General features: G+C 41.8%; 105 protein-coding genes, 2 pseudogenes, 1 riboswitch and 2 other annotated features (2 of these 110 only partly in view). Of the genes and pseudogenes, 36 read left to right on the top strand and 71 right to left on the bottom strand.

Annotated features, from left to right (window positions below):
- The 4 genes from mbcS to ACXAD1_RS19680 form a co-directional block, all read right to left on the bottom strand.
- Nucleotides 1-472, bottom strand: the beginning of a protein-coding gene (gene mbcS, locus ACXAD1_RS19665; RefSeq protein ID WP_206839127.1) for an acyl-CoA synthetase MbcS. The gene continues 1,118 nt to the left of window position 1, outside the view; 472 of the gene's 1,590 nt are visible here — the first part of the coding sequence; its start codon is at nt 470-472; its stop codon lies beyond the left edge, outside the window.
- A 174-nt stretch (nt 473-646) separates the two neighbouring features.
- Complete coding sequence (locus ACXAD1_RS19670; RefSeq protein ID WP_035330326.1) at nt 647-850, bottom strand: alpha/beta-type small acid-soluble spore protein; 204 nt, start codon at nt 848-850, stop codon at nt 647-649.
- Nucleotides 851-970: 120 nt separating this feature from the next.
- Nucleotides 971-2,179 (bottom strand): tRNA uracil 4-sulfurtransferase ThiI, encoded by a 1,209-nt coding sequence (thiI, locus tag ACXAD1_RS19675; protein WP_211202485.1) that lies wholly within the window; start codon nt 2,177-2,179, stop codon nt 971-973.
- Nucleotides 2,176-3,321 carry a cysteine desulfurase family protein gene (locus ACXAD1_RS19680; protein ID WP_206839129.1) on the bottom strand — a complete coding sequence of 382 codons (1,146 nt, stop codon included), beginning with the start codon at nt 3,319-3,321 and terminating at the stop codon, nt 2,176-2,178. Before ACXAD1_RS19680 ends, thiI begins: the two co-directional genes overlap by 4 nt.
- 333 nt (nt 3,322-3,654) lie before the next feature.
- On the opposite strand from ACXAD1_RS19680, the gene brnQ reads away from it, so the two are divergent.
- Nucleotides 3,655-4,998, top strand: a complete 1,344-nt coding sequence (brnQ, locus tag ACXAD1_RS19685; protein ID WP_474910809.1) for a branched-chain amino acid transport system II carrier protein — start codon at nt 3,655-3,657, stop codon at nt 4,996-4,998.
- Nucleotides 4,999-5,142: 144 nt separating this feature from the next.
- On the opposite strand, the gene ezrA is transcribed toward brnQ, so the two are convergent.
- Complete coding sequence (gene ezrA / locus ACXAD1_RS19690) at nt 5,143-6,831, bottom strand: septation ring formation regulator EzrA (protein ID WP_474910810.1); 1,689 nt, start codon at nt 6,829-6,831, stop codon at nt 5,143-5,145.
- A 365-nt stretch (nt 6,832-7,196) separates the two neighbouring features.
- On the opposite strand from ezrA, the gene hisJ reads away from it, so the two are divergent.
- Nucleotides 7,197-7,991 (top strand): histidinol-phosphatase HisJ, encoded by a 795-nt coding sequence (gene hisJ, locus ACXAD1_RS19695; protein ID WP_474910811.1) that lies wholly within the window; start codon nt 7,197-7,199, stop codon nt 7,989-7,991.
- 6 nt (nt 7,992-7,997) lie between these two features.
- Here the strand turns inward: hisJ and refZ are convergent, their stop codons facing one another.
- Nucleotides 7,998-8,627: a forespore capture DNA-binding protein RefZ gene (gene refZ / locus ACXAD1_RS19700; RefSeq protein ID WP_206839137.1), complete on the bottom strand. Its 630-nt coding sequence runs from the start codon at nt 8,625-8,627 to the stop codon at nt 7,998-8,000.
- Nucleotides 8,628-8,841: 214 nt separating this feature from the next.
- On the opposite strand from refZ, the gene ACXAD1_RS19705 reads away from it, so the two are divergent.
- The gene (locus ACXAD1_RS19705) at nt 8,842-9,321 is read left to right on the top strand and encodes a GAF domain-containing protein (RefSeq protein WP_206839138.1); all 480 of its coding nucleotides are present in this window, start codon (nt 8,842-8,844) and stop codon (nt 9,319-9,321) included.
- A gap of 50 nt (nt 9,322-9,371) precedes the next feature.
- Here ACXAD1_RS19705 and megL read toward each other — a convergent pair whose 3' ends face one another.
- Nucleotides 9,372-10,559, bottom strand: coding sequence for a methionine gamma-lyase (gene megL, locus ACXAD1_RS19710; RefSeq protein ID WP_474910812.1), 1,188 nt, complete (start codon nt 10,557-10,559; stop codon nt 9,372-9,374).
- 141 nt (nt 10,560-10,700) lie between these two features.
- The gene (locus tag ACXAD1_RS19715; protein ID WP_474910813.1) at nt 10,701-12,569 is read right to left on the bottom strand and encodes a sensor domain-containing diguanylate cyclase; all 1,869 of its coding nucleotides are present in this window, start codon (nt 12,567-12,569) and stop codon (nt 10,701-10,703) included.
- Between the two features lie 590 nt (nt 12,570-13,159).
- On the opposite strand from ACXAD1_RS19715, the gene rpsD reads away from it, so the two are divergent.
- Entirely contained in the window at nt 13,160-13,762 is a 603-nt protein-coding gene (gene rpsD / locus ACXAD1_RS19720) for a 30S ribosomal protein S4 (protein WP_206839147.1), read from the top strand.
- A gap of 94 nt (nt 13,763-13,856) precedes the next feature.
- On the opposite strand, the gene tyrS is transcribed toward rpsD, so the two are convergent.
- Nucleotides 13,857-15,116: a tyrosine--tRNA ligase gene (gene tyrS, locus ACXAD1_RS19725; RefSeq protein WP_206839149.1), complete on the bottom strand. Its 1,260-nt coding sequence runs from the start codon at nt 15,114-15,116 to the stop codon at nt 13,857-13,859.
- Between the two features lie 77 nt (nt 15,117-15,193).
- Nucleotides 15,194-15,419, bottom strand: a binding site (T-box leader).
- Between the two features lie 156 nt (nt 15,420-15,575).
- Here tyrS and ACXAD1_RS19730 point away from each other — a divergent pair.
- A complete protein-coding gene (locus ACXAD1_RS19730; RefSeq protein WP_474910814.1) occupies nt 15,576-18,452 on the top strand; it encodes a transglycosylase domain-containing protein in 2,877 nt (958 codons plus the stop codon).
- Nucleotides 18,453-18,631: 179 nt separating this feature from the next.
- Here the strand turns inward: ACXAD1_RS19730 and acsA are convergent, their stop codons facing one another.
- Complete coding sequence (gene acsA / locus ACXAD1_RS19735) at nt 18,632-20,350, bottom strand: acetate--CoA ligase (protein WP_474910815.1); 1,719 nt, start codon at nt 20,348-20,350, stop codon at nt 18,632-18,634.
- Nucleotides 20,351-20,574: 224 nt separating this feature from the next.
- On the opposite strand from acsA, the gene ACXAD1_RS19740 reads away from it, so the two are divergent.
- From ACXAD1_RS19740 to ACXAD1_RS19750, 3 genes are all read left to right on the top strand, one after another.
- On the top strand, nt 20,575-21,207 hold the full coding sequence (locus ACXAD1_RS19740) for a GNAT family N-acetyltransferase (RefSeq protein ID WP_206839154.1): 633 nt from the start codon (nt 20,575-20,577) through the stop codon (nt 21,205-21,207).
- Nucleotides 21,208-21,303: 96 nt separating this feature from the next.
- Complete coding sequence (locus ACXAD1_RS19745) at nt 21,304-21,951, top strand: acetoin utilization AcuB family protein (protein ID WP_474910816.1); 648 nt, start codon at nt 21,304-21,306, stop codon at nt 21,949-21,951.
- A complete protein-coding gene (locus ACXAD1_RS19750) occupies nt 21,948-23,120 on the top strand; it encodes an acetoin utilization protein AcuC (protein WP_206839158.1) in 1,173 nt (390 codons plus the stop codon). The genes ACXAD1_RS19745 and ACXAD1_RS19750 overlap by 4 nt, the downstream gene beginning before the upstream one ends.
- A gap of 81 nt (nt 23,121-23,201) precedes the next feature.
- On the opposite strand, the gene motS is transcribed toward ACXAD1_RS19750, so the two are convergent.
- From motS to ACXAD1_RS19770, 4 genes are all read right to left on the bottom strand, one after another.
- Nucleotides 23,202-23,942, bottom strand: a complete 741-nt coding sequence (gene motS, locus ACXAD1_RS19755; RefSeq protein ID WP_370225338.1) for a flagellar motor protein MotS — start codon at nt 23,940-23,942, stop codon at nt 23,202-23,204.
- A complete protein-coding gene (gene motP / locus ACXAD1_RS19760; RefSeq protein WP_474910817.1) occupies nt 23,932-24,750 on the bottom strand; it encodes a flagellar motor protein MotP in 819 nt (272 codons plus the stop codon). The genes motS and motP overlap by 11 nt, the downstream gene beginning before the upstream one ends.
- A gap of 271 nt (nt 24,751-25,021) precedes the next feature.
- Nucleotides 25,022-26,020, bottom strand: coding sequence for a catabolite control protein A (ccpA, locus tag ACXAD1_RS19765; RefSeq protein ID WP_264738783.1), 999 nt, complete (start codon nt 26,018-26,020; stop codon nt 25,022-25,024).
- Between the two features lie 252 nt (nt 26,021-26,272).
- Nucleotides 26,273-27,349 (bottom strand): bifunctional 3-deoxy-7-phosphoheptulonate synthase/chorismate mutase, encoded by a 1,077-nt coding sequence (locus ACXAD1_RS19770; RefSeq protein WP_009333327.1) that lies wholly within the window; start codon nt 27,347-27,349, stop codon nt 26,273-26,275.
- 279 nt (nt 27,350-27,628) lie between these two features.
- On the opposite strand from ACXAD1_RS19770, the gene pilM reads away from it, so the two are divergent.
- Nucleotides 27,629-29,803 (top strand): pilus assembly protein PilM, encoded by a 2,175-nt coding sequence (pilM, locus tag ACXAD1_RS19775; RefSeq protein ID WP_474910818.1) that lies wholly within the window; start codon nt 27,629-27,631, stop codon nt 29,801-29,803.
- Nucleotides 29,804-29,829: 26 nt separating this feature from the next.
- On the opposite strand, the gene ytxJ is transcribed toward pilM, so the two are convergent.
- The 3 genes from ytxJ to ACXAD1_RS19790 form a co-directional block, all read right to left on the bottom strand.
- Nucleotides 29,830-30,159, bottom strand: coding sequence for a bacillithiol system redox-active protein YtxJ (gene ytxJ, locus ACXAD1_RS19780; RefSeq protein WP_206839163.1), 330 nt, complete (start codon nt 30,157-30,159; stop codon nt 29,830-29,832).
- A 98-nt stretch (nt 30,160-30,257) separates the two neighbouring features.
- Nucleotides 30,258-30,761: a YtxH domain-containing protein gene (locus ACXAD1_RS19785; RefSeq protein ID WP_206839164.1), complete on the bottom strand. Its 504-nt coding sequence runs from the start codon at nt 30,759-30,761 to the stop codon at nt 30,258-30,260.
- Between the two features lie 22 nt (nt 30,762-30,783).
- The gene (locus tag ACXAD1_RS19790; RefSeq protein WP_206839165.1) at nt 30,784-31,269 is read right to left on the bottom strand and encodes a DUF948 domain-containing protein; all 486 of its coding nucleotides are present in this window, start codon (nt 31,267-31,269) and stop codon (nt 30,784-30,786) included.
- Between the two features lie 227 nt (nt 31,270-31,496).
- Between ACXAD1_RS19790 and ACXAD1_RS19795 the strand changes: the two genes are divergently transcribed.
- Nucleotides 31,497-32,612, top strand: coding sequence for an aminopeptidase (locus tag ACXAD1_RS19795; protein ID WP_474910819.1), 1,116 nt, complete (start codon nt 31,497-31,499; stop codon nt 32,610-32,612).
- A gap of 127 nt (nt 32,613-32,739) precedes the next feature.
- On the opposite strand, the gene murC is transcribed toward ACXAD1_RS19795, so the two are convergent.
- The 8 genes from murC to ACXAD1_RS19835 form a co-directional block, all read right to left on the bottom strand.
- A complete protein-coding gene (gene murC, locus ACXAD1_RS19800) occupies nt 32,740-34,035 on the bottom strand; it encodes a UDP-N-acetylmuramate--L-alanine ligase (protein WP_206839168.1) in 1,296 nt (431 codons plus the stop codon).
- A 201-nt stretch (nt 34,036-34,236) separates the two neighbouring features.
- Nucleotides 34,237-34,890, bottom strand: a complete 654-nt coding sequence (locus ACXAD1_RS19805) for a hypothetical protein (RefSeq protein ID WP_474910820.1) — start codon at nt 34,888-34,890, stop codon at nt 34,237-34,239.
- A 37-nt stretch (nt 34,891-34,927) separates the two neighbouring features.
- The gene (locus tag ACXAD1_RS19810; protein ID WP_206839170.1) at nt 34,928-36,025 is read right to left on the bottom strand and encodes a nicotinate phosphoribosyltransferase; all 1,098 of its coding nucleotides are present in this window, start codon (nt 36,023-36,025) and stop codon (nt 34,928-34,930) included.
- Between the two features lie 408 nt (nt 36,026-36,433).
- Nucleotides 36,434-39,532, bottom strand: a complete 3,099-nt coding sequence (locus ACXAD1_RS19815) for a DNA translocase FtsK (protein ID WP_474910821.1) — start codon at nt 39,530-39,532, stop codon at nt 36,434-36,436.
- A gap of 348 nt (nt 39,533-39,880) precedes the next feature.
- Nucleotides 39,881-40,681, bottom strand: a complete 801-nt coding sequence (locus ACXAD1_RS19820; protein WP_206839172.1) for a DUF1444 domain-containing protein — start codon at nt 40,679-40,681, stop codon at nt 39,881-39,883.
- 188 nt (nt 40,682-40,869) lie between these two features.
- Complete coding sequence (locus ACXAD1_RS19825; RefSeq protein ID WP_206839173.1) at nt 40,870-41,187, bottom strand: thioredoxin family protein; 318 nt, start codon at nt 41,185-41,187, stop codon at nt 40,870-40,872.
- Entirely contained in the window at nt 41,184-42,206 is a 1,023-nt protein-coding gene (locus tag ACXAD1_RS19830) for a PTS sugar transporter subunit IIC (protein WP_474910822.1), read from the bottom strand. Before ACXAD1_RS19830 ends, ACXAD1_RS19825 begins: the two co-directional genes overlap by 4 nt.
- A gap of 172 nt (nt 42,207-42,378) precedes the next feature.
- On the bottom strand, nt 42,379-42,891 hold the full coding sequence (locus tag ACXAD1_RS19835) for a hypothetical protein (RefSeq protein ID WP_206839175.1): 513 nt from the start codon (nt 42,889-42,891) through the stop codon (nt 42,379-42,381).
- Between the two features lie 162 nt (nt 42,892-43,053).
- Between ACXAD1_RS19835 and ACXAD1_RS19840 the strand changes: the two genes are divergently transcribed.
- On the top strand, nt 43,054-43,500 hold the full coding sequence (locus tag ACXAD1_RS19840; RefSeq protein WP_206839177.1) for a YtoQ family protein: 447 nt from the start codon (nt 43,054-43,056) through the stop codon (nt 43,498-43,500).
- 21 nt (nt 43,501-43,521) lie between these two features.
- Here ACXAD1_RS19840 and ACXAD1_RS19845 read toward each other — a convergent pair whose 3' ends face one another.
- Together ACXAD1_RS19845 and ACXAD1_RS19850 are read right to left on the bottom strand one after the other, a co-directional pair.
- Complete coding sequence (locus tag ACXAD1_RS19845) at nt 43,522-44,034, bottom strand: DUF84 family protein (RefSeq protein ID WP_206839179.1); 513 nt, start codon at nt 44,032-44,034, stop codon at nt 43,522-43,524.
- 54 nt (nt 44,035-44,088) lie between these two features.
- Nucleotides 44,089-45,163: pseudogene (locus tag ACXAD1_RS19850) on the bottom strand (M42 family metallopeptidase).
- Between the two features lie 233 nt (nt 45,164-45,396).
- On the opposite strand from ACXAD1_RS19850, the gene ACXAD1_RS19855 reads away from it, so the two are divergent.
- Nucleotides 45,397-45,711, top strand: coding sequence for a PepSY domain-containing protein (locus tag ACXAD1_RS19855; protein ID WP_206839183.1), 315 nt, complete (start codon nt 45,397-45,399; stop codon nt 45,709-45,711).
- Between the two features lie 47 nt (nt 45,712-45,758).
- Here ACXAD1_RS19855 and ACXAD1_RS19860 read toward each other — a convergent pair whose 3' ends face one another.
- Both ACXAD1_RS19860 and trmB read right to left on the bottom strand, forming a co-directional pair.
- Nucleotides 45,759-46,601 carry a YtnP family quorum-quenching lactonase gene (locus ACXAD1_RS19860; RefSeq protein WP_474911334.1) on the bottom strand — a complete coding sequence of 281 codons (843 nt, stop codon included), beginning with the start codon at nt 46,599-46,601 and terminating at the stop codon, nt 45,759-45,761.
- 165 nt (nt 46,602-46,766) lie between these two features.
- The gene (gene trmB, locus ACXAD1_RS19865) at nt 46,767-47,405 is read right to left on the bottom strand and encodes a tRNA (guanosine(46)-N7)-methyltransferase TrmB (protein WP_370225324.1); all 639 of its coding nucleotides are present in this window, start codon (nt 47,403-47,405) and stop codon (nt 46,767-46,769) included.
- 232 nt (nt 47,406-47,637) lie between these two features.
- Between trmB and ACXAD1_RS19870 the strand changes: the two genes are divergently transcribed.
- Nucleotides 47,638-47,916: a YtzH-like family protein gene (locus ACXAD1_RS19870; RefSeq protein WP_370225322.1), complete on the top strand. Its 279-nt coding sequence runs from the start codon at nt 47,638-47,640 to the stop codon at nt 47,914-47,916.
- A 3-nt stretch (nt 47,917-47,919) separates the two neighbouring features.
- On the opposite strand, the gene ACXAD1_RS19875 is transcribed toward ACXAD1_RS19870, so the two are convergent.
- From ACXAD1_RS19875 to thpR, 5 genes are all read right to left on the bottom strand, one after another.
- Nucleotides 47,920-48,693 carry a phosphotransferase gene (locus tag ACXAD1_RS19875; RefSeq protein ID WP_370225321.1) on the bottom strand — a complete coding sequence of 258 codons (774 nt, stop codon included), beginning with the start codon at nt 48,691-48,693 and terminating at the stop codon, nt 47,920-47,922.
- 467 nt (nt 48,694-49,160) lie between these two features.
- Nucleotides 49,161-51,311 (bottom strand): type I pullulanase, encoded by a 2,151-nt coding sequence (pulA, locus tag ACXAD1_RS19880; protein WP_370225320.1) that lies wholly within the window; start codon nt 51,309-51,311, stop codon nt 49,161-49,163.
- A gap of 62 nt (nt 51,312-51,373) precedes the next feature.
- Nucleotides 51,374-52,363: a diacylglycerol/lipid kinase family protein gene (locus tag ACXAD1_RS19885; protein WP_370221369.1), complete on the bottom strand. Its 990-nt coding sequence runs from the start codon at nt 52,361-52,363 to the stop codon at nt 51,374-51,376.
- Complete coding sequence (locus tag ACXAD1_RS19890) at nt 52,353-53,330, bottom strand: nuclease-related domain-containing protein (protein ID WP_474910823.1); 978 nt, start codon at nt 53,328-53,330, stop codon at nt 52,353-52,355. Before ACXAD1_RS19890 ends, ACXAD1_RS19885 begins: the two co-directional genes overlap by 11 nt.
- Before the next feature lie 243 nt (nt 53,331-53,573).
- Complete coding sequence (gene thpR / locus ACXAD1_RS19895; RefSeq protein ID WP_474910824.1) at nt 53,574-54,152, bottom strand: RNA 2',3'-cyclic phosphodiesterase; 579 nt, start codon at nt 54,150-54,152, stop codon at nt 53,574-53,576.
- 255 nt (nt 54,153-54,407) lie between these two features.
- On the opposite strand from thpR, the gene cysK reads away from it, so the two are divergent.
- Entirely contained in the window at nt 54,408-55,340 is a 933-nt protein-coding gene (gene cysK, locus ACXAD1_RS19900) for a cysteine synthase A (protein WP_206839192.1), read from the top strand.
- Nucleotides 55,341-55,396: 56 nt separating this feature from the next.
- On the opposite strand, the gene dat is transcribed toward cysK, so the two are convergent.
- The 5 genes from dat to ACXAD1_RS19925 all read right to left on the bottom strand — a co-directional run bounded on the left by dat (nt 55,397) and on the right by ACXAD1_RS19925 (nt 61,140).
- On the bottom strand, nt 55,397-56,266 hold the full coding sequence (gene dat, locus ACXAD1_RS19905; RefSeq protein ID WP_206839193.1) for a D-amino-acid transaminase: 870 nt from the start codon (nt 56,264-56,266) through the stop codon (nt 55,397-55,399).
- A 126-nt stretch (nt 56,267-56,392) separates the two neighbouring features.
- Nucleotides 56,393-57,772 (bottom strand): dipeptidase PepV, encoded by a 1,380-nt coding sequence (gene pepV / locus ACXAD1_RS19910; protein ID WP_474910825.1) that lies wholly within the window; start codon nt 57,770-57,772, stop codon nt 56,393-56,395.
- Between the two features lie 101 nt (nt 57,773-57,873).
- Complete coding sequence (locus ACXAD1_RS19915; protein WP_206839196.1) at nt 57,874-59,052, bottom strand: ABC transporter permease; 1,179 nt, start codon at nt 59,050-59,052, stop codon at nt 57,874-57,876.
- On the bottom strand, nt 59,042-59,758 hold the full coding sequence (locus tag ACXAD1_RS19920) for an ABC transporter ATP-binding protein (protein ID WP_474910826.1): 717 nt from the start codon (nt 59,756-59,758) through the stop codon (nt 59,042-59,044). Before ACXAD1_RS19920 ends, ACXAD1_RS19915 begins: the two co-directional genes overlap by 11 nt.
- A gap of 107 nt (nt 59,759-59,865) precedes the next feature.
- Entirely contained in the window at nt 59,866-61,140 is a 1,275-nt protein-coding gene (locus ACXAD1_RS19925; RefSeq protein ID WP_474910827.1) for a M48 family metallopeptidase, read from the bottom strand.
- 458 nt (nt 61,141-61,598) lie between these two features.
- On the opposite strand from ACXAD1_RS19925, the gene ACXAD1_RS19930 reads away from it, so the two are divergent.
- On the top strand, nt 61,599-61,820 hold the full coding sequence (locus ACXAD1_RS19930; protein ID WP_026041817.1) for a DeoR family transcriptional regulator: 222 nt from the start codon (nt 61,599-61,601) through the stop codon (nt 61,818-61,820).
- Nucleotides 61,821-61,886: 66 nt separating this feature from the next.
- On the opposite strand, the gene ACXAD1_RS19935 is transcribed toward ACXAD1_RS19930, so the two are convergent.
- Both ACXAD1_RS19935 and ACXAD1_RS19940 read right to left on the bottom strand, forming a co-directional pair.
- The gene (locus ACXAD1_RS19935) at nt 61,887-62,606 is read right to left on the bottom strand and encodes a pseudouridine synthase (RefSeq protein WP_206839199.1); all 720 of its coding nucleotides are present in this window, start codon (nt 62,604-62,606) and stop codon (nt 61,887-61,889) included.
- Nucleotides 62,607-62,698: 92 nt separating this feature from the next.
- Nucleotides 62,699-64,315 carry a putative polysaccharide biosynthesis protein gene (locus ACXAD1_RS19940; RefSeq protein ID WP_474910828.1) on the bottom strand — a complete coding sequence of 539 codons (1,617 nt, stop codon included), beginning with the start codon at nt 64,313-64,315 and terminating at the stop codon, nt 62,699-62,701.
- A gap of 385 nt (nt 64,316-64,700) precedes the next feature.
- On the opposite strand from ACXAD1_RS19940, the gene ACXAD1_RS19945 reads away from it, so the two are divergent.
- Nucleotides 64,701-65,969: a BaiN/RdsA family NAD(P)/FAD-dependent oxidoreductase gene (locus ACXAD1_RS19945; RefSeq protein WP_474910829.1), complete on the top strand. Its 1,269-nt coding sequence runs from the start codon at nt 64,701-64,703 to the stop codon at nt 65,967-65,969.
- Between the two features lie 29 nt (nt 65,970-65,998).
- On the opposite strand, the gene ACXAD1_RS19950 is transcribed toward ACXAD1_RS19945, so the two are convergent.
- The 6 genes from ACXAD1_RS19950 to ACXAD1_RS19975 all read right to left on the bottom strand — a co-directional run bounded on the left by ACXAD1_RS19950 (nt 65,999) and on the right by ACXAD1_RS19975 (nt 73,529).
- Entirely contained in the window at nt 65,999-66,181 is a 183-nt protein-coding gene (locus ACXAD1_RS19950; protein ID WP_009333366.1) for a sporulation protein Cse60, read from the bottom strand.
- Between the two features lie 102 nt (nt 66,182-66,283).
- A complete protein-coding gene (locus ACXAD1_RS19955) occupies nt 66,284-66,589 on the bottom strand; it encodes a rhodanese-like domain-containing protein (protein ID WP_370221377.1) in 306 nt (101 codons plus the stop codon).
- A 165-nt stretch (nt 66,590-66,754) separates the two neighbouring features.
- On the bottom strand, nt 66,755-69,172 hold the full coding sequence (gene leuS / locus ACXAD1_RS19960; protein WP_474910830.1) for a leucine--tRNA ligase: 2,418 nt from the start codon (nt 69,170-69,172) through the stop codon (nt 66,755-66,757).
- A gap of 175 nt (nt 69,173-69,347) precedes the next feature.
- Nucleotides 69,348-69,571, bottom strand: a binding site (T-box leader).
- Between the two features lie 111 nt (nt 69,572-69,682).
- Nucleotides 69,683-70,459 (bottom strand): 3-hydroxybutyrate dehydrogenase, encoded by a 777-nt coding sequence (locus tag ACXAD1_RS19965; RefSeq protein WP_474910831.1) that lies wholly within the window; start codon nt 70,457-70,459, stop codon nt 69,683-69,685.
- A 58-nt stretch (nt 70,460-70,517) separates the two neighbouring features.
- Complete coding sequence (locus ACXAD1_RS19970; RefSeq protein WP_009333370.1) at nt 70,518-71,837, bottom strand: GntP family permease; 1,320 nt, start codon at nt 71,835-71,837, stop codon at nt 70,518-70,520.
- Between the two features lie 330 nt (nt 71,838-72,167).
- Nucleotides 72,168-73,529, bottom strand: coding sequence for a sigma-54 interaction domain-containing protein (locus ACXAD1_RS19975; protein ID WP_474910832.1), 1,362 nt, complete (start codon nt 73,527-73,529; stop codon nt 72,168-72,170).
- 32 nt (nt 73,530-73,561) lie between these two features.
- Here ACXAD1_RS19975 and ACXAD1_RS19980 point away from each other — a divergent pair, with 32 nt between their 5' ends.
- Nucleotides 73,562-74,023: a hypothetical protein gene (locus tag ACXAD1_RS19980; RefSeq protein WP_474910833.1), complete on the top strand. Its 462-nt coding sequence runs from the start codon at nt 73,562-73,564 to the stop codon at nt 74,021-74,023.
- Between the two features lie 46 nt (nt 74,024-74,069).
- Here the strand turns inward: ACXAD1_RS19980 and ACXAD1_RS19985 are convergent, their stop codons facing one another.
- From ACXAD1_RS19985 to ACXAD1_RS19995, 3 genes are all read right to left on the bottom strand, one after another.
- Nucleotides 74,070-75,251, bottom strand: coding sequence for an MDR family MFS transporter (locus ACXAD1_RS19985; RefSeq protein WP_474910834.1), 1,182 nt, complete (start codon nt 75,249-75,251; stop codon nt 74,070-74,072).
- Nucleotides 75,252-75,601: 350 nt separating this feature from the next.
- The gene (locus tag ACXAD1_RS19990; protein ID WP_206839210.1) at nt 75,602-75,784 is read right to left on the bottom strand and encodes a glycogen biosynthesis protein GlgD; all 183 of its coding nucleotides are present in this window, start codon (nt 75,782-75,784) and stop codon (nt 75,602-75,604) included.
- Nucleotides 75,785-75,798: 14 nt separating this feature from the next.
- Nucleotides 75,799-76,062 carry a YtzC family protein gene (locus ACXAD1_RS19995; RefSeq protein WP_474910835.1) on the bottom strand — a complete coding sequence of 88 codons (264 nt, stop codon included), beginning with the start codon at nt 76,060-76,062 and terminating at the stop codon, nt 75,799-75,801.
- Between the two features lie 203 nt (nt 76,063-76,265).
- Here ACXAD1_RS19995 and mnmL point away from each other — a divergent pair, with 203 nt between their 5' ends.
- Nucleotides 76,266-77,234 carry a tRNA modification radical SAM protein MnmL/YtqA gene (mnmL, locus tag ACXAD1_RS20000; RefSeq protein WP_474910836.1) on the top strand — a complete coding sequence of 323 codons (969 nt, stop codon included), beginning with the start codon at nt 76,266-76,268 and terminating at the stop codon, nt 77,232-77,234.
- Nucleotides 77,231-77,803: a tRNA 5-(aminomethyl)-2-thiouridylate-methyltransferase MnmM gene (gene mnmM / locus ACXAD1_RS20005; RefSeq protein ID WP_019383011.1), complete on the top strand. Its 573-nt coding sequence runs from the start codon at nt 77,231-77,233 to the stop codon at nt 77,801-77,803. Before mnmL ends, mnmM begins: the two co-directional genes overlap by 4 nt.
- Before the next feature lie 27 nt (nt 77,804-77,830).
- On the opposite strand, the gene ACXAD1_RS20010 is transcribed toward mnmM, so the two are convergent.
- Together ACXAD1_RS20010 and ACXAD1_RS20015 are read right to left on the bottom strand one after the other, a co-directional pair.
- The gene (locus ACXAD1_RS20010; RefSeq protein WP_474910837.1) at nt 77,831-78,925 is read right to left on the bottom strand and encodes a tetraprenyl-beta-curcumene synthase family protein; all 1,095 of its coding nucleotides are present in this window, start codon (nt 78,923-78,925) and stop codon (nt 77,831-77,833) included.
- An 85-nt stretch (nt 78,926-79,010) separates the two neighbouring features.
- Nucleotides 79,011-79,814, bottom strand: a complete 804-nt coding sequence (locus ACXAD1_RS20015) for an alpha/beta hydrolase (RefSeq protein ID WP_370221389.1) — start codon at nt 79,812-79,814, stop codon at nt 79,011-79,013.
- Between the two features lie 176 nt (nt 79,815-79,990).
- On the opposite strand from ACXAD1_RS20015, the gene ACXAD1_RS20020 reads away from it, so the two are divergent.
- The gene (locus ACXAD1_RS20020) at nt 79,991-80,512 is read left to right on the top strand and encodes a gamma carbonic anhydrase (protein ID WP_206839218.1); all 522 of its coding nucleotides are present in this window, start codon (nt 79,991-79,993) and stop codon (nt 80,510-80,512) included.
- A gap of 81 nt (nt 80,513-80,593) precedes the next feature.
- The gene (locus tag ACXAD1_RS20025; RefSeq protein WP_206839219.1) at nt 80,594-81,445 is read left to right on the top strand and encodes a C39 family peptidase; all 852 of its coding nucleotides are present in this window, start codon (nt 80,594-80,596) and stop codon (nt 81,443-81,445) included.
- A gap of 39 nt (nt 81,446-81,484) precedes the next feature.
- On the opposite strand, the gene asnB is transcribed toward ACXAD1_RS20025, so the two are convergent.
- The 3 genes from asnB to ACXAD1_RS20040 form a co-directional block, all read right to left on the bottom strand.
- Nucleotides 81,485-83,389 carry an asparagine synthase (glutamine-hydrolyzing) gene (asnB, locus tag ACXAD1_RS20030; protein ID WP_474910838.1) on the bottom strand — a complete coding sequence of 635 codons (1,905 nt, stop codon included), beginning with the start codon at nt 83,387-83,389 and terminating at the stop codon, nt 81,485-81,487.
- 509 nt (nt 83,390-83,898) lie between these two features.
- A complete protein-coding gene (gene metK / locus ACXAD1_RS20035; RefSeq protein WP_206839221.1) occupies nt 83,899-85,095 on the bottom strand; it encodes a methionine adenosyltransferase in 1,197 nt (398 codons plus the stop codon).
- A gap of 440 nt (nt 85,096-85,535) precedes the next feature.
- Nucleotides 85,536-85,651: riboswitch (SAM riboswitch) on the bottom strand.
- Between the two features lie 105 nt (nt 85,652-85,756).
- The gene (locus ACXAD1_RS20040) at nt 85,757-86,131 is read right to left on the bottom strand and encodes a thiol-disulfide oxidoreductase DCC family protein (RefSeq protein WP_206839222.1); all 375 of its coding nucleotides are present in this window, start codon (nt 86,129-86,131) and stop codon (nt 85,757-85,759) included.
- A gap of 218 nt (nt 86,132-86,349) precedes the next feature.
- Between ACXAD1_RS20040 and pckA the strand changes: the two genes are divergently transcribed.
- Nucleotides 86,350-87,936 (top strand): phosphoenolpyruvate carboxykinase (ATP), encoded by a 1,587-nt coding sequence (gene pckA, locus ACXAD1_RS20045; protein WP_206839224.1) that lies wholly within the window; start codon nt 86,350-86,352, stop codon nt 87,934-87,936.
- A 353-nt stretch (nt 87,937-88,289) separates the two neighbouring features.
- Nucleotides 88,290-89,459: an IS256 family transposase gene (locus ACXAD1_RS20050; protein ID WP_474909389.1), complete on the top strand. Its 1,170-nt coding sequence runs from the start codon at nt 88,290-88,292 to the stop codon at nt 89,457-89,459.
- A gap of 323 nt (nt 89,460-89,782) precedes the next feature.
- On the opposite strand, the gene ACXAD1_RS20055 is transcribed toward ACXAD1_RS20050, so the two are convergent.
- Nucleotides 89,783-90,025 (bottom strand): DUF2584 domain-containing protein, encoded by a 243-nt coding sequence (locus ACXAD1_RS20055; protein WP_206839226.1) that lies wholly within the window; start codon nt 90,023-90,025, stop codon nt 89,783-89,785.
- 49 nt (nt 90,026-90,074) lie between these two features.
- Nucleotides 90,075-90,890, bottom strand: a complete 816-nt coding sequence (locus ACXAD1_RS20060; protein WP_474910839.1) for an alpha/beta hydrolase family protein — start codon at nt 90,888-90,890, stop codon at nt 90,075-90,077.
- Between the two features lie 165 nt (nt 90,891-91,055).
- On the opposite strand from ACXAD1_RS20060, the gene ACXAD1_RS20065 reads away from it, so the two are divergent.
- The 3 genes from ACXAD1_RS20065 to ACXAD1_RS20075 are packed head-to-tail and all read left to right on the top strand — an operon-like array spanning nt 91,056 to nt 93,640.
- Entirely contained in the window at nt 91,056-92,051 is a 996-nt protein-coding gene (locus tag ACXAD1_RS20065; RefSeq protein WP_206839229.1) for an ABC transporter substrate-binding protein, read from the top strand.
- A gap of 22 nt (nt 92,052-92,073) precedes the next feature.
- Entirely contained in the window at nt 92,074-92,853 is a 780-nt protein-coding gene (locus ACXAD1_RS20070; RefSeq protein WP_206839231.1) for an ABC transporter ATP-binding protein, read from the top strand.
- On the top strand, nt 92,831-93,640 hold the full coding sequence (locus tag ACXAD1_RS20075) for an ABC transporter permease (protein WP_206839232.1): 810 nt from the start codon (nt 92,831-92,833) through the stop codon (nt 93,638-93,640). Before ACXAD1_RS20070 ends, ACXAD1_RS20075 begins: the two co-directional genes overlap by 23 nt.
- Nucleotides 93,641-93,668: 28 nt before the next feature.
- Here ACXAD1_RS20075 and ytkD read toward each other — a convergent pair whose 3' ends face one another.
- Nucleotides 93,669-94,136 carry an RNA deprotection pyrophosphohydrolase gene (gene ytkD / locus ACXAD1_RS20080; RefSeq protein ID WP_474910840.1) on the bottom strand — a complete coding sequence of 156 codons (468 nt, stop codon included), beginning with the start codon at nt 94,134-94,136 and terminating at the stop codon, nt 93,669-93,671.
- A gap of 155 nt (nt 94,137-94,291) precedes the next feature.
- On the opposite strand from ytkD, the gene ACXAD1_RS20085 reads away from it, so the two are divergent.
- Nucleotides 94,292-95,170 carry a DUF6612 family protein gene (locus ACXAD1_RS20085; protein WP_206839234.1) on the top strand — a complete coding sequence of 293 codons (879 nt, stop codon included), beginning with the start codon at nt 94,292-94,294 and terminating at the stop codon, nt 95,168-95,170.
- 28 nt (nt 95,171-95,198) lie between these two features.
- On the opposite strand, the gene ACXAD1_RS20090 is transcribed toward ACXAD1_RS20085, so the two are convergent.
- Complete coding sequence (locus ACXAD1_RS20090; RefSeq protein ID WP_243505549.1) at nt 95,199-95,528, bottom strand: hydrolase; 330 nt, start codon at nt 95,526-95,528, stop codon at nt 95,199-95,201.
- A gap of 277 nt (nt 95,529-95,805) precedes the next feature.
- On the opposite strand from ACXAD1_RS20090, the gene ACXAD1_RS20095 reads away from it, so the two are divergent.
- Nucleotides 95,806-96,063 (top strand): DUF6154 family protein, encoded by a 258-nt coding sequence (locus ACXAD1_RS20095; RefSeq protein WP_053434021.1) that lies wholly within the window; start codon nt 95,806-95,808, stop codon nt 96,061-96,063.
- A gap of 149 nt (nt 96,064-96,212) precedes the next feature.
- Here the strand turns inward: ACXAD1_RS20095 and ACXAD1_RS20100 are convergent, their stop codons facing one another.
- Entirely contained in the window at nt 96,213-96,650 is a 438-nt protein-coding gene (locus ACXAD1_RS20100) for a Dps family protein (RefSeq protein WP_206839236.1), read from the bottom strand.
- Between the two features lie 130 nt (nt 96,651-96,780).
- On the opposite strand from ACXAD1_RS20100, the gene ytzI reads away from it, so the two are divergent.
- Entirely contained in the window at nt 96,781-96,963 is a 183-nt protein-coding gene (ytzI, locus tag ACXAD1_RS20105; protein ID WP_206839237.1) for a YtzI protein, read from the top strand.
- A 90-nt stretch (nt 96,964-97,053) separates the two neighbouring features.
- Entirely contained in the window at nt 97,054-98,502 is a 1,449-nt protein-coding gene (gene cls / locus ACXAD1_RS20110; protein WP_206839238.1) for a cardiolipin synthase, read from the top strand.
- 73 nt (nt 98,503-98,575) lie between these two features.
- Here cls and ACXAD1_RS20115 read toward each other — a convergent pair whose 3' ends face one another.
- Nucleotides 98,576-99,049 (bottom strand): S-ribosylhomocysteine lyase, encoded by a 474-nt coding sequence (locus tag ACXAD1_RS20115; protein ID WP_206839240.1) that lies wholly within the window; start codon nt 99,047-99,049, stop codon nt 98,576-98,578.
- Between the two features lie 141 nt (nt 99,050-99,190).
- On the opposite strand from ACXAD1_RS20115, the gene yidD reads away from it, so the two are divergent.
- Entirely contained in the window at nt 99,191-99,430 is a 240-nt protein-coding gene (gene yidD / locus ACXAD1_RS20120; RefSeq protein ID WP_206839241.1) for a membrane protein insertion efficiency factor YidD, read from the top strand.
- On the opposite strand, the gene ACXAD1_RS20125 is transcribed toward yidD, so the two are convergent.
- The gene (locus ACXAD1_RS20125) at nt 99,427-99,990 is read right to left on the bottom strand and encodes a beta-class carbonic anhydrase (RefSeq protein WP_370221394.1); all 564 of its coding nucleotides are present in this window, start codon (nt 99,988-99,990) and stop codon (nt 99,427-99,429) included. The two genes, yidD and ACXAD1_RS20125, sit on opposite strands and share 4 nt — an antisense overlap.
- Before the next feature lie 333 nt (nt 99,991-100,323).
- Between ACXAD1_RS20125 and ACXAD1_RS20130 the strand changes: the two genes are divergently transcribed.
- Nucleotides 100,324-101,361: a metal ABC transporter substrate-binding protein gene (locus ACXAD1_RS20130; protein WP_474910841.1), complete on the top strand. Its 1,038-nt coding sequence runs from the start codon at nt 100,324-100,326 to the stop codon at nt 101,359-101,361.
- A 185-nt stretch (nt 101,362-101,546) separates the two neighbouring features.
- A complete protein-coding gene (locus ACXAD1_RS20135) occupies nt 101,547-101,705 on the top strand; it encodes a DUF1540 domain-containing protein (RefSeq protein ID WP_113885567.1) in 159 nt (52 codons plus the stop codon).
- 371 nt (nt 101,706-102,076) lie between these two features.
- Here the strand turns inward: ACXAD1_RS20135 and menC are convergent, their stop codons facing one another.
- The 7 genes and pseudogenes from menC to ACXAD1_RS20170 all read right to left on the bottom strand — a co-directional run bounded on the left by menC (nt 102,077) and on the right by ACXAD1_RS20170 (nt 109,646).
- The gene (gene menC / locus ACXAD1_RS20140) at nt 102,077-103,183 is read right to left on the bottom strand and encodes an o-succinylbenzoate synthase (protein WP_474910842.1); all 1,107 of its coding nucleotides are present in this window, start codon (nt 103,181-103,183) and stop codon (nt 102,077-102,079) included.
- 1 nt (nt 103,184) lies between these two features.
- On the bottom strand, nt 103,185-104,672 hold the full coding sequence (locus tag ACXAD1_RS20145; RefSeq protein ID WP_474911335.1) for an o-succinylbenzoate--CoA ligase: 1,488 nt from the start codon (nt 104,670-104,672) through the stop codon (nt 103,185-103,187).
- 81 nt (nt 104,673-104,753) lie between these two features.
- Nucleotides 104,754-105,575, bottom strand: coding sequence for a 1,4-dihydroxy-2-naphthoyl-CoA synthase (menB, locus tag ACXAD1_RS20150; protein WP_206839248.1), 822 nt, complete (start codon nt 105,573-105,575; stop codon nt 104,754-104,756).
- Between the two features lie 77 nt (nt 105,576-105,652).
- Nucleotides 105,653-106,492: a 2-succinyl-6-hydroxy-2,4-cyclohexadiene-1-carboxylate synthase gene (menH, locus tag ACXAD1_RS20155; RefSeq protein WP_474910843.1), complete on the bottom strand. Its 840-nt coding sequence runs from the start codon at nt 106,490-106,492 to the stop codon at nt 105,653-105,655.
- Nucleotides 106,493-106,498: 6 nt separating this feature from the next.
- On the bottom strand, nt 106,499-106,966 hold the full coding sequence (locus tag ACXAD1_RS20160; RefSeq protein ID WP_474911336.1) for a thiamine pyrophosphate-dependent enzyme: 468 nt from the start codon (nt 106,964-106,966) through the stop codon (nt 106,499-106,501).
- Nucleotides 106,964-108,243 (bottom strand): annotated as a pseudogene (gene menD, locus ACXAD1_RS20165) (2-succinyl-5-enolpyruvyl-6-hydroxy-3-cyclohexene-1-carboxylic-acid synthase); the annotation flags it as partial. The pseudogene menD and the gene ACXAD1_RS20160, both read right to left, overlap by 3 nt.
- Nucleotides 108,240-109,646 (bottom strand): isochorismate synthase, encoded by a 1,407-nt coding sequence (locus tag ACXAD1_RS20170; RefSeq protein ID WP_474910844.1) that lies wholly within the window; start codon nt 109,644-109,646, stop codon nt 108,240-108,242. The pseudogene menD and the gene ACXAD1_RS20170, both read right to left, overlap by 4 nt.
- 417 nt (nt 109,647-110,063) lie before the next feature.
- On the opposite strand from ACXAD1_RS20170, the gene ACXAD1_RS20175 reads away from it, so the two are divergent.
- Nucleotides 110,064-110,996 carry a 1,4-dihydroxy-2-naphthoate polyprenyltransferase gene (locus ACXAD1_RS20175; protein ID WP_474910845.1) on the top strand — a complete coding sequence of 311 codons (933 nt, stop codon included), beginning with the start codon at nt 110,064-110,066 and terminating at the stop codon, nt 110,994-110,996.
- Between the two features lie 292 nt (nt 110,997-111,288).
- Nucleotides 111,289-112,044 carry a TraR/DksA C4-type zinc finger protein gene (locus ACXAD1_RS20180; protein ID WP_206839253.1) on the top strand — a complete coding sequence of 252 codons (756 nt, stop codon included), beginning with the start codon at nt 111,289-111,291 and terminating at the stop codon, nt 112,042-112,044.
- 67 nt (nt 112,045-112,111) lie between these two features.
- Here the strand turns inward: ACXAD1_RS20180 and ACXAD1_RS20185 are convergent, their stop codons facing one another.
- A complete protein-coding gene (locus ACXAD1_RS20185; protein WP_035330432.1) occupies nt 112,112-112,324 on the bottom strand; it encodes a hypothetical protein in 213 nt (70 codons plus the stop codon).
- Between the two features lie 154 nt (nt 112,325-112,478).
- Here ACXAD1_RS20185 and ACXAD1_RS20190 point away from each other — a divergent pair, with 154 nt between their 5' ends.
- Nucleotides 112,479-113,327 (top strand): dimethylarginine dimethylaminohydrolase family protein, encoded by an 849-nt coding sequence (locus ACXAD1_RS20190; RefSeq protein WP_206839254.1) that lies wholly within the window; start codon nt 112,479-112,481, stop codon nt 113,325-113,327.
- A 572-nt stretch (nt 113,328-113,899) separates the two neighbouring features.
- Here ACXAD1_RS20190 and ACXAD1_RS20195 read toward each other — a convergent pair.
- Nucleotides 113,900-115,343, bottom strand: the 3' portion of a protein-coding gene (locus ACXAD1_RS20195; protein ID WP_370221399.1) for a glycogen/starch/alpha-glucan phosphorylase. It continues 971 nt past the right edge of the window; only the last 1,444 of its 2,415 coding nucleotides appear in the window; its start codon lies beyond the right edge, outside the window; its stop codon occupies nt 113,900-113,902.

The following is a 115,343-nucleotide window of genomic DNA, read 5'->3' on the forward strand; positions in this document are numbered from 1 at the left end:
CCTTTTTCATTTCTTCATCCAGCCCGATCCAGCCTTCTGCGTTTCCGCCTATCACGAACTTCGGCAGGGCTGCCGCTTCCTTAATATCTTTAAATTGATCAACATATGGATAATAACTCACAATACCTTTTACATCCCCATGATTAATCCGATATTGCAAATCTTTCGATCGAAGCATTTCTGAACTTGGTATGACGACAATTCCTGCTTTCAATGATGCAATGTAAACCTGATATGCTTCAATCAGTCTTGGAACAATGATCAGAATAACATCTCCTTTATTAAGACCATTTTCAAAGAAAACGTTTCCAATTCTATTTGCATTAAGGATCAGTTCACTGTATGTAATCTCTTTCTTTTCTCCCTGCTCATTTTCCCACTTTATTGCAAGTTTGTCCTTATCTCCGGCAAACCGCTCCATTTCTGATACGAGATTGTATTTCTCCGGTGCAATTAAGTCTTCCCGTTTCATCAAATCTCCCCCTGACAATTTCATTTGCTGGTGTCTGATCCTGGATGAGTAATCTATAGAAATTATTATACTAAATTATTATAAAATTTAAAATTATTTATTTTTTGAAAAATAATTTTTGCGCAAAAATAAGGAGCAGGAAAGATTCCTGCTCCTTGTAGCCATATTATTTAATTATCTTTGGAAACCGCCTAATTGCTGTTCAGCCATTTGAACTAAACGCTTAGTGATTTCTCCACCTACAGAACCGTTAGCGCGAGAAGTAGTTTCAGCACCAAGGTTTACACCGAATTCAGTAGCGATTTCGTACTTCATTTGGTCAAGAGCTTGTTGTACTCCAGGAACTAGAAGTTGGTTTGAGCTGTTGTTGTTTGCCATGTGATTTTCACCTCCTTGTGAGTATAGAATGTGTAGAATCACATGGCCATATACACTAATTAATTGGTAATTGTTGTATTATTTTTCGAAGTGAAATTTAACAATTAACCTGCATTTAAATTAAAATAACTCCCCAAAAGACTCTTCATTGCTCGATTGAGGTTTAATAACCATCTTTTCGGTATCCTCAACTGCTTTTGCGATGAGTGGTTCGAAGTCAACAAAGCTTTCAAAGCGGCGGACTTTGTCGCGCTTTGGTTTTGTTTTTGGGGATGATGGAACAAAAACGGTACAGCAATCTTCGAATGGCCTGATGGATATATCGTGGGTATCGATGCTTTGGGCAATCTCGATGATTTCAGATTTATCCATTGTGATAAGCGGCCGCAGAATAGGTGTGGTTGTAACATCATTAATGGCAAACATGCTCTCGAGTGTCTGGCTGGCTACCTGTCCAAGGCTTTCCCCAGTGATGATGGCAAGACCATCATTTTTATTGCGTATTTCATCAGTGATCCGGAGCATTAATCGTCTTGTAGCCGTCATCGTATAATTCGACGGTACCTGCTGATGGATCAGCTGCTGAATCTCTGTAAACGGGACAATATGGAGTACGACGGTTCCAGCAATATTAGAAAGTTTTTCAGTTAAATCAATTACTTTTTGCTTTGCGCGCTCACTTGTGAAAGGCGGGCTGTGAAAATGGACAGCTTCAATTTCTAATCCCCTCTTCATGGACAAATAACCTGCTACCGGGCTGTCAATTCCCCCAGAGAGCATAAGCATGGCTTTTCCGCTCGAACCTGCAGGAAGCCCGCCAGCACCCTGAATGGTTTCGCATGATAAGTAAGCCGCCTCTTCGCGAACTTCAATTTGCAGATTTATATCCGGTTTTTTTACGTTCACTTTTAGACCCGGCACATTCTTCAGCAAGTGTCCGCCAAATTCATGATTGAGTTCGTCAGTATTTAAAGGAAAGCTTTTATCCGCTCTCTTAGCTGTAATTTTGAAAGTCTTTCCTTCTTCAAAATGTTTTAAGAATAATGCCAATGCGGCTGTCTTCATTTCTTCCATATCTTTAGTGGTTTTAACAGCAGGGCTGAAAGACTGAATGCCAAAGATTCCCTTGAGGCGATCAGAAACCTCTCTGCCATCTGCACCATTCAGGACAACATACATTCGGTCTCTTGTAGATTCAATCTTTATCTTGGGAAATTCATTAAGCACATCTAATATGCTTTTTCTTAATTTATCCACAAACTTATTGCGGTTTCTTCCTTTTGTAGAGATTTCTCCATATCTTATAAGTATACGATCATAATTTATCATGATTTCATAACCTCTCTTAGCCTTATAACGGTCTCTTTTACTGCTTCAGCAAAAATCTCTGCCTCTTCCATTGTATTATCATATGATAAGCTGATCCGAACTGCACTTTTCGCGGCTTTTTCAGGGATTCCCATAGCCATCAGGGTGCTGCTGGCAGCAGCTTTCTTTGAAGAGCAGGCACTTGTAGTTGATATATAAATCCCGTGCTCTTCTAAAGCGTGGACAAATACCTCTGCTTTGAATCCTTCTATGGAAAAATTCACAATATGAGGGGCAGAGTTTCTTTCCGGGGTATGGACTGTAATATCCTCGATTTTATTCATTTCCTCAATAATATAGCTTTTAATAGATATAAGGGGGCTTAAATGCCTTTCCATATTATTTAGTGTAAGCCTTAGCGCCTTTGCCATTGCTACAATGCCAGCTACATTTTCTGTGCCGCTTCTCATTTTCCATTCCTGATTGCCACCGGATAATAACGGTGAAAGACGTAGACCATCACGAATGAACAAAACCCCATTTCCTTTTAAACCGTGGAATTTATGAGCTGAAATCGTACACAGATCTACGCTGGCTTGATAAAGATCAAGAGGAACCTTTCCGATTCCCTGAACGTTATCTACATGGAATATCACTCGCGAATGCTTCTTCAGCATCTCTCCAATTTCTTTTATTGGCTGAATGGAACCAATTTCATTATTTACATGCATGACAGAGACTAAAATAGTTTCCTGTGTAATTTCCTTTTCAATGTCTTCAGCATGGATAATACCGTTTTTATCCGGTGAAATGATGGAAATTCGGTAGCCCAATTCCTTCAGCTGCTGTATCGCTTCTTTCACTGAAGCATGTTCCAATCCAGTTGTGATAATATGGCGGCCTCTTTTCCTATGCATTAAAGCCGTTCCTTTTATTGCAAGATTATTGCTCTCTGTCCCTCCTGATGTAAAATACACCTCATTATGTTTTACATTCAGCAGTTGTGCAATTTGCTCACGTGCCTGTATTAGCAGCCTCTCTGCCTTTCCTCCGAATTCGTGCAGGGAAGACGGATTCCCAAAGTATTCAGAAGAAACCTTTATAAAAGATTCAAGCACCTCTTTATATGGTTTTGTCGTTGCACTGTTATCTAAATAAATCACGGACTTCTCCTTTCCGTTCCGAAAATCCTTTAGCCAACTTTAAATCATATCATAACCACGTAAAATTGGAAATGTAATTGAAGCTTTTGCAGCAGCTATACATCTCTTTACTATTAAAATATTCAAGTTAGTACAGTTTAACCAAATGAATGATTTGCAGCCCCCGTGGAAAGCTGATAATATTGCTCTTTGAATAAAGGACAGATCTGGTTTGTTATTATAAAATACTAAATATTAAGACTTCGTATTTTTTCGACATTTTTTTTAGCACCTGTGCTAATATGAAAAATGTTCTAAACATTAAGATATGGAACCATTTTCAGGAGGATATATATGGAGAATAAAACATTATCATCAAAACAAATTCTCGCCGTCGGACTCATGTTATTTGCTCTATTCTTTGGGGCAGGCAATATGATTTTCCCTCCATTCCTGGGACAATCAGCCGGCACGAATGTATGGACTGCTATTATCGGATTTTTAATTACAGGGGTTGGATTGCCGCTATTAGGCATTATTGCCATTGCCAAAAATGGCGATTTACAGACGATTGCAAGCCGTGTACACCCTTTATATGGAATTATATTTACGATTATTATGTACTTAGCCATCGGACCATTTTTCGGAATCCCGCGTACCGGAACCGTTGCTTTTGAAATAGGGATTACTCCGTTCTTGTCTGAAACCGCTTCCAATAGCGCTTATACTTTATTTGCTTATACCATTGTCTTTTTTTGCATTACAGCATGGCTTTCTTTGAATCCATCGAAGTTAGTGGATAGGATCGGCAATATTTTCACGCCTGCACTCCTCATAATCCTTGCTGTTCTGGTAATTAAAAGCATCATTACTCCAATGGGCGAATTAAAAGCACCGATGGGGGCATATGCAGAGGGGCCATTCTTTAAAGGCTTCATTGAAGGCTACCTGACTATGGATACAATTGCAGCATTAGTATTCGGTATTATTGTTATTGGTTCAATACAGGGCATGGGTGTGACAAATAAACATTCACTTATGAAAATATGCATTACTGCCGGACTTATCGCAGCTGCTGGCCTTGCGGCAGTATACTTGTCCCTTGCATATATTGGGGCATCAAGTATGGAAGCTATAGGTCAACTTGATAATGGCGGTGCTGTCCTATCCGCTGCTTCTCAATATCTATTTGGAGATGCGGGAGCATTGATCCTTGGGCTGGCCATTACGGTAGCATGCCTTACAACGTCTGTCGGACTCGTTTCGGCTTGTGCGCAGTACTTTCATAAACTGCTCCCAAAAGTACCTTATAAAACCATTGTCATCATTCTTTCGCTGTTCAGCATGGTGGTTGCAAATATTGGTTTAACTCAGTTGATTCAACTTTCATTGCCAATCTTAATCATTATTTATCCTCTGGCCATCGTGCTGATTCTGCTTTCCTTTATGCACAATGCCTTTAATGGATACTCTGCGGTATATATAGGGGCTTTAATTCCCACAGGTTTAATCAGTTTTGTGGATGGGTTAAAAACTGCTGGAATGGATGTGTCCGCCATCACAGACTCACTGCAATTCCTGCCATTCTTTGCTGAAGGAATCGGCTGGATTGTGCCTGCCATTGCAGGAGCTGTAATAGGTTACTTCCTGGCAATGGCTTTCGGTGAAGCTAAAAAGCCAATTGCTGTAAATGACTAAAGAACAAAGGCGGAAGCGCCTTGATCAGCCCTTAGGGGCTAGGCGCTGGAGCTGGATGAAGATAATTTTACATCAGAGTTATTCACATCGTTATATTTTATTAATTAGACAGCAAAAAAACCAGATCCAATCGGATCTGGTTTTTTAATGCTCAGTTATCATTTCTTCTATTCTCTTGATCGCACCCGGCTCGACCTCTTCGATTGAAGCTGCAGCCTGCTCCAGTGCTGTTTTATATTCATAGCTTCTGAATGAAGCTTCTGCTTCCATTAACCCTTTATCAATAGATGGATATCTGCTTCTGTATCGATTTCCATACTGAATGACCTTCTCAGCTAAAAGGATCGTCTCAATCATATCACTCACTGAATCAGCAGCCTTATCAACAGTAAGCACTGCAACTTCAAGATATTGCTGGACCGCAGGAATATTCAATGGTTTCTCATCGAGTTTAGCCAGCACATTATCTATGCTTTCTTTCGCATCCTGGATCAAATATTTATATTCCTGGGAAACTCCAGGCACATTGTTTTTAGAGATAAGCCTTATCGTTTCTGCCACTTTTTTGCTTAACTCTTTTACTTTTTCCCTTGCAGACATTTCATCTTTTCTTAAAGCCTGAAGCATTTCCGCAAAGGCTGTCTGCTCATCTGAAATTTCCTCAATGTGTTCCTTGATTTCAGCAAGCTCTTCTCTCAAGACAGTATGGGGAGTACTCCCGCTATTAATTTTATGCTCCAGCATTTCGAATTTTTTGAAGAGCTGGGTTATTTTTTTCTCCAGGTGGATTTGAATTTCCAGATCCTTGTCTGGAACATGATAGCTGTGCCGGATAGCAGTTATCTCTGTCTTAAGCTGATTATTCATATCTTTATTATTATAAAGCATGTTTCTAGTTGCATCATCCTGCTGGCTTAAGTAATGTCTGGCATGTACTTCCTTTTCGAGCAGATCATACAGAAGTTCAATATTATCTTTAATCTCTTCGACTCCTTTTTGAACTTCCTCGATTTGCGCTTTATCAATAGAGCCGGCATATCCAGTTACTTGTTCTTCAAGTCTCTCAATTTCTTTGTCTATTTGCAGGTGATCAAGCAGATAGCCCTGATCCAGCATTTCCTTGTACCCGTCCCTTAACTCTTCCAGCTGGGAAGGGATCTTGGATTGACACTCAACCATAAGGTTTGGAATAGCTTCCATTTTAGCCTGAGAATCCTCAAGAAGCGCTTTAATCACAAGAAGGATTTCACGAGCTTCAAGGTAATTGCCTTTCTCCGTTTTCTCATCAAATTCTTCAAATTTGGACAATGCTTCATCCAGCTGTTCTTCAAGAATCATTTCTGATTTACCGAATGTATGGCGATGTGCAAGCAGAGACTTTTTGCATTGGCGATACATCTCTTTCAATTCTTCAATTTCCGCTCTATTTTTCTCTTCACTGCCTACCAGCTCATTCAATTCACTCAGCAGATTTTTTATGCTTTCTTCAATCTCTGTTAATCTCTTCTCTATTCTCTGCTGGATTTCCTGGGAATTCTTAAAGCGGTATTTATCGATGCTCTCTTCTGCATCAAATAACAATTCCTCCACATCCGGAAGCTGTGATGTTACGATCTCATCCCACTCATTTCTCCAGCGTTCGAACAATTCTTCTGTCTGCCCTGTCATATTAAGCTTTTTAACTCTTGACATCTCATCTAGAACAGGGCGGTCCGTTATGTCCATCTTCCATGTTTCCAGCCTGTCAATTTCCTTATAATGTTTTTTCTTTAAAAAATACCCCGTGAGATATAGGCATAAAAGAATGACTATAACTCCAATTATGTATTCCATTTTAAAGCCCCCTGTTCTGTTCCCGAGCCAATATGTATATGTAAAGTTTTTATTTAAGAAATAACAAATGCCCGCAGGCGTTTGTTCATTTTCACATGTTATTTTCAATGCTTTTATGATACCATGTAAACGACATTTTTTGACTATTTATTTCATATTTTTATGAATTTCTTCTTTTATATCTTTTCTAAATTGCTATTTTCGGAAAATAACTGGAACATCCGTATTTTTTATTGAACTATATGAGCTGTTCAAATACAAACAATTCGCTTTTTATAAAAGATTTCCTTCTTTATTTAAGAGATATGTTAAAAAGAGACTTGAGTACTGTATTTATAAAAAACTGCAGAAAGGAAGCTCTCCATATGCTAAAAGACGGACACATCCACACCCCCTATTGTCCGCACGGGACAAAGGACGCATTAGAAGATTATATTGAAAAAGCAATAAATCTGGGTTTTAAGGAAATTTCATTTACTGAACATGCTCCACTCCCTGAGGGCTTTGAGGATCCCGCACCTGCTCGTGACAGTGCGATGCGCAAGGAACATCTTGAAAAGTATTTTACTGATATATCAAGAGTGAAAGCTGCTTATGAAGGAAAAATCAGGATTAATGCCGGGCTTGAAGTGGATTACATTGAAGGCTTTGAACAGGACATCTGCAAATTTCTAGATTTAAACGGGAAGTATATGGATGACTCTATTTTATCTGTACACTTTCTAAAGCAGGGGAGCCGCTACGAATGCCTGGACTACAGTCCGGATGTTTTTGCAAAGATGATTGAAGAATACGGTTCAATTGAAGCAGTTTATATGAATTATTTCCGCACCCTGCTTTTATCTATAAAAGCAGATTTGGGGCAATTCAAACCAAGAAGGATTGGGCATATCACCCTGGTTAAAAAGTTCCAAAAAAAATATCCCGCTGGTCGGGAATTTAGAGAAGAAATAAACCAAATACTTGATGAGGTAAAAAAACAAGGCTATGAACTCGACTATAACGGAGCCGGTTTTTCCAAGCCGTTATGCAAAGAGTCCTATCCTCCCGATTGGGCAGCAGAAGCAGCGGCCCAAAAAGGCATTTCACTGATTTATGGGTCCGATTCTCATCAGGCAAAGGAAATGGGGCAGGGCCTTGATAGAATGAAGCACCTTTAAATGCTTTTAGAGTACAGCAGCATAAGGTTTTCCGGCATGATTGCAGAGGACTCCATCAACCCAATTGAAGATCTCCTTCGTGTATTTGTCTGCGAAATATTTTTCATGAGGAAATACATGCAGAACTTCAGCCATATAATGTGTGTTCAAAAATGGCATGGATAGGAGTCCTTTCAGCTGGACAATCATATAATTGGCTGAATGGATACGAAATTCTTTTGTTTTCATGCCCCTTTCCAGCACCCTGCCAAAATAAAACTTTTCTTTTGCTAAATAAGTGGACATGATTTCCCTTACTACTTGGGAATCTATAGAAATTTCCCGGAGAATCAATCTTGTTAAGTGGCTGTGTTCAAATTGATAAGACATAATGTTTTGAGCAATTTTTTTCAGGCTCAGAGCAGCCCCCTGCTCAAGAAACGAAAAACCCCTCTCGATCTCCTGAATATATCCTTCAAAAAATGCAGTAAAGCAATATTCAAGCAGCCCGTGTTTGTTATCGAAATAGTATGCAATATTCGCCGGGTTCGTCTGCGCTTTGCCTGCAATATCACGGATGGAAGTCCCGGAGAAACCTTTCGTATTAAATAAGGAGATAGCAGCCGACACAATTGCCTCTTTTGAATTTTTTTTCATCTTTCCCGCCTCACTTTCTTTTGTAAAATCTCTGCTCATGCACATATGAGCGAATAATAAATTATGGCTTTATTTAAAAACGGATTTGTTGTGATAATTAAACATTCTTGCTAAAATCATCTTATCCTTTTTAAAGTTCTCGACAATGTCTATCTAATTTCCTGTTCTTCTGCCAGGAAATTCATATATCTTTGAGGAAGTAAGGTGAATTGTGATGTTTAGTGTCGAATCATACAAGGGAACCCGTGAAGAAAATTATCAATTATTGATTAAACAGCTCTCTGCTCTTCTTGAAGGAGAAACAAACAGCATAGCCAATCTAAGCAATGCATCAGCACTTCTTAATCAATTTCTGGAACGTACAAACTGGGTAGGATTTTATTTGATGGAAGAAGGCGAGCTGGTTCTTGGCCCATTTCAGGGTCTGCCGGCATGTGTAAGAATCCCCCTTGGGAAAGGCGTTTGCGGGACAGCTGCCAAGCAAATGGAAACAGTACGTGTTGAAGATGTCCATCAATTCCCTGGCCATATCGCCTGTGACGCAGCTTCGCAGTCTGAAATCGTCATTCCGCTTGTCAAAGAGGGCAATCTTCTTGGTGTGCTGGATATTGATTCTCCAGAAAAAAACCGGTTTGATGAACTTGACCAAAAATACCTTGAAGACTTCTCGGAAGTCCTTGTATCATTCCTTTAACGGAATGGCCAAAAGGAGATGACCGTATTTGAGGCCATCTCCTTTTGGTATTAGACTCCTTCGAGTGCCTGGGAAAGATCATCTCTGATATCTTCCCACGATTCAAGCCCAACTGAAAGTCTCAGCAGCGTATCTTCAATGCCCATCTTTTCACGTGACTCCTTTGGAACCACTGCATGAGTCATCGTAGCAGGGTGCTGAATCAATGTTTCTGCATCTCCAAGGCTCACAGCAATTTTAATTAGATTCAGCCGGTTCATAAATTCCTGAGCAGTCTCTTTATCCCCCTTTAGAGTAAAAGAAATCATCCCGCCAGGTCTCCTCATCTGTTTTTGGGCAATTTCAAAATCTGCATTTTTGCTGTCTCCTGGAAAAAAAACTTTTTCTACCTTTGGGTGCTCCAATAAGCAGGATGCAAGCTGTTCCGCATTGTCACAATGTCTGTCAAGTCTGACTGCAAGTGTTTTCAATCCTCGAAGAAGCAGCCAGGCGTCAAAAGGTGAAATAATGCCTCCAATATCTTTTTGAGTCGTCATGGAGACTTTATCCAAAAATTCTTTAGACCCTATTACGATCCCTGCAACTACGTCACCATGACCCCCGATGTATTTTGTTGCACTATGAATGACAATATCACAGCCCAGCTCGATAGGATTCTGCAAGTATGGCGAACAGAAAGTATTGTCAACTACAACTGGAATTCCCTTCTCTCTCGCTGCTTCTGCAACGATCTTCAAATCCACCAACTTCATTGTTGGATTTATTGGAGTTTCAACATATATACAGGCCGTTTCCGGTTTAATTTCATCAAGCAGCTGCTGCTTTGATTCCATAGCTGAAAAATCATGGCTGATTTTATACTTTTCATCCATCATCTCAAGGAGTCCGAATGTACAGCCATAAACTCCCTGAGAACATAAAATATGATCTCCTGTTTTGGTTAAAGCAAACAGGACAGCTGAAACTGCAGCCATACCAGACCCAAAAGCAAGGGCTGCTTCTCCTTTTTCCAGAGCGGCCATTCTTTCTTCAAGCATCTTAACTGTTGGATTTCCAAGACGGGAATAGATATAGCCTTCTTCCTCACCGGCAAAACGCTTTTCTCCCTGCTGTGCTGTTTCAAATGTAAAAGTTGACGTCTGGAATATTGGCGGTGCGAGGCTCCCCTTGAACCTTTCAGCATCGTATCCTTCATGGATGACCTGCGTCTCGAAGTTAAACCGATGTTTCCTATCCATTCTACCTCTCCCTTTCGCTGCAAGCGCTTACATTATTATCTATAATAAACTTCTCTTTCAGCATATGATAATAGTATATTTTTTGAAAGTATTTTGTTACGGAAAAATATCAATAGAGACTGCCTTTCCATAAGGCAGTCCCTAGATAAATGAATCTGCAGCCGACTCAATGATCACTTTATTTTTCCCTGTATTCTTAGCGGTATATAATGCCCTGTCAGCACGTTTAAACAGCGCAGCATATGAATCTTTTTTCCCCCTGCTCCAATACGAAACACCGCATGAAATGGTTACTTGGGGATCTGTGATTTGACATACCTTTCTGACAAGCCGTTCAGCAATAAGTGATCCCGCCGGCAATGAAACACCGGGCAGGTAAAGTGCCAGCTCCTCTCCTCCCCATCTCGCACCTATATCAGTGCTGCGGATATTGCTGTTTATTAAATTAGCAACTTGAATAATGATTTCATCGCCAACCTGATGTCCGTATGTATCATTTACCAATTTAAAATCATCTATATCAACAAGCATAAATGTTCCTTCATGATCTTCATTCATGGATTGATGAATCCGATCATCCAGATAACTTCGGGAATATAGCTTTGTTAAGTGATCCGTTACAACCATCTTCTCAAGCTCTTCTCTCAGCATTGAATTGGTAAAGGCAAGTGTGGAATGATGAATCAAAGACTGGAGCAGCTTGAATGTTTCAAATGAAAAATGATAAGGAGAACTATGCATGACAAGGGCAAATCCCTTTAATATTCCAGATTGGGTCATTGGAACAGCCATGATGGATTTGTAAAAGCTGGCCATTCCCTCGAACTGTAAAGAAAAATCCCCAATAAAAAGAGACTCTTTCTCCTTGATGATCTTTGTCTTTATATACTGAATATAGATTTCTGCCTCTTTGGTTTGAAAAAATTCAGTGCTGCCCTGGATTATCTTCACATCGGCACTATCAGAAGATATCAAAATGAAACCGGCTTCTTCAGCATCAAAGGAATGCATAATCTGATCTGCCATGAAGTTCATGGTTTCTGTCAGGCGCAAATTCGAATTCAGGCGGTGGGATGTTTCGTTAATTAATTGAAGGTCAGCTATCAATCGCTTGGATTGCTGATAAAGCTGCGCATTTTCCAGTGCACTCCCTGCAGTATTGGCCAGAAGCGTGATAAATTCAATTTCATTTTTAGGGAATATGATAGTATTAGGAGCTATGACCTGTAGCACTCCATAAACCCCCTGTTTTCCTTTTAATGGAGCATATAAGACAGAGCGCATTTCCTGCAGGGAATCTTCAAATTGAACAGCCCCTGTGACATATGCCTGCATAGCCGCGATGTTTTCGCTGTCATATTCAAGGTCTCTAATGGGCAAATCCCCATGTTTATTGTTATCCTGGGACAGCAGAAGATAATAGGTAAAAGTGGGGTACATTTCCTGCAAAGTATAAATAATTTCCCCCAGCACCATATCCATATCCATTGAGGAATGGAATTTTTCTGTAACTCGGTAAAGCTGTTTATAGCGTTTTTCTTCAGATGCAATTTTGGCCAGACCGTGAGCTTTATCAAGAAATTGCCCGCATTCTTCGCTAAGCTCCTGATATACTTTTTCTGGATAGGAATGAAAACAGCCTGATTCACCTGTTAAAATCATGCAACCCAGCAGCTGGCCTCTCTTTACAAGAGGAAACATGATTTGTTCTTCCTTAATCTCAGTGCCTAAACTCTGCAACTCTCTTTTTTTGTTAGCCCATCTTTTTAAATCACCTGAAAAAGCAGGTGAAAGCAAAGCATCCGGGTTCGTGGCAGCTTCTGCAAAAAACTCCTGCTTCCATTCATTAAAGACATACAGAGTTATTTCATCAGCTCCGGTAAGGGCTTTAATGGCAGAAAGCATTTCATTCAGTAATTTTTCATAGTGAAAGAAACCGTTCTCCGTATCAATAATGTCAAAAAACCGACTTTTTAAATTCAGTATGATTTGGCGTTCAAGTGTATCCATCTTTATTATCACCCATCAAATGTCTCAGATCATGAATCTTTAAACCAATAAGGTATATTATAACGGACCAGAATTTATTTTTTCAGCATACATGTGGCTATTTCGTTTCAATTTTTTCCTATATTCATATCTTTTAAAGGTTAGAATCGGAGCAAGAAAATACACAATAAAATAAAAAAAGCGAAGCCGCCTTCCTTTTAATTAAACAATTCCAATTTTTTCTTTATTATAACATATCTTGCAAATGGACTCTTTATAAGTTTTCTAATTTCATGTGAAATATGACAAAGGACAAAAAATTCACTTAGTATTTAAACAACCATATAAATATGCAAGAGTAAAAAATAAAATCATCTTGACTTTTATCCTTAAAAAATTATATAATACTCCTTGTGTAAAATATTGCAGCCTATGTGAGCACCTTGATGCTCTCATTTTGTTCCTCAACCAGAGTTTTCTGGGGATGGGGTACTGTGTAACCCTCTGCTGCTAGGGCGAAGGTACATGAAAACAAAATGGACATGATTGTTGTGCGCATCTGTTTCTGTTTTTATTTTACCCAAATAAAAACACAAAAGGAGGAGTCTTAAATGGCTCGTTATACTGGTCCAAGCTGGAAATTATCCCGTCGTCTTGGAATCTCTCTAAGCGGAACTGGTAAAGAATTAGAAAAGCGTCCTTACGCTCCTGGACAACATGGTCCAAACCAGCGCAAAAAATTATCTGAATACGGATTACAATTGCAGGAGAAGCAAAAGCTTCGTCATATGTACGGAGTAAATGAGCGTCAATTCCGCAATTTATTTGATAAAGCTGGCAAAATGCCTGGTAAGCATGGTGAAAACTTCATGATTCTTCTTGAATCACGCCTTGATAACGTGGTTTACCGTTTAGGTCTTGCACGCACTCGCCGTCAAGCTCGTCAGCTAGTTAACCATGGTCATATCATGGTTGATGGATCTCGCGTTGATATTCCATCATACCGCGTAGCACCTGGTCAAACAATTACACTTCGCGAAAAATCTCGCAGCCTTGACATCGTTAAAGAAGCAATCGAAGTTAACAACTACGTACCTGACTTCGTATCTTTCGATGCAGACAAGCTAGAAGGAACTTTCACTCGCATGCCTGAGCGTTCTGAACTTCCAGCTGAAATCAACGAATCTCTAATCGTTGAATTCTACTCTCGTTAATAATTTTAAACTGCCGATGCATTTCGGCAGTTTTTTTATTATCCGGAAATTACTGATATACCCAAAAGCCCTCCTTCACAGGAGGGCTTTTAAGTTAGTATTTAATTAAGAAATATTTCTTCTTTCCGCGGCGAATGACAGTAAACTGGCCTTCAATCTTGTCCTTATCAGAAAGAGTGTAGTCAAGCTCCGTTATTCGTTCGCCATTTACAGAAACAGCGCCATTCGTCACATCTTCACGTGCCTGGCGTTTGGATGGGGAGATTTTGGCAGCAACAAGCAAATCAACGATCCCCAATTCTCCGCCTTCTGAATGCTCATAGGATGGAACATCCTTAAAGCCTTGTTTGATCTCCGTAGCCGAAAGGTTTTTAATTTCTCCGCTGAATAACGCTGCTGTAATCTTAATAGCCTGCTCCAATGCTTCATTCCCATGGATCAGGCGTGTCATTTCTTCAGCAAGTGCTTTTTGGGCTTTGCGGAGATGCGGTTCTTCCTGAACAGAATTTTCAAGACCTTCAATTTCTTCACGGGATAAGAATGTAAAGAACTTAAGGTATTTGATTACATCCGCATCTGCTGTGTTAATCCAGAACTGGTAAAATTCATATGGAGATGTTTTCTCTGGATCAAGCCAGATTGCTCCGCTTTCCGTTTTGCCGAATTTAGTTCCATCCGCTTTCGTAACCAGAGGGATGGTCAGACCATATGCCTTGGACCCTTCAGGCGCCATTTTGCGGATGAGCTCAAGGCCGGTTGTGATATTCCCCCATTGGTCGCTGCCGCCAATCTGCATTTTGCAGTTATGATTCTCATATAAATGAAGGAAATCCATTGCCTGCAGGATGGTGTAAGTGAATTCAGTAAAGGATATTCCCGTTTCCAGTCTGGAAGAAATGGTGTCTTTAGCGAGCATGTAATTGACTCCGACATGTTTCCCGTAATCACGCAGGAAAGTAACGATATCCATGGAGCCTGCCCAATCATAGTTGTTAACCATGATTGCACCATTTTCACTATCAAAATCAAAAATCCTTTTAAGCTGGTTCTTAATACAATCCACATTATGCTGTACAGTTTCCAGCGTCTGCAGCTTCCGCTCTTCGCTTTTACCGCTTGGATCTCCAATGAGGCCAGTGGCTCCCCCAACAAGAACGATTGGACGATGGCCTTCTTTTTGAAAGCGCCTTAAAGTCAAAAACGGCAGCAGATGCCCGATATGCATGCTGTCAGCTGTTGGGTCTACACCGCAGTATAAAGAGATTGCTTCTTTTCCAAGAGTGTTCTCAATGCCCTCTTCATCTGTCTGTTGGTAAACAATTCCTCTCCATTGCAAATCTTCAAGTAAACTCATCTTAACTCCTCCTAATTAACGGCTATTTTCAAGGCATCAACAGGTTATCACCCAAACAAAAAACGCCCCTGCAAATATGCAGGGACGCATGATCATTTTTGCGCGGTACCACCCAAATTGAGGACAGCTGTCCTCCACTCTTTCAGAATAACGGATAATCCGTCCACTGCTATAACTGCTGTGCAGGTTGACAGTGAAAGCTCAGGGGAGTATTTCATCCTTCTATTTGTACCGGCTCGCAGCGAACGCCGGCTTTCTGAAACAGGGATAGAAGCATTACTGGGTTCCCATCAATGCCTGTAAAAATATTTAAACGTCTTAGATAAAACATTTTTATCATAAATATCAGCCAAATGTCAAATGCCTGTGCAAAAAAAGGAAATTTCAGATAAATGACGAACCTTGTCATATTACTATGTCGCAATATGCTATAATAGATGTGATTTTAGGGGGATTGATATGATGAAAGAAAAGTTTCAGATATTATTTGATAAATTGAGGCAAACTCCGGGCCTTTTCGGAAATAAGAAAGCAGCTAAAGGAGCGAGTATAACGTACCAGGTTATCTGGAATCTTACTTTGCTTTTTATCATATTGGCTGTCATTGGCGGTGCATTCGCTGGAGGACTTGGAGCTGGTTATTTCGCGTCGCTGGTAAAGGATGAACCCATCCGATCCTATGCCAGCATGAAAAAAGATATTTACGACTATGAAGAGACATCACAAATATACTTTGCAAATAACGTATACTTAGGAAAGCTGAGAACAGACCTTGAACGTGAGGAAGTTAAGCTTGATGATGTTTCCGAGCACTTAATTAACGCAGTTGTGGCTACTGAAGATGAATATTTTTACGAACATGACGGAGTGGTGCCAAAAGCGATTATGCGCGCACTGTTCCAGGAAGTAACCAATTCATCTGTTCAATCCGGCGGAAGTACACTTACACAGCAGCTGATAAAGAACCAAATCTTAACGAATGAGGTTTCTTTCGAGCGGAAAGCAAAAGAAATCCTGCTTGCTTTGCGACTGGAGAAATTCTTTGATAAGAAAGAGATACTGGAAGCCTACCTGAATGTATCCACCTTTGGAAGAAATGCATCCGGACGTAATATCGCCGGAGTTGAAGCAGCTGCCAAAGGCATTTTTGGGGTGAGTGCAAAAGAATTAACTTTGCCTCAGTCCGCATTTATAGCAGGGCTGCCGCAGAGTCCATTCGGCTACACTCCTTTTACAAGGGAGGGAACGGTCAAAGAGAATCTGGAACCAGGTTTCTCCAGGATGAAAACCGTTCTTAAAAGAATGTATGACGACGGAAAAATTGACCAGAAGCAATACGAGGAAGCCTTGGCTTACGACCTGACTAAGGATTTCACTACGCCTTCAGAAAGCCCTTTGGAAAAATATCCATATTTAACGTATGAAATTGAAGAACGTGCAGTAAACATCATGACTAAGATTCTCGCAAAAAATGATGGATACGAAGAGCAGGACTTAAAAGAGGATGACGAGCTCCGAGAGGAATACAGGTCCCTTGCAGACCGGACGATCCGCCAGAATGGCTTCCAGATCCATACGACGATCAACAAAGATATTTATGATAAAATGCAGCAGGTTAAGAATAACTATCCTTATTATGGGCCAGACAAACCTGAGACGGTTAAGGACCCAGAAACCGGTGAAAATAAGCAAATCATGGAGCCCGTAGAGGTTGGAGCCATTTTGATTGAAAATAAAACCGGTAAAATCATCAGCTTTGTCGGCGGACGCGATCACAAACGTGAACAGCTGAATCATGCTACAAGCGCTCTAAGGCAAAATGGTTCAACCATGAAGCCGCTCTTAGTCTATGCTCCTGCAATGGAACTTGGAAAAGCAGCGCCCGGCACCATTCTGCCTGATGTGCCGCTATACCTAAGTCCAGGACTAAATAGACCTTGGCCAAAGAACTATACGAATACCTATAGCGGGCTGGTTTCAGCAAGACATGCTCTCAAGCATTCATACAATGTCCCGGCTGTAAAGCTCTATAAGGATATAGTCGGACAGCGGCCTGCCTCTTATCTGGAAAAAATGGGCTTTACCTCATTGATCGGCCCTGACTATACAAACTTATCTACATCCATTGGTTCTTTGGAATATGGGGTAACGGTTGAAGAAAATACGAACGCCTTTACTACATTTGCCAACGGCGGGAAGTTTATTGACGCCTATATGATCGAAAAAATCACAGATAAAGACGGGAACACTATATTCCAGAATAAATCCGAGCCAGTTGATGTATTTAGTCCGCAGACAGCGTACCTTACAATCGATATGATGAGAGACGTTATTAACAGCGGAACTGCTACATCGATTAAGAGCAGATTGAAGTTCAGTTCCGACTGGGCAGGGAAAACCGGTACTGGTACTGAATTCATAGATGCATGGTTCGTGGCATCCAACCCGAATGTCACTTTCGGCATCTGGTCAGGATATGATACGCCTAAATCATTGAAAGCCCCTGGTCCGCTAAGCTATAGTTTGCGCAATAACTATCTCTGGGCGGATTTGATGAATGCAGCCTATGACGTCGCACCTGATCTTGTTGACCCGAGTGAAAGCTTTAAAATGCCGGGCGGAATCGTAAGGCGTTCATTCTGTGCCATTTCAGGCCTGCTTCCTTCTGAAGCCTGCTCAAGAGCCGGCCTTGTTGAAACAGACTTATTTAATGCAAAGTTTGTTCCTACAAAGGCGGATGATAGCCTGGGCAATGGAAAACTTGTCAGGATCGGCAACAAGAAATATATGGCACTTGATTCAACTCCTGAAGAATTTACAGAACCGGGATTGGTTGTGAATCCGGATTATATCGAAAAGCTCTTCGGAATTAAGGCGAATCCAAGCGACCTTATTCCGAATAAAGAACGCTGGAAGAGCATACTGACCAGTGCTGACCAGCTCAAAGATAACGGTAAAGCACCTGCATCCCCAGGCATAAAAGCTTCAGGCGAAACTATTACCTGGGGTGCACATCCTGAAAATGATGTAATTGGATACCGCGTCTATAACGGCGGCAAAAAAGTTGGGACAATAAAAGCAGGTTCCTCCCTTAGCTTTAAGGCTGGAAGCGGCTCGATCCATGTAACAGCTGTTGACATTGCCGGCAGAGAGTCGGCTCCTTCCAATGTAGTGGAAATCGGCAAAAAAACGGAAGAAGAAAAACCGAAGGAAGAGAAGCCAAAAGTGGAAAAGCCGAAGCCGAAAGAAGAGAAACCAAAAGATCCACCTCCAGCCGAGGAAAAGCCTGATGCTGAAAAGCCATCAGAACCTGGTGATGGTGAAGAAACTAATTAAAAAAAGCAGAATTCCAGTCGCCCAAACAGGGGCTGGAATTCTGCTTTTCCTTTATAGAAATAACAATGCCAAGAATATATTCTGGATAATTTGTTAAACATTTTTATCAAAAGGTTTATAACAAACAACCTTGAAACAATAACAAAGACCGCTGCTCATTAATGCAGCGGTCTCCTCTATTAATCTTCCATTGTAGACAAATCGCCAGTTGGCAGGTCCAGTTCCCATGCTTTAAGCACCCGGCGCATAATTTTGCCGCTTCTGGTTTTTGGAAGTTTGTCGCGGAATTCAATTTCACGCGGGGCAGCGTGGGCAGCAAGGCCTTTCTTTACGAATTGGCGGATTTCTTCCACAAGTTCTTCAGAAGGTTCATGTCCATCTCGTAAAGCAACAAATGCCTTTATTATTTCACCGCGGACAGGATCCGGCTTGCCAATAACTCCAGCTTCTGCAACAGCTGGATGTTCGATCAGCTTGCTCTCTACTTCAAACGGACCTACACGTTCGCCAGATGTCATGATCACATCATCTACACGACCCTGGAACCAGAAATATCCATCTTCATCCATATATGCCGAATCTCCCGAAACATACCAGTCACCTGGCATAAAATAAGATTCATATTTTTGCTCGTTATTCCAGATGGCATTCATCATGGAAGGCCAGCCTTTTTTAATCGCAAGGTTACCCATGCGGTTTGGCGGCAGCTCATTTCCCTGATCATCGACAATGGCTGCTTTAACACCCGGAATCGGCTTACCCATGGATCCCGGCTTAATTTCCAGGCAAGGATAGTTGCAGATGAGCTGTGCACCTGTTTCTGTCATCCACCATGTATCATGGATGCGCATATTGAATACTTTCATGCCCCATCTGACTACTTCAGGATTTAGCGGTTCCCCGACACTGAGGACATGCCGAAGGGAGCTTAAATCAAACTTTTTCACAACTTCATCGCCCGCGCCCATCAGCATGCGGAAAGCGGTCGGAGCACTATACCAAACCGAAACGCCATACTCCTCAATCATTTTATACCAAGTCTCCGGATTGAATCTGCCCCCGACAATGAGGTTCGAAGTACCTGTCAGCCACGGGCCGAAAATACCATATGAAGTACCGGTTACCCAGCCCGGATCAGCAGTGCACCAATAAACATCTTCTTCTTTTAAGTCCAGCACCCATTTGGCTGTCTGATAATGCTGAACCATTGCATTATGTACATGCAGAACTCCCTTTGGCTTGCCTGTAGAACCGGAAGTATAATGCAAAATAAGGCCATCTTTTCCGTCAACCCATTCAATTTGAAGCTTTCTGCTCGATTCAGCCATTCTTTTATTAAAGTCCACATAGGGGCCTGTTTCCTCAATATTTTCCCCAACAAGGAAAACATGCTTTAAGGCTGGCAGCTGGTCAACAGGCACACGTTCCAAAAGCTCAGGTGTTGTAATCAGAACTTTAGCTTCACTGTCATCAAGCCTGTCACGGACTGCTCCTTCCATAAAGGCTTCAAACAGGGGACCCACAATGGCTCCGAGCTTAATAGCTCCCAATACGGCAAAATAGAGTTCAGGAGAGCGAGGCATAAAGATGAAAACTCGGTCTCCTTTCTCTACATCCCCATATGCTTTTAATGCATTTCCCGCTTTATTGGATAGTTCCTTCATTTCTTTGAATGTATATTTCTCATTTCTCTGTCCATCACGATAATAAAGGGCAACCTTATTTTTTCTGAAGGATTCCGCATGACGGTCAATAGCCTCATAAGCCATATTCATGCGGCCGGTTTCTTTCCAGGAAAATTCTTTTTCCGCATCAGCCCAGTTAAAATCTTCATAAAGCTCGTCATAGCTTTTTAAATTGAAGTCCCCTTGTGTTACTGGCAGCGCTTCCACTTTCATATATTGTTATCCCCCTTATTTAAGATTTGATATTATTATAGTATAAACATTATATTTTCTCAATTTTTAAAATTTTAGAGTTAAAAAAAATTACTTATGAACCAAATAATAAATTGTCACAAACTTTTTTAAATTACACAGAAAATTATGTGAAAGCGCTTTATCATCTGTGTTTTTATGTATAATAGAAATTACATTGATCATGTCTATTGGGCGGTGAATAAATGGAACATAAAAAAACGTATAATGCAAAAGAATTAAAAACAGCCAATGGAAAATTAATCATTGAGGGGCCAATTTCACCTGAAAAGTTGGCAGATTATGAGTTTCATAAAGATCTTGTTGCTTTCAGGCCTCCGGCTCAGCAGCATAAAGCCCTCGTTGAAATTGCGGGGTTGCCGGAGGGAAGGATTATAGTGGCCCGTGACAGGCATACCATTGTCGGCTATGTTACTTACTTGTATCCAGACCCTCTTGAGCGCTGGTCTGAAGGGAAAATGGATAATTTAATAGAATTGGGTGCAATAGAAGTGATCCCTGCTTTCCGAGGTTCAGGGACAGGCAAGAACCTGCTGAAAGTATCCATGATGGATGACGCAATGGAAGACTATATTATTATAACAACTGAATATTATTGGCATTGGGATTTAAAAGGAACTGGCCTGAATGTATGGGAATATCGGAAAGTCATGGAAAAGATGATGAATGCAGGCGGTCTTGAATGGTATGCCACAGATGACCCTGAAATCAGTTCTCATCCTGCAAATTGCCTGATGGCCCGCATCGGAAAAAGAGTGGAGCAGGACTCAGTACAGCAATTTGACCGCTTGCGCTTTATGAATCGCTTTATGTATTAAATCTTATTAATAGCGTCAATACATAATTCATGCCTGTATTCAGACTATTTTTCCGGCATGAATGATCTCCATATATTTCATAAGGAGGCAATTAAAGTGATTGTTGAAGAAATTATGAAAACGGATGTCACGGCCTTGTCAAAGGAAGACACCATTGCCGACGCCATAAGAATTATGAATGAAAAAAGAATACGGCATTTGCCGATAACAGATGAAGCGGGCAGATTGCAGGGACTTGTAACAGATAGGGACATTCGTGATGCCACACCTTCTATTTTTCATACAGAACTATTTAAGGAAGATCTGCAGAGACCATTAAAAATGATTATGAAAACAAATATCATCACCGGACATCCTCTTGATTTTGCCGAAGAAATTGCTGCGGTTTTTTATGAACAGCGGATTGGCTGCCTGCCAATATTAAACGATAATAAGCTGGTTGGAATGGTCACAGAGACCGATTTGCTTCATACGTTAGTTCAATTGACGGGAGCTCATCAGCCAGGATCCCAGATTGAAGTAAAGGTGCCAAACAGGGCGGGCATGCTGTTTGAAATCGCTGAAATCATCTGCAATAGAAAAGCAAATATTCAGAGTGTCCTTGTTTACCCTGACAAAACGGATGATAAATACAAAATACTGGTGATAAGGGTACAGATAATGAACCCTGCGCTTGTAGTTGAAGATTTGAAAAAAGCAGGCCACCATGTGTTATGGCCCAGCCTGCCGGGGATTTCACTATGACACATGATTCAGTATTTGTTTATTCGGAAGACCTGCTGAACTACAAATTCAGCAAAAATCATCCTTTTAATCAGATAAGGCTGAAACTGACACTCGATTTGCTCAAAAATATAAATGCCATCCAGGAATGTCATATTATTCCCCCGCGCCAGGCTTCCGATGAAGAGCTTCACTTGATACATGATCCTAATTATGTGAATGCTGTTAAGCTTGCCGGCCGGGGACACCTTCCTGAGGATATCGGCGAAAACTATGGTCTTGGAACAGAAGACACACCTATTTTTCCAAATATGCACGAAGCGAGCTCTCTTTTAGTAGGAGGCACCCTGGCAGCCGTTGATGCAGTCATGAGCGGACGTGCTAAGCACGCACTTCACCTTGGCGGCGGCCTTCACCACGGTTTTCGTGGAAAAGCATCTGGTTTTTGCATCTACAACGATAGCTCCGTCGCCATAAAGTATATACAGGAAAAGTATAAAGCTCGTATTCTGTATGTGGATACAGATGCCCATCATGGTGATGGCGTTCAATGGTCATTTTATGATGACCCGGATGTATGCACTTTATCGATTCATGAAACAGGCAGATATCTTTTCCCCGGAACCGGAAATGTAAATGAACGAGGACAAGGAAAAGGATATGGATTCTCTTTCAATATTCCCGTGGATGCATTTACTGAAGACGATTCTTGGCTTCACGCATACCGTACAGCTTTTCGGGAGGTTGCGGAATTTTTCAAGCCGGATGTGATTCTGACGCAAAATGGGGCTGATGCACATTATCTTGATCCTCTTACCCATTTGTCATCTACTATAAAGATTTATAGGGAAATTCCAAAACTGGCCCATGAAATTGCCCATGAATATTGTGATGGGAAGTGGATTGCCGTCGGAGGCGGAGGTTATGATATTTGGAGGGTTGTTCCCCGGGCATGGGCCATGATATGGCTTGAAATGACTGAAAACTCTAATTGTTACGGCAATATACCGGAGGAATGGATAAATAAGTGGAAAGAACACGCACTTGTCCCTCTTCCCCTGGAATGGGATGATCCAGCTGATTTATATAAGCCTATCCCCCGCAAGAGCGAAATAACTGAAAAAAATGCCCGGACAGTGGACAAAGTCCTTTATCCGATCCGGAACACATCAATGACAGAATCATTATAAAAAAAGCGGCCGCGGACATTTTACCGGCCGTTTTTCATTTCTGCACATTGAAATAAACAGGTCTGGCTATTGCCAGACCTGTTACCCATTAGGAATATTTTTATCTTCATTAAATTTCGGATCAGAAATAATGATTTCAACGCGCCTGTTTTTCTCCCAATTCTCCGGTCCGGAATTAGGGACGATAGGCCGCGTTTCCCCGTATCCGACAGCCATAAACCTATGGCTGTCAAGATTATGCTTTTCTGTTAGATATCTGATTACAGTACTTGCCCGGGCAGCAGATAACTCCCAATTGGATGGATATCTGTAAGTAGTTATGGGCCGGTCATCAGTATGTCCTTCCACCTTCACAAGGTTGGGCATGTTTGCTAAAAGGGTTCCTACTTTATCCAGGAAGGAGTATGAGCTGTCTATCAGACTCGCATCCCCTGATTCGAATAAAACCTGTTCCTGCAGGACCAGAACGACACCCCGTTCCGTTCTGTTTGCCACAATAACTTTTTCTAAGCCATTCTTATCCAGAAACGACTGAATTTCCATCAGAAGCTCATCAAGTGAATCTGATTGCCCGCTTCCATCTTTTTCGGTAATTTCTTCCCTTTTCTCCTGGTTATCCGCTGGAATGATGGACGGCTGGAAATCAAGCACCTGCCTGTCCCGAAAAGAGTCGGATATCGCCTGAAATTTCATTAAATCGATCTGTGACATTGAAAACAGCAGGATAAAAAAGACCAATATTAGTGTGACGAGATCTGAAAAAGTTACCATCCATCTTGGGGCACCTTTAGGAGGCTCAGGAGACCTTCGCCTATGCCTCATAATCCAGCGCCTCCCCCGCGTTTACTTCTCTCTCAAGCTCTCTCCGTTCCTCCGAGGACAAAAAGGCGCTTAGCTTCTGCTCTAAAATTTTGGGATTTTGCCCGGATTGGATACCGATGACCCCTTCAATAATAATCTCCTTCAAAAATACTTCCTTCTCTGTCTTTAATGCCAGCTTAGATGCCATCGGCAGAAAAATTAGATTTGCCAGCAGAGAGCCATATAAGGTAGTTAATAAGGCAATGGCCATATTAGGTCCAAGAGTGGAGGGGTCATTTAAATTTTTCAGCATCAGTACCAGCCCAATCAGGGTTCCTATCATTCCCCATGCCGGAGCATACTCACCGGCTCTTTCGAGGATGCTCCTCCCTTTTCTGTGCCTCTCTTCCATCGCCATAATTTCGGCATTCAGAATGTCAGTAATGACATCTGGCTCTATACCATCCACAGCCAGATACATGCCTTTCCGAATAAAAGGATCTTCCACCTTCTCGATTTCAGCCTCAAGCGATAACAGCCCTTCACGCCGGGCACGCTCAGAGAGTTTGACAAAAATTCCAATCAGCTCGCCAACGCTTTGTTCTTCACTGGAAAAAGCCTGCTTAAAAACGGTAGCCATATGCCTGATATCTTTTAAAGGAAAACTTACAAGCAGCCCGGCTATTAAACCGCCTAAAACAATAAGAATTGAAGAAGGGTCAACAAAGGATAAAAACCCATCTGCTCCTCCATTCCACATGATGCCAAAAATCAGCATAGCCAGGCCCACCATTAACCCTGCCGGTGTTAAAATATCGAACTTTCTCATACTCTCTCTCCCTGATCCATTGCGAATTCCCTTTGTCTAATGGTTTATTTATGTCCTCGAAAACAGGTACGATAGTTAAAATTGACAGAAAGAAACGCCTTTCATATTAAGGCGCTTCTCTTTCTTCCCTTTTTCCAGCTGCGAGCGCCTAGCCCCTCGAGTCACTTCGGTCCAGAGGCTGAAGTCAAAGAACGGCTTCAACTTCTGGCCCTCCAGCGCTTGTCGGGGCTGGTCGAGGCGCTTACGCTTTTCTTTTATATCGGCAAGTCCATTATTTTGTTGAGCTTCGTTCTTCAATTCGGTGAGGGAGGACAACAATTTGCTCATCGACTGATTCTTTATTCATAAGTTTCGTAAGCAATCTCATGGCAACTGCACCAATATCATACAATGGCTGTACGACTGATGTCAGCTGAGGACGGACCATTAATGCCAATCTGGTATTGTCAGAGCTGATGACCTCAAAGTCTTTCGGGATATTAAAGCCTTTATCCTCCGCCCCGTGGACAATTCCCAATGCCATTTCATCAGATCCTGCAAAAATAGCGGTTGGACGCGGATCTGCCTCAAGCAGCTTTTCAAAGGCTTCTATACCTGAATCGTACGTATAATCTCCTTCAACTACCAATTCATCCCGGAAGGACACCTCAGCTTCTTCCAATGCCCGCTTATAGCCCGCAAGCTTTTTTTCCTGATTAATCGGCTCTCGGAGAGGTCCCACCACGATAGCAGCATCTTTATGGCCTTTTTCAATAAATGACTTGGTCACATCAAATGCGGCCTGTTCATAATTAATATTTACAGATGGGATTTTGCCTGTTTCCTCAATAGAGCCAGCCAGTACGATCGGAACCGGTGACTTTTCAAACTCTTCAACATGCTCGGACGTAATATTGCCGCCCATGAAGACTATTCCATCTACCTGTTTCCCGAGCATTGTATTGAGCAAGTGCAGCTCTTTTTCAATATTTTGGTCGGAGTTGCTGAGAATGATATTGTATTTATACATTGTCGCAATATCCTCTATGCCCCTTGCCAGTTCTGCAAAAAAGGTGCTGGAGATATCGGGAATGATTACACCGACTGTCGTCGTTTTTTTGCTTGCCAATCCTCTTGCAACCGCGTTGGGGCGGTACCCAAGCCGGTCAATTACTTCCATTACTTTTTTTCTTGTTGCAGGCTTAACATTCGGGTTGCCATTTACAACACGAGAAACCGTTGCCATTGATACATTCGCTTCTCTTGCTACATCGTATATTGTTACATTCATTACTTACACTCCTTCTTTAAATAGCGGTCGCTTCAATTACTTTATATTTTACAGCAACACGACGTAACCTACTCATTTTTTATCCTAATTTGTGAGTGGTTACACATGTACAATTATGTATTTAATCATACGACAGTCCAGGAATTGCCGCAATGTCAAGGCTTGTATTTTTGAAAAAAACTTAAATTTCCACTTTTAATGCAAAGTAAAGAGCCTCCTGCTACCAGCAGAAGGCTCTCCATATTTAGATGGCTACACTTTCAGCAATGCTGAAGATTGAAGTTCAGCCATAAATTGATCAAATTGATTCAAGTCCATTTGCTGCGCTGAATCTGATAGGGCAACGGCCGGGTCTGGATGAACTTCTGCCATTACACCATCTGCGCCGATTGCCAGCGCAGCTTTTGCTGCTGGAAGAAGCAAATCTCTGCGGCCTGTTGAATGCGTAACGTCAACCAGTACTGGCAAATGTGTTTCCTGCTTAAGAATAGGCACAGCCGAAATGTCCAATGTATTGCGTGTAGCACGTTCGTATGTGCGGATTCCGCGCTCACATAGAATAATCTGTCCATTCCCCTGGGACATGATATATTCCGCTGCATTGATGAATTCTTCAATTGTAGCTGCAATCCCGCGCTTTAAAAGAACTGGTTTGTTTACAGCCCCCGCTGCTTTTAATAGCTCGAAGTTTTGCATGTTTCTTGCCCCGATTTGAATGACATCAATATAATTTACAGCCGTTTCAATATCATTAGGGCTTACGATTTCAGAAATAACTGCCAGATCGTATTCATCTGCCACTCTTTTTAAGATTTTTAAACCTTCAAGGCCAAGACCCTGGAAATCATACGGTGATGTTCTTGGTTTATATGCGCCTCCGCGAAGGAGCTTAAGTCCTTTTGCTTTTACAGCTTCAGCAACAGTTGCCACCTGCTCATAAGATTCAACTGCGCAAGGGCCAAAAACAAGATGAGGATTGCCATCCCCTACTTTTTCACCCTTTAAGTCTACAATCGTATTTTCAGGCTTCTTTTTACGTGAAACAAGAAGGGCCTTTCTATGATCATCTTTTTGAAGTTCAAGACCTGCTTTAAAAATTTCCTTGAACATATGCTCAATTGTAGAATTTTCAAAAGGACCGTCATTATGCTCTTTTATCAAGTCCAGCATCTTGCGTTCCCGGACAGGATCATAACGATAAACCCCTTGTGTTTCCTTTACTCTTCCGATTTCCTGAACAAGTTCTGCTCTTTCATTGATCAAAGATAAAAGCTGGAGATTCAGCTCATCCACTCGATCACGAAGTTTATCTAGCTCTTTATTGCTCATTTCCTGTCCCTTCCTTTCGAATCTGAATTTAAGCCGTGTTGGTTTCAGGATGTATGCACATAGCACGCATCAAAATGCGAACAGCATTAAACATTTCCATCTTTCTCTTTTACGGCCTCTGGATATGTGATACATTTTTTATAATTAGGGTTATTATATATGAATTATTCAGACATGTCACGAAAAATTTCTTTATTAATTAAACGCTTTTAAGTGATAAAGCGATTTCAAGGCATTATTTAAACATTCTATGACATATTACAAAGAAGGTGTATTGCTTTGGACGAACAAAAAAAGCTTTTTGCACTGGATATCGGAACCCGTACGGTGGTCGGAATTATTCTCGAAGAGAATGGCGGCCAATATCATGTGAAAGATATCGTGATTAAGGAGCATGCAGAAAGGGCCATGCTCGACGGACAGATCCATGATATTCTGGCTGTTTCAAAAATCATATCAGAAATCAGAAATGAACTGGAAGCAAAACACGGCCCATTAATAAAGGTGTGTGTTGCAGCGGCAGGCAGGGCTTTAAAAACAGAAAGATCCGAAACAGCGATCAGCATTAAAGGAAAACCGATGATGCAAAAGCAGGATATACTTCACCTGGAATTAAGTGCGGTTCAGCAGGCACAGGCAATGTCTGCAGAAAAGCATGAGACTGAAAAAAGCTATTATTACTATTGTGTTGGATATTCCGTTTTATACTATCGTCTTGATGGAGAAGAAATCGGCAGTCTGATTGATCAGCAGGGTGATGAAGCATCCGTTGAAATCATTGCTACTTTCCTGCCCAAGATTGTAGTGGAGTCACTAATCTCAGCTCTTCAAAGGGCAGGCCTGGAAATGGAGGCTTTGACACTTGAGCCAATCGCAGCTATTAATGTGCTGATTCCTCCTTCAATGAGAAGGCTGAATGTTGCTCTTGTTGATATCGGTGCCGGAACATCCGATATTGCCATTACAGATATGGGCACTGTTACAGCTTATGGAATGGTGCCTGTAGCAGGCGATGAGATTACTGAAGCAATCAGTGACCAGTTCCTGCTGGACTTCCCTTTAGCCGAAAAGGCAAAGAGAGATTTGCATTTATCGGATACAATCTCTGTCACGGATATTCTCGGCTTCCAGACAGAAGTCAGCAGGGAAGAGACAATTGAAAAAATTTCTCCTGCACTCGAACGTTTGACAAATTCCATTTGCAATGAAATCCTGCAGCTGAATAATAGACCACCAAAAGCCGTCATGCTGGTAGGCGGCGGGAGCTTAACACCTGGGCTTGCTGAAAGGATTGCGCAAAGATTGGGCCTTCCGGCGAACAGAGTCGCAATTAGGGGAATTGATGCCATAAGCGGGCTGAATTTACCGGAATCCACAGACGGCGGCCCCGAACTTGTCACCCCAGTAGGAATAGCAATCGCAGCTAAAAGGGCTCCGGTCCAATATTGCACAGTTTACGTTAACGATCAGCCTGTCAGGCTATTCGAGGTCAAAAATCTGACAGTTGGGGATTGTCTCCTGGCAGCTGGCATTAAAATGAATAAGCTTTACGGGAAGCCCGGGCTCGCCATGATTGTCAATCTAAATGGGCAAAACATTACGATTCCGGGAAGCCATGGAGAAGCTCCAGTCATCAAACGCAACAGCATTACAAGTGCTTTAGATGAAGAAATCAAATCAGGCGATAACATTACTGTTTCAAAAGGACGTGACGGATTGCCTGCTGAGGTACGCATAAAGGATTTGATTGATGAAGTTCCGGAAAAGTCCATTACTATTAACGGAAAGCGGTACACAATCCAGCCTGCTATTACCTGTAATGAAAAAGCTGCCTCGCTTGAGCAGATCATTGCGGATCGGGATAAAGTGGAGTGCAGGGTTCCGGAAACATCTGAAGAAATATTAAGAATTTTAAACCTAAAAGATTTATTAAACGAGCTTACGCCTTTCCGAATAAGCATTAATGAAAAAGAGACATTTCTTCCACGCCATACCGGAAGCCTTTTTAAAAACGGCCTTGAGGCGAATTGTCTCAGCATAGTAGACGATGGTGACAATCTGCAAATTGAAAAAAGAAGCACACTAACAGTAAAGGAATTAGCAGATATTAAGCAGCTGGCACTTCAGCAGAGGATCCCGGTTATGTTTAACGGAAAAAAATTAGAGCTGTCCAGGGCAATACTTGAATTTAAGAGAGAAGGTGCTGTCCTCACCGAAGATGATCCCATTCATGCTGGAGATGCAATTGCACTCGTGAAAAAACCAATGTCTCCATTTATTTTTCAGGATGTATTTAGCCATGTTAGTGTAGATATGCCTGCAACATCTTCCGGAAACTTCATTCTCTTAAAAAATGGGGAAAAGACATCTTTTCATGAACCTGTAGAGCCTGGTGATCACCTCAAAATCCTGTGGCCTGCCATAAATAAAAATTCAAATGTAAATTATATATAGCAAAAACCCATCCGATTGGATGGGTTTTATCTGTTTTCCTTCACAGCATTCACCAGGGAATCATATGTAATCTTCCAATGTGATGCATGCCAGGCAACATCTCCATTATTAAACAGAATGGCCTGAGGAGACTCATGTTTGATATGAAAAGCTTCTGCAATATGATTAGACAAAGGACGATCATCCTGAACAACTAAGTAATAAGCATTTACATCCTGATGCTCTTTCACAAAGCTGTCATATTCTTCATAGGCTGCTCCGCTCACCGGGCAAGTGGAACTGTGTTTTAAAACCAGCAGCTGTTCTCCTGATTCTACTGCTTGATCAAATGCTTCATGGCTATCAAATTTTTTCATTTTCTTGCCTCCCCAACTAAGCCAGGCAAAGCCTCGCTCATTAAATTAAATAACGGTGAAGTAATCGTACCACTTCACCGTTGTTTAAACAAATAAAATTAATTATACTTTTGCTCGGTTTCGTCAAAAGCTTTTTTCGTCTCTTCCAGCTTCATTTGGATTTCCGCATCATTTACTGGTGCGTTCCCTTCTGCCTGGAATGTCTCGTCATTGATGGCCTCTCCATTTTCTTCAGCTGCACCACTTGCAGCAGCTTGTCCATTTTGAGCGTCTTTCAAGCTTTTTACTTTATTAACAAGTTCATTGGATTGCTTTGTTACCGTTTGAGTCAGCACATTTGTTTTTTCTTTGGCAGCATTAGCCAGTTCGGTACCTTTTGTCATAGCTGTTTCACGGTACTGTCCTGACTTTTCTTTTAATAAAGCAGCCTTTTCGCTTAAATCGCTCTGAAGCTCCTTGCCTGATTTAGGAGCCAGAAACAGAGCGGCAGCTGCGCCAACCATGCCTCCGATTAAGGCACCGATCATAAAATCTTTCGTATTAATATTTTCATCGGTTTTGGGCTGATTTGAATCAAATTGAGTACGGTCTTGGCTATTCATTCTCTTTTTTCCTCCTTTTAATCTAGTATCTTGCTCTTTCTCTCTGGCGTTCGGGCGGGAGCATTTGTTTCTCGCTGACATTGTACTGATAAGGGTCTTCTTTTCTCATTTTCCACTTATCTTTGATTTCAAGGAGAACATTGCTCCACTGTACCACCTGTGAGATTTTATCTTTATTCTGTTCAAGCTGTGTGTTTACAGAAGATGTGATTTTCTGAATGGATCCATTAAATTTGCGGACAGAGTCACCAACTTCTTTTACCGCAGTTACGACACTGTTCAGGTTCTCTGATTTCTGCTGAATGTCTGTAGCCAGTGTATTGGTTTTATGCAGCAGGACAGTTGTTTCCTTTGTGACGCCGTCTAATTGCCTTTCTAGGCCTGCCAATGTGTGTGATACGTTATCTAATGTCCCTTGTAAGGATTTTAACGTTTTCGCCAGATAAATGACCAAAACAAGAAATGCTATAGCAATGACTGCTACACTTAAGTATAAAATAATTTCCAATTCCTACACCTCCGGTTGTCTGTATACTAACTTTTTACCCAGATGCACTTCCTCTAAACCAGGAGTACATTAATAGATTCCACTTGTGAAGTCCAAATTCCTTCTCTAACAGGTATTTTCATCAGTTAAAGTAAATTTTAGCACAATTGGAAAAGGTTAAACAAAACCTCTCATTTCGGGTACAATAATAGTTGTCGGAAAAATAAATTTACTGGAGGTATTTATCCATGAAAGATCCCCGTATTGCAAAACTGGCAAAAAATTTGATTAACTATTCAATCCGTCTTCAGAAGGGCGAGAAGATCCTTATTGAAAACTTCGGACTGCAAAAGGAATTAGTGACCGCGCTGGTTAAGGAAGCATATGCAGCTGGAGGATACCCGTTTGTTTCTTTAAAAGATCATCAGGTTGATCGTTCCCTGCTTTTAGGGGCACAAGAAGAGCAATTCAATATAATGGCTGAGTTTGAAGCAAATGTTATGAGCAAAATGGATGCATACATAGGACTGCGCTCCGGAGACAACATCAACGAGCAGGCTGATGTGCCGGATGATAAAATGAAAATTCATGGATCAACCATCGGACAAAAAGTACATAGAGAAATCCGCGTGCCAAAAACGAAATGGGTGGTTTTGCGTTATCCAAATGCTTCCATGGCCCAGCTGGCTAAAATGAGCACAGAGGCATTTGAAGATTTCTATTTTGATGTCTGCAATTTGGATTACGGCAAAATGGACAAAGCAATGGACAGCCTTGTGGAATTAATGAACGCAACCGATAAAGTCAGAATAACCGGCCCCGGTACAGATTTGTCCTTCTCGATTAAGGATATTCCGGCAATCAAATGCTCCGGTCAAATGAATATCCCTGATGGAGAGGTCTATACGGCTCCTGTACGGGAGTCTGTCAACGGCGTCATCACCTATAACACTCCTTCTCCATACCATGGTTTTACATTTGAAAATGTAAAACTGACATTCAAAGACGGGAAAATTGTTGAAGCGGAAGCCAATGACAGCGAACGCATCAATAAAATCTTTGATACAGATGAGGGTGCGCGCTATATAGGTGAATTCGCTATCGGAGTTAACCCTTACATTCTTCATCCGATGCAGGATATTCTGTTCGATGAAAAAATTGACGGAAGCTTCCACTTCACACCTGGACAATGCTATGACGAAGCCTATAATGGCAATAAATCCAATATTCATTGGGATATGGTCAACATCCAGCGCCCTGACTATGGAGGCGGTGAAATCTACTTTGATGAGGTATTAATCCGTAAAGACGGGCGATTTGTCATTAGTGAACTTGAAGCATTAAATCCTGAGAATTTAAAGTAATAAGAAAAACGGAAGGGCGCCATCGGCTAGACCAGAGAGCCAATGGCGCCTGGAGCTAGACAGTTATCAACGTTCAAAAATTATATATAAAAAGGATGCTTCCTTAGCGGGGCATCCTTTTTTTGAATTATATTTGGTTTTCGTAAGCCTGCTGGAATTTTTGGATATCCCCGGCTCCCATAAACATAATTACGCTATCTTCATGATTCCTTAGTACAGCCGTTTCTTCTTCATTTAGAATTTGTGCATTGGGAATTTTGGCCTTTAAGTCATCAATCGTGAGTTTTCCATGATTTTCACGGGCAGAGCCAAAGATTTCGCATAGATACACTTTGTCAGCCAAATTGAGACTTGATGCAAAATCATCAAGAAAGGCCTGAGTCCTTGTAAATGTATGCGGCTGGAAAACTGCGACCACATCCTTTTCAGGATACTTTTGTCTGGCAGCTTCTACAGTCGCCTTAATTTCTGTCGGATGGTGGGCATAATCATCAATAATTACCTGAGATCCCACTTTCTTCTCTGAAAATCTTCTTTTCACCCCTTCAAAGGAAAGAAGCTGTTCCTGGACAATCTTCGCATCGATCTCTTCATAATGACATAGAGCGATAACAGCTAAAGAGTTCAAAACATTATGATCTCCATACGCTGGAATAGAGAAAGTCTCATAGAAGGTGTTGCGGACAAACACATCAAATGTTGTTCCTTCTGTTGTTTTAACTACATTGCGTGCCTGAAAATCATTATCTTCTCCAAAACCATAGAATACCACGGGCACTTTAGCCTGGATTTTTTGCAGCTGCTCGTCATCGCCGCATGCGAAAATCCCCTTATTCACTTGCCATGACATTTCCTGAAAAGCAGAAAAAACATCGTCAACGTTGGCAAAGTAATCAGGGTGGTCAAAATCAATATTTGTCATTATTGCATAATCAGGGTAGTAAGAAAGGAAATGCCTTCTGTATTCACAAGCTTCAAAAACAAAATATTCCGCTTCCTTGTCCCCTTTGCCCGTACCGTCTCCAATAAGGAATGAAGTTGGTTTTGCGCCTCTCATTACGTGCGCAAGCAAGCCTGTAGTGGATGTTTTCCCATGAGCTCCCGTCACTGCAATGCTCGTGAAATTCTTCATGAAATCACCTAAAAAGCGATGATAACGCACAACAGGCAAGCCAAGCTTCATTGCTTCCTCAATCTCTTCATGAGTGTCCGGATATGCATTCCCGGCTATTACCGTCATGCCCGGCTGTATGTTTTCCTTTTGAAAGGGAAGGATCTTTATTCCGGATTTTTCAAGTGCCACCTGAGTAAAAAAGTGTTTCTCAAAATCGGAGCCTTGAACCTGATAATTCATATCATGCAGAACTTGTGCCAATGCACTCATTCCAGACCCCTTAATACCTACGAAATGGTAAATAGTCATATAAAGAACCTCCAACCATCGTATATCTGTAAAACAGTATATGACATATATCTAGTTTTGCGCATATCTCCTTAGAAGACATGCTCCCATGACTGTGCTGTTAAGCTTTTCCGCTGTCACTTTTATTTACTTACACGTTAATGTATTGAATCATTATATCATTAATCGAATCTAAAAACTATGTAACGTATTGCCAGCTATTTATTCCCCAGAAATAAAAAATAAAACATTAGATTTCAGGAAGGCTCTCCACGTAAGGTCAGGAACTTCTAATTTTGACTTCGAAAAGGCCTCCGTTAAACGGTTAACTGCTTCATAACTTTGAATAGAGATAAATGGTCCAATAGGAAGATCATACATCTGGATTGGTATTCTTCTGATCAAATACCACCCTTTTGACAGTTCCGGCCGGAACACCCCGTTCTGACTTAAAAGAAAAGGAGTGTTATCTTCTGCACGGGAGGCGGAAATTACCTTTTGACATACTTCTATAATCCTGATGGGTTCCATGACTGATGTCAAAAAGAGAGCCCCCTGAATGAGATCTGATTCTGAAAGCTCCCGGGAATTGTTTTTTAAGAACTGACTAAACATAGTTGAGCCTTGAATGGTTTTATAATCAAAGAGAAACCAATCCTGGAAAACCGCCTGCTGAATAGGCAAAAAAGCCGCTTCAGGAGCAAGACCGAGCGTTTTCCGAAATAAATGCTTTGCGCGGACTTTCTCTCTGATATTAGCCGTCCGTTCCGTATAATCCCTGCTTAATGTGTATAAACGCAGAGCATTTTTCTCTCCCTGGAGCTGTTTAGCTTTACGAAAAGAATGTAAATCCATAATTGAGCCGTCCATATCCATTTTGGATGCTCCTTACTTTCTTGTAAATAGCGTTCTGTTATTCCACCTTTTCAAGGCGGGGGTTGGGACGATAACGGCGTCCTGCCTTAGCTGCATGCTTGCCGTCAATCATTACATTATCTCCAGTGAACCCTGTGGTGATCTTCAGCAGACTGCTTCCAATTCCATAGGTATCAACCGGAACACCCTGTTCTTCAAATTCGCGGATTCGGGATTCAGTAAAACCGCCGCTCACCACAATCTTCACATGTCCGAACCCTTCATCATCCAGCGCTTTCCTCAGTGCAAAAATCAGTTCTGCATTGACCCCGCGCGGGTCAAACGTTCCCAGCAAATGCTGATTTCTTAAGAAATATTGATCAATCATTGTTCTTGATGTGTCAACCCGAACACCTTTAAGCTCTTCGCCAAAGGTTCTTGCCACTTTCAGTGAATCGGTGATGGCATCATTATTGTAGTCTACCAGAGCAACTAATTCATCTTCAGGAAACGTCTCCTGATAAGCCTTCGTAGCCGCAACAATATCTCCCTCGAACATTTGGATCAATGCATGCGGCATTGTTCCCATGCCCTTTTTACCCCACCATTCATTCATGGCATGCGTTGCCTGGGCTGTTGCACCCCCAATAAAGGCTGCATAGCCATCTCCTGCCTGGGTGATATAATGATCATCCCGGTCCCCCATAAAGATGACCTGCTTTTGAACACCAGAAACACCTGCTGCTTTTACCACATTATATACATTCGTGGCAACTGAAGTTCTTCTGGCCAAAATGCCGTCAATTATTCCTTCGAGATATCCGAAATCCTGATATCTTCCTCTAATGGTCAAAACTGTTTCAAAGGGTGAAATCTTATCACCGTCTTTTAATGAATGGATTTCCAGATCATCCGGGCGGTCCGCAAATGTTTTTAATAGTGCAATGACCTCATCCGTACCGCATAGAACGGCATGATTCTTTTGGAAAAACTGCATGGTTACGATTTTATCTTCATGATATTTCTTAACAATCTCTCTTGTCTTAAGGAAGTATACCGCTGAAAACCAGCCATCTCTTACACGTTCATCGAATTTAAAAGTCTGGTTTGTCAGACGTTTAATTTCTCCTTTTACCTTCATTTCAATTTCCTTCATCCCTAAAGCTCCTTAGAAACACGAAAAGTGCAAGCGCCTTGCCCACCCCCGACCCTCGAGGGGGTAGGCGCTGGAGCTAGACAATTCTCGAAGTTCAAAAATATAGATACATTTATCCACAAAGAAAGCAGGTGTGCCTGCTGACTTGAGTTTGCAAGGAGCAGGCATCTATGCCGGCAGCCTGCCAGCTTAAGAATGCTTTCTTCGTTTATCGCAGTCTAACGGGCAGTAAGCCCCCATTTCAAGACTCAGAGGAATCAATGGAGGATGAGGGGGCAAACTGCCCGTAAAGGCCCGATTGGTTCAACTAACAATCAGTGGGGATAAAGCCCCCCACTGATTGAAGTTTCACTTTATCGTAGTTGTTATTCATATTATTTTAAACATGCAAGTAAAGAATACCATGTATTAATTTAATGTACTAGTCTCATGTATGGATTCAAGATCAGCTTCTGTAATAAGGACATCCCTTGGTTTGCTGCCTCTATTTTCAGAAATAAACCCTTGTTTTTCCATCATATCAATCAGCCTGGCTGCCCTATTATAGCCTATTTTGAACCTTCTTTGCAGACTTGAAGTGGAAGCCGCTCCCTGATCAACAACAAATTCGCATGCTTCAAAAAACAGTTCATCCTCTTCTTCTATGGCATGGGCTTTTTTCAGAAGTTCTTCCTGTTCAAATAAGTAATCGGGATCGCGTTCCCTGCGTACATGGGCTACCACATCATCAATTTCTTTATCTGATACAAATGTCCCCTGCAGCCTCACTGGCTTGGAGGATCCATTTTCAAGGAAAAGCATATCCCCCCGGCCAAGCAGTTTTTCGGCGCCGCTTATATCAATGATTGTTCTTGAATCGATTTGAGATGATACGGAGAATGCAATTCTTGTAGGCACATTCGCCTTAATTAAGCCCGTAATAACATCCACGGAAGGACGCTGGGTTGCAATAATCAGATGAATGCCGCACGCACGGGCTTTTTGTGCAATCCGGCAAATGGCTTCTTCCACATCGGCCGGCGACATCATCATTAAGTCTGCCAGCTCATCAATTACAATGACCATAAATGGCAGCTTCTCTGAATATTGCTGTTGCTCTTCTGCCAGCTCATTAAAACGGTTTATATCCCTCACACCGGCATGGGCAAACAATTCATATCTGCGTTCCATCTCCTCGACAGCCCACTTCAAGGCAGCAGTTGCTGCTTTTACATCGGTAATAACCGGACTGACCAAATGCGGAATTCGATTATATGGGGCAAGTTCGACCATTTTTGGATCGATCAGAAGAAGCTTCAATTCATCGGGACTAGCCTTATACAGCAAGCTTACCAGGATCGTGTTAATACAAACACTCTTCCCTGATCCCGTTGCACCGGCAATCAAACCATGCGGCATTTTCCGTAAATCCGTCACAATCGGCTTCCCTGATATATCAAGCCCCAGCACTGCCGTTAATGGGGATTGGCCAGTCCGGAACTCCGGGGTGCTGATAATTTCACTAATAAATACCGGTCGGCTGCTCTGGTTCGGAACCTCAATGCCTATTGTATGCTTTCCTGGTATTGGCGCTTCAATCCGAATATCCCTTGCTGCCAGACTCAGCTTTATATCATCTGAGAGGTTCGTAATTTTATTCACCTTAACGCCTGGTTCAGGCTGTACTTCAAACCTTGTTACAGAAGGTCCTTGCGTAACATTAACCACCCTCGCCCTGACATTGAAATTTTGCAGTGTGGAGTTTAACATCTGTTCCTGTTCGTAAAGCCAATCGGAAGCTTCCTCCATGATTACTGGCGGTGTCAGCAATGTCTGGGAAGGAAATTGGTAATAAAAAATTTCTTCATCCGCCAGATAATTCTGTTTATCCTCAGTTCGTACCGATTCCAGGGCAGGCGGTGACTGTTCTTCGATAGGCGAATGGTTCTCCGCTGGATGATCCTCGATCTTTTCTGCTGCAGCAGCAGACTGCTGGATATTTTCTGACGGAAACATAGCGATATTATTTTTTTTTTCATCAGACGGTCTTGCCATCTTATCCTGCTGATTCAGTTTTTTTCTGTCATTGTTCAGCATGATGACATTAAATGGAATTGACCCTCTTGATGAAGGCTCCTTCACTTCCTGAACATCTTCTTCCTGCTGCGGGTTTGACGCAGCATGCTTTGCTTTTGTTTCTAAGTATTCATTTGCATCTGCAGTCTGATTTCGCTCAGCATCCTCAGCCCTGTTTCTTTCAGAAATCAGTTCAGCCTGAGAAGAGAACGAGCCTGTTAATTTACCGCTATCTTCAGGATCGGAATTTAATTCAGCTTTATCAATCGTCTCCGGTCCTTCTGCATGTGAGTTTTCCTCTTCTAAGTTTATATGAATAAACTCTTCCGGATCACTTTTAGCATCAATCCCTAAATCATGAAGGAATTCATTTTTCTCTGCACCCTCTTCAGCTTCCGGCTCAAGAACGGCATGAGTGCTCAATTCGCTCTGTACTGAAAGTTCACCTGTGTATTCTCCTTTTTCTTCTTCATGCAGAGCCTCTTCAATCAAGTTTGCGAGTGATCTGCTGATTTCAGATTCTTTTTTATGACCGATGCGATCCTCACTATTTAGAAATTCATCGTCGGGCTTGGAAGATCCAGTCTGCCTGGCAGTTTCCTTATGATCTTGCCACGCAGGATGTGCTTCTTCTTCATGCACCTCTGTTTCTTGGTTATCTTCCGGAACTTCAAACATTAATTCAGACGCTTCACCTATTTTGTATTTTTTTGCTGCAGGCTCCTCTGTTTCCAATGCAGAAGCCTGTGCCTGGAAAGCTTCCAATTTATCGGAAATAACAGCTTTTCTCTCTTTATCTGAAACAGCTTCGGTTACTTTCTGCCGATTAGGAGGAACCTGCTGAATTTTGCGCATAACCTCATCGTATGTAAGTTCCCTGTGGTTATATTCCTGTTCCCCGTTATCAGATTTACCTTTCTGATCATTTGGCCGCGGTCTCTTAAATCCATATATCGGCGATGGAATTTCTGTTGGCTGGAAAGGCCTTTTCTTGTTGGCAGCCTCTCTTTCGTTACGGGTCAGAATTTTTTCTTCAGTGACAGGTGATGGCGCAGACTTTCTTTGCCGCTCCCTATCTGCGGAACGAGGCACCCTTTTTTCATGGATTGGAGTTTCAGCCTGCTTTCTCTGCCATTCCGTTTCTCCTGTCCTTGTATGTCTTTTTTCAGTTTTATTAACAGTCTTCCCACGATTATGATTCTGTCTATTATGATCCTGTCTATGCTGTCCCTTATTCTCCCGTTCTGCTTCATGGTCAGGTATGACCGGAAAACGGAATTGGCCTTTGGGATATTGATAGACTACTTTAGCATCTATGTCTCTTGAGCTTTCTTTCGTATTTTTAGAAGTCGGCTGTTTCTCATAGTTAGGCTCATCTGCATGTTCTTCAAATTCCTCATAATCTTCTTCATCATTTTTAAACATATGAAATAGCTTTTTAATCCAGCTCATTTATATCAACTCTTTCTATTAAAAACTTTGTTAGACTATCTATTTATTTTAGCAGTTATTCACAGATTTTGAATAAGAAATCCGAGAATGAGTCCTTATAAAGGCAGAATGGGTAATTTTACAAACAAACTAAAGGCTGCAGACATACTTTTGACTCAGGCGGGTGATTAAAGATTCATATCTGGAAGTACCTGTCTTTTTACCCGATACTGCATGACTTTCACTTAAATTTACTGCTTTATATACCATTCGGCAATGATTCATCTCTCCTGGGGGTTTATTGTCTTGTTTTCAAAAGGTATCAGCTCGTTAAACAAAAAAGGACCACATTGCTGTGACCCTAAAAAACTACTTCTTCTTATTCTTACCCAAAATAAATATTGGTTCAAACTCTCCATTCTCATATAGAAATGAAAGGGACGTAATGGGAACTCTGCCGCTCGCAAAGAAACTCATAGTCATCTGGGCAAGAACGTCATAGCCTGTTTCATTTCTTATATCAGCAATGATCAATACGTCCTGATGCGGTACGGCAACAGCCATGGATCCTTCTACTTTCCTGCCCATTTCTTTAATAAAGGAATCATTCAGGATTCTGCTGGCATCATACCCATCATTTTTGTTTAAGAAATAGAAATTATTTCCTGCAACAGTATCCGACTTCATATCTGTTGACAGGGATCTTACATTGAAAAGAGCCGTTTCTCTAATCCTTTCCGGATCCCATCCCTCTTTTTCCATTAGCTTTGCATCAATGAGGCGATACGTATTTCCGAGATCGAGCGCATAGTAAATTCGTGTTTCAGCAGTATGTTCATCTGTCAAAAAAGGAATTCCTTCCTGCGACTCACCTGGAAAAGAAGTTGATCGGATGACTGGAAAAATATTTTTTTCATGGCCCGACAAATGGGCATCTTCCACCATTGCTTCCAGGCCTTCCTCTACATAATAAACGACTTCGCCAATCGCTTTTTCCTTTTGCTCCTGCCATTTAGCAATAATACCTGGAAGAGAGATGGTAATTCCTTTTCCAGTGTCCTTATTTTCAATCCTGAGCTGATCTTTTTCCCTGTCAAAAGAAAAAGTCCGGTTCTCTTTTGCTAAGCGCTGCTCCAATTCATTTTTCATCTTTTTGCTATCCATTTTCATATATAAGCCCCTCCTTATGGGGATTGATTTCCGACTATCATTTTACACTAATAAACCCTCCTGCTCAAAAGAGATGCAGGAGGGTCTAAAAGCGGAAGCGCCTTGCCCACCCCCGACACCTCGAGGGGGCAGGCTGCTTGCGCTAGACAGTTATCAAAGTAAAAAATTGAACACTACATGTAATAGGATTAGTTTTCCAGAGTTTGAATAAAATTCTCAATTTCTTCCTGGGTTTTACGGTCTTTGCTGACAAAGCGGCCGAGTTCCTGGCCATCCCTGTATCCAATGAAGCTTGGGATCCCAAAGACATCAAGCTCAATGCAAAGATCAATGAATTGATCGCGATCTACATAAATAAAAGTGTACTCATTATATTTTGCTTCAATTTCAGGCAATATCGGTTCAATAACCCGGCAATCTGGACACCAGTCAGCTGAAAACATGAAAATATGTTTCCCATTGCTGCGCATCTCCTTAAATTGTTCTTCTGATTCCAGTTTTTTCATTTTCTTTCGCCCCCTGTGCTGATATGCATGTCTCCATGTTGGATCAAGCCCTTTCTCCTCATATATTCAGATAATATCAGGCTGATAACTGCCGGTCCAATAAAATGCAATATAATGACCTTCATCCAAACATCTGAACCAAAGCCCATCGTTGTAAAAGTCATTATCTGGCCAACCAGCCCGCTTGTACCCATTCCCGCTCCAGCAGCATTGTTTTCCATTAGCCAGATAGTTGTTCCAAAGGGTGCGAGAACAGCACCGGCAACAGTTGGAGGAATGAGTATGCGCGGATTTTTAATAATGTTGGCTACCTGCAGCATGGATGTCCCAATTCCAATCGCTACTAATCCGCCCATCTTGTTTTCCCTGAAGCTGCTCACTGCGAAGCCGACCATTTGCGCTGCACAGCCAATCGTAGCAGCTCCTGCTGCAACACCGTGCAGATCAAGCATAAGCGCAATAGCGGCTGAAGAAATGGGAGCCGTTAAGGCAAGGCCCATTAATACCGCCACAATGATGCCCATGATGATTGGCCTTTGCTCTGTCCCCCACATGATCAAGCTGCCAAAGCTCTTCATTCCATAATCGATCCCTGGGCCAATTAATGTTGAAACGATATAACCAGCCACAATTGTAACAAGCGGTGTTACAATGATATCAACCTTTGTTTCCTTACTGACCAGTTTTCCAAGTTCTGTGGAAATAAGAGCTGCAGCGAAACTCCCTGCCGGACCACCAAGAGCCGCACCGGCAGCACCGCTGGCAATGGCGGAAAAGATAACAAGCGGCGGCGCATTAAGTCCGTATGCAACTGCAACGCCAATTGCAGGGCCCATCAGCCCCATAGCCAGAGTGCCCATATCCTGCAGGTATTTGATTTCAGTTTGTTCGCCGATTGTCTTAATAATCAGCCCAATGATCAGCGAAGCGAATAATCCAAGCGCCATACTGCTCAGGGCATCTATAAAATAGACTTTAGGTGAAAGGGTTACCCCTTTTCTATTCAGAAAGGCTCTCATTATTTTCCCCCTATGTAAAAGTTCTGCAACTATAAGATAACACATGTAAAGACACTTGTAATATAAAATCTTTTGTATTCTTATTGTTCTTTTAATAGAGGTTTTCTATCATATTTATTAAAAATTAATTCCTTAAAAAACAAAACAAAAACGAAGGACATCACCCTTCGCTTTAGTTCTTCACCTGGACAGAATTAGCTATCTCCATCATCGCAGCAGCCTCAGAGGATAAATTTCCGGTTGCAGCCTGCGTAGATAATTTTACACCGCCAATCCCGACGACTAATTCATGTTCGTCTTTTTTTCCGCTGTCGATTAACAGGAAGCCATGATGTCCATCTTTTGCAAACGTCTCTTTAACTTCAAATTCATCTTTCTGCTTTAGGGTAGCATCATAAACAATCTTGCTGTCCGGACCTTCATGCTGGTTGTAAAACAGGATATACCGTTTGGAGCCATTTTTTAAAATGATGTTATTTGGACTTTCCTTTTCTACTTCGTAGCCAAAAGGCAAATAATATTCTATATCTTCAAACTCATGGTTTGTCTTTTCAGGTGATTGGTTAAATGTTTCCTCTGCAGCATTCTTTGCGGCGGTTTGCTCTTCTTCCAACGATGCTGAACAGGCACTGAGCAGTATTAATGAAATAAATAAGAGCAAGGCTGCGGTAAATCTTTTATGCACTTTAAAGTCCCCTCCTTGCATGGAATCTCATATCCTTCCCTATCATACATTTCTTCTTAATAGTCTGACAACCCTTCAGGTCAGGATTGAGAGCCTTTTCACTGCGTTACTTCTTAGAAGAAATGTTAAAATATAAGAATATTGCATAAAGGAGGAAAAAGAATGGAAATAACCGTCTACTTAGCAGGTGAGATACATTCCAATTGGCGCAATGAATTAAAGGAGAAAGCTAAATCACTTCAGCTTCCTGTTCATTTTACAGGGCCAATGGAAAACCATGACCGTTCTGATATGATCGGAGAGGAAATTCTCGGGAAGCAGCCGGATGCAATCTTCCGTGATGAAGCCGCTTCAAGCATCAATAACTTAAGAACCCAGCTTCTTATGCAAAAAGCAGATCTGGTGATTGCTTTGTTTGGTGAAAAGTATAAGCAATGGAATACTGCCATGGACGCAAGTGCAGCTGCTGCACTTGGAAAACCGCTGATCCTCATCCGCCCTAATGAGCTGCATCACCCTTTAAAGGAGCTTTCAAGTAAAGCAAATGTGACAGTTGAAACGGTCAACCAGGCCTTGAAAGTTTTGTCATACATCTTCGAAACCGAATAGAAAAAGGGGGCTAGCACCAAGCTAGCCCCTTTTTCTATTTTCATATTGCCCTACAAGAAGCTTCATGACATGTGAGAACATGTCAGCACGATTAATCTGCCCATTTGTAAAAATACCAACAGCTCCTTCATGTTTTCGGACATTTTCTTTTTTGGCGTAATCATCCATTACAGGCCCAAGTTCTTCGCCAGCCAAAAGCCGGGCTGCAACCCCATCTGGAAGAGGAATCCTGGCTCCGCCAGCAATAATAGGAGGATGCCCTTTTTCCGCCAGAGCCCCCCAATTACAGAGAAATAGCCCGTAATCTGTTTTCTGCACACCGCCCTCGAGGCCAATGCCAATTTGTCCGCCGGATGCTTGGAGTGCTCCATATGCTCTGTTAATGGCCCCTTTTATGGTTTCGTCGTCCGAGAATGGCTGGTCGTTCACTCCTGAGGGCACATCTTCAGAAATAATTGCAGCTTCATAATGGCTAAAAGCAGTTTGTACTGCCAAAATCTTTGCGGGATTTTTTGAACCAATGATGACTTTCATGAGAACTCCTTTCATATTACAGGAAAAAGAGACAGCATCTGCTGTCTCATCTGCTTAACTGTTTTGACGGATGGTATCTACTGTTGAACGGTCACAAGCCTTTACTAGTTTTACAAGCAATTCTTTTGCCGCTGCATAATCATCGACATGCACAATAGATGCATGTGTGTGGATATAGCGGGAGCAAATGCCGATTACGGCACTTGGAACACCTTCGTTGGATACATGAACTTTTCCGGCGTCTGTTCCGCCCTGTGAGATGAAATACTGATATGGGATGTTGTTCGTTTCGGCTGTATCCAGTACAAATTCCCTCATGCCCCGGTGCGTTACCATTGAACGGTCAAGTATCCGCAGCAGAGCTCCTTTGCCTAAGTGTCCGAACTCGTTTTTATCCCCGGTCATATCGTTGGCAGGGCTTGCATCCAATGCAAAGAAAATATCAGGATTGATCATATTCGCAGCTGTCTGTGCACCTCTTAAGCCAACCTCTTCCTGAACAGTTGCTCCGGAATAAAGAATATTGGGAAGTGCTTCATTCTGGACTTCCTCTAAAAGTTCCACCGCCAAACCACAGCCATAACGGTTATCCCATGCTTTCGCCAGGATTTTCTTTTCATTTGCCATTGGTGTGAATGGACAAATCGGCAGAATTTGCTGTCCTGGCTTAATGCCTATTCTTTTTGCATCTTCGCGGTCATCTGCACCAATATCAATCAGCATATTCTTCATTTCCATCGGCTTGCTGCGCTTTGCTTCGTCTAAAAGATGCGGAGGAATTGAACCGATAACTCCTGTTACAGATCCATTATCCGTAATAATTTGGACTCTTTGTGCCAGCAGAACCTGGCTCCACCAGCCTCCCAGTGTCTGAAAACGGATCATGCCATTATCAGTTATAGAAGTGACCATGAATCCAACTTCATCCATATGGCCTGCCACCATTACAGTCGGGCCGCTCTGATCGCCTCTTTTTACGCCGAAGATGCCTCCAAGCTTATCCTGAACGACTTCTTCTGTATACAGGCCGATTTGTTCACGCATGAATTTTCGTACTAAATGCTCGTTGCCAGGTGCCCCTGGCAACTCTGTCAATGTTTTAAAAAGCTTGCAATGTTTTTTCGTTCATTATTCTTCTCCTTTATCACTTTCCAATTTGGCTATGCAGATATGTATAATTTCATTTTACAGAACTTTCATACGTCTTTCCACCATTTCAGGCGTGAAACTTCGATTGCCGAAATTTAGGCTGTGCATTATTTATTTTAGTTTAAGCCTATTTTTGATAAGATAGAATTGGAAAACAGAAAAAAATGTAAAAATGAACAGCCTTTTTTATCATCAGCCTGGGGAGGTGCAATTATGAATTGGAAGTCATTTATGTTAGGTGTTGGGGTTGGTTTGGCAAGCGGATACGCAGCAAGGGAATTGCTCTCGCAAAAAACTGCTGTTTCCCCGGAGAAAGCTTTGGCGAATGCAAAGGATGCATTTAAACAGGAAGGACCGATAAGCGGATCATGGATTCATATGAAAGCTGAACCTTATGAAAAAGGACATTTAAAATATCAAGTTTATAAGGGCGGCATATCGAGGTTTTCAGGTGAAGAAGCCGAGCAATATGAATTCATTGCCGACGCAGAAACTGGAACCATTTTGGACGTTTTTCCACTTTATTAATCATCAGCAGCCGAGTCTGTATTAAAAAATCCCCGGACGGGGATTTTTTAACTTTGTTTCTTTTCCACCTTCTCAAGCATGTTTCCTGATTCATCCCACTTGACTGCCCGGTAAAAAGCATCATGGTAAAAAGTGAACCATGCATTTTTTTTCAGCCCGTATCCAATCCATTTTTCCTTGGCGCTTATGGAATCCATCGGGTAGTCATCGTAAGCGAGAACCCATAGTACATTTGCATGGGCATGAGTCGGCATGATATCAGCCATATGAATGACGGTCTCATCCTCATCTTCTATAACAAGTATTGAATGTCCATCACTATGGCCGCCTGTATGCACCAATTTAATAGGTCCGAGCGTCCACTCTCCTTCAAAGACTTCCACTTGATCCTGAATAGACTCCCAGTTTTCTTTCCAATATGTATTCCTTGAGCGGATATTAGGATTTTTCATTTCTTCCCATTCCACTTGTGATGCAACGATTCTGGCATTTGGAAATACAGAAGAAAATTTTCCTTCTTCCGGTTTGGTCAGTCCGCAGGCATGATCGAAATGAAGATGCGTCATAAGGATATAATCAATGTCCTCGGATGACAAACCGTGCTTGGCTAAATCCTGTTCTACAAAAGACTCTTCAAGCGCTCCGAAATTCCTCTTCTGTTTATCATTCAGCTTCCCGTTTCCAAGACCCGATTCGACTAGAATATTTTTACCGTCAAATTGAATAAGGATGGGATCTGTTCTAAGTTCGATCTGATTATTTTCATTGCAGGGATATCTTTTAGACCACAAAGGCTTAGGGACTACTCCAAACATGGCCCCTCCATCAAGGTGTGTGACACCTCCGCGAAGCCAGTACAGATTTACGTTCTTTAACTCCAATGCTTCCATCATTATCTCCTCCATTTAAGTTTTCTGAGCAAGCGCTCGCTTTCCCAATATCTCATATTAACATTTAAGCGCTTACTTATAGAAATATTTAGATTATTTAACACACATGCTAACAGCCAATATTGCAATATCAATAAAAAAGCCTATCCATCTGGATAGACTTGCTTATCTGTATTGGGCTTCACATCTGAATATACGGCTCCCCCTTGAAGAAAACTTCTCTTCATATTCGGTCATTATGTTTCCTTCATAATCGCTATTGTGAAGGTCCAGGCTGACAAATGTCAGAAGCATGCCGTACTCGGAGAAACTCATAAGAGATGATTCAAACAATCCCTGGTTATCAGTCTTAAAGTGAATTTCTCCCTTATCTCCAAGGATATCTTCATAAATCTCCAGGAAGCTTCGATAAGTCAGCCTGCGTTTTGCATGGCGTTTCTTTGGCCATGGATCTGAGAAATTGAGGTAGACACGATTGACTTCGTCTTTTTCAAAGTAATCCCGAAGATCATTGGCATTCACATTCAGAAGCTTTACATTTGGAAGTTCATCCTCGATGATACGATCGAGAGCAGTGACAATGACGCTTTCAGCCAGTTCAATCCCAATATAGTTGATATTCGGGTTTGCTGTTGCCATACCAGTTATGAAGCGGCCTTTTCCTGTCCCAATTTCTATATGAAGGGGCTGATTTTTATCGAATGCTTCATTCCACTTTCCTTTATATTTTTCAGGTTCTGAAATTACATATTGCGGATATTCGGCTAATTTATCTTTCGCCCAAGGTTTATTTCGCTGTCGCATTATGACACTCCTAAAAATTAATATCGTTCAAACAATATCATGCCTATCAAAGTGATGCAACTTTAATTTAAGGGGAATTACTGAATTGGTTCATCCCTTGTTTGTAGTTTAACCCAATGGCATCCAAACACCTAAATTACAATCGCCAATGAATAAATAAAAAAGGAATCCACAACCTAAAAGTGAATTCCTTTTGTTTTTATTTTCAGGTTCAATAGAAAGGATGTTATTCATGCCGCTTGGATACCAGGATCAATTAAATTTATTAAAAGATATTTTAAGCAATCATCAGACAGATTGCTGTGGCTCTGTTTCAGAATGTGAACAATTGGAACGATTGGTTAAATCATTAATGATCAACGGAAACATTAATCAAAACGTTAAAACAGTATTAGAAGAAATTTATGAATACAGTCAGCACGGGATCAATTCTTCCCAATTGGATACTCACATTGAATCGCATCAGAATGAATTATCACAATGGGTACAGGATATTGATCAATTTTCGTAAATCCTAAAGCAGTTCATCCAGGTAGGAAAGCCACTTGTTCATTTCCTGGTATCTAAATTTATTTTTATGCCATTGAATAGATGTCAAAGTCTGTGCAATCACATACCATTTCATGCGGAGCAGCAAATCATCTGACAATTGAATGCCATATCGCTCAAGCCAATTTGGCCATTCTTCTTTAGGAATATACCAATACAATAGCATACCCAGATCAATGGCCGGATCTGCTATCATGGCTCCATCCCAATCAATCAAGTACAGCTGGTTGTTTTCCGAAAGCAGCCAGTTGTTATGATTCACATCGCAATGGCACACCGTATTTTCCTCACAGCGGATATGTGAAACCTCTTTTTTCAGGAAATCGACAGACTGAATAACGGCAGCCTGCTCCTTCAGGTCACAATCCAGTTCTTCCCCAATCAAACGCAAAAGGGTTTCGGGCTGCAGCGGAGACTTTCCCATTCTTGTCAGCATACCAAGCAGCGGCTTTGAAGAATGAATTTTCCTCAAAAGCTTTGCTACGCTTTCCTGGTTCATGTCAGAAGCTTTGAGCTCTCTTCCATTAAGCCATTGCTGGGCAGTTATTACGTCCCCATTTTCCATTCTTTTTGTCCAGATAAGTTTCGGGACGATTCCTTCCGCAGACAGAACCGCCAGGAAAGGTGAAGAGTTTCTTTTAAGAAAAAGCCTCTGCTCTTCGTGCTTTGCGTAGAAGGCTTCCCCTGTCGCCCCTCCGGCGGGAACAATCTCCCAGTCATGTCCAAATAAATGTTCCAAAATTGTTCACCTGCAATTTAGTAAGCCATTGGTTGTAAAATAGCTTGAGTTGAAAAATAAGCCCTGTTTTTTGCAGCAAGACTTATTTTGCCATGGCCGATAAAAAGGCCTTTGCTTAGTATTGATGAGTTCTATTTGAATATAAGGCATTTTCGTAAATATAAGCTGTTTATCAGGTTAATCAAGTAAAGCACCTATAAAGCACAAAGTAACCGGGCAAATGCCTAATCAGCAATGTATTGGGAGCTTAAAATAAAAAAAAGAGCTATTGATGTAAGTTTCTCACAATAGCCATCTTTATAAATTTTATTCTTACTGGCTTTTTTCGTCAAGTGCATCTATTTAGGTTTACGGAATATCATCAGAAAAATTGAAGATTTTTCTGGTCGATTCATCAGTATTTTCAATTTAAGGATAATGTTTGCAGAAAATAATGCTAAACAGCCCGATTGCATCTCAGTTTTCTTCTATTTTCTGCAAACCAATACATATGAACACAATGGCGGCATTTCAAATCTGGTGTTAATCTTGCGAATAGTGGATATACCGGCTTCACGTTCATCCGCAATAAGGTCCCAAGCCCCTTCGGGGAGAAAAATTTCTTCTTTCGTCATTAGAGGATTGATAAAAACGGCGGCATCGCTGCACTCGGCATTTTGTTCACTGCTTGTTAACACATAACCTATTAGCGGTTTTTTTATATCCAGAAACCTCATGGAATTCCGTATCATTTCTGCATTGGCAAGCCTGAAAAGAGGAATTGACCTTCTAATGCTGATCATCCCTTTAATATACTTAACATTATTTAAGTAAATGGATTTCCTCTCCCAATCCAGATTATTGATGGAGTCTGGGGCACGGTAGCTGTTTCCATTTCCTGCTTTGGTCCGAAAGAATTCCTGTCCGCTATGCAGAAATGGAATTCCCTGTGAAAGAAGTACGATTGCAGTTGCCAAGCGGTGCTTTTGCTGCTTCACATGATGATCCGCATTTTCAGAACAAACTTGTATTTTATCCCACAGAGTATGATTATCATGGGATTCTACATAATTTACAGATTGAGATGGGGAAAGGAAAATGCCTTTTTCCTTTTTTTCAAGGCCTATACTTCCACCCAATACCTGCTTTGCCGCATCATAGTAATGGTCATTCCCCAATGCATATCCTTTATCATATAAATTAAACGTACTGCCTTTGATGGAATCTCTGAACCAGTCATTGAATTGGCCAATTCCCGGCATCTTTTCCTGATTGCGGATGCTTGCTTTTTGGTCATCCGGTATGGGGGTATTCAAATCCCATCCCTCGCCAATAATAATGACGGATGGGTCAATCGACTCCGCATTCTGGCGAACATCATTCATCGTTTCAATATCGAGGATACCCATCAAATCAAACCTGAGCCCATCAATTTGATATTCCTTCATCCAGTATGTTACAGAATCAACAATAAATTTCCGTGCCATCATGCGTTCAGAGGCAAAGTCATTTCCAACCCCGGTACCATTTGACGGCATTCCATATTCATCATGCCGGAAGAAATAACCCGGTACGATTTTTTCAAAAGAAGAATGCTCGCGAATATAAACATGATTATAGACTACGTCCATAATGACTCTAAGTCCCTGAGAATGAACTGCATGAATTAAGGCTTTCAATTCTCTGATCCGCGAATATGGATCTAGAGGATCAGTAGAATAACTTCCTTCCGGAACATTAAAATGGAGCGGATTATAACCCCAGTTGTATTCTTCTTTTGGACTTTTTTCATTCACACCTTCAAAGTCATGGACAGGCAGAAACTCAATGTGAGTAATACCGAGCTCCTTGACATATGACAGGCATGTCAGCTCCCCATCTCTGCCAACTGTGTTTGTCTCTCCCGCTCCTAAATAGAGGCCTTTATTTGCTGCCCCGCTCTCGGGATGAATGGTAAAATCCCTAATATGTGTTTCATATATGATGGCATCTGTCGGCTGCAGAAGCGGCGGAAGCTCCGGCTTCTTTATTTTAGTATTTTCCAGATTGACTACCGCACCATATTCCCCATTTATAGCTGAAGATACTGCGTATGGATCAACAGCTTCTTTCCACTCCAGATTAATGCATACAAGAAAAGAATAAAGAAAACGATCCAGGTCTCCTTTTACTTCACAGCTCCAGACTCCTCTTTCTTCTCTCGCCATCTGAATAAGCTCAGCTTCCTCCTCCAATGCTCCTTTAAGCTTAAGTTTTACCTTTGCAGCTGTCGGAGCCCAGAGCCTGAAATGCGTCTTTTCTTTGCTGTACGAGAACCCCAGTGGACCATCATAATAGAATTTCTCATCAAAATCACTTGTTCGAATAACGGCACCAATTTGCAGATCTGTTTTTCCCCCATATTCATCCACTACCCAATATTGTTTCCCGAATTCCACTTCATGATCTATTCTGCATGTATATTTAATGGCATCCTCAATCGGCATGCTTTTCAATATTTCAACAGGAAGCTCTTCTTCCCAGTCAGTAAGGAGAGAGAACCCGGAAGAACGTCCCTGATGATAACTGAAAGGAAGAATGATCGTAATGAGGTGCATTTCGTCTAAGTATGCATTAAAAGTCCGTTCAATCGTTATCATTCCGAACTCATCTCCTTTACTTGGTCGGACGGTAATTTAAGAGCAGCTCTCTCCTAAAATCATCACCCATCTTTTACAGTTCCTATAATTACAGGAAGGGCTTCGGGACAAACAGATGCTGAAATTGGGGTGCTTCCTAAGGCCTCGCCATCTGCGTGAAAAGGAATTGGGTGTGAAGATCTAATGCTGACATTTTGTCCCTGAAGAAATGTGACTTCTTTAAATCCTATGTGACGCCCCTTGAAGACAGAGGCAAATACAAACAAAAGTTTTAATCTTGATATATTGTGGACGACCGTAACATTTAGGATTCCATCAAAAGGATTTGCATCCGGAGAAATCTTCATACCGCCTCCATAGAATGGCTGATTGGAAATAGTAATAAACCAGGCAGAATTAAATTGGAGTTTTTTTTCACCAATAGCGATTTCAAGATCAGAGCATTTATAGGTAAACAGCTCTTTTACAAGAAAGATAGCGTATACAAATTTGCCCAGAGATAACTGATTCAAGATACCTTTTATCTTTGAACTGTTAACTTTCCGGGAAATCAGCGCATCAAATCCTGCACCCATATTATTAATAAAATATGTTTTTTTCCCATCTATGTGCCTAATCATCCCGATATCAGCTTTCACAGATGAATGACTACTGATCCCCTTAAGGATTGCTTTTAAAGATTCTGCAGGGGCTTTAGGGACTCCAAAGCCCCGCGAGAAATCATTCCCAGATCCTCCAGGAATAAATCCAACAGTCACATTCTGATGCCCCGCAGCGCCATTCATAACCTCATGAACCGTCCCGTCTCCGCCCACAGCAACAAGATATAATCTTTGCCCGCCTGCCTGTTCTGCATAAATCTTCGCCAATTCCCTGGCATGGCTTTGATATTCTGTCCTAACAGCAGAGTAAGAGATATTTTCCTCTTTCAGGATCAGCTCAACTTTTTTCCAGACTTTCAGACAATAGCCATTTTTCGCCTGCGGGTTAATAATGAACTTAAGCTCTTCCCTGCTATGAGCTTTATCCTCGGGTAAATTTTCATGATTCATCCCGATTCTCCCACTCCAGCCTTTTGACTGATGCAGTCTTGCAATATTGAAGCAGTGCCTGTGCCCCTTTTAATTGAACATGCTTAAGAGGCGAACGCTGGCTTCTCATTGTATGAAACCATTGATCATAGGTCCTTTTCTCGATTAGCTGAACATCAATTGGAGCTGCAGGATAATCAATATAGCCATTTCGGGTAAGTACAGCTTTTTTAATCGGCAATTCGATAGAATGAATTTCAAATATTTTTCGGACAATCTTTTCAGTTCTATTTAGTGCAAGAAGCGGATTCAGGACCTTTCTTTCTTCCCCTCTTCCCTTTTTTGTCCAGAATCTATCCTTCGAACCTGAGAATACCGCTGAATCTTCTTCCTCCAAAAAGCTGATGCACCATACCTCAGTCGGACTTATAACAATGTTTTCTGTTTCCACCGGAGCCTTTTTCAGTAAAAAGATCGGATTATACATGACAAGATACGTATCCGGATATCGTTGCAAAAAATACTTTAGCTTCTCTTCATAATAGTAATGCTTATCTGGAAATGATTTTTCCGTTATTGTGGAGGTTGCCCATTTCATCTGGAATCTATAAAGCTGATCCAGAAACTGGTGTTTTAAATTCTCAATTGTTTCTGGACGCACAGCAAAGGAGGCTTCAAATTCAAGCTCATCTCCCTCTTTTTTCAACTCATTCCCGGCAGCCTCGTTTCCCTCTAATTCTTCATTTCTCCCCCGCTTTAATAACCCCTTTAGCTTTACCATCAGCGGCTCTTTTTCTTCCTCAGGCCAGTCTGCCGTGCCGGCAGTATAATGCTGCCCGGAGTGGGGGTTGAAGGATTCATTTGTTTCCCATGCATTATGCCATTTATCCCACTGCTGTTTTTTTAGCCTGACAAAACGGGAAGGATATACAAAAATGTCTTGTTGGTAACGTGAAACATAATCCTGCAATTTAATTAACTGTCCCATTCTCCTAGCCCTGCTTTCGTATATAACTTTCTATCTCTAATTATTCATTTGTTCTTTTTATTTTGCCCGCTGATTTCCGCTACAGGTGCTCGCTTTCCACGGGCTGCGGGGTCTCCCCTGGTGCGCTACTCCCGTTGGAGTCTCGCACCTTCCGCTCCAATCAACTCAGTGATAACTATTTTATATTCTTTCAAAAGCAGCAATGTCACCTAAGCTGTTATTCATTAATAGTATGTATTTATTTTATTCCTCCAAAAGCGGAAAGATGGCAATGCTTTCATATTTCGGAGTTTTGTCCAGGCGGGTTTGGTATAGGACGACTTCTGAAGCCTTAAATTCAAGGGGCCCGTCTTTAAATGGACTGTTAACGTCCAGCATGCTTTCCTGAAATGGATGAATACCAGCCCATTTTCTTGCCATAGTGATATGAGGTTTAAATGGTCTTGTCTCCAATTCAAAACCCGCTTCCTGGCATGCTGAATATACTTTTGATCTTAATTCTTGAAGATGCTTGTCTACCTGTGTTCCACACCAGAAAATTCTTGGAGCCTCTTGTTTTCCAAATACGCCAAGTTTGCAGATATTAAGTGGAAATCTTTCTTCGTTTCTGATTGAGTCAGTGACAAGCTTGGCTGCTTTCTGCAGTTTTTCTTCGGGTGCAGACCCAAGAAATGCTAGTGTAATATGATAATCCTCATGATGGACCCAGCGGCTAAAAGTCAATTTTGGTCTTAAATCCCCCATGTATTCTTTCAGTTTTTTCTTTGTTTCCTCCGGTATTTTCATCGCAAAGAAAAAATGAGCATTCATTTGATTAGACACTTGAAATTCCTCCATATTTTCACTTATTTTAACAAACATCAGTTAAGATTGGCAGATACTTTCTGTTTTGTCCTTTTATTTTTGTATTCTTTCCAATTCCTTTTGATTTGATTGGAATAGTCTGGTTTAGTATGATGGATATAATATGAATAGTTATAGATTTCCTTTGTTAGGATGAAATTAAACAGATGGACATAAAATAACAAAGTATTAAACTTCCTTGTTATTACAGTCTTATTCGAAAGGGAGAGTCAGATGAAAGTTGTCAACAATCTCGCGGACCTGATTGGAGATACTCCACTTGTTAAATTAAATAAGCTTGCACCCGAAAATGGCGCAAGCATTTATGCAAAGCTTGAATTCTACAATCCAAGCCGCAGTGTAAAAGACCGCGCGGCATATAATATGATTGTCGAAGCTGAGAAAGCAGGCAAATTAAAACCCGGGGCAACCATTATTGAACCAACCAGCGGAAATACCGGTATCGGGCTTGCAATGAATGCAGCAGCACGCGGCTATAAGGCTATTCTGGTTATGCCTGATACCATGACGGCAGAGAGGATCAACCTTTTGAAAGCATATGGAGCAGAAGTTGTCCTGACTCCTGGAGATGACAAAATGCCCGGGGCTATTAATAAAGCAAATGAACTGGCTGAGGAGATTCCAAACAGCTTTGTGCCGATGCAATTTGAAAATAACGCTAACCCGGATGCACATCGCCATTCAACAGCAGTCGAAATTATTGAGGGCATGAAGGAAATCGGCAAACCACTTTCAGCCTTTGTTGCCACGGCAGGGACGGGCGGCACGATTACTGGCACAGGTGAAGTTTTGAAAGAGCATTATCCTGGATTAGAAGTGCATGTTGTGGAGCCAAAAGGCTCGCCCGTCCTATCGGGCGGAAAGCCTGGCAGGCACAAACTTGTCGGCACAAGTCCCGGATTTGTTCCGGAGATTCTCAATACGGATGTTTATGATGAAATTCACCAAATCAAAGATGAAGAAGCATATGATACGACACGAAGAATGGCAAGAGAAGAAGGGATATTAGTCGGTCCATCCTCAGGAGCAGCCTGCTATGCCGCCATTCAGGTAGCAAAAAGGCTTAAACCGGATGATGTTGTCGTATTTATTGTATGTGATACTGGAGAAAGATATCTTTCAAGCGATCTATTTCAGTTTGAGTAAGTAAGTTAAAAGACCCCAGGGATTGTTCCATTGTTCCTGGGGTCTTTCGTTTTAGATTATCTAATTTTAACCGTCAGACTGCCGCACTGACTTTCAATTGCCTCTTCAAAAAGGTTCTGTAATTTATTTGTTAATGGACCAGGTCTGCCATTACCAACAGGCTTTCCTTCAATCTCTGTAATCGGAGTAATTTCAGCTGATGTACTGGACATAAAGACTTCATCTGCGCCCAGCAGATCTGCTTTTGTAAAAGCAGATTCTTCAAGCGCTATTCCATTTTCCCTGCAGATCTCATTAATCTTACGGCGGGTAATGCCATTTAGAATCAGATTTGTTGCAGGATGAGTATATAATGTCCCATCTTTTACGATTGCAATATTGGAGGAACTCCCTTCAGTCACGGTATCCCCTCGGTGCTGAATAGCTTCAAAGCAGCCTGATTGAGCTGCTTTTTGCTTCGCCATGATATTGCCAAGCAAATTCAAGCTCTTTATATCACAGCGCAGCCAGCGAATATCTTCAATCAAACTTGCCTTAACGCCATTTCTCATACTCTCAACAGGTCTTTTGTTTTCACGGGTATAGGCGGTAAGCACCGGTGCAACGTCTGCTCCAGGATAAGCATGATTTCTTGGAGAAGTCCCCCTGGAAAATTGCATATATACTATTCCCAGTTCGAGATTATTCCTTTCGATCATCTCTGCAAGCATCTGTTTAAGCTGCCCTATAGAATAAGGGATATCGAGCTCTATTTTCCTTCCGCTCTCAAGCAGCCTTTCAAGGTGCTCATCTGCCGTAAACATTTTTCCGTTATAGACGCGGATCACTTCATAGACGCCATCACCAAATTGATAGCCCCGGTCCTCGATATCCACTTTCGCTTCTGATCGTTCAATCAAGTCTCCGTTCAAAATAACATATTCCATTTCCCAGCCACTCCCTGTATATGTTTTTTTGTCTAATCTATTAGCTGTTTATGTAAAATCTTTCAGCCATCATATCAGGTTTCAGAGCTATTTCGCAAGTTCATAAATCGCCTGTGCATAAATAGCTCAAGCTTTTATTAAATCCTCAATAAACACATATTCATCTTTTTGATGTGCCACGTCTTCCCTGCCTGGGAAAAGCGGGCCAAATGCCACTCCAGACTTCAAGGAACGTGCATATGTGCCCCCGCCAATTGATAAGAGCTCTGCCTTTTCGCCAGTCTGCTGTTCATACACTTTTTTCAGGGTCTGTATAAGAAAATCATCTTCTTTCACATGATGCGGCTTGGAATCAGTGAAATTCTCTAATCTGAAATGTTCGTCTTCAATCAATGACTGAAGCTTATTTTTCGTATCATCCATATTGTTAGTGACAGGATAACGTAGATTAAAGCCTAAACGGCCGCCATTTTCTTTTGTATATGAAAGTTTTCCTACATTAACGGTTAAATCTCCGGTAATCTCATCCGTACAGGCGATGCCAAGCTTTCTTCCTCTGGAATCATCACATAAGTATCGGGATACAAACTGAAAATATTGGCATGCCTTCCCATCCAGCTGAAGGGACGCCAGGAATGATGCCATCAGAATACCTGCATTTTTTCCATTATCAGGCTCCATCCCATGAGCCGAAACCCCCTGAAGCTCCAGAATCAGTTCGCCATTATCTATGTAATACTTTCCTTCAAGCTCAGTCTTTTTCAGGAAATCAATATACCTTTGCACCACTTCAGTGTGTTCAAGATGGACTGCAAGACTGGCTCTTGCAAAATCAGGAACCATGTTATATCTTCTTCCTGACTGAAAATGCACGACCTCTGCCAATACTTCCCTGTCTGTTTCTTCGGTATGGCCAATTTGGACAAGATCAAAATCTGAGATGCCCTTTTCTGCATAGATGATTGGGAAATCTGCATCAGGTGCAAATCCCATTGCTGGCATTTCTTCGTGTTTAAAATAATGCTCTACACAGCGCCAGTCACTTTCTTCATCTGTTCCAATAATCATTCGAACCCGTTTGCTTAAAGGCAGCTCTAATTCCTTTACAATTTTCATAGCATAATAAGCAGCCATCGTCGGGCCTTTGTCGTCGATCGCCCCTCTGGCAAAAATCTTTCCATCGCGGATTTCTGCACCAAATGGATCGCTAGTCCATCCATCTCCTTCAGGAACTACATCGACATGACAAAGTACACCAACAATTTCTTCACCCTCGCCAAATTCCAGGTGACCAGCCAGGCTGCCGACATTTTTAGCAGTGAATCCATCCTTTTCTCCAAGTTCAAGCATGAAATCGAGCGCTTCCTTTACACCTTCACCAAGGGGCGCATCATCTGCTGCATTCTCTTCATCCAGCAGACTTTTAATTCTCAAAAGTTTTTGAGTATCTTCAATTAAAGCGTCTTTTCTGTTATTAACCTCTTTTTGCCAATCCAATATGTTCATAAAGTTGCCTCCTTATCCTGATTTGAACTGTTATGATTTCCCCATTATAACCCAATTGCCTGCAATTTGCTTTTGGGACTGATAATAGGAACATACTTTTATTATGCACCAGGAATGCTGAACCTTGCCAAGATGATTGTCAAGACGCTTACAATCAGGCTTAAGATCAAAATGGCGAGGAAGAAAAAGGCTATGACCGTTCTATTTCTTGCGGTGAAATAGAAATCTTTTTCACTATATTTTTTCGTAAAAGGATGGGACATAATGGCTTTATCCCAGGTGATGGAAAGCCATGTATACATTAAGAAAAGGAAGACGCCCGACACAATAACTTTTATCCATAGTGGCGGAATGGAAATAATCCCCGCTGCGCTTACAGAAATGATTTGAAAATAACTGAAAATATATGAGGGATTCCGTATGAAAATCTTAATAAATAATTCTATCAGTCCCGTAATGGGTGTTCTCTTTTTAAAGATCCGTCTGGAGTTTCTGAATAATAGAGGTTTTGTCCTCATTGAAATAGCAGGCTTTTCTATTTCTGGAGCCATCATAAATATCCATTTGATATACTTTGTTTTTTCCTCCTGCTCCAGCATAATTTCAAAGTCTAACGCCGATATCTTTTTCAGCATCCGGGAGACTCTCATTAGGGTACCGGAAAGCAGCACTGCCGAAATCATATAAACCGGTAAGACTGCACCGAAATTCCACAGTGAATAGACGAGCTGGCTGAACCAGCTTAATAATACAAACAGCAGAAAGCAAATTACATATCTTTTAAACTTCCCTTCAATCCTTTTCAGATAATAGGAAATTGTCATAATAACCCATTTCATAGGAATGAAAAAAATCAGCAGGGCAATGATTTGACTCCATTGCAAAAAATAACTGTTCTTTAGAAAGGGAAGAAGAAGAGCTATCATCGCGCCTGTACTGATTGCCTGAAAGAGTAGTGAATAGCCAAATCCCCATTTTCTCATTCCTAAATAGAGGCTCTTGTTCTTCACCAGAAATACTTTATCAGCCTCTTGTATAAAAGGGCGAAAGTTTCCCAGCCATGAAAAAATATAAAGCAGGAAGAAAAGGATAAATATTGGCAAGTCGGCAATCCATTCCGGCGCTTCTAACCACCAGGAGCGATATATCATTCCAAAAATGACAGCACCGGGAACAACGAGATAAACCATGATGGTCCAATCTGCAATGGAACGGAAAATACCAAACTGATACTTCCAGCTATTGATTAACCTTCCAAGAAAGAGCGAACTACTTCTCATTGTCATTTCCCTCTGCAATCTGATGAAAGCAATCATAAAGCGAACCAGTCAAAAGACCGCATTGCTGCCTGATATCGTCTAGTGAGCCGGATGCTTTCAACTGGCCATCATGCACTATTAGAAAGCGGCCGCATACTTTCTCAGCAGTATCCAGAACATGCGTGGACATTAGAATGCCTGCACCCCTTTGCCTCTCTCTTTCAATTGATTCCAGAAACAGTTTCATAGCATTAGGATCCAGCCCAATAAACGGTTCATCAATAATATAGACATCCGGCTTGGCAAGCATCGCGAGAATCAGCATGGCCTTTTGCTGCATACCCTTTGAATATGTGCCGGGAAATCTATGAGCGTGTTCAGACAGATTGTACTCCTTCAAAAGCTCTGCCGCTCTCTTCTTATACCGGATTTCCGGCAGTCCCTCTACGGCAGCTGTAAAATCCAAGTGTTCCCACAATGTCAGCTCATCATAAAAAATGGGGCGTTCAGGTATATAGGAATACTTAACTCCCTGCTTAAATTCCACTGTCCCCTTTTTATGTTCCAATAATCCAAGGAGTGTTTTAATCGTTGTGCTTTTTCCTGCTCCGTTAGGACCTATTAGCCCTATCAATTCCCCTGCTTTTAAAGCAAAATTAATATTATGTATGATCGGTTTTCCATTTTCATAGCCTGCTGATGCAATATCGGCGTTTAATAAGTTCATTTACTCTCCTCCTGACTATACATACGGATATAATTGGAAAAGGTTTGCTCTTTTTCATATTTTCTTTAAGACCTTAATAAAACTGCCCCTACAAAGGGGCAGTTTCATTAGGGCTGGAGGATATCCATTAATTCTGTATTTTCAAAGTCTGCAGCGTAATCATAGGCTGTATAGCCATCCGCATCTTTCACAGCGGGATCTGCACCATATTCCAGAAGAAGCATTGCCATTTCACTATCCTCATTAAAAACTGCACTCATTAAAGGGGTGGTTTGATAATTATCTGCCGTATTAGGCTGTGCGCCATTTTCCAGCAGAAGGGCAGCGCTATCATACTGGCCATAAGAAACAGCCCAGTGTAAGGCAGTAGTGCCATCTGCATCCATTTCCTCCATATCAGCTCCATCAGCCAGTAAAGTGCGGATCATTTCAGTATCATTTTCACTCGCCGCATTCATTAGAGCGGTAGCCCCTTCAATGCCCATAACCGTTTCAGTCCACAAATCCATCTTTTCAAGTGATTTAAAGCCAACCCAAAGTCCGCCGGAAAGAATAGTCAGCGTTAGGACTGATCCTGCTAACCCCAGCCATATCCTGCCCTTTGGTTCTTTTAACTCAACTGCATATTCTTCAGCAAAAACTTTTGATAAAGCATAAATTCTTTTTGGCAGGTGAGGATGGGTGGAAAGTTTTTCATTCAGCCAGACAAAAAATCCGGCTTCCGTTTGGAGCTGCTCCATGTATGCCTGCTTATTGACCTTAGGATAAAGTTCTTTTCCAATGGCAAGCATAGTCAGGGCATCTCTTGATGCTTCAAACGACTTTATATAAAAGGCAGCATAACGGTCACAAGTATACTCGCATGCTCTTAAGTACGCATTCCCGAGGAATGGAACCCACATAGCAGGAAGCAGAAGAAGGCTTATGATAACATGCTTTTTTTTTAAATGAGCAAACTCATGGGCCAGAACGAACAGCACTTCCTTTTCAGCTCCCCGAGCAGTCAACTCAAAAATACCAGAATATAACACAACCATATTTCTTCTGAAAAACCTGGTTGCAAAGGCATTTAAGACTCCTTCAGACTCAATCACATATATATCCGGCAGATCTCGCAGACCCATTTCATTGGCAGTTAGTACTGCTTTTTCATAAATCTCCGGAAATTGTTTCTCACTTATTCTTACTCCGTTTCTTCTGATCCCGCCCATCATAATCCCATGGAACAGAAGAGATACAAGGATTAAGCCCAAAATAATCACAATCCCAATAATAGAGAATGCGAGAAAAATATAAGACAAAATACTAAATAAAGCAACAAACGCAAAATAAATGTTTTCCTTCGGGTATACCAGGCGATCTCTCAGCGAGTGAGCTTCCATAACACTTTCTTCCTTTCAATCTCTTTTAAATATACCAATTGATTATAATCAAAAAACAAATTTTAGGATATAGAAACTTTCCTGAATGATTATTTGAATTTTCAGTACATATTACAAGCCCCTTCTGCCATAAGTTATAGTAATAGTCCCTTTTCCCATCGAGGTTTAATCGCAAATAATTAGGGAATTGAACATACATTAAAAAGGAGGGGAATGTAAAGACTAAAACAGAAGCAGCATTATAAATTTTTTGTAAAATTGTATTCTTAAAGTAGAAATAATCAGATAATAGCGTTACAATATAGTCAGAGGTATGACATCTTGACTAAAATAACCAGAATACAAAGGGGTTGTCTGAGGAAAAGAAAACTACATACGATTGAGGGAAAATCCTTCAATGTAGCTGTCGGTTGCAGGAAATTGCCATGGGGTTTGAAAAAAGGATAGGGAGTGGTTTTTTGAAACCTTCAACTAACCGGATGTTAAACCGTGTAAAATCCGTCTACATGTTTATTAGTAAGCGCGGAACTGTAACAACTCAGGAGCTTGTAGAGGAATTTGGTATTACTCCTCGCACCATACAAAGAGATTTAAATGTCCTCGCCTACAATGACTTGGTTAAGAGTCCGAGCAGAGGCAAATGGACCATTACTCAAAAGAAAGTAAAGATGTCATCTTAACACTCAAAGCATAATCAACCTAATAAAAATAAAAAATCGCCCTGCTGTCAGGGCGATTTTTCCGTCTCATCTCATTTCATAATTCATCAGCTTATCAAGCTCTTCATCAGTCAATTCCCGATATTCACCCAATTCCAATGTTTCATCCAGCTCGAGCGGGCCCATTGAGAGTCTTTTTAAATAGATGACTCTTTTGCCCACTGCCTCAAACATTCTTTTCACCTGATGAAACTTTCCCTCTGTGATAGTTAACTCAATATCGGATGTTATGCCGGATTTAAGAATCTCAAGCTCACCAGGCTTAGTTTCATAGCCGTCATCCAATATAACCCCTTTTTTAAATGCGGCAATATCATCTGCTGTGACTTCACTGTCTATGACTGCAAAATAGGTTTTAGGAACATGCTTCTTTGGAGAAAGCAGCCGATGTGCCAGCTGGCCGTCATTGGTCAGCAGCAAAAGCCCTTCTGTATCCTTATCCAGGCGCCCTACTGGAAAAGGAGAAAAAACAAGGTCTTCCATTTCGAGCAGATCCACCACGGTTTCAAATTGAGAGTCTTCCGTTGCGGAAATGACGCCTGGCGGTTTGTTCATCATCAAATAAATGAATTCCTTATATTCAACCTTTTCCCCATTAATGATGACAGCATCCTGTTCAGGATTGACCTGGTGCTTGGGATCCTTTACTTTTACATCATTTACGGTTACAGCTCCATCCTTTAAAAGCTTTTTAACATCCTTACGGCTGCCGTAGCCCAGATTGGCCAGCATTTTGTCAATTCTCATGGCTGCCCCTCCTCCAAAATAATTTTGAGTAAGCGAAAGGCTTTAACATACCTCCGCTTTAAAAAGGCCCCCATCAAGGAGACCTTCTATTTTTATGACTTCAATCTTAATTTCTTAAGCATTCTATCGACTCTTGATCCGAACAGGAGATAGATTAATTTTGTTCTGAAGCTTAGGTAAAAATAGACTCCCGCTCCTGCTGCTGCGCAGGTAATGACAATGATGATAGCCTGGAAATTGGATGCCGGCGATAAGAAGGCAGTTGTGATTTTATAAACCACGCCTGCAGCAATGTACATGCATGCAGTAAATAATACAATCAATATTCCTCTTCTTAATACAAGCTTGAAAGGATATTTTGCAAATGTTTTAATTACGAAAAGGTTAATTAAAATAGCTGTGATATAGCCAAGAGCGGTTGAAAATACTGCTCCCTGTGTTTCGAACAGTTTTATGAGCGGAATATTCAGTGACAGCTTTACAAGCAGGCCAGTCAGCAAACTTAAGATTGTAAAACGCTGTTCATTGATTCCCTGCAGAATGGCTGCAGTTACCGAATAATAAGCAAAGAGAATCGCCACTGGCGCATAAGTTCTTAACACTTCAGTACCAAGATCTTTATGTTCATAAAACAGGGTGAACACCGGCTCGGCAAGCAGGGACAATCCTGCCACAGCAGGAAGAGTCAGAAAGAGAAGCACCTGGAAAGTCTGGTTAAGCTGGCGGTTTAAATCTGACCTGTCTTCTTCCATAAATGCTTTCGTCACACTTGGCACAAGCGTCAGCGAGAAAGCTGTGGCAAGCGAGACGGGAATGATGACCAGCTTATGCGTCTCAAAGTTCAGGACAGAAAAGGCTGCTACTGCATTTTTCGATTCACCGATGGCATCCATCGCCCTGGTAAATGTAATCTGATCGATAAACTGAAAGAGAGGATTCGCGAGACCAACAAATACAAACGGTGCTGCATAAAGAATGATTTCTTTATAAATTTCCTTTAAGGAAATGTCAACGGTCCCTTTATCTTCCTCAAGCATTTTATCCAAATGCGGCTTGCGTTTATACCAATACCAGAATAATACCCCGAGGCTTCCGAGGCCGCCAATAAAGGCAGCAAAGGTGGCGACACTGATCGCTGTGGTCAGCGATCCCTCCATAACATTTAAAACCACATAAGCACCTGCTAGAACAAACAGGATGCGGACAATTTGCTCCACAACCTGTGAAACAGCAGTAGGACCCATCGACTGATGTCCCTGGAAGAACCCCCTTATCAAACTCATGAACGGAATTATAATCAGGGCAAATGATACAGCTCTGATTACAGTTGTAACATCTTCAACACTAACCTCAACGTCTTTCCCTGCCAGCGTCATTTCGGCAACCGCCGGTGCAAGGAAGAAGAGTATCAGGAATGAAATGATTCCGCTTGCCGTCATGACTGCCAAACCTGATTTGAACAGCTTTCTTCCGACCGCATATTCCTCTATTGCATTATATTTAGAGATAAATTTTGAAACAGCAAGCGGAACCCCAGCTGTTGCAACACTAATAAAGATTGTATAAGGTGTATACGAAAAGGAATAAAGGGCTGTCCCTTCCTTCCCGACAATTTGGTAAAAAGGAATAACATAAAACAAACCAAGAACCTTCGAGATAATTGTGCCAAGCGTAAGGATGAAGGTTCCCTTTAAGAGCTTAGATGACATATAATCCCTTCCTTTATGAAATGCGGAAGCGCCTTGACCACCCCCGACACCTCGAGGGGGTAGGCGCTCCTCCTAAAAGCTAGTGCTTTTAGTCGTGCGATGATAAAGCTGTCGAAGCGTTCCTTGTGGAGCTAGACAGTTATCGACTTTCAAATCGTTCTTTCTTATTTAAAAAACTGCAGCATGCAAACTATAACAGTATATGAATGCCCAAGCTAGTTCGTCATTTTTCTATCTTTTTAGACACACTATTTGTAGTGTACTCTTCTTGTTGAAGAAATTCCACTTGCAATACCGCATAATGGGGCATTATTTTTAGAAATAGGATATTTGATTTATAATGGAGCTATTGCTTTTTTAGCTAATAAGATAAGTTGGTGAAAACATGAAATATAATGTAATAGTTATAGGCGGGGGGCCATCGGGATTGATGGCAGCAATTGGTGCTGCTGAACAGAAGGCAAAGGTCCTGCTGATTGACAAAGGAAACAAGCTTGGAAGAAAGCTAGCCATTTCCGGGGGAGGCCGGTGCAATGTCACAAACAGGCTGCCAGTGGATGAAATCATTAAGCATATTCCTGGAAATGGCCGGTTTTTGTACAGCGCATTCTCCATTTTCAGCAATGAAGATATTATCCGATTCTTTGAGAATTTGGGAATTAAGCTGAAAGAGGAAGATCACGGGCGGATGTTTCCCGTTACCGACAAAGCACAATCTGTTGTTGATGCCCTGATTTCAAGGCTGAAAGAGCTGAACGTCGATATCAAAACGGACAGCCCCATTCAGGATGTTCGCTATGAAAATGGCAGGGTGAAAGCGGTAAAATTAAAAACAGGCGATGTTTATGAAGCAGACTCAGTTGTGATAGCCGTCGGAGGAAAATCAGTCCCTCATACCGGCTCAACCGGTGACGGCTATGCATGGGCGGAAAAAGCAGGCCATACGATTACAGAGCTTTTCCCAACCGAAGTTCCGCTGACATCTTCTGAGAACTTTATTAAAGAAAAAATGCTGCAGGGACTGTCACTCCGGAGTGTGGCACTTAGTGTTTTAAACCCTAAAGGAAAAGCGCTCATAACTCATCGGATGGATATGATTTTTACCCATTTTGGCATTAGCGGCCCGGCCGTTTTGCGCTGCAGCCAATATGCGGTGAAAGCGATGAAGAAGTGGAATTTAAAAGAAGTAGTCATGAATTTGGACGCTATCCCGGATACAAAGGAAGAGCCTCTTTTTCAGGAAGTGTCCAAAAAGATTAAAGAAGATCCAAAGAAAAGTATTAAAAATCTCTTAAAAGGGATGCTTCCCGAAAGATATCTTTTGTTTCTTTTTGAGCAGAACGGAATGGATCCATCCTCACAGGGAGCTGCGATTTCAAACGAAAAGATCAGAAGTTTTGTTAAAGCCTGCAAATCTTTTCAATTTAAGGTAAATGGGACGTTGCCTCTAGATAAAGCCTTTGTTACCGGCGGAGGGGTTTCCGTCAAAGAAATTGAACCGCAAACAATGGCTTCAAAATTGATGGAAGGACTTTTCTTCTGCGGAGAAATCCTGGACATCCATGGCTACACAGGCGGGTATAATATTACATCCGCACTTGTAACAGGCAGGTTAGCCGGAATAAACGCAGCAGTTTCAGCTAGAATCTTATAAATAAAGATAGAGCCTGATGCTCCTCAGAATCAGGCTCTATATATAACCATGGCAGAGAAACAATAAATTTGTTCGTCTTCATCCTCTTGCACTGCCGCAACATTATATTTTATATCCAGCAGCTTTTTTTCCTCAATCTTTTCCAGAAAATGATTCATATCCTTTTCCAGGTCTTTTTCATGTTCATGATCAAATAACTTTACCTTTATCACAGGAAACTTCCTTTCATAGTTTTTTATCAGTCTGGTCAATTATCTGAATTTTTAAAACAAACACATAAAAAAAAACGAAGCCTTCTGCGGCTCCGCTCTATTCTATTTTGTTTCCCCCTGCCAGTTCAGCATGCCCCCTGTCATATTGCGGACTTTATATCCCTGGTCCTGCAAATAGTGGCATACGTTTCCGCTGCGATTGCCAGAACGGCAAATAATAATGTACTCCGTATCTTTATCAAATTTATCAAGATTCTCGGGTACCGTGCCCATACGGATATGTCTCGCGCCTGGAATCATGCCGGATGCAACCTCTTCATCTTCCCTCACATCTACAAGCTCAAGCTTCTCCCCAGCTTCAAGCTTTTTCTGTAATTCTTCTGTTGTAATCTCTTCAATACGGTCCAATCCTAACACCCTTTCTGGAAAGCTTTATAAATAGCACTTAGCATTTAATAATGCTGCCACTCCTATAATACCCTATATGGCACAAAAAATATAAATGGGAAGTTTCTATAACACAACTACAAAAACCACCCCTGATCTAATAGAGGTGGTTTCATCTGATCTAACTTAATTTGCAACGATATTTACAAGTTTACCTGGTACCGCGATGACTTTACGGACAGTTTTTCCGTCAATTTGTTCTTTTACTTTGTCATCGCCCATTGCGATTTGCTCCAATAGGTCTTTTTTGGCATCGGCAGGAACCATAAGCTTTGCTTTAACTTTGCCGTTGATCTGGATAACAATTTCAACTTCATCATCTGTCATTTTGGCTTCATCAAATGCAGGCCAGGCTTCATAAGCAATAGATTCACCATGGCCTAATTTTGACCAAAGCTCTTCGGACATGTGAGGAGCAATTGGTGAAAGCATTTTAACAAAGCCTTCTGCAAAGATCTTTGGAAGCACATCTGCTTTATATGCTTCATTGATGAATACCATCATTTGAGAAATAGCCGTGTTGAAACGCAGCCCTTCGTAATCCTCAGTTACTTTTTTCACCGTTTGGTGGTAAACCTTTTCAAGGCTGCTGCCTTCTTCAATGTCCTGAATTCCCGGGCTTAATTCACCAGTCTCTTCCACAAACAATCGCCAGATGCGATCAAGGAATCTTCTTGAACCATCCAATCCATTTGTAGACCATGCGATGGAAGCTTCAAGCGGACCCATGAACATTTCGTATAGACGAAGAGTATCAGCACCGTGGCTTGCAACAATTTCATCCGGATTAACGACATTGCCTTTTGATTTACTCATTTTCTCATTATTTTCCCCAAGAATCATACCTTGGTTAAATAGCTTTTGGAAAGGTTCCTTCGTATGGACAACTCCCACATCGTAAAGGACCTTGTGCCAGAAGCGGGCATATAGAAGATGAAGGACCGCATGTTCAGCTCCTCCGATATAAATATCAACTGGAAGCCATTCTTTCAATTTCTCAGGGTCTGCAAGAGCTTCACTGTTTTTCGGATCAATATAGCGAAGATAGTACCAGCAGCTGCCTGCCCATTGCGGCATTGTGTTTGTTTCCCTGCGGCCTTTTTTGCCTGTTTCAGGATCCACAACATTAACCCACTCATCAATGTTGGCTAATGGTGACTCTCCAGTGCCGGATGGTTTGATTTCCGTAGTTTTTGGAAGCACTAATGGCAGCTGATCTTCAGGCACGGCAGTCATTGTGCCATCTTCCCAGTGGATTACTGGAATCGGTTCGCCCCAATAGCGCTGGCGGCTGAATAGCCAGTCACGAAGACGATAAGTAATCTTCTTAGTGCCAATGCCTTTTTCTTCAAGCCATGTGATCATTTTCTCAATTGCTTCCTCTTTGTTTAAACCATTAAGGAAACCTGAGTTCACATGCTCGCCGTCGCCAGTGTATGCTTCTTTTTCAACATCTCCGCCGGCAACAACTTCTATAATAGGAAGATCAAATTGCTTGGCGAACTCATAGTCCCGCTCGTCATGAGCTGGAACCGCCATGATGGCCCCAGTTCCATAGCTGACTAATACATAATCTGCAATCCAGATTGGCATTTTTTCGCCATTGGCAGGGTTAATCGCATAAGCACCAGTGAAGACACCTGTTTTTTCTTTAGCAAGATCTGTCCGCTCTAGGTCGCTCTTGCTCTTTACTTTGTCAATGTAGGCCTGAACTGCCTCGCGCTGCCCTTCTGTTGTGATTTTATCAACAAGCGCATGTTCCGGAGCAAGAACAGCATATGTTGCACCATATAATGTGTCAGGGCGTGTTGTGAAAACAGTGAACGTGCCATCATGGCCTTCAATATTGAATGTTACTTCTGCTCCTTCCGAACGGCCGATCCAGTTTCGCTGCATATCCTTTAGGCTCTCTGGCCAATCCAGTAAATCAAGATCTTCAAGCAGGCGATCCGCATAAGCTGTAATTTTAAGCATCCACTGTCTCATTGGACGTCGTTCTACCGGATGGCCTCCGCGTTCACTTTTTCCGTCAATGACCTCTTCATTAGCAAGCACTGTTCCAAGTGCGGGACACCAGTTAACAGCTACTTCATCGATATATGCAAGCCCTTTTTCATAAAGCTTTAAGAATATCCACTGAGTCCATTTATAGTATTCAGGGTCTGTTGTGTTTACTTCACGATTCCAGTCATATGAAAAGCCTAACGCCTTTATCTGGCGGCGGAAGGTGTTGATATTCTGTTCTGTGAATTCAGCAGGATCGTTTCCTGTATCAAGGGCGTATTGCTCGGCAGGCAAACCAAATGCATCCCAGCCCATTGGGTGAAGGACATTATAGCCCTGCATGCGCTTCATGCGGGAAAGGATGTCTGTTGCCGTATATCCTTCCGGGTGCCCGACATGAAGTCCTGCGCCTGAAGGGTAAGGGAACATATCAAGTGCATAAAATTTGCGCTTGCCTTTATCTTCAGTTGTTTTGAAAGTTTTATTTTCTTCCCAGTAGCCTTGCCACTTTTTTTCAATCTCCTGATGATTGAAACTCATTTTTGTTTCCTCCTATTAATGAAAATAAAATCAGGCTCTCTTCTTATAAAACATTGTTTGGCTTATGAATAATGCCCGTTGATTTCCGCTGCAATCAACTCAGATAGTTAAACTTAGTCTGTAAGCAACAACCTTTACGAGACAGCCTAAAAAAATAAAAAACCTCTCATCCCAAAAAAGGGACGAGAGGATTATGTATAAATCTCCCGCGGTACCACCCACATTAGTGAACATGTCACTCGCTTCATTCATCCTTAACGCGGAAAACGGCAAGCATTACTGGTACTTCACACTTGCTGCTCAAAGGCGAGTTCATGATGTGCCCGGCTGACTTGCACCTTCCGTCAACTCTCTAAAACGGGCTGCTGCACCACTACTGCTCCTTATCTAAGCATTTTAGTATAAGAATATGACTATTGTAATAAATTTCCCGCCAGGATGCAAGTAGGCTTATCCTGACAGGAATTTAATATCTAGAATATGCAATGCTTTTCGAAAATGTGCCTGTAACTACTGAACAGTATATCCTCCATCAATAACTGCCGCCTGGCCAGTAATTCCTTTAGCTCCGTCACCGGCCAAAAAAATAGCATAATCTGCAATCTCTTCTACCGTCAGCAGCCTCTTTTGCGGCACTAAGGGATAAATAACTTCTTCCAGCGCTTTTTCAATAGGTACATTTCTTGTTTTAGCAAGATCATTCAGCTGATTTCTTACGAGTGGTGTATCTACATAGCCCGGGCAAATGGCATTAACCGTGATGCCATCTTCAGCAGCCTCCAATGCTGCAACTTTAGTAAGGCCTATAACACCATGCTTGGCACTGTTATATGCCGCTTTCCCTGCAAATCCAACAAGACCGTTAATGGATGCCATGTTCAGGATACGGCCGGACTTTTGTTGTTTCATGACGGGCATGACATGTTTAATGGCCATGAACGGTGCAGTCAGCATCACTTTGATCAGAAACTCGAATTTCTCAGTAGGAAAATCTTCAATAAAGGAAACATGCTGCAGCCCTGCATTGTTAATGAGCACATCCAAAGAACCAAATTGGCTGACGGTTTCATTGATGGCCGCTTGTATATCAGACTCTGAGGTCACATCACACTTTAGCCCAAGCGCTTCAAAACCTTCATCCTGCAAATTTTCCGCAGCTTTTTTCACGGCATCTTCCTGAATATCTGTCAAAACAATTTTCGAGCCGTGCTCGGCAAATCTCTTGCCAATTTCATAGCCAATTCCCTGCGCTGCACCAGTTATAAAAACTACTTTGTTTTGTACCATGAATAAGCTCCTTTCAAAAACAAAGCCGGGGCTCTATTTTATGAGCCCCTGCCGAAATTTAGATTCCTAGTCCGAGTGAGAATAATACAATCGCAAGTGCTAAACCAATCAGCGGAACGATTACTGTAACAGCCGCTACCGCTCCATATGCAGCCTGGTGAGATTCCCCGCAGATTGCCCTTACAGTGGTAACGACATAGCCATTATGCGGCAAAGAGTCCAGGGCACCAGATGAAATGGCAACCGTTCTGTGCAGGGCTTCTGCATTGACGCCCATGTCCATATAATGCGGGGCCAGAATAGGCAATGCGATGGCCTGCCCGCCTGAAGCTGAACCGGTCATGCCGGCTATAACACTTACTGCTATGGCACCGCCTATCAGCGGGCTTCCAGGAATGCTTGTCATCCAATCTACTGCTGTGGCAAATGCAGGCACCGCCTTTGCCACGCCGCCAAATCCGACAACAGCAGCCGTATTCCCTATAGCAATCAATGCACCTAATGTTCCATCAGACACAGCATTCCAGAAATTTGTGAAATACTTTCTGTTCAATAGATATGTGGCAATAACTCCGCCCAGTAATGCAAGAATAAGTGCAGATTGTGCAAGAGAGTCATGGAATACGAATGAGATAATTAAAACGACAGCCAATGGGAGAACCCCCATAAAAGGGTGCGGTAATTCTTTATTTTCAGTCACAGGATCCTGCTTGCGGGATTCAAAGGTTTCTCCTTTGTTTACAGCCTTTGTGATCATTCGTTTCAGCCACCAGTAGCCAAAAATCATCATGAACACAGCGACAATTAAGCTGACTTCCCAGCCTGCATATGGAGTCGTTCCAAGAAATTCAATCGGAATCCAGTTTTGAATTTCAGGTGAACCCGCAGAAGTCATCGTAAAGGTTACAGATCCAAAGGCAAGTGCTGCAGGGATGAACCTTCTTGGCAGGTTTGCCTGTTTAAATAAACTTAATGCCATTGGATATACAGAGAACGCAACAACGAATAAACTGACACCGCCATATGTTAATATGGCACAGGAAGCGACAATGGCAAGAACGGCATATTTCATTCCTAACTTATCCACTACCATTTTGGATACACTGTCGGCCGCACCGCTGTCTTCCATTACCTTCCCAAAAATTGCACCCAATAGGAACATTAGGTACCATGATGTAACAAACCCTGAAAAGCCGGACATATAGTTCCCGACCAAATTGGCCTCTCCTTCACCTGCAAGCTGCGGAAACAATGGCATGCCGCTAAAAAGAGCTACAAACAAGGCAGATAACGGCCCGACAACCAGCAGGTTCATTCCCCGCATAGTCAGGTAAATCAGCAGGGCAAGCCCGCCTATTAATCCAATCATACTTAGCATTTCATTTCCCCCTTTGTTTTAAAAATAAGAAAAACCTTGTCATCCCCCTTTTTTGAAAACGTTTGCAAAAAAAACAGATAAATAACTTGCTGAGAAATTATAATGCAAGAGGCGTGCCAACATGAGCCTGCTTGTATGTAAAGGGAATGGTGAACAATAAATGAAACATTATTCCAGAATTCTGGAATACACAGGGAACAAGTCCATTTATATAATAGACTAGTTTTCTGATAATTTGGTCTAAGAGTAGGGCTGAAAGTACACAAAATTACTAGAATGCAAACAGTCCAGAAATCCGGAACGTATTCCGGATTTCTGGACTGTTTGTATTTATTCAATTCCATATTTCTTTAGCTTTTCATACATAGAAGATTTACTGATTCCCAGAGCCTTTGCAGCTTCTATTCGGTCATGGTTATATTTGGTCAAACTTTGTGTCAATATCCGCTTTTCTGTTTCTTCCAGAATATCCTTCAAGTTCTTTTTTCCAACGGGATAAACGGCTGATTCTTTCATATAATCCGGCAATGATTCTGTAGTGATACTTTCATTGTTTGTTAAATGAATGGATGCCTCTATTACATTTTCAAGCTCTCTAATATTGCCGGGCCAGCTATATTGATGAAACTTTTCTATTACCTCATCTTCAATTGCACTTATTCTCTTTCCCGATTTTTTCGTTATTTTTTTGATAAAGCTATCGATTAAGAGTGATAAATCTTCCATCCTGTCGCGCAAAGATGGTACCATAAACGGCACCACATTAATCCGATAGAATAAATCCTCCCTAAAGCGCTTTTCTTCCATCATTTTTTCGAGCGGTCTGTTAGTTGCAGCAATAATCCGGACATCTACTTTAACCGAAGAAGTTGAACCCACGCTTTCAATCTCGCCTTCCTGCAGGGCACGCAATAACTTAACCTGCATATTTAGCGGCATATCTCCGATTTCATCCAAAAATAAGGTCCCTCCATCAGCAAGCTGGAATTTCCCCTTTTTGCCTCCTTTTTTCGCACCTGTAAAAGCTCCTTCTTCATAGCCAAACAGTTCAGACTCAAGCAGATGTTCAGGTATGGCTCCGCAGTTAATTTTTACAAACGGCTGATGGCTCCTGTTGCTGAGCTGATGAATGCTATGGGCAAATAGTTCTTTTCCAGTCCCGCTTTCTCCGCGGATTAAAACGGAAATATCACTGGCTGCCACCATTTTCACCTTTTCTTTAAGGCTATGAATCTGGCTCGAGTTTCCCAGTATATCATCAAGGCTGTATTTTACACTGGGATCAATTTCCTGGATATAGCTCTGGATTTTTGTCAGCATGCTCTTTACATGGCTGTTCATCTGCATCCATTCTTTTGTATCCCTAAAAAAGACTGTCCCGAAAGCGCCAATTACTTCGCCACCAGAAAAAATAGGAATGCGGTTTGCTATCATATAGTTGCCTCTTATATATTGCAGGTCTGCAATTTCTTCCTTGCCTGATTCAGCCACTATATGCATTCGTGAGTTTTCAATAACCCCGGACACATGCTTTCCCAGAACCTGTTCCCTCTCCACTTCCAGAAAGTCACAATAGTTTTTATTGATGTAAATGATCGTTCCTTCTTTATTCACAACTACCAGCCATCCAAAGGCGTTCTCAACAATGGTTTCAACAATTTCCACAGGCAAATCGAATAAAGCATTTTTCATTTGAATCCCCTCATTTAGGAAAATCTACTATTATGATCACTATTTTATCATATTTTTCTGAAAACAAATTCACTTCAATGGGTATTCTTATTGCTTTTACTGCCCATAACATTAGTAATCAGCAGACAGGGGAGGTGTTTCAGCTGAAAGGCATCTATCTAATTAATCCGCACTGGCAATCTGGAAACAAATCAAAGCAGGAATGCGCTCAAGCTCAAAAACAGGCGCTGGAAACCTATATTGTGGACCATAATATTTTTACAGTAAAACTAAATCAATGGCAGCTGAATGACTATTACACCATTCCGCATGCCCTTTTGTATGATTTGAAGCAAAAAAAGCCTGATTTGGATATCCTGCTTCTTTATTCAGAAGAGGTTCTCGAAGACTTTATCAATTCTTATCCAGCGAGATGGCTGATTTTGAAAAGCTTCTTCAATGAAGTTGTATTTGCTGCTAAACAAAAAGAAAATTACTTCGAAGGCGCCGGTTAAGAATGAAATTGAAAAAACCTGCAGCATAAAACTGCAGGTTTATTTCTTATGATACATGCGCCAGTTCTTTAGGCTCCTTCAATTTCCGGTCATAAACAAGAGTTGTCAGAATGGCAAAAACAAATAGAACCATTAATACCGCAAACAGCATGGAAATTCCGTAAAGGTCAACCAGAACCCCCCCCAATAATGGCCCAATCATCCGTCCGCCTGTTGCAGTGCTGTTTACGATTCCCTGGTAAAAACCTTCCCGCCCTTTAGGAGCAAGCTGGTTGGCAATGGTCGGAACTGCTGGCCATATAAGCATTTCACCAATCGTCAGAATAACCATGGCAGTAATAAAGGCTGAGAACTGTTCTGCACTGGCTGCAGCAGCAAACGATCCTATAAATATGACCATGCCGGCGACCATCTGAACCTTAAGTGTTTTAAACCATTTTAGCAAAGCACTGATAAAAGGCTGGCCCAATACTATCAGAGCTCCATTGATAGTCCACAGCAGGCTGTATTGCTTTAAAGAAATATTCAATTCCTGTGTGTAAGCAGCGATAGTCGATTGCCATTGCACATATCCGACCCAGCACAATAAATAGCCTGCACATAATATGAGCAGAGCGTAAAGCTTGGTATGATTTTTAACCATGCGATTTTCCTGAAGGATGGAGGTCTGCTGGCCCGAAACAGTATTTATTCCCCTGTATCCAAAAACAGCGATAAGTAAAAAAACGATATACATGACAGTATTGGCCAGGAAAATCAACTGAAAAGAGTACGACGCCACAAGGCCGCCGAGAGCAGCACCAATGGCCACACCGGCATTCTGGGCTACATAAATGGCATTGAAGGCTTTGCGGCCGCCTTCTTTCCAAACAGAACCCGCCATCGCAAACATAGAAGGAAAAACAATTCCAGATCCAAATCCGACAAAGGTCAGGAACACCACGTATGCAGGCCATTCATGCCAAAAGGTCAAACCGAGGAGTGCCATTACCGTGATGGCAATTCCAAGAAGAATCGAACGATAGCCGCCTATTTTATCATATAGGCTTCCCCCAATTAAATTTCCTGCTACGCTGGCAGCTGCGTTCACCATCAGAACCAGGCCGGCTACCGATAACGATTTGCCTAAGTGGTCATGAATGTAGATAGTATTAAGAGGCCACAAAAAAGATGATCCGGTTACATTCACTGCCATCCCAATAATTAAAAGCCATAAGGTCCGCGGCATAAAATTACGCCCCTTTTTTTCATATTTTTATGTCAGCAGGCATATTGCCATCCGGCACTATTTCGAAATCCAAAATAATTTTAGTTGGTTTTTCCTGTCCTTGCAACAGGTTTTCATTCGATTTTAATAGACAGAATACTTCTTCTTTTAAACTTGAGCTGAATGTGGAATTTTAAAGAATGCACCTATTGAGGAAAGTTCGTTAATCGGCACAAAAAATAAAGCCCCGATTTTGAGTAATCGGGGCTTTCCATTTTAATAAAAAAATTAAATTTTAATGTAGATAGCTGTCTAGCTCCAGCGCCTGCTCCCTCGAGGTAGCGGGGGTGAGCAAGGCGCTTCCGCATTTCTTATGATGATTGTTCCGGCTCAGGGTGAAATTTTGATTTAACTGGCTGGCCGCCTGACTTCTCATAGTTCTTTTTCGACTGCTTAACCACATCAAAATCCCGGCCAAATTCAACGTCCTGGCTATTGGCGCCATTGCGGGTCTTTTGTTCCGGATTGTTTTGTTTTGAGCGCTTTTTTACCATCTGTGGACCACTCCTTAATGAGGAAGTATTATCATCTGATTTTGGAGCTGCTGCAGCTGGAGCCTCATCCGGTGAAGCTGTTCCCGCTGCTGTGAGTTGGCGCTGTGCGCCATCTGGGTTATATCATTATAAGCAGCTTCTAAAGATTGAAGTGCATTGGAGTATTCGTTATCATTGTAATGCTCCTGCGCCCTGCCTGATTCAAACTGCTCCTGGGCAAAACGGATTGCATCCTCACACTGCTGCAGGAGTGTATCCATTGATTCACGGGTAGCCATTATCTGTTCCCCTCCTTAAAGAATGGGTCTAGAAGCTTGCATGCTTCATTAGTTAGTTTGTTCATTTTTCCGTAATCCTTACCACTCTATTTCCTGCCAATTCCCCTTGGATAAGGTTTGGGGTCATGATAAGATTAATTTTATGAAATCCTTCATATTCATTTTCACCTTATAGATTACTCTTTGAAAAAGGAGGGATAATTGTGGATAAAGTAAATCCTTTTCCATATGCATCCGATAATAAACGGTACCATACATGGAACTATCATTTGCGTAATGAATTTGGCCATAAAGTATTCAAGGTGGCACTCGATGGCGGCTTTGATTGCCCCAACCGTGATGGCACGGTCGCGCATGGAGGATGCACATTCTGCAGTGCAGCCGGTTCGGGAGACTTTGCCGGGAACCGTACTGATGATTTGGAAACACAATTTAATGCTATAAAAACAAAAATGCATCATAAATGGAAAGACGGAAAATACATGGCTTATTTTCAGGCCTTTACAAATACTCATGCCCCTGTGGAAGTGCTTCGTGATATGTATGAGAGAGTGCTTGAGCAGGACGGAGTTGTCGGACTGTCTATTGCGACCCGCCCTGACTGTCTGCCTGAAGATGTAGTCGAATATCTGGCAGAGCTTAATCAGCGGACATACCTCTGGGTTGAATTGGGCTTACAGACTGTGCATGAACGGACTGCCCTTTTAATTAACCGCGCACATGATTATCCATGCTATGCGGAGGGAGTAAACAAGCTCCGCAAACATGGCATCCGCATCTGTTCCCATATCATTAATGGCCTTCCGCTTGAAACACCGGACATGATGATGGAAACCGCACGGGAAGTTGCGAAGCTGGATGTGCAGGGGATTAAAATCCATCTCCTTCATTTATTAAAAGGAACCCCAATGGTTAAACAATTTGAAAAAGGCATGCTTGAGTTTCTGTCTCTTGATGGGTATGTAAACTTAGTATGTGACCAGCTGGAGATTTTACCTCCGGAAATGATTGTCCACCGCATAACAGGAGATGGGCCAATCGACTTGATGATCGGGCCAATGTGGAGCGTGAATAAGTGGGAAGTGCTTAATAGCATTGATGCGGAATTAAAGCGCAGAAACAGCTGGCAAGGCAAATTTTATAAACCAAGCCAAATGGAGGCATTGTCATGAAGCTTGAAAGAATCTTACCTTATGCTAGACAGCTGCTTGAGAAAGCAGTATCACCTGGAGATATCGTTATAGATGCCACTTTGGGCAACGGTCATGATACAGTATTTCTGGCGGATCTGGTTGGACATAATGGAAGAGTTTACGGATTCGATATTCAGGAAGAGGCTGTCCAGAATACAAAAACACGCCTGGCTGATCATGACCTGTCAGACAGGGCTACCCTTTTCCATACAGGACATGAATTCATTCTAGAGAATGTGCCGCCTGTCCATCATGGAAAAATAACTGCAGCCATTTTTAATTTAGGTTACCTGCCTGGCGGTGATAAAGATATTGTCACCCGTCCGCAGACAACCATTTCTGCCATCGATCAGCTTTTGGAACTGATGGCTCCGGAAGGGATTATTCTTTTAGTGATTTATCACGGCCATATTGAGGGAGCTGTTGAGCGTGATTATCTGCTCAGATATGTAAGGCAACTGGATCAAAGCCTCGTCCATGTATTGCAGTATCAGTTTATTAATCAAAAAAATAACCCGCCGTTTATTGTAGCAATTGAAAAACGGTAAAAGCCTGCGAAAAATGCAGGCTTTTTATTATTTTTCAATTGCTCTTGAAAAGCCAGCAGGCATTATTTTCTGCAAAGTCCGGTAAGCCCTGCCGTTTACATAAAAGAAATAGCTTACCATTCCGCCTGTTCTTATCATGCTTTTGGCTAATCTTCTGACATTCCGCTGCTTCCGGACCTTCTCATCGGATAGATAGACCCCTAACAAGCCGCGATTAATCAGTTTATGGAAATGTTTATGAGGCAGCTTTTCAGTATGCTTATCTGCCTCGGCAACAAAATGCTTCAATCTCGAAAACAGTTTTTCTTCATTCTCATAGTAAAAGCAAAAATTCAAGTCACCACCGGCTTTGTCCTCTTCCTGGTCAATCAGATAATCAAGAAGAATATGGAGACCCTGGATGAATGGAAAATATCCATTTCGTATATTTACTGCATGCTCAGCTTCAAAATCATCTCTCAGTGCGTAGGAAACAAGGCAGAAAATTCCTAAAGTCGATCCTGAGCAGGCAGAGAACTCATACCATTCCATCTCAGGAATATCAGACCGATATTGGTCAAACCAGTTCTGCAGACGGGGAACTCGTTCTTCCACCACAACATGCTTATGTATTTGCAGATCACAATAGTAACGGCATAATTCAAGCAGATGGCTTTTTATATGAGTATAATTCTCCAGACTGTACAGCACTTCCCTGCAGGCTGCTGCTAAATCTGCAAGGTAGTTTCCATCATCCTGTTCTTTTCTCAGCCGATAATAATTTTTCTCTGCTGCACCCGTATCGAGGGCATCCTCCATTGACTCGTGCAGTGCCGCAAAATCCCGGGGATCAAGCGAGGTGCTCCGGTCGCAGAGATTGTCCAAATAATCACTGATTGTCTGATATGCGATGATAAACTTAATCGCTTGTCCATATTTCTCCTTGGCCATTAAAGACATAATTGCTCCGCCTTCACAGTGAAATGTTTTATGATCAATGCTGGCAAGAGCCTGCTTTCTTAACTCCGGATCAGGAATTGCTTCCGCCCTGCTTCTCCAATATGCAAGTTCCTTATGGACCGCAGGAAGAACCTTCCTGTAAACATGTGACATTAAGCTAATTGGCATGGAAGGGACACTCATGACATGACAAACCTCCTTTTGCTTAGGGGATAGGTGAGCAGTTTCTTATGTTAAGCCTGCACCCTCCATAATTAAAACCCCGTCCTTAAACCACATAACCAAGCGCTTTTAATTGGCTGCTTACGAAATCCTTCGCGTATTCAAAGACTTCTTCACGTTCAGGTTCATTAAAGACTTCGTGGTAGCACTTAGGCCATTCTTTGAACCTTTTCTCTGAGAAAGGCGCAAGGTTAAACCATTCTCTGACAGTTGTTTTATTCACGATCTTATCATCGCCGCCCTGCAATACGAGGAGGGGCACATCCTGGATTTTATCAAGATTTTCAAAGGCAAGCTTTATAGCAGAAACAAGTTCCCTGTACCATCTGACCGACACTTTTGTCACATACAATGAGTCATTTAAATCAGCATCAAGGACATCCTGATTCCTTGTTGCCATGTCCACGGATAAACCGGCATCCATTTTCAGGCCTGGCATCACAGAATTGAGTCCAAGCGATAAAAAGTTCAGAAATTTCGAAGGCTGTTGAACCAAGCCTAAGCATGGAGATGACAAAATCACTCCAGCGAGATTCATTCTTTCCTCCTGCAGCAGACGAATGGCAATCAGTCCGCCCATGCTGTGCCCTAAAAGAAATACCGGCAATTCAAATTCATAGGCTGCCTGTACCCAATCCTGAACTTCAAGTATATATTCATCAAAGGAATCAATATGGCCTCTTCTGGATCTTGAAGTCATCCCCTGGCCAGGAAGATCTCCCATTATGACATGGAAACCTGCCAAGCGCCACATTTCAATCAGCCAGCCATAGCGGCGGTGATGCTCCATTGCCCCATGCACCATGACAATAACGCCCTTTGCATCTCCTTCAGTTTCCCATTTCCACATAGTCAATCCTCCCAGCCTTTTTACGTACTGTCTTATGTAAATATATTATAGCCTAGATGCTAAAATTGTTCATGAATCAACCTTTGTCAAAATGGAATTCTTTTTGCCAAAATATCGTTTATCATGCCTCTTATGATAAAATCAAAATAATCAAACTGCATATAGGAGTGTTTCACATGATCTATCCATATAAAGATAAAGAACCTAAGATTGCTGAATCCGCATTTATTGCAGATTTTACTACCATTACCGGTGATGTTGAAATTGGCGAGAATTCCAGTGTTTGGTTCAACTCCGTTATACGCGGAGATGTAGCACCAACAATCATCGGCAAAAAAGTCAATATCCAGGACAATTCCGTCCTGCATCAGAGCCCGAATAACCCGCTGATATTGGAAGATGAAGTAACAGTTGGCCATCAGGTAATCCTTCATAGCTGCATTATCCGCAAAAGGGCTTTAATAGGGATGGGCTCGATTGTATTAGATCAGGCTGAAATCGGAGAGGGAGCATTCATTGGAGCTGGGAGCCTTGTTCCACAGGGAAAGAAAATTCCTCCCAATACACTTGCATTCGGCAGGCCAGCAAAAGTGATCCGCGAGCTGACACCAGAAGATATTAAAGATATGGAACGTATAAGCAGGGAATACGCCGAAAAAGGGCAGTACTATAAGTCTTTGCAGAAAAAGCATAAATAACTCTCCTGCCTCCTTTTATTAATAGAATGGGAAAATAGCCGATAATAAACATAAGGCAATATCAATGGGCGGGTGAAGAAATTGAAGATTTATATTGCGGCTATTGTTCTATTTTTATTTTTAATAGTGATATTCAGAAAAACAATGTTAAAAACGGCACCAATGTTTTTAATTGTCTTCATTCTGATTTCTGGTGCATTTGTTTATGACAACCTTTCAGGAAGCCAGCCTGCTTCAGCCGTAAACCAAATTAAATCATGGCTGTCTGAACCTGCTGAGAAAGCCAGCTCCTTCCTTGGACACAACACTGCCGTAATTAAGATCAAAGAAGAAACACTTATAGATGCTCCCGCAGTCAATCAGTTTCCTGAGCTCCCTAGGGGATGCGAAGTGACGAGCTTAGCCATGCTTCTTCAGCATGCAGGGATCCAGGCTGATAAAATGACCCTCGCTAAAGAAATAAAGAAAAATCCTGAGCCTTATCGCATAGAAAACGGAAAAATCTATTTCGGGCACCCGAATGACGGATTCATAGGCGATATGTATTCCTTTGATAATCCTGGTCTCGGCGTTTATCATAAACCCGTAAAAGAACTTGCGGAAAAGTACATGCCTGGCTCCATTGAAGACCTTACCGGATCCGGTTTTGAAGACTTAAAGATCCATTTGTCAGACGGCAGGCCAGTCTGGGTTATTATCAACACAGCCTATAAACAGCTTTCTGATGACTTTTTCCAGACCTGGCACACGCCAAGCGGAAAAATCCAGATTACCTATAAAGAGCATTCAGTCCTGCTCACAGGCTATGATCAGGAATATATGTATTTCAATGACCCGCTTACAGGCGAGAAAAATAAAAAAGCACCCATAAACGATTTTGAAAAAGCATGGGTGCAGATGGGCAAACAGGCTATTACTTATCACCAAAAATAAAAACGTCCACCAGGTTGCCACCTGATGAACGTTTTTATTTTAGCCTTTAAGTGGCTGCAAGTTATTATTTAACAGATACTCTTTCTCAAAAGAATACTTTTTCTCCACGTACACCTGATGCCAAACCATGAACATAAGAACTGTCCAGATTTTGCGGCTGTTGTCCGCTTTATCCTGGCAATGGTCTTCAAGAAGCCCTAACACATAATCTTTATTGATTAAGTGATCCACATTGCTTTCACGGATAATATTTTTAGCCCACTCATTCATCTCGTCTTTCAGCCAGTGGCGGATTGGAACAGGGAATCCAAGTTTCTTGCGGTTCAGCACATGGTCTGGAACGACTCCTTCAGCAGCTTTGCGAAGTATATACTTCGTAGTGCCATTTGCCGTTTTCATGCTGGTCGGAATTTTGGAAGCCACTTCAAACACTTCTTTATCAAGGAACGGAACACGAAGCTCGAGAGAATGAGCCATCGTCATTTTGTCCGCTTTCAATAGAATGTCTCCGCGCATCCACGTATGAATGTCGATATACTGCATGCGGTCAACCGGATCATAGCCGCGGCTTTCTTCATATAGCGGTTTAGTGATATCCGTATAATTTAAGCTGTCTTTATAAACATGAAGCAGGCTGCGCTTCTCTTGCTCTGTAAACATTTTTGCATTTCCAATGTAGCGCTCTTCCATTGGCGTTACACCGCGTTCGATAAAGCTTTTCCCCTTCATTCCCTCTGGCATCATGTTTGCAATCATGCGAATAAGCTTTTTGCCGATGGCAGGAATTTTATTGAAGACTTCCAGGGATTGTGGTTCACGGTAAATATTATAGCCGCCGAATAGCTCATCAGCGCCCTCACCTGAAAGTACAACTGTTACATGCTTGCGTGCTTCTCTTGCTACAAAATAAAGGGGCACACAAGCCGGGTCAGCAAGCGGATCGTCCATATGCCACATGATTCTCGGAATCTCATTCATGTATTCCTCAGGAGTTATGATGTAGCTTATGTTTTCGACACCCAGCTTTTCTGCTGTTTCTTTCGCTACATCCACCTCGCTGAAGCCATTGCGTTCAAACCCGACAGAGAAGGTTTTGATAGCAGGATGGAATTCTTTCGCAATGGAAGCAATGATGGAAGAATCGATTCCGCCTGAAAGGAATGAACCTACCGGCACATCGGCACGCATATGCATTTTGACTGAGTCGAACAACACATCTCTTATTTCTTTCGTGAAATCAGCTTCTGACTTCTGCACTGGATGGAACGCAGCTTTCCAATAACGCTTAATATCCATCGGAGCACCGATTTTTTTAGTAAAATAATGGCCAGGCTCCAGCTTATGGATTCCCTCTGACATCGTGTTTGGCTCAGGCACAAACTGATAAGTCAAATAATGCTGGAGGGAGTCATAGTTTAATACATCATTCTGAAGCGCCAATAAAATGCTCTTCTTCTCTGATCCAAAGAACGTGCGGTCTCCCTTATCGTAATAAAAGAAAGGCTTAATCCCAAATGGATCTCTGGCTCCATATAGGGACTGCTCCTGTTTATCCCAAATGACAAACGCAAACATCCCGCGCAATTTTTCAACAGCTCTTTCTTTCATATGGCTGTATAGGGCAATTATGACTTCTGTATCGGAACTTGTTTCAAAGCTTAAGCCAGCTTTGAGAAGTTCTTCACGAAGTTCCACATAGTTATAGATTTCACCATTAAAGATAATCCAATAACGCTCATTCTCGTAAGTCAGCGGCTGGTGCCCGCTTTCAATATCGATAATGCTCAACCGGCGGAAGCCGAATTGAATATGATCATCAAAATAGTATCCTGAATCGTCCGGACCCCGATGGGTAATGATATCATTCATATTTTGGAATTGTTCTTTATCTGCGTCACGGTAATTTTGTGCTTTTTCATGTACACAACCAATAAAACCACACATTATGTACGTCACCTACTCCATTCTATTCTCAATATTTAGATACAGCCTTAACGGCTCCTTTGTCTTAGAAAACATACCCTATAATACTACCACTAATCATTTATAATTAGCACGCGGATTATAAAAAAATATGCTCGGAAAATTAAGCCATTATCCGAAGTTTAAACGATAACATATAATTATAAACGACTAAAGAGCATAAAGACCGAAAAGTGAATTATCACCCTATATGTATAAAGACGCAAAAAAGAAAGCGGGAGTTACATAGTAAATGCAACTCCCGCTTTTTATATTATTGTCTAGCTCCACAAGGAACGCTTCGACAGCTTTATCATCGCACGACTAAAAGCGCTAGCTTTTAGGAGGAGCGCCTACCCCCTCGAGGTCACAAGCCACCCCTCCCCAAAAGGCAAAGGACGCCTTTCCGGGGATGGGGGTCATGCAGACGTTGCCACAGGACGTGGCGTTCTTAGTCTGCGTTCCTTCGTGGGCAAGGCGCTTCCGCTTTTCTATTCAGCTTCAGAACGAAGAATTTCTGCCTTATCTGTACGCTCCCAAGGAAGATCTACATCTGTACGTCCGAAATGTCCGTAAGCAGCTGTCTGCTTGTAAATTGGGCGGCGAAGGCCAAGCATGTTAATAATTCCTGCAGGACGAAGATCAAAATGCTTTCTTACCAGATCAACAAGTACATCTTCGCCCACTTTGCCTGTTCCGAATGTATCAACAGAAATCGATACAGGCTGTGCCACACCGATCGCATAAGCAAGCTGAACCTCAACTTTTTCAGCTAAGCCGGCTGCCACAAGATTCTTAGCTACATAACGAGCAGCATAAGCAGCAGAGCGGTCAACCTTTGTAGGATCCTTACCGGAGAACGCTCCTCCGCCATGACGGGCATATCCGCCGTAAGTATCAACAATGATTTTGCGTCCAGTCAGGCCAGCATCCCCTTGAGGTCCGCCGATAACGAAACGTCCTGTTGGGTTGATGAAGTACTTAGTATTCTCATCGATTAGTTCTTTAGGAACAACCGGGTTAATAACATGTTCCTTCAGATTGCGCTGGATTTGCTCCAGGCTGATCTCAGGGTGGTGCTGAGTAGAAATAACAATTGTGTCAATGCGGACAGGCCTGTCATTTTCATCATACTCAACCGTTACCTGAGTTTTTCCGTCCGGACGAAGGTAAGGAAGGATTTCTTCTTTACGAACTTCAGTCAGGCGGCGGGAAAGTTTATGTGCTAAAGAAATCGGAAGAGGCATAAGCTCTTTCGTTTCGTTGCAGGCAAAACCGAACATTAAGCCCTGGTCTCCTGCACCGATTGCTTCGATTTCCTGATCGCTCATTTGTCCTTCACGTGCTTCAAGGGCCTGGTCAACACCCATTGCAATATCTGCTGACTGCTCATCAATGGAAGTTAAAACTGCACATGTTTCGGAATCAAAACCATATTTAGCACGGGTATAACCGATTTCTTTTACCGTTTCACGAACGATTTTTGGAATATCTACGTATGTAGATGTTGTGATTTCACCTGCAACTAATACAAGTCCAGTTGTTACAGAAGTCTCTGCAGCAACACGGGCATTCGCATCTTTAGCTAAAATCGCATCTAAGATTGCATCAGAAATTTGGTCACAGATTTTATCCGGATGACCTTCAGTAACTGATTCAGAAGTAAACAAACGACGCTTTGTTGACATCTGGCTTCCTCCTTATAAATAGAAAATTGAGCGAGAATTTAGAAATGGGGAAGCGGAAATAACTTTTCCCTGTCATTTCATGGATCTCTGTTTGATACGGAACTCATTCCCTTAGTAGTATGAAATAAACATGGAGTTTTTATTAGAAAAATAGACAGCACTGACCAGAAGCCAGGCACCCATTTTTTCTTTTGCACACTGCAAGCTGCTAAAAACTCACATAAATAGTACATTCCAAAAGCCGTTCATTTCATTGCCTTAAAAGCACAAGCACCCGGTTAGCCCCGACAAGCATAAGACAGTCCCTGGAAGAAGGCGTTCTTTGCCTTCTGCAAGGGAATGGCTTATGACCTCGAGGGGCTGGGTGCTGGAGCTGGATAAAAAATAAAAAACCTTCCCATTAGTGAAAAGGTTGAAAGCAAATCGATTCGCGCCTTTCACTCTTATCGTTCAAGGAATTACGTCCTTGCGTCAGGTTAGCACCTTTGCTGATTATTGCCTTTAGCAGGTTGCTGGGTTTCATAGGGCCTGTCCCTCCACCAGCTCGGGATAAGAGAGTATCCGTTCAAGGTTGAATCATACCGTATTTTATCGAATCATGTCAACAGATTTTCATTATTTTTCACTGTAAGTTTTAAGCATTTAAGATTATGCTCCATGCTTACAGCGAACAGCTTCCGTCGTCACATTTTTTCTTTAGAAATTTATGCCTGTTTTTAGCAATCCATTTATAGATCGGATCGCCCAGCATTGGCGTCAATGGGAGATATAAAAGGAGGCCGATTAAAAAGGATGCAGGAAAGAGGAACAGCAGTCTCCTTACTGCAGAATAACCCCTTTTCACGCCACCCGATGGGGTAATAATATGAAGCTCTCTGCGCAAATCAATCTTGGAAAACGAGAGCGAGTTCGGGATTTTTTCATACTCCTGCAGAGAAATCCATTCCACTTTATTCAGCCAATCGAGTTTTTTAAACATCTTCTTTGTTTCCTTGCATAAGGAACAAGTTCCATCATAGAGGGCAATTGTCTTCATTTTAGATCAGTCCCATGTTAAAATTAACACTTTCTTCTATATTAACATATACCAGTTATAAGGTGATTAAAGTGGATTACTTGTCCAATTATGACATTTTTATAACATGAATAAAAAAATTTCGTAATAGTATAGACTAATCATTTTAATGTGTTATACTAATTTCGAGATGTAATCACTTTCATAAAAAAATCGGGAAAAAGGAAGGTATTCATCAGATGAACTCTGTAAGCATATCAAACGAATTGAGCGAATTACTAAATGGCAGCAACATTCAAGTGCAATTATCCGTTCCTCAGCTTGTGGAAAAAGTATTAAACCGCAATGAAGGGTCCCTTACCTCTACTGGTGCCGTACGCGCTACTACAGGAAAGTATACAGGACGTTCCCCTAAAGATAAATACATTGTTGAAGAAGCATCAAACAAAGATAAAATGGACTGGGGCAGCGTAAACCAGCCTATCTCTGAAGAAGCATTCTCTAATCTTTATAATAAAGTAATCAACTACTTAAAAGAAAAAGAAGAAGTATTTGTTTTCAAAGGCTTCGCAGGTGCTGATAAAAAGCACCGCATGCCAATCCAGGTAATAAATGAATATGCCTGGCACAATCTTTTCGCACATCAGTTATTCATTCGTCCGGCAGAAGACGAGCTATTGGATCATCAATCAGAGTTCACAGTCATTTCTGCTCCTAATTTCAAAGCAGACCCTGCAGTTGACGGCACTAAGTCCGAAACATTCATCATCATTTCATTCGAGCGCCGCACTGTTTTAATTGGCGGTACTGAATATGCAGGCGAAATGAAAAAGTCCATTTTCTCTGTTATGAACTATATGCTTCCAGAAAACGGGATTCTTCCGATGCACTGCTCCGCGAACGTTGGCCGCGAAGGAGATGTCGCTTTATTCTTCGGCTTATCCGGAACAGGGAAAACAACCTTATCTGCAGACCCTAATCGCAAGCTGATTGGTGATGACGAGCATGGCTGGTCTGCAAATGGTGTATTCAATATTGAAGGCGGCTGCTATGCGAAATGCATTAACTTATCCCGTGAGAAAGAACCGCAAATTTTTGATGCTATCCGCTTTGGGGCTGTATTGGAAAATGTGGTGGTAAACAGCGAAACTCGGGTTGCTGATTACGATGACAGCACATTAACTGAAAATACACGTGCGGCATACCAGCTTCAGGCAATCGATAATATTGTTGACCCAAGCATTGCCGGACATCCTAATACAATTGTATTTTTAACAGCTGACGCATTTGGCGTATTGCCTCCAATCTCTAAACTATCAAAAGAGCAGGCAATGTACCATTTCTTAAGCGGCTATACTTCCAAGCTTGCAGGAACTGAGCGCGGCATTACCTCACCGCAGGCTACGTTCTCTACATGCTTTGGATCACCTTTCCTTCCGCTTCCTGCAAACCGTTATGCTGAAATGCTTGGCGAGAAAATCGATGAGCATAATGCTAAAGTCTTCCTTGTAAACACAGGATGGACTGGCGGAGAGTACGGAGTCGGTGAACGCATGAAACTTGCTTACACTCGAGCTATGGTGGAAGCTGCACTTGAAGGTGAACTAAACAATGTAGAAACAGTCAAGGACGAAATTTTCGGATTGGAAATTCCGCAGCACGTTACGGGTGTGCCTGACGAAGTTCTTCAGCCAAACAAAACTTGGGCAGATCAGGCTGCTTATGAAGCAAAAGCAAAAGAACTCGCTGCAAAATTCCGTGAAAACTTCAAGAAATTCACAAGCGTTTCTTCTGAAATCGAAGAAAAAGGCGGACCAATCGCATAATATAGAAAAGGAATTGCCGCTTTTAGCGGCAATTCCTTTTCTATATTATTTTGGAAGTCAGCCCGCTCGAACGATAAGTTTCTTACATGCAGACTTATAATCGTTGATCGACACTGTGCGCTTCGACTTGTTCCTTTCGCACTCTTTTTCCATCTCTCAGTGACACGATTCCTTCTGTTTAGGTCCTTTCGCAACCCCTAGTCCTTGCTCGGTGGCACTATTCCCTCTGTTTAGTTCCCTTCGCGACGACTTGTTGGTTAAGCCCATATAATTGTGTAAAAAGAAAATGAGTCAAATTAATTCCTTTGGTCAACAATGTTATCAGCGACGAAAACAATGTGGAGGAATTAATTATGACTCAATTACAGTTTAACCTAAATCTTGACATTTTAAAAGAATCCGTCATGGATTCAAACATCGACTCAGTGATCAAAGCATCCATTGTTCTGGTATTGAATGAGTTCATGGAAAAAGAACGTGATCATCATCTGAAAGCACATGCCTACGAGCGGACACCAAGTCGTCATGACTACCGCAACGGATACTATGACCGCGAACTTCTATTAAGCATCGGAAAGATCGTACTAAAAGTACCTCGTACCAGAAGTGGTGATTTTTCTACCACTGTGTTTGAACAATACGCTCGATGCGACCAGGCTTTCGTCCTTTCTATGCTTGAAATGGTCGTGAATGGGGTTTCCACTAGAAAAGTTTCCAATATCGTGGAACAACTCTGTGGTCATAAGGTATCCAAATCCTTCGTATCCACTCTTACAGAGAAGCTGGATCCAATAGTGAATCAATGGGCAAACCGGCCTCTAAATACTATGTATTACCCTTATATCTTTACAGACGCCATGTATATTAAAGTAAGGGAGTACAATCGTGTTGTTTCTAAAGCAGTCTACATTGCCACTGCCGTTGATGAGAATGATAGACGGGAAATTCTTGGCTTAAGAGTAGATCATGTGGAGAGTTGTGAAGCGTGGCAAAGATTCTTCCAGCACTTACAGTCAAGAGGATTACAATCACCAAAGCTAATCATATCCGATGCCCATAAGGGCTTACAAGCAGCCATAGGGAAGGAATTTGTAGGCTCTGCCTGGCAGCGATGCACAGTTCATTTCAAAAAGAACATCATCACTCATATGCCGAAAAAAGATATGGATGAAGTGAAGATCGCGCTAAAAAGAATATTCGAAGTAGCGAAAGTGAAAGATGCGAGGAGATACAAAACAGAGTTCATCGATAAATACAGAGATAATCCAAAGCTGGATAAAGCGATTGAGATATTAGAAGAAGGTTTTGAAGATGGAATACAATACCTAAACGAAGAAACCATGTACCATAAGCATATTCGGAGCACAAATTCACTAGAAAGAATAAATGGAGAGGTCCGCAGGAGAGAAAGAGTCATTAGAATTTTTCCTAACACACAATCAGCTTTCAGGTTAATCGGAGCTGTCCTGATGGATTATGCAGAGGAAGTTGGAAAAAGAATAATTAAAGAAAAGAAGAAGTAGGGTCCGCGAAGCGAAATTTTTGAAGTAGTGGAAGGGGGGCCCCCCTTCCACTACTTCAAAAACATAACAGCTGTATAACTTGCCTTTTCCTAGGAATGAATTTACACAAAATAGTGGGCTTGACTGACTTGTTCCCGCTCAGTGGCACTATTCCCTCTGTTTAGCTCCCTTCGCGACCCCTAGTCCTCGATCAGCGGCATTATTCCCACTGTTTAGTTCCTTTCGGGCTCTTTTTCCTCCCCTAATTTTAAAAGCACTATTCTCACTTGCAATTTACAGAAACATTTCGAACAAAAAAACGCCGGACTAAGTCCAGGCGCTCTTTAGTTTGTTGAGTTTAGAGAAACAAGCTGGTAGGTTATAAGGGTCTGGCTGTTTTCCCATACCACTTTTCTGATGACACCCATACCGTTCAGGTCGCCTTCAATTGTTCTTTTTACCTCGACCGGAATATCGAGCGGATATAATCTGTACCCGTCTTTGACAAGTGAAAAGAAATTCTCATCAAGTCTGTTCTCCCTGCCCTTTGTCACGATCATTGTGTTCAGCTCTAAAGGCATACCCATTGGTATCTCTCCTTCATTTTTAATATCCTTTTCTCTATTTTACCCCACCTTATTGCGCTCTGAAAGTCCTTAATTTCATCTGCTCTTTGCTTTTCATCCACGCGCATAGATCCTCTACCGTCTTCCGGTTCACGTCTGGCGGAAAGTAGTGGGTATATTCAGGGAAATACCAGCTGCCCACTTCTTTTTTTAGAGCCTTGAGCCTTTTTTCCAGGCGATAGGAATGCTCCACCGAAACATTATGGTCCTGTTCTCCATGAATAATTAAGACGGGGGCCTGCAGCTGCTCCAGCTGAAAAAGCGGGGTGCGATATTTATACCGTTCCGGAAACTTAGTCGGGGTTCCTCCTATTACACGTTTCATCATTCTCCGGAGATCCTTTCGCTCCACATAGGTGAGAAACATATCACTGACCCCTCCCCATGTAACAATGGACGCGGCTTCAGGAAACTCGATTGCAGTAAGCAATGCCATTACGCCACCACGGGAAAAGCCAAAAATATGGACTCTTTTTACCCGGGCATGCTCCTGAAGAAGAGTAAAAGCGGCAAATGCGTCCTGTCTGTCCTCCCCTGCAAAATCTTCGTTACCATCTCCCCCTTGGTTGCCTCTGTAAAAAGGCGCGAATACAATAAAGCCTTCACAGGCAAACTGGACAATCCTGGAAGGCCTTACTTTCCCGACATTTTTTATGCCTCCTCTTAGGTATAGAAACCCATCATATTGTTCCTCCCCCTTTGGCTCTGCCAGCAGGCCTTTTATATGTAATCCGTTTGCATAATATGTGACAACAGATAATTCGATTGCCGGATTTGGCGAAGGAAATCTCTGTTTAGTTATGACTTGGCCATTTAGGAATTCCATGTCCTCATCTCCCTCTGAAGTAAATCTGAATACGACTAATAGTATGAGCTTTATGAACTCCGCCTAAAAATGTTTCCATGGGCATTCACACATTTTTTCGATTTTCATACGATATCCTAGGCTTTTAAATCTGACTTTTTTAGCATAAGGGAGGTCTTATGGCTTATGAAAAAATGGATGAAAGTAAGCATGCTTCTTTTGCTTACAGCGATACTTATTGTTCCTTTGGCCGCTTGCGGCAAGGATGAAATGCAAAAGGTCCGTATTGCCGAAGTGACACGCTCCATCTTCTATGCTCCGCAATATGTAGCCCTTGAAAAGGGTTTCTTTGAAGAAGAAGGGCTTAAAGTAGAGCTTACAACTACAGCAGGCGGAGATAAAACGATGACTGCTCTGCTGTCGGATAGCGCTGATGTTGCACTTGTAGGTTCCGAAACTTCCATTTACGTTTCGGCTCAGGGCTCCAACGATCCGGTCATTAACTTTGCACAGCTCACTCAAACGGATGGAACATTTCTTGTTTCCCGCAAAAAAATCGATAACTTTTCATGGGATATGCTAAAAGGCAAAACATTCCTGGGTCAGCGCAAAGGCGGCATGCCGCAGATGGTTGGCGAGTTTGTTTTGAAAAAGCATGGAATTGATCCTCACGAAGATATGGACTTGATTCAAAATATTGATTATGCCAATATCGCTCCGGCCTTCGCTTCAGGAACAGGCGAGTTTGTTCAGCTGTTCGAGCCGACTGCCAGTGTTTTTGAAAAAGAAGGCAAAGGCTATATCGTAGCTTCTTTCGGAACAGAGTCCGGTCATGTACCATATACCACATTCATGACAAAACAAAGCTATATTGATGAAAATAAAGAGACAGTCGAAAAATTCACAAGAGCGATTTATAAAGCACAGCAATGGGTTGAAACACATAGTGCGAAAGAAACGGCAGAAACCATTCAAGGATATTTCGACAATACCGAGCTTGAAATCATTGAGATGGTAGTAGACCGCTATAAGAGCCAGGGGTCCTTTGCAGCAGATCCTATCCTGGACACTGAAGAATGGGAAAACCTGCAGAACATCATGGACGAAGCAGGAGAGCTCCCTAAGCGCATAGAGCATGACACACTTGTCAACACAGAAATCGCTGAAGGTGTAATGAAGTAAATAAACGAAAGAGGAGGCCGACATGAATTTTCTAAAGGTAGATGCTGTCCACCACACTTATTTTACGAAAACCTCTGCTGTAACGGCCCTCTCCGATATTTCGCTTGAAGTGGAGGAAGGAGAATTTGTTTCCTTCCTCGGCCCAAGCGGATGCGGCAAGACAACTTTGCTTTCCATCATAGCAGGCCTGTTTGAACCCACAGAAGGCACTGTAGCACTTGAAGGAAAGCGCGTTGAAACGGCAGAAAATGAAATTGGCTATATGCTGCAGCAGGATTATCTTTTTCCCTGGAAAACGATTGAAGAAAATATCCTGCTGGGGCTGAAAATCGGGAACAGCCTTACTCCCGACAAAAAAGCTTATGCACTGCAGCTCCTTCAGGAGATGGGATTAAAAGGTGTAGAGTCACAGTTTCCAAAGCAGCTTTCTGGCGGAATGCGCCAGCGTGTTGCCCTTGTAAGAACACTTGCAACTGAACCAAAGCTGCTCATGCTTGATGAACCCTTTTCCGCATTAGATTATCAAACCAAGCTGAAGCTTGAGGATTTGGTCTCTAACACGCTCAAATCATTTGGAAAAACAGCCATACTGGTTACCCATGATATTGGTGAGGCAATCAGCATGAGTGATCGCGTTTTTCTCTTTTCCGCGAGACCCGGACAGCTTCATAAAACGTTTGTAATACCAAAAGAATTAAGAGATCAAACTCCCTTTAACGCAAGAAATCATGAAGCATATCCAGCGATTTTTCAAACTATATGGAAGGAGCTGGAGTCCCTTGAGCCCGCAGGAGAACGTTAAATTCCTCCACCAGAAATATATCCAGTCGCTGAACCGTGAAAAAAAATGGGTACGCTTCTATCAGGCTGTCATCTTTATCGTGTTTTTTTCGGGATGGGAGCTGGCAAGCCAGAAGCAATGGATTGACCCGCTGATTTTCAGTGCGCCCTCAAAAGTATGGGGATTATTTTTAACCAAAATCCAGGATGGGACCTTGATGGTGGATTTAGGCTACACTTTGTCAGAAACCGTATTTGGATTCATATTGGGCACTTTTCTAGGCACATTGCTTGCAGCCATCCTCTGGTGGTCACCGCTGCTTTCAAAAATAGCGGACCCCTATTTGGTTGTCCTGAATTCAATGCCAAAGGTTGCACTTGGCCCGATATTAATCGTCGCATTAGGCCCCAGCTTTACTTCCATCGTAGCAATGGGCGCGATTATTTCCATCATCATCACAACCATTGTCGTGTATACATCTTTTAAAGAAGTTGACCCTAATTACATTAAGGTGCTTCAAACCTTTGGGGCAAACCGATTTCAAATCTTCAGGGAAGCTATTTTGCCAGCTTCATTCCCAACCATCATCTCAACTTTAAAGGTGAATGTCGGTCTATCATGGGTCGGTGTTATTGTCGGGGAATTCCTTGTATCCTCAAAAGGTCTCGGATACATGATTATTTACGGCTTCCAAGTCTTCAACTTTACCCTTGTCATGCTGTCATTGCTGGTAATTGCTATTTTTGCAACAGTGATGTATCAGCTGGTCGAACTGCTCGAGCGAAAACTGATAAAAAATGGTTCATAATAAAAACGGCAGCGATAATGCCGTTTTTTTACTTTCCCTGCATGATTTTTTCGAGGCTCTTTTCAACTACTTTATCCTTCATGATAAAACTGTATTGACTGCTCCACCTGTCTTCCAGCAAGTTTCCAGCTGTCAGAATGGGACCGTTTGTTTCAAAATATTGATCCGTTTTGTTAAGGCTTTTCACCTCTGCGAAAAAAATGGCTTTGACAAAACGCTCTGTACCCAAATTAACTTCATATTCACCAATAAAATGTAAACTCTTTAAGTCTGCTCCTGTTTCCTCATAAACTTCTCTTCTGGATGCCTCTTCAAGAGACTCCCCCTCTTCTCTCTTGCCTCCCGGAAATTCCCACCCCCGCTTTTTGTGATTCGTCAGCAGCCATTGATCGCCATAGCGGCAAATGACCAGAACATGTTTTGGATCGGTTCCAAAAGCTCGTTTATTAAAAGAAAATCGCACTTCCCCGCCGTTCTCATCCAAAAAGTTTTCCATACTTTTCCCTCACTCGATAATTAAATTCTGATGTTATCATTATAAAGGTAAATCATATATTTAAAAACTTCTGGGGCTAAAGTATCAAATTACATATTTTTGAAACTTTTTTCCTTTTTTCTCCGTAAAATTAGCTGACTAACCTAAATAGAGGAGTGTATACCTTGAAAAAATCCCTTGCAATCCTTACTGGCTTCTTGATGATTCTAATGCTGGCTGCGTGCAATGAAACAGCCAAACCTGTTAATGAATCTGCTGGCGGCACGGGCAAGGAAGAGACAAAAACAGAAGAAGCTTCAGAATTGACACTGGAGGAAGTTTTAACGAAATCTACCGAAGCTTCAGAAGAGCTAAAAAGCTTCTCGGTAAATATGGATATGAGGCAGGAAATGAGCTCAGGCACTGAAGGGGAAAATATGAATATCGATTCCGCCATTGATATGGATGTTACAACAGATCCGATGGCCTTCTACCAAAAAATGACTATGTCGATGGACGGAACAGAAGAATCGTATGATATTGAAAGCTATTTTACTGAAGAAGGCATGTTCCTTTATGATGCAGCCGGTAAGCAGTGGATGAAGTTCCCTAAAGAAATGTCGGATGATTTGCTTCAAATGTCCAGCCAGCAGACAAATCCTGGTGAAGAACTAAAGAAATTGCAGGAGTTCGTGGACGACTTTACGTTTGAACAGGATGCAAAAAGCTATATTCTAAAACTGAAAGCCGATGGAGAAAAATTCAATGATTTTGTGAAGGAAACAGCAGCAGAAACACTTCCGCCTGAACTGGCAGCCAACGGAGAAATGCTTGATAACATGAAAATTAACGGCGTGGAATACGAAATCGTGATTGATAAAGAAACTTTTTATCCAAGCGTGCTGAATATGATTATGGAAATGGAAATTACGGCTGAAGGCCAGACCATATCCATGAAGCAGACCATGAACGGCCAATATGCAAACTATAATAAGGTAGAGGCTATAGCCGTTCCACAAAAAGTTCTTGATACAGCTGTAGAAATGGAAATGTAAGAAAAGCTGAGGCACTCGCCTCAGCTATTTATTTATGTTCCTCTTCAGTAAGGATCCCCATGCTTTCAATATGTTTTCTTGCTTCATCATCTCCAAGATCATAAATCATTCCATATATTTTCTTCATTGTATCATCATAAGCGTCATTTTCACGGTCATAATGGTATTGAACATAAGGAACATGGGCTCTGAAAAAATTCTGCCACTCAGTTGAGTAGTTCTGATCAAAATATTCCCTTAAGGCAATGATTTCATCATCTGTTGCCTCAATTTTAAAATTCCATGTTGAACCAGTGGCACTTTGTGAAATCTCCCCAGAACCAAGCGTGATATAATACGTCTTTTTATTACCTTCCAATCCTGTCAGCCCCTTTTTTTTCATTCCTGTGACGCTGTTTCAACACCGGTTACTTTATCATTATTTATCATGACTTTTTTATTTCTATAGTTATCGTATCCCACATTTGTGATAAAATTATACGAAATTAAGATCATTCTTCATAAGCTTACATATACTAAGTTAAATAATTGAGAAACAGCTTCTCAATTTATCTGCGGTGAATATTTTCCTGCATCAGGGGTATTAAATTAAGTATACTATATAAAACGGGAGTATATTTTAAGGAGGTGTTATCATGAAACTGATTGATGAGCTATATGAACTTTACAGGAATAAGCTGACAGGTGATGAAGAGGATATCGATATGCTCGCTTTTGCCTTCTTAGAAGAAATGGACAGAGAAGACCTGCTGAATATTATCAGGGATCTCGATAATCAGGAATTATATGATTTAATGGGGCTTTATCTGATTGAGAGCTTAAAAGGGAAATTTGCCAGTGAGAATTACGGCCAGCGCAGAAGCCCGATCATTCATCACCGGAACATACACTAAACTATACATATCCGAATAATTAACTATCCATATTATTTGAAGGCGGCGATAAGCCGCTTTTTATTTTATTATGGCATTCCTTATGCAAGGCGCTTCCGCTTTTATTCTTTGCATATAAAAAGACCAGCTTTCCAGCCAGTCTTTGTTTATTATCCAAGGTATGCTTTTAGCATCCAGATATGTTTCTTTAAACTTTGCTTTACAGCAATCAGCATGTCGCCTGTACCTTCATCTTTGGCTTCTTCTGCAAGCTCAATTGCTTCCTGAAGCTCGTCCACCATTTTTTCAAAGTCATCAACGACCGATTGGACCATTTGTTCCTCATTTTCTTTTCCTGTCGCTTCTTCGAGGGAACTGGTTTCAAGAACTTCCTTCATAGTCGCAACCGGCTTAGCCTCAAGAGCCAGGATTCTCTCAGCCAATTCATCTACATGTACGTTGGCTTCATTATAAAGTTCTTCAAATTTTGCATGAAGGGTAAAAAAGTTTTTCCCTTTAATATACCAATGGAAATTGTGAAGCTTTACATATAGAACAGTCCAGTTTGCTACTTGCTGGTTAACAGCTTTTACTAATTCTTTACTCATATAAATCATCCTCCCAACAATAGATTACCCACAATAACAAAATTCAAACCTGTGCCTTGGCCATCGCGAAATCTTTCATGAAAGTGCTGCTTTCATGGTAAAATATTGAGGAGAGAAAAGGAGGAGAAGAATGTATACGGTATTAGTCATATCGATTATCATTGTGATCGTGGTACTGCTTTTAAGCGTTATTACCACTTCAAAAGCTTACCAATTCAAGCATACAGTAGACCCGGTTGATCCGCTTCCTGACAGCGAGCAGGGACAAAAAGAGGCTAAAGAAGAGCAAGAAGATAACCAAAACCGTTCATAAGCATACGCTATTATATATACAGCCTCCGTACAACCGGAGGTTTTCCTTTTAAATGGACGGAAATAACATACATGTGGAGAGGACATTGAGATGGATATATACTCCATGATGCTTACAGTATTTTTAGTATTAAATATTATCCTGGCTGTTTTTGTTATCTTTCTGGAGCGAAGGGATGCAGGCGCCACATGGGCATGGCTCATGGTTTTGTTCTTTCTCCCTCTTCTTGGTTTTTTCATGTACCTCTTCTTTGGGCAGAATTTAACCAGAAGAAAGATGTTCCAATGGGAAGACCGTAAAAAGATTGGAATTGATGAACTGCTGAACAATCAGATCAGAGGAATCAAGGAAAAGGATTTCCATTTTCGAAATGACATAATTAAAAACTCCAAGGACCTTATATATATGCACCTTGTCAACAATGATGCGGTGTTGACGCAGGACAACGAGGTCAGGATTTTTACAGATGGGAAAGAAAAGTTTAATTCGCTTGTGGAGGATATCAAAAATGCAGCCGATCACATCCATCTGCAATATTATATCTTCAAGAGAGATAATCTGGGGAAAAGCTTAATCAATCTTTTGACGGAAAAGGCAAGGGAAGGCGTAAAAGTAAGGCTTCTCTATGATGAACTAGGCTCAAGAAGCCTGCATAAAAGGGTGTTTAAAGAGCTGATTGCGGCTGGTGGGGAGATTGAAGCCTTTTTCCCTTCCCGGCTGCACTTTATCAACTTGAGAATTAATTACCGGAACCATCGCAAAATTGCCATTATTGACGGCCGAATTGGATATGTTGGCGGGTTTAATGTCGGGGATGAATATCTCGGGCTTAATCCAAAGTTTGGATATTGGCGTGATACTCATTTAAGAATCAGGGGGAGTGCTGTCCATTCCCTGCAGACCCGCTTTATCCTAGACTGGAACCAGGCTTCGCATCGCCATGATATTTACTATGCTCCGGAGTATTTTCCGCTGGCCGAGTCTCGTGATAGCGTAGGGATGCAAATTGTTACCAGCGGGCCTGATTCGGAATGGGAACAGATTAAAAATGGGTATATAAAAATGGTTTCATCAGCCCGTAAATCTATTTATATCCAAACCCCCTATTTCATCCCGGACGCCAGTCTCCTGGATGCATTGAAAATAGCTGCATTATCTGGGGTGGAAGTGAACATTATGGTACCGAACAAGCCTGACCATATGTTTGTTTATTGGGCAACCTACTCCTATATAGGGGAAATGTTAAAAGTAAATGCGAACATCTATATATATGAAAATGGCTTCATCCATGCAAAAACCTTGATTGTTGACGAGAAGGTTTCTTCGGTAGGAACCGCGAATATAGATGTTAGAAGCTTCAGGCTCAATTTTGAGGTAAATGCCTTTATATATGATGAGGATGTTTCGAAAGAACTGACTGAGAGCTTTCAGGAAGATGTCCAGCTATCAACTAACCTGACTGCAGAAGATTACAGAAATAGAGCCTTAAAAATCAAATTGAAAGAATCCATCTCAAGGCTTTTATCGCCGATTTTATAAAATGCAGTTATCGACTTACACAATTTTATACTTATCTTATTATAAAACGGGCTGACCAGTCAGCCCGTTTTCTTTATGCAAAAACCTGTTTCAATTCATCCTTCGATTGATCCAGCCAGAACCTCATAAGACGTTTTGCACCTTCAAGATCATGAAGTTTTGCCTGTCCGCATTGCTTCTCATTTGCAGCAGGAATCTCGGTTATTTCAACCGCATCTTGCATTGTAGCTTCAAGCAGATCGATTATTTCTTCAACTGAAGGCTCTCCGCTAACGACTAGATAATAGCCTGTCTGGCAGCCCATCGGGGAAATATCAATAATATCAAAATGATTATATTTCTCTGCATGTGTACGGATATTAAAAGCAAGCAGATGCTCAAGTGTGTGAATGACATCCGGCTTCATCGCCTGCTTATTTGGCTGGCAGAAACGGATATCAAACTTGTTAACTAAACCGTCACTTCCCACTTTATGGACACCGCAGTGCCTCACATATGGAGCTTTAACAGCGTGGTGGTCCAATTCGAAACTTTCTACTGAAGGCATTCAAAACACTCCCCTAAAGTTTTCCTTTTATTATAACGCAATATCCGACTAAATACATCAAATTAATATGAAAATTATGACGTTTTCACGATTATATGTTATTTTAAAAGAAAATATGTTTTAACCAGGAAAGGTAATGCCATGATCAAAAAAATATTGATTTTGATATTTCGTTTCTATCAAATTGTGATTTCCCCGCTGAAGCCTCCAACATGCCGGTTTTATCCGACTTGTTCCCATTATGGGCTGGAGTCTGTTAAGCGATTCGGCGCCCTAAAGGGCGGCTGGCTGACTATAAAACGGATTTTAAAATGTCATCCCTTTCATCCAGGCGGTGTTGACCTTGTTCCTGAGGAATGGCACAAAAAGAAAAAGAATTAACCCTCGTATCCGTCCACTACCAGATCAAGCTTGCCTGTGCCAGGATGTATAACAAGCCCATGCACAGGCACATCTGCAGGCATTAAGGGGTGCTTTTTCACCATATGGACGCTATGGGATACACTATCCTCTACATTTTCAAATCCTCTTAGCCAGTCCTCTGCAGCAATTCCTGAGTATGTCATCGTATCCAATGCATCCTCGGTAATGCCTCTCTCCTTCATGCTGCTGACAACCGCATCAGCCTTCATTCCGCTCATCCCGCAGTCATGATGGCCAATAACAAACACTTCTTTCGCCTGCAGCTGGTAAACAGCTACTAATATGCTTCTCATAATGCTGCCAAACGGATGCGTTACTAAAGCACCTGCATTTTTGATAATTTTCACATCACCGTTTCTTACATTGAGCGCTTTTGGCAGAAGCTCCACTAAACGAGTGTCCATGCAAGTCAAGATAACCATTTTCTTATTAGGGAATTTCGTTGTTTCAAATTCTTCATACTTTTTTTCTTCAACAAATTGCTGATTATGGTCTAAGATTTCTTCTAAAAGTTTCATTTGTTCCACTCCTGTCTTTTATACATTCCTTTACTTTAAGCAGGCATAGATGCTGCAATACTTGAGTAAAAGATGTCAATACTAATGATGACCTTTAACAGGCATCTATATTTATGATACATAAAGCTTGAGCTTCAAACAAATTTTTATCCTTGCTTTTTAGCTGGATATTTTGTAAGATAACTAAGTGAAATCGTAATGATTACGTATTATTAATCACCTGGACGCTGAGTGCGGCAATTAACTGAATTAACTGCCCTAATAAACTTTATCTAATAATATAGTCCGTGCTTTAAATCGTAATAACTACGTTTTATAAAAGGAGGAGAAAAAATGACAAAGAAATGGTTAGTATTTATTCTAGGCCTAACTCTTGTTCTATCAGGATGCTCAGAGGAAAAGCCAGAGGAAAACAGCAGCAATAAAACTAAGGTTTATACAACTGTGTACCCGCTTCAATATTTTACTGAACGAATCGGAGGGGATGCGTTAGAAGTTGAAACCATCTATCCTCCCGGATCGGATGAACACACTTTTGAACCATCACAAAAAGATATGATGAAGCTGGCTGATTCAGATCTTTTTATTTTTATAGGACTCGGTCTTGAAGGCTTTGTGGAAAATGCAAAAGAGACATTGAAAAATGAAAAAGTTAAAATGGTCGCTGCAGGAGAAAATATCGAATTTGTTCACTCAGATGAAAATCATGATCCTGCCCATGAAGTCGAAGGACATTCTGATGAAGCTGAGCATGAAGAAGAACATGCTGATGAACACGGTGCTGAATCTGAAGAGGGCCATGATCATGAAGGAGAATCCGAAAAGGGCCATGATCATAACCATGGAGATATCGACCCCCATGTTTGGCTGGATCCTTTATACTCCAAAGAATTGGCTGAATCAATTAAAGATGCTTTAGTAGAAAAGATGCCTGAGCAGAAGGAGCAATTTGAACAGAATTATTTGGAGCTTGCTGAGGAGCTCGATAATCTTCATAATGATTTTGAGCAGACAGTTCAAAATGCTGTGCATAAGGAATTCATTGTTTCACACGCAGCATATGGATATTGGGAAGACCGATATGGTTTGGATCAAATCAGTGTATCCGGGTTAAACTCTTCCAGCGAGCCTACTCAGAAAGAACTGCAGAAAATCATTGCGGAAGCAAAAGAACATGACTTGAAATATGTCTTTTTTGAACAGAATGTCAGCTCGAGACTGACTGAAACTCTGCAAAAGGAAATCGGCGCAGAACCGTTAATGCTTCATAATTTATCGGTCCTGACGGAAGAAAATATTAAAGAAAACCAAACGTATTTTACATTAATGAACGAAAATCTTGCTGCCCTTGAAAAAGCTCTAAATGAATAAATACTTTCACCTCCCGGCTTGGGAGGTTTTTTCATTTAAAAACAGTCCAAACTTGACAATTCCTTCAAATACCATGTCTGAATCCAAAGACTCTGCAAAAAATAAAAAAGACCCTGGTACCCAGGTGCCGCCCGAAATTTGCAATTTTCGGCTTGGTCATATTTTCTGCTTAGGAGTGATCAGCAATGGCAAAAGATGTCCTATGTGAAGTTAATAACTGCACTTTCTGGAAAAATGGGAACCGATGCAGTGCAGACCAAATATACGTAGTCAGCCACACTGGCGAAACTGCAGACAACAGCAAAGAAACAGACTGCAAAACGTTCGAGCCTCATGACCTTTAATGGGTGACAGCACCTAAAGGGTGTTGTCGTTTGGCGGTTTTGCATTTCATTGAATAAGGCTGCAAAAGCGGTGCATTTTATGTATCGCTTTTGTGTTTTTTATATAAACAAGTTTATTAAGATTTTTACCGGGAATGTATAGAGTAACAACAACTTTTAGGAGTGATACAAATGTTATCAACCATTATTTTGCTTGGAGCTGCTTTTGCTGCTGCTGCCGGATTAAGCTCCTTTGCCATTAAAGAGGATTCATTTATTCAAGACGAAATTACACAATAATTTATAATAAAAGGCGCTGATCATGCGCCTTATTTTTTTTGCAATAATATGAAAACCGCAATTCTGACAAATAGAGAAATGCGGTTTTTTACTTATAAAGCAATGCTTTCTTTTGAGGTGCAAACTTCGTTCAGCCTTTTTTCATTAATCTCATAACCGATTCCCGGCTTATCAGGAACTTTTATCATCCCGTTTTCAACGGTGACTTCGGGCAGAATGATGTCTTCTTCCCAATACCTCCCCGACGCTGAAATATCACCTGGAATTGAAAAACCCTCCATAGAGGCAAGAGCAATATTATGTGCACGGGAGATACCGAATTCCAGCATGCCTCCACACCAGACCTGGATCCCTTTATCCAGGCAATAATCATGAATCTTCTTTGCTGTCCCCAGACCTCCAACCCGGCCAATCTTAATATTGATGACTTTACAGCTTCCCAGCTCGACAGCTCTCCTGGCATCATTAAAGGTGACAATACTCTCATCCAGGCAAATTGGAGTCTTCAGTTCTTTCTGAAGCTTTGCATGATCAACAATATCATCATATTCCAGCGGCTGTTCAATCATCAGCAGCCCGAATTCATCAAGCCTTTTTAAATGTTCAATGTCGTTCAATGAGTAAGCTGAATTAGCATCTGCCATGATTGGCAAATCGGGATGAAAGCGGCGGATCTCTGAAATAAATTCATAATCGTTCGTGGGGCTGATCTTTATTTTGACCCTTTGATAGCCGCTTTCCAGATAGTATTCAATTTGCCTTCTTACTTCTTCCTTTGTTTTAGCGCCAACAACCACGCCGGATGGAATCAATTCCCGCTGGCCGCCTATATATTTTGATAGAGAAATATCTTCTTTTTTGGCTGCCAAGTCCCATAAAGCCGTCTCAAGTGCTGCTTTCGCCATTTGATTCCTTCTGAAGACGTCAAAAACCCGGCCTGCTTCTGAAGGATGCTTTATATTCGCATTACGCATTATTGGGATAAGGAATTCTTTTAGCATATGATAGCTCGTTTCAACCGTTTCCTCCGTATACCAGGGTGAAGAAAAAGCGACTCCTTCCCCGTAGCCTTTTCGTCCTTCTTGATCGATTACCTCAACAATAATTCCGTCTCTATCCTTCACTGTCCCTAAATGCGTGGAAAAAGGAGTTTTCAAAGGCATCGTGATTTTATATAAAGTAATTGTCTTTATATCCATGCTAATTCCCGCTTTCCTCAAGCAGTTCCCGAAGTTTTCTTCTTAAAATCTTTTTTGAAGCGTTCCTCGGGATTTCATTAATGATGATTAGTTTTTTAGGTGCTTTATACTTCGCCAGCTTCTCAAAGCAGTACTTCATCACTTCTTTTTCATCCAGATTCTCGTCTCCAGCAATAAAGGCGACAGGCACTTCACCCCAAACATCGTCCTTCATGCCAATGACCCCTGCATCCGATATTTGGGAGTGAGAAATAAGAACACCCTCGACTTCAGCCGGATAGATATTTTCTCCGCCTGAAATAATTAAATCGGACCGCCGATCAAGCACAAATAAAAATCCTTCTTTATCCACATATCCAATATCTCCAGTTGAAAGCCAGCCACCCTTTAGTCTTTCGGCTGTTTCCTCTTTTCGGTTTAAATACCCTTTTGTCACATTTGGACCTTTTACAAGAATTTCTCCCGCTTCCCCGGGGTCAGCATGCTTCCCATTTGGAGCAGCAACTTTCAGCTGGGAAGGAAATAAAGGCTTACCGGCGGAACCCAATTTGCTGAGACTGTATTCCGGAGCCAGTGTAACAATCTGGGACGAAGTTTCTGTCATTCCGTAAGTCTGGAAAACAGGGATTCCCTTATCCCTGCAATCTTCCAGAAGGGATTTCGCTGCGGGCCCTCCTCCTAATAACATACATCTGAAATACTCCGGCAGCTTTTCACCTTTAAGTGCATCTGCTATCCTGGTCAGCATTGTACTTACAACAGACATGATGGTCACTTTCTCGATGGAAATGGCCTCAATAGCCTTCTCTTCATGGAAAGATTCAAAAAGAACCATTTTCATGCCATAGATAATGCTGCGCATTAAAATGGAATAGCCGCTAATATGAAAAATCGGGACAGCACACAGCCAGCTGTCGTTTTCATTCAACCCTAAATTCAAAGCAGACCCCACTGCACTCCACCAATGATTTCCATAGGTTTGCAGTACACCTTTCGGATTGCCGGTTGTACCGGATGTATACATGACCGTACAAACCTCATCAAGACTTATCTCTTCTACTAATAACGGCTCATGGGGAACTTTCCTGAATAGCTCTTCTTTATGGATTGCCGAAATTTCTCCTAAAGAGTTTACAACCCTTTGGCTTACTTCACTAAATGTATTCTCAGTTAAGAGGAAAGCGGACTTCGAATCATTCATTTGCCAAATCAATTCCTCCGCAGTCAGCCTGTTATTTAATATGACGGCCTTTACATCGAGTAGCTGCAGGGCCAAAAGAATAAAAACAGTGTCTTCATGATTTCGGAGAAGGACACCTGCAAATTGTCCTCTCATGCATCCAGCAGCCTGCAGCTGTCCCGCTATCGTGTATGCACGCTCATATACTTCCGAAAATGTATAGGTTTTCCCCAAAAAGGAAAGGGCATGGCGATCGGGGGTTAAAAAAGTCCGCTTTTGAAGAAAATTCGGCACTAATTGCGCTTCCATCATAAACTCCTCATTTCATGCGATTCTTCATATAAAAACAGCCTGATGGCAAGCCATCAAGCTGAAAAAATTCATATTCAATCAAGGGAAACGCGGGAATTGGCCGAAGTCAGGCTTGCGTTTTTCTTTAAATGCGTCACGGCCTTCTTTCGCTTCATCCGTTGTATAGTATAGAAGTGTGGCATCTCCGGCGAATTGCTGGATTCCTGCAAGCCCATCAGTATCGGCATTGAAGGCAGCCTTCAAGAAGCGGATAGCCGTCGGGCTCTTCTCAAGTATTTCTTCACACCACTTAATTGTTTCTTCTTCCACTTTCTCAAGCGGCACCACTGTATTAACAAGCCCCATATCTAAAGCTTCCTGAGCCCCGTACTGGCGGCACAGATACCAAATTTCGCGTGCTTTCTTATGGCCCACGATTCTGGCAAGATATCCTGAACCATAACCTGCATCGAAGCTTCCTACTTTAGGTCCTGTTTGTCCGAATACAGCGTTATCTGCTGCAATCGTTAAGTCACATACGATATGAAGGACATGTCCTCCGCCAATCGCATAGCCTTTTACCATTGCAATAACCGGCTTAGGAATAACACGGATCAGGCGCTGCAAATCCAGTACATTTAAACGGGGGATCTGGTCGTCGCCTACATATCCGCCATGTCCTCTGACAGATTGGTCTCCGCCTGAACAAAATGCTTTGTCTCCGGCACCCGTTAGGACAATTACACCTACATTTTCATCATCGCGTGCGTACGCAAATGCATCAATTAATTCCATTACCGTTCTTGGAGTAAAGGCATTGTGGACTTGCGGTCTGTTAATCGTAATTTTCGCAATTCCATTGTATGTTTCATAAATGATTTCTTCGTACTGTTTTCCTGCAACCCATTCAACAGCTGACATACATGAATCCTCCTTAATATGTATTAGAAAGCGTTAATTGCCGCACCGGCTTTTTCTGCAGCAAATGATATTATTCCTCAATCTTTGCTGCTATTTGTATTAATCTCCCCTGTATGCGACAAAAACCCACTTACTATTGTACCAAATAATTCAGGTTTCTCCACATGAATTGCATGTCCTGCACCTTCAGCGGTCTTCCAATGAACATTTGGCAAAATTTTTGACATTTCTTCCGCAATTCTGCAGAATTTTTGATCCAGTTCTCCAGTAATCAGAAGTACAGGCATTTCGAGATGAGCAAGCCCGTCCCACCAGGATGGCTGAGCACCAGTGCCCATGCCATTCAGGCTGTTTGCCAGACCATCAATAGAATTGGCCAAACGCTGGCTTCTTATTCTGGCTCGGATTTTTTCTGGAAGACTTATTTGGCTTTGAAATAAAGGGATGTTCTCCCAATAGTCAATAAAATTCTTAATGCCTTCCTGCCGGATTCTTTTAGACAATTTTTTATCCTGAATTCTTCTTTCGTGCCGCTCCTTTTCCGTCCTAAGCCCAGGAGAAGCACTTTCCAAAATCAGAGTGCGGACCTTTTCAGGGTATTTAACCGCAAAAGTTAGCGCAAGGCGCCCTCCCATAGAATATCCAAGAACATCGATCTTCCCGATTTCCATCTTTTCTAATAGACTGTTAATCACTGCGGCCGACTCTTCTATTTGATAATGGCCAATATCAGGTGGTGATCCAGATTTCCCATGTCCGATGATGTCCAAAGCTATTGTTTTCGAATGATCCTTCCAGAAGGGAGCGAATTCTTTCCAACCTTCACTATTTCCTGTGAAGCCATGAAGAAGCAGAAGCGGAAATCCCGTTCCCCATGTATCGACATGATATTGAACTCCATTAATGACATATTTCATCGGCATTCACCCTTCCAGCAATCGACTTATTTCCCGGGAAACAGATTCCCACAATTCTCGATGCTCGGTTAAATTTCTGTCCCGATTTGTCGTAATCTCCATTACCTTTATGCCTGATCTGTCCATGTTCTGCTGGAAGGCGGAAATAAAATGTTCCCAATCTAAGATTAAGTCATATTGGCCGCCAAACATCTTAATGGCATGGCTGAAATCCAGATCAAGAGGTGTTCCAAACAGTTTTTCAAAATTTCTGGGGTGATTTGCCTGCGGCAGGAATGAAAAAATTCCGCCTCCATTATTATTAATCAGCAGTATATTGATATCTATTCCATACTGTTTAGAGGCAATTAAGCCATTTAAGTCATGGAAAAAGGTTAAATCGCCAAGCACTAAATACAGCGGCTGTGATGCCATTCCAGCACCAAGAGCAGTTGAAACGGTGCCATCAATGCCATTTGCTCCCCTGTTGGCCATTACTCTAATGCCCTTTTGATTATAATGGAAGAATGTATCCAGATCCCGTATAGGCATACTATTTCCTACAAATAGAGCAGAGCCTTCCGGCAGCAATTCCGCAAGCTGGAAAAATAATTTACCCTCGCTCAATTCATCCACTTCATTAATATCCGCAAGCCTTGATCTGGTAAGATCATTGATTTTTTTCCATAAAGCAATGAATTCATCATTCTCTGAAGTGTTTAAATATGACGTGACAGACTCGCAGAATAGAAGCTCATCACAATGAATCATTTCGGTCGAAAGCAGTGAAGGATCCCGCCAACCGCCGCCTCCATCAACAATAATCTGGCGGGCAGTGCTGTTTTCTTTCATAAAAATGGTCAACGGCTTCGATACAGGCATAGCACCGAACCGTATAATGACATCCGGCTTGAGCGCCTTTTTTGCATCCTCATTTTTCAAAAAGCTATCATATGCATCAATAATGAAGCTTCCTTCGTGAAGCCCGCTTCTTAGCTGGGATAATGGATCAGCAATGATTGGATAGTTCAGCATTTCCGCCAGCTTAATCACGGCTGCAGGGAAGTCAGCTTTCTCCAAAGGACCGCAGACAATAATCCCTTTTTGTGCCGAGTTTAACAACTGTGCCATTTCCTTGTACTCTTCATCAGGTAAACCAAACTGGCCGCTATGAATATTCACATAACCTTCGGTGCGGTCACTCAGCTCAAATAGATCATTGCGGTCAAGCTGCGGCACTAAAGGCTCACGGAAAGGAAAATTAAGATGAACAGGACCTGCTGGTGAGCTCTGGGCAGCAGAAGCTGCTCTTGCGCATACTGTGCGGGCATAACGAAGCATTTCAGCCGTATTCTCTGGAGGAGCCATCTCAACAAACCACTTTACATTTTTTCCATACAAATGGATCTGATCGATCGCCTGTGGAGCACCAACATCCCTTAGTTCATGAGGCCGGTCCGCAGTAAGCACGATCAGCGGCACTCTGGAATACCGGGCTTCCACAATGGCAGGATAGTAATTGGCTGCAGCCGTTCCAGATGTACACAGCAAAGCTGCCGGTCTTTGGGATGCCTTAGCAATCCCCAACGCAAAAAGGCAGCCGAGCGCTCGTCCACATGGATATGTACACGAAGCTCCGGATGCTCTGCCATTACCATAGCCATTGGGGTAGAACGGGAGCCGGGACTGACCACGACATCCTCTACCCCGCTTTTTACTAATTCAGCCACAAATGCGGCTATATATGAAGTTAAAGCTTCCTGATGATTCACTTTTCATAACCCCCAAGAGCCGAAAGCATTGGCCGGAATTTAATTTTTGTTTCCTGATACTCGCTTTCGGCATTTGAATCCTGCACCACTCCGCAGCCTGCAAACAAGGATGCTTCATTTCCCTGAATAAGACCAGATCTGATTGCAACAGCATATTCGCCATTTCCCCTGAAGTCCATCCATCCTAATGGAGCAGCATAAAAGCCCCGATCCAGTTCTTCTACTTCTCTTATTTTTTCCACTGCTTCTCTTTTAGGAAGACCTCCAAGAGCAGGAGTCGGATGCAGACGGTCAACTAATGCAAGAAGGGAAGCATCTCCCTTGGTTTTTCCTATTACAGGGGTATACAAGTGCTGAATATCTCTCATCTTCATCAGCTGCGGCTCTTCAGGCAATTCAACTTCTGAGCAGGATTCCCCCATTGCTTCCTTAATCATATCAACCACATATTGATGTTCTGTTAAATTTTTCTGATCATGCAATAAAGCATCGCCCAGGATATGATCATCCTCTGCTGTTTTGCCTCTTGGGATGGAACCTGCCAGACAAGTTGTGAAAACATTTTCTCCATATTTCTTTATAAGCCGTTCTGGGGAGGCTCCAATAAAGCAGTCACCGTTCGATTCAAAAGCAAAGACAAAGCTTTCTCTCTGCATTTCCATCAGATTCAAGAGAACTCTTTCAATCTCAATTGGCTTATCATAAATGAGCCTTGATTCCCGGGCAAGCACAACCTTTTTTAAAGATCCGGATTTAAGTTCATCCACAACCGCATCTACTGTCTCCATCCATTTTTCCGGATTTATATCCTCTTCCTCCTGAAGAGTATTTACACTCTCAGGATGATAATCTTTGATTGAAGCCATTATCATGCCTCGTTCGGCCACTATCTTTTCAAAAAGAGAATCACCATCATGTTGAGTGCAGACAACATTTGTTGTCAGATAGGCCTGTCCATTCATTTCACTGTACATATAAGTCGGCACATGAAAAAGGGAATCGGAATATTTCGACCAAAGCTTTGTTTTCTTCTTTAGCGGATCGAAAGAAAAGCCGCCAAACATCACGGGCCCTGTAGCATTTTTATCATAAGGGTTAAAAATAATGCTGTTATTAATAAAACGCTTCCATTCCTTTTCAACACGTTTAAATCTTCCTATACTTTGATCTGACTGGATTTGCCTGCAAATCCCGAGCCCGATTATATAAGTTTCACCAGAAGGATCCTTCCAGAAAAAGCGTTCACCAAAAAAACGGCTCTTTCCTGCCGCATAAAAAGAAAGGGGGTCTATATGATTTATTTTTTGAACTTCGCTCACTAAAACAGGCTTTGACAAAGCTTTTGCCCTCTCGATCGCCTCTTGGATCCCTTCTTTTAGTTCCGTATCTTGTATCGTAACCAAAAAAATCCCTCCAATAACAGCTTAGATTGCTGTTATCCTACTTTAAACTTATTCTAAGATACACCTGTAATTCAGAGAATGTCAATGATGTCAATCAGACCATCCCTTTTTGCATCCTTATTATATTATAGCTTACTTTAGGCATCTATAATATGAATTGAACTCAATTCAGCAAATAGCACTGTTAATACCGGAACGTGCTGCATTAAAGTTCCCTTAACTATGGAAAATTCCGGTTCTTTTTACGGCAATAATACGTTGACACTCTTGCATTATTTACCTAAACTTAAGGTGTTTGATATATAGCCGTATAACGGTTTACTTTGACAATACCCTGGTCATCGGTTAAAATAAACAAGTTTGAATGATGCAATTAATGATATCATTACAGAATAGATAAATAAGGGGAGAGTTATCATGCAACCACAAGCACAGACCAATTTTCCGCCTGCTTCCAACTCAAAGAACTGGAGGGTCTGGTGGCAGCTGACCAGGCCACATACTCTTACTGCTGCCTTTGTGCCGGTTCTGCTTGGAACAGCTCTTGCAATGGAACTAACTGAAATAAAATTTGGCATGTTTTTGGCTATGCTGGCAGCAAGTCTGCTGATTCAGGCTGCCACTAATATGTTTAACGAATACTACGACTTCAAAAGAGGGCTTGATACGGAAGACTCTGTCGGAATTGGAGGAGCTATTGTCCGGGAAGGAATCAAACCAAAAACGGTTCTGAACCTGGCTTTTGGCCTGTATGGGATTTCGATATTGCTTGGATTCTATATTTGCATGAACACAAGCTGGTGGATTGCAGCAATTGGACTGGCCTCCATGGCAGTAGGATATTTATATACTGGCGGTCCGCTGCCGATAGCATACACACCATTTGGAGAATTATTTGCAGGTTTTTTCATGGGCATGCTGATCATCTTAATTTCTTTTTACATTCAGGCAGGAACCGTAACAGCAACAAGTGTTTTAGTATCCTTCCCTATTTTGATACTTGTTGGCGCCATTCTGCTGGCCAATAATATCAGAGACCTGGACGGCGACAAGGAATTCGGCCGCAAAACACTGGCAATTCTTTTAGGGAAAAATGGGGCAATCAAGCTGCTTGCCGCAATGTTCATCGTGTCGTATGCATGGGTTTTCATATTAATTGCCATGAACATCATAACTCCATGGCTTGCTATCGTTGTTCTTAGTGCGCCTAAGGCAATAAAAGCAACGAAAGGCTTCATCGGCAAAACACTGCCTATGCAAATGATGCCTGCGATGAAAGCCACTGCCCAGACAAATACAATCTTTGGCTTTCTTTTATCAGTAGGCCTTTTTATCGGGTATCTTTTATGATTTTAAAAAAACCTCTGCTTTTATAGCAGGGGTTTTTTGTTTGAAAAAAACAGCAGAAAGCACCCTTTTGGTTTCATCTCATTTTTAACGGGTATTTTTTATTTATGGAAGATGCTTGACCCTAAAATTTTTTCTTCCGTTATGATTTTGCCAACTACGTCCATACTAAACCCATATGGACTAAGATTTTTAATACCCGGCAGAGCAAGAGCGGCAGAACTTGGCTTTATTTTGTGACTCTGGCATCAGCAGGCCTTTTATAAAATTTATTAAATCCAAGGATGTGCATAATATGTTGAACAATGAACAAATCAGCCATTTAAAAAAAGAATTGAATGATGAAAAAAAATCACTGGAATCCCAGCTTCAGGGCAATAAAGAAGGAAGTCTGGAAGGTGCAAGCGCCAGAGACACAGTAGGAGAGCTATCCCTTTATGACAACCATCCAGCCGATATGGGATCTGAACTTTATGAGCGCGAAAAGGATTTTGCTTTAGAAGAACATCATGACTCTGAACTGAATAAAGTAAATGCAGCGCTGCAGGCAATTGAAGATGGTTCATACGGCAAATGCAAAGAGTGCGGTTCCGAAATTCCATATGAGCGGCTTGAAGTGATTCCAGCAACCCTATACTGCAAGGAGCATAGTCCAGAGCAAAACGTGCCCGGAGACCGTCCTGTCGAAGAAGATGTGCTTGAACCTGCGCATGGGAATACCTTTCAGCATCATCAATTCAGAGAAGTCGTAGATAATGAAGACAGCTTCCAGGAAGTTGCCCGTTTTGGAACTTCTGAGACACCCTCTGACTTAAGAGGCGACTATGAAGATTATAACTCCCTTTATAATGAAGGACATGATGACGAAGGGTTTACTGAAGATTATGAGACGTTTATCGGAAATGACCTTGAAGGCAAGGAGAGAAAAGTCTATCCTTCCAAGAAACAGGAAGAGTATGAAGCCATGCTGGATGAGAATGATATCGAAGCACCTTATGGTGATGTGCCGTATCATGAAACTGACGGCTATGTGGATGAAGATAAGGATTAAAGTAAAAGCGATGCAGCTGCATCGCTTTTTTATGTCAAATGGCAAAATAAGATACCCTTATATATGTTTATAGTTTGGATTCGATATCCTGGATAATCTCATCAATCGTATCAGAAACATCGTTTGTGCGGCGGGCAATGGAGATGCTGAATTCCAGCAGTTCTTTATAGTTTTTCACCGGAATAGAATCATTTGTTTTCTCGAATTCATTAAGTTGCAGTCCAATATTTTGAAGATGCAGCAAAACTTCTTCCATTGATCCTCTCTCGATTTGGTACATTTAACAGCTACCCCCTTTATATCTAATGATTTCATTATCAGGGTTTTTAAACCTTTTTTATAGTGGCAATTTTTGTTAATAGTTGCTTTTTACGGAGTAAAACCGCTTCTCATAGGCAATATTATCTTAAGAATATATCGCTGGGAGGATCATTATGTCCGGACAACAAAAAGCTGCATGCTTTTCCGAATATGACAAACTTGAACAAGTAGTGTTATGTGAACCGAAGTACATGACGATTGTAGATACAATAAATGAAACACAAAAGCATTATGAAAAAGAAGGTATTAATATAGACACAGCCATGAAGCAGCACAGACATTTTGTCAGTGCATTAAAGGAACAGGGAATCAATGTGGTTTTGCTGCCCTCGCTTGAAAAATATCCGGAGCAGGTTTTTACCCGTGATATCGGATTTACACTTGGAGAAAAGGTTTATGTTGCAGAAATGGCGGCAGATATTCGGCAAGGAGAAGAAAATGTCCTGAAACAATGGCTGGAAGCAAACCAGGTTCCTTTTTACAATCTTACGGGAGACCGCATAGAGGGAGGAGACGTCCTGATCGATGGCCAAACCATATATGCCGGGGTAAGCAGCCGTACCCACGAAGATGCGATCGAGCATCTTCGCAGCCTTATGCCAGATTATGATGTCGTATCCATCCCTTTTACTGATACATATCTGCATCTTGATTGTGTATTCAATATTATTTCACCGGAGGAAGCTCTTATCTTTCCAGGAGAAATCCACGGGGAAAAAGTCAAAATGCTGGAATCACGCTATGATTTAATAAAAGTATCGGAAGAGGAGCAATTCACACTCGGAACCAATGTCCTCTCTATTGGCAATAAAAAAATCTTCAGCCTTCCCATTAATAAGAATGTCAATAAAGAGCTCAGGTCCAGGGGCTATGAAGTTATTGAGGTAGACATTACTGAAATTATTAAATCAGGAGGTGCCTTCCGCTGCTGCACGATGCCGGTTAGGCGCACTAAAGGGTAGATCTACTTCCTCGATGAACTGGAATAATGATTATAGATTCTCTTAAAAACCGCCTTTTTGTGATTAACTGCTGATTTCTCTTGGGCATCTACAGTTTGGGAATTAAACCTCGTGATTAACTCTCAGTTTCTCTTGAGTACTATCATTTTGGGCGTTATTCACATTGATTAACTCCCATTTTCTCTTGAGCATTTTCATTTTGGGCATTATTCATACTGATTAACTCCCATTTTCTCTTGAGCACCTTCATTTTGGGCGTTATTCCCCCTGATTAACTCCCATTTTCTCTTGAGCACCTTCATTTTGGGCGTTATTCACATTGATTAACTCCCATTTTCTCTTGAGCATTTTCATTTTGGGCATTATTCATACTGATTAACTCCCATTTTCTCTTGACTACCTTCATTTTGGGCGTTATTCATACTGATTAACTCCCATTTTCTCTTGACCACCTTCATTTTGGGAGTTATTCCCACTGATTAACTCCCATTTTCTCTTGAGCACTTTCATTTTGGCGTTATTCCCACTCAACAAAAAACAGCCTCTTCTCACTGGAAGGGCTGTTCTCCTTTTTACTTATTCATCATCTCAACGCCAGCGGGTTTGATTTTCCAGATTTCCCGCGCATATTCACTGATTGTGCGGTCGCTTGAAAAATAGCCTGAACCGGCAATATTCATCAGGCTCTTTTTCAGCCAATGTTCCCGATCCTCGTATGCTTTCCCAGCTTCTTTCTGGATATTGACATAGGAAGCAAAATCCCTCAACACAAAGTATTGGTCATTTTCCATCAGCAGGGAATCGAAAATGGGCTCGAACTCATCATCAGCATCCGGGAAGAATCCATTCACGAGCTGGTCGGCAACCTGGCGAATTCGCTTATCATGATGATAATACTCTCTGGAATTATATCCGCCATTTTGGTAAAAGCTGAGCACCTCATCTGCCGTTAGGCCAAAGATGAAAATATTGTCATCTCCTGCTTTTTCTTTTATCTCAATATTGGCTCCATCCAGCGTACCCACTGTCAAAGCACCATTCATCATGAATTTCATATTGCCTGTGCCGGAAGCTTCCTTGCTTGCCGTTGAAATTTGCTCACTGATATCTGCAGCCGGGAAAATTTCCTCAGCGAGCGAAACACGGTAATTCTCCAGGAAGATAACCTTTAGAACTTCTTTTGTCTTCGGGTCATTGTTCACCTTTTCAGCAACGGTATTAATTAATTTAATGATCTTCTTTGCATAGTAATAGCCTGGCGAAGCTTTTGCCCCGAAAATAAATGTCCGCGGATGCATCCGAAAATTGGAATCTTCCTTCAGCCTATTATATAAATGCATAACATGAAGAATATTTAACAGCTGGCGCTTATAAGCATGCAGACGCTTAACCTGAATGTCAAAAATGGAAGAAGTATCAACAATTATACCCTGCTGCTCCTGGATACGCTTTGCCAATCTTTCCTTATTCAATTGCTTAACCTGATGCAGCTGATCAAGGAATACTCTATCATTCTTAAAATCTGCCAGTTCCTGAAGCTTTTCCGGTTCCCGAATCCACCCAGCCCCGATGCCCTCATTAATAAGATCCGACAAAAGCGGATTCGCTTTCAGCAGCCAGCTTCTATGCGTGATCCCATTAGTTTTATTATTAAATTTCTCAGGAAAAATCTCATAAAACTGATTCATTTCCCTCTTCTTTAAGATTTCTGTATGAAGTGCGGCAACACCATTTACGCTCGAGCTGCCGACAAGGGCAAGGTGTGCCATCTTAACCTGGTCATGTGCGATGATCGCCATATCCTCAATCCGCTTCCAATCACCCGGGAATCTGTCCCAAAGTTCGCGGCAAAAGCGCTCATTGATTTCATTCACTATCATATAAATCCGCGGCAGCAAAGGCTGGAAAATTCGGACAGGCCATTTCTCCAATGCCTCTGAAAGAGTTGTATGATTCGTATAGGCAATCGTCCTGACCGTAATGTCCCAGGCTTCCTCCCATCCCATTCCCTCTTCA

The organism is Cytobacillus sp. ABV4_503 (assembly GCF_056158445.1).

Coding starts and splice junctions, on each gene's coding strand:
- ACXAD1_RS19670 (WP_035330326.1), bottom strand. CDS start 850: ATGGCAAACAACAACAGCTCAAACCAACTTCTAGTTCCTGGAGTACAA.
- thiI (WP_211202485.1), bottom strand. CDS start 2,179: ATGATAAATTATGATCGTATACTTATAAGATATGGAGAAATCTCTACA.
- brnQ (WP_474910809.1), top strand. CDS start 3,655: ATGGAGAATAAAACATTATCATCAAAACAAATTCTCGCCGTCGGACTC.
- ezrA (WP_474910810.1), bottom strand. CDS start 6,831: ATGGAATACATAATTGGAGTTATAGTCATTCTTTTATGCCTATATCTC.
- hisJ (WP_474910811.1), top strand. CDS start 7,197: ATGCTAAAAGACGGACACATCCACACCCCCTATTGTCCGCACGGGACA.
- refZ (WP_206839137.1), bottom strand. CDS start 8,627: ATGAAAAAAAATTCAAAAGAGGCAATTGTGTCGGCTGCTATCTCCTTA.
- ACXAD1_RS19705 (WP_206839138.1), top strand. CDS start 8,842: ATGTTTAGTGTCGAATCATACAAGGGAACCCGTGAAGAAAATTATCAA.
- megL (WP_474910812.1), bottom strand. CDS start 10,559: ATGGATAGGAAACATCGGTTTAACTTCGAGACGCAGGTCATCCATGAA.
- ACXAD1_RS19715 (WP_474910813.1), bottom strand. CDS start 12,569: ATGGATACACTTGAACGCCAAATCATACTGAATTTAAAAAGTCGGTTT.
- rpsD (WP_206839147.1), top strand. CDS start 13,160: ATGGCTCGTTATACTGGTCCAAGCTGGAAATTATCCCGTCGTCTTGGA.
- tyrS (WP_206839149.1), bottom strand. CDS start 15,116: ATGAGTTTACTTGAAGATTTGCAATGGAGAGGAATTGTTTACCAACAG.
- ACXAD1_RS19730 (WP_474910814.1), top strand. CDS start 15,576: ATGATGAAAGAAAAGTTTCAGATATTATTTGATAAATTGAGGCAAACT.
- acsA (WP_474910815.1), bottom strand. CDS start 20,350: ATGAAAGTGGAAGCGCTGCCAGTAACACAAGGGGACTTCAATTTAAAA.
- ACXAD1_RS19740 (WP_206839154.1), top strand. CDS start 20,575: ATGGAACATAAAAAAACGTATAATGCAAAAGAATTAAAAACAGCCAAT.
- ACXAD1_RS19750 (WP_206839158.1), top strand. CDS start 21,948: ATGACACATGATTCAGTATTTGTTTATTCGGAAGACCTGCTGAACTAC.
- motS (WP_370225338.1), bottom strand. CDS start 23,942: ATGAGGCATAGGCGAAGGTCTCCTGAGCCTCCTAAAGGTGCCCCAAGA.
- motP (WP_474910817.1), bottom strand. CDS start 24,750: ATGAGAAAGTTCGATATTTTAACACCGGCAGGGTTAATGGTGGGCCTG.
- ccpA (WP_264738783.1), bottom strand. CDS start 26,020: ATGAATGTAACAATATACGATGTAGCAAGAGAAGCGAATGTATCAATG.
- ACXAD1_RS19770 (WP_009333327.1), bottom strand. CDS start 27,349: ATGAGCAATAAAGAGCTAGATAAACTTCGTGATCGAGTGGATGAGCTG.
- ytxJ (WP_206839163.1), bottom strand. CDS start 30,159: ATGAAAAAATTTGATAGCCATGAAGCATTTGATCAAGCAGTAGAATCA.
- ACXAD1_RS19785 (WP_206839164.1), bottom strand. CDS start 30,761: ATGAATAGCCAAGACCGTACTCAATTTGATTCAAATCAGCCCAAAACC.
- ACXAD1_RS19795 (WP_474910819.1), top strand. CDS start 31,497: ATGAAAGATCCCCGTATTGCAAAACTGGCAAAAAATTTGATTAACTAT.
- murC (WP_206839168.1), bottom strand. CDS start 34,035: ATGACTATTTACCATTTCGTAGGTATTAAGGGGTCTGGAATGAGTGCA.
- ACXAD1_RS19805 (WP_474910820.1), bottom strand. CDS start 34,890: ATGGATATGGACGGCTCAATTATGGATTTACATTCTTTTCGTAAAGCT.
- ACXAD1_RS19810 (WP_206839170.1), bottom strand. CDS start 36,025: ATGAAGGAAATTGAAATGAAGGTAAAAGGAGAAATTAAACGTCTGACA.
- ACXAD1_RS19815 (WP_474910821.1), bottom strand. CDS start 39,532: ATGAGCTGGATTAAAAAGCTATTTCATATGTTTAAAAATGATGAAGAA.
- ACXAD1_RS19820 (WP_206839172.1), bottom strand. CDS start 40,681: ATGAAAATGGATAGCAAAAAGATGAAAAATGAATTGGAGCAGCGCTTA.
- ACXAD1_RS19825 (WP_206839173.1), bottom strand. CDS start 41,187: ATGAAAAAACTGGAATCAGAAGAACAATTTAAGGAGATGCGCAGCAAT.
- ACXAD1_RS19830 (WP_474910822.1), bottom strand. CDS start 42,206: ATGAGAGCCTTTCTGAATAGAAAAGGGGTAACCCTTTCACCTAAAGTC.
- ACXAD1_RS19840 (WP_206839177.1), top strand. CDS start 43,054: ATGGAAATAACCGTCTACTTAGCAGGTGAGATACATTCCAATTGGCGC.
- ACXAD1_RS19845 (WP_206839179.1), bottom strand. CDS start 44,034: ATGAAAGTCATCATTGGTTCAAAAAATCCCGCAAAGATTTTGGCAGTA.
- ACXAD1_RS19855 (WP_206839183.1), top strand. CDS start 45,397: ATGAATTGGAAGTCATTTATGTTAGGTGTTGGGGTTGGTTTGGCAAGC.
- ACXAD1_RS19860 (WP_474911334.1), bottom strand. CDS start 46,601: ATGGAAGCATTGGAGTTAAAGAACGTAAATCTGTACTGGCTTCGCGGA.
- trmB (WP_370225324.1), bottom strand. CDS start 47,405: ATGCGACAGCGAAATAAACCTTGGGCGAAAGATAAATTAGCCGAATAT.
- ACXAD1_RS19870 (WP_370225322.1), top strand. CDS start 47,638: ATGCCGCTTGGATACCAGGATCAATTAAATTTATTAAAAGATATTTTA.
- pulA (WP_370225320.1), bottom strand. CDS start 51,311: ATGATAACGATTGAACGGACTTTTAATGCATACTTAGACGAAATGCAC.
- ACXAD1_RS19885 (WP_370221369.1), bottom strand. CDS start 52,363: ATGAATCATGAAAATTTACCCGAGGATAAAGCTCATAGCAGGGAAGAG.
- ACXAD1_RS19890 (WP_474910823.1), bottom strand. CDS start 53,330: ATGGGACAGTTAATTAAATTGCAGGATTATGTTTCACGTTACCAACAA.
- cysK (WP_206839192.1), top strand. CDS start 54,408: ATGAAAGTTGTCAACAATCTCGCGGACCTGATTGGAGATACTCCACTT.
- dat (WP_206839193.1), bottom strand. CDS start 56,266: ATGGAATATGTTATTTTGAACGGAGACTTGATTGAACGATCAGAAGCG.
- pepV (WP_474910825.1), bottom strand. CDS start 57,772: ATGAACATATTGGATTGGCAAAAAGAGGTTAATAACAGAAAAGACGCT.
- ACXAD1_RS19915 (WP_206839196.1), bottom strand. CDS start 59,052: ATGAGAAGTAGTTCGCTCTTTCTTGGAAGGTTAATCAATAGCTGGAAG.
- ACXAD1_RS19920 (WP_474910826.1), bottom strand. CDS start 59,758: ATGAACTTATTAAACGCCGATATTGCATCAGCAGGCTATGAAAATGGA.
- ACXAD1_RS19925 (WP_474910827.1), bottom strand. CDS start 61,140: ATGGAAGCTCACTCGCTGAGAGATCGCCTGGTATACCCGAAGGAAAAC.
- ACXAD1_RS19935 (WP_206839199.1), bottom strand. CDS start 62,606: ATGAGAATTGACAAAATGCTGGCCAATCTGGGCTACGGCAGCCGTAAG.
- ACXAD1_RS19940 (WP_474910828.1), bottom strand. CDS start 64,315: ATGTCATCTAAGCTCTTAAAGGGAACCTTCATCCTTACGCTTGGCACA.
- ACXAD1_RS19945 (WP_474910829.1), top strand. CDS start 64,701: ATGAAATATAATGTAATAGTTATAGGCGGGGGGCCATCGGGATTGATG.
- leuS (WP_474910830.1), bottom strand. CDS start 69,172: ATGAGTTTCAATCATCAGGAGATTGAAAAAAAGTGGCAAGGCTACTGG.
- ACXAD1_RS19965 (WP_474910831.1), bottom strand. CDS start 70,459: ATGGTACAAAACAAAGTAGTTTTTATAACTGGTGCAGCGCAGGGAATT.
- ACXAD1_RS19970 (WP_009333370.1), bottom strand. CDS start 71,837: ATGCTAAGTATGATTGGATTAATAGGCGGGCTTGCCCTGCTGATTTAC.
- ACXAD1_RS19975 (WP_474910832.1), bottom strand. CDS start 73,529: ATGAAAAATGCTTTATTCGATTTGCCTGTGGAAATTGTTGAAACCATT.
- ACXAD1_RS19980 (WP_474910833.1), top strand. CDS start 73,562: ATGATCACTATTTTATCATATTTTTCTGAAAACAAATTCACTTCAATG.
- ACXAD1_RS19985 (WP_474910834.1), bottom strand. CDS start 75,251: ATGCCGCGGACCTTATGGCTTTTAATTATTGGGATGGCAGTGAATGTA.
- ACXAD1_RS19990 (WP_206839210.1), bottom strand. CDS start 75,784: ATGGTAAAAAAGCGCTCAAAACAAAACAATCCGGAACAAAAGACCCGC.
- ACXAD1_RS19995 (WP_474910835.1), bottom strand. CDS start 76,062: ATGGCTACCCGTGAATCAATGGATACACTCCTGCAGCAGTGTGAGGAT.
- mnmM (WP_019383011.1), top strand. CDS start 77,231: ATGAAGCTTGAAAGAATCTTACCTTATGCTAGACAGCTGCTTGAGAAA.
- ACXAD1_RS20010 (WP_474910837.1), bottom strand. CDS start 78,925: ATGAGTGTCCCTTCCATGCCAATTAGCTTAATGTCACATGTTTACAGG.
- ACXAD1_RS20015 (WP_370221389.1), bottom strand. CDS start 79,814: ATGTGGAAATGGGAAACTGAAGGAGATGCAAAGGGCGTTATTGTCATG.
- ACXAD1_RS20020 (WP_206839218.1), top strand. CDS start 79,991: ATGATCTATCCATATAAAGATAAAGAACCTAAGATTGCTGAATCCGCA.
- asnB (WP_474910838.1), bottom strand. CDS start 83,389: ATGTGTGGTTTTATTGGTTGTGTACATGAAAAAGCACAAAATTACCGT.
- metK (WP_206839221.1), bottom strand. CDS start 85,095: ATGTCAACAAAGCGTCGTTTGTTTACTTCTGAATCAGTTACTGAAGGT.
- ACXAD1_RS20040 (WP_206839222.1), bottom strand. CDS start 86,131: ATGAAGACAATTGCCCTCTATGATGGAACTTGTTCCTTATGCAAGGAA.
- pckA (WP_206839224.1), top strand. CDS start 86,350: ATGAACTCTGTAAGCATATCAAACGAATTGAGCGAATTACTAAATGGC.
- ACXAD1_RS20050 (WP_474909389.1), top strand. CDS start 88,290: ATGACTCAATTACAGTTTAACCTAAATCTTGACATTTTAAAAGAATCC.
- ACXAD1_RS20055 (WP_206839226.1), bottom strand. CDS start 90,025: ATGGGTATGCCTTTAGAGCTGAACACAATGATCGTGACAAAGGGCAGG.
- ACXAD1_RS20060 (WP_474910839.1), bottom strand. CDS start 90,890: ATGGAATTCCTAAATGGCCAAGTCATAACTAAACAGAGATTTCCTTCG.
- ACXAD1_RS20065 (WP_206839229.1), top strand. CDS start 91,056: ATGAAAAAATGGATGAAAGTAAGCATGCTTCTTTTGCTTACAGCGATA.
- ACXAD1_RS20070 (WP_206839231.1), top strand. CDS start 92,074: ATGAATTTTCTAAAGGTAGATGCTGTCCACCACACTTATTTTACGAAA.
- ytkD (WP_474910840.1), bottom strand. CDS start 94,136: ATGGAAAACTTTTTGGATGAGAACGGCGGGGAAGTGCGATTTTCTTTT.
- ACXAD1_RS20095 (WP_053434021.1), top strand. CDS start 95,806: ATGAAACTGATTGATGAGCTATATGAACTTTACAGGAATAAGCTGACA.
- ACXAD1_RS20100 (WP_206839236.1), bottom strand. CDS start 96,650: ATGAGTAAAGAATTAGTAAAAGCTGTTAACCAGCAAGTAGCAAACTGG.
- ytzI (WP_206839237.1), top strand. CDS start 96,781: ATGTATACGGTATTAGTCATATCGATTATCATTGTGATCGTGGTACTG.
- cls (WP_206839238.1), top strand. CDS start 97,054: ATGGATATATACTCCATGATGCTTACAGTATTTTTAGTATTAAATATT.
- ACXAD1_RS20115 (WP_206839240.1), bottom strand. CDS start 99,049: ATGCCTTCAGTAGAAAGTTTCGAATTGGACCACCACGCTGTTAAAGCT.
- yidD (WP_206839241.1), top strand. CDS start 99,191: ATGATCAAAAAAATATTGATTTTGATATTTCGTTTCTATCAAATTGTG.
- ACXAD1_RS20125 (WP_370221394.1), bottom strand. CDS start 99,990: ATGAAACTTTTAGAAGAAATCTTAGACCATAATCAGCAATTTGTTGAA.
- ACXAD1_RS20130 (WP_474910841.1), top strand. CDS start 100,324: ATGACAAAGAAATGGTTAGTATTTATTCTAGGCCTAACTCTTGTTCTA.
- ACXAD1_RS20135 (WP_113885567.1), top strand. CDS start 101,547: ATGGCAAAAGATGTCCTATGTGAAGTTAATAACTGCACTTTCTGGAAA.
- menC (WP_474910842.1), bottom strand. CDS start 103,183: ATGGATATAAAGACAATTACTTTATATAAAATCACGATGCCTTTGAAA.
- ACXAD1_RS20145 (WP_474911335.1), bottom strand. CDS start 104,672: ATGGAAGCGCAATTAGTGCCGAATTTTCTTCAAAAGCGGACTTTTTTA.
- menB (WP_206839248.1), bottom strand. CDS start 105,575: ATGTCAGCTGTTGAATGGGTTGCAGGAAAACAGTACGAAGAAATCATT.
- menH (WP_474910843.1), bottom strand. CDS start 106,492: ATGAAATATGTCATTAATGGAGTTCAATATCATGTCGATACATGGGGA.
- ACXAD1_RS20160 (WP_474911336.1), bottom strand. CDS start 106,966: ATGGCCAACAGGGGAGCAAATGGCATTGATGGCACCGTTTCAACTGCT.
- ACXAD1_RS20175 (WP_474910845.1), top strand. CDS start 110,064: ATGCAACCACAAGCACAGACCAATTTTCCGCCTGCTTCCAACTCAAAG.
- ACXAD1_RS20180 (WP_206839253.1), top strand. CDS start 111,289: ATGTTGAACAATGAACAAATCAGCCATTTAAAAAAAGAATTGAATGAT.
- ACXAD1_RS20185 (WP_035330432.1), bottom strand. CDS start 112,324: ATGTACCAAATCGAGAGAGGATCAATGGAAGAAGTTTTGCTGCATCTT.
- ACXAD1_RS20190 (WP_206839254.1), top strand. CDS start 112,479: ATGTCCGGACAACAAAAAGCTGCATGCTTTTCCGAATATGACAAACTT.